The sequence below is a fragment of the Puia sp. genome, assembly GCF_035546395.1.
Classification (GTDB): Bacteria; Bacteroidota; Bacteroidia; order Chitinophagales; family Chitinophagaceae; genus Puia.
The window spans coordinates 921,829-1,037,171 of record NZ_DASZXR010000014.1 but is presented as its reverse complement, the minus strand read 5'-3'; the positions used below and the strand labels follow the sequence as shown (position 1 = coordinate 1,037,171).

General features: G+C 51.7%; 98 protein-coding genes and 1 pseudogene (2 of these 99 only partly in view). 54 read left to right on the top strand and 45 right to left on the bottom strand.

The window, feature by feature from the left end:
• Window positions 1-2,672, top strand: partial view of a bile acid:sodium symporter gene (locus tag VHE34_RS17090; protein ID WP_325590064.1) — the 3' portion only. 421 nt of this gene lie to the left of the window's left edge; the window shows 2,672 of its 3,093 coding nt (coding positions 422-3,093); the start codon falls outside the window, past its left edge; the stop codon is at window positions 2,670-2,672.
• Window positions 2,673-2,702: 30 nt separating this feature from the next.
• On the opposite strand, the gene VHE34_RS17085 is transcribed toward VHE34_RS17090, so the two are convergent.
• On the bottom strand, window positions 2,703-4,031 hold the full coding sequence (locus tag VHE34_RS17085) for a vanadium-dependent haloperoxidase (RefSeq protein ID WP_325590063.1): 1,329 nt from the start codon (window positions 4,029-4,031) through the stop codon (window positions 2,703-2,705).
• A gap of 55 nt (window positions 4,032-4,086) precedes the next feature.
• Window positions 4,087-4,551 (bottom strand): hypothetical protein, encoded by a 465-nt coding sequence (locus tag VHE34_RS17080; RefSeq protein WP_325590062.1) that lies wholly within the window; start codon window positions 4,549-4,551, stop codon window positions 4,087-4,089.
• A 129-nt stretch (window positions 4,552-4,680) separates the two neighbouring features.
• Here VHE34_RS17080 and VHE34_RS17075 point away from each other — a divergent pair, with 129 nt between their 5' ends.
• The gene (locus tag VHE34_RS17075) at window positions 4,681-5,862 is read left to right on the top strand and encodes an acetate/propionate family kinase (protein ID WP_325590061.1); all 1,182 of its coding nucleotides are present in this window, start codon (window positions 4,681-4,683) and stop codon (window positions 5,860-5,862) included.
• The gene (locus VHE34_RS17070; RefSeq protein WP_325590060.1) at window positions 5,859-8,246 is read left to right on the top strand and encodes a phosphoketolase family protein; all 2,388 of its coding nucleotides are present in this window, start codon (window positions 5,859-5,861) and stop codon (window positions 8,244-8,246) included. Before VHE34_RS17075 ends, VHE34_RS17070 begins: the two co-directional genes overlap by 4 nt.
• Here VHE34_RS17070 and VHE34_RS17065 read toward each other — a convergent pair.
• The gene (locus VHE34_RS17065; protein ID WP_325590059.1) at window positions 8,241-11,276 is read right to left on the bottom strand and encodes an FG-GAP-like repeat-containing protein; all 3,036 of its coding nucleotides are present in this window, start codon (window positions 11,274-11,276) and stop codon (window positions 8,241-8,243) included. The genes VHE34_RS17070 and VHE34_RS17065 overlap by 6 nt on opposite strands.
• A gap of 221 nt (window positions 11,277-11,497) precedes the next feature.
• Between VHE34_RS17065 and VHE34_RS17060 the strand changes: the two genes are divergently transcribed.
• The 4 genes from VHE34_RS17060 to VHE34_RS17045 all read left to right on the top strand — a co-directional run bounded on the left by VHE34_RS17060 (window position 11,498) and on the right by VHE34_RS17045 (window position 19,036).
• The gene (locus tag VHE34_RS17060; protein ID WP_325590058.1) at window positions 11,498-13,882 is read left to right on the top strand and encodes an ABC transporter permease; all 2,385 of its coding nucleotides are present in this window, start codon (window positions 11,498-11,500) and stop codon (window positions 13,880-13,882) included.
• Window positions 13,883-13,885: 3 nt separating this feature from the next.
• Window positions 13,886-16,297 carry an ABC transporter permease gene (locus VHE34_RS17055; protein WP_325590057.1) on the top strand — a complete coding sequence of 804 codons (2,412 nt, stop codon included), beginning with the start codon at window positions 13,886-13,888 and terminating at the stop codon, window positions 16,295-16,297.
• Between the two features lie 187 nt (window positions 16,298-16,484).
• A complete protein-coding gene (locus VHE34_RS17050; RefSeq protein ID WP_325590056.1) occupies window positions 16,485-18,200 on the top strand; it encodes a vWA domain-containing protein in 1,716 nt (571 codons plus the stop codon).
• A 2-nt stretch (window positions 18,201-18,202) separates the two neighbouring features.
• Window positions 18,203-19,036, top strand: a complete 834-nt coding sequence (locus VHE34_RS17045) for an isocitrate lyase/phosphoenolpyruvate mutase family protein (protein ID WP_325590055.1) — start codon at window positions 18,203-18,205, stop codon at window positions 19,034-19,036.
• Here the strand turns inward: VHE34_RS17045 and VHE34_RS17040 are convergent.
• On the bottom strand, window positions 19,022-21,418 hold the full coding sequence (locus tag VHE34_RS17040; RefSeq protein WP_325590054.1) for an ABC transporter permease: 2,397 nt from the start codon (window positions 21,416-21,418) through the stop codon (window positions 19,022-19,024). The genes VHE34_RS17045 and VHE34_RS17040 overlap by 15 nt on opposite strands.
• Window positions 21,419-21,479: 61 nt before the next feature.
• Between VHE34_RS17040 and VHE34_RS17035 the strand changes: the two genes are divergently transcribed.
• Together VHE34_RS17035 and VHE34_RS17030 are read left to right on the top strand one after the other, a co-directional pair.
• The gene (locus VHE34_RS17035) at window positions 21,480-22,766 is read left to right on the top strand and encodes a Xaa-Pro peptidase family protein (protein ID WP_325590053.1); all 1,287 of its coding nucleotides are present in this window, start codon (window positions 21,480-21,482) and stop codon (window positions 22,764-22,766) included.
• A 37-nt stretch (window positions 22,767-22,803) separates the two neighbouring features.
• On the top strand, window positions 22,804-24,006 hold the full coding sequence (locus VHE34_RS17030; protein ID WP_325590052.1) for an acyltransferase: 1,203 nt from the start codon (window positions 22,804-22,806) through the stop codon (window positions 24,004-24,006).
• Here the strand turns inward: VHE34_RS17030 and VHE34_RS17025 are convergent.
• The gene (locus VHE34_RS17025) at window positions 23,995-24,630 is read right to left on the bottom strand and encodes an HAD family phosphatase (protein WP_325590051.1); all 636 of its coding nucleotides are present in this window, start codon (window positions 24,628-24,630) and stop codon (window positions 23,995-23,997) included. The genes VHE34_RS17030 and VHE34_RS17025 overlap by 12 nt on opposite strands.
• A 41-nt stretch (window positions 24,631-24,671) precedes the next feature.
• Here VHE34_RS17025 and VHE34_RS17020 point away from each other — a divergent pair, with 41 nt between their 5' ends.
• A complete protein-coding gene (locus VHE34_RS17020; protein ID WP_325590050.1) occupies window positions 24,672-26,033 on the top strand; it encodes a hypothetical protein in 1,362 nt (453 codons plus the stop codon).
• A gap of 68 nt (window positions 26,034-26,101) precedes the next feature.
• Window positions 26,102-26,611 (top strand): OmpH family outer membrane protein, encoded by a 510-nt coding sequence (locus VHE34_RS17015; RefSeq protein ID WP_325590049.1) that lies wholly within the window; start codon window positions 26,102-26,104, stop codon window positions 26,609-26,611.
• Here VHE34_RS17015 and VHE34_RS17010 read toward each other — a convergent pair whose 3' ends face one another.
• Window positions 26,612-27,328, bottom strand: a complete 717-nt coding sequence (locus VHE34_RS17010; RefSeq protein WP_325590048.1) for a DUF1080 domain-containing protein — start codon at window positions 27,326-27,328, stop codon at window positions 26,612-26,614. It lies immediately after the preceding gene.
• Window positions 27,329-27,500: 172 nt separating this feature from the next.
• Between VHE34_RS17010 and VHE34_RS17005 the strand changes: the two genes are divergently transcribed.
• A complete protein-coding gene (locus VHE34_RS17005; RefSeq protein ID WP_325590047.1) occupies window positions 27,501-28,112 on the top strand; it encodes a peptidylprolyl isomerase in 612 nt (203 codons plus the stop codon).
• Here the strand turns inward: VHE34_RS17005 and VHE34_RS17000 are convergent.
• The 3 genes from VHE34_RS17000 to VHE34_RS16990 are packed head-to-tail and all read right to left on the bottom strand — an operon-like array spanning window position 28,109 to window position 30,586.
• Window positions 28,109-29,251, bottom strand: coding sequence for a hypothetical protein (locus tag VHE34_RS17000; protein ID WP_325590046.1), 1,143 nt, complete (start codon window positions 29,249-29,251; stop codon window positions 28,109-28,111). The genes VHE34_RS17005 and VHE34_RS17000 overlap by 4 nt on opposite strands.
• Entirely contained in the window at window positions 29,238-30,218 is a 981-nt protein-coding gene (locus VHE34_RS16995) for a DUF2157 domain-containing protein (RefSeq protein ID WP_325590045.1), read from the bottom strand. Before VHE34_RS16995 ends, VHE34_RS17000 begins: the two co-directional genes overlap by 14 nt.
• A 53-nt stretch (window positions 30,219-30,271) precedes the next feature.
• Window positions 30,272-30,586, bottom strand: coding sequence for a hypothetical protein (locus VHE34_RS16990; protein ID WP_325590044.1), 315 nt, complete (start codon window positions 30,584-30,586; stop codon window positions 30,272-30,274).
• Between the two features lie 195 nt (window positions 30,587-30,781).
• Between VHE34_RS16990 and VHE34_RS16985 the strand changes: the two genes are divergently transcribed.
• The 4 genes from VHE34_RS16985 (at window position 30,782) to VHE34_RS16970 (ending at window position 34,530) form a co-directional block, all read left to right on the top strand.
• A complete protein-coding gene (locus tag VHE34_RS16985; protein WP_325590043.1) occupies window positions 30,782-31,141 on the top strand; it encodes an MGMT family protein in 360 nt (119 codons plus the stop codon).
• Window positions 31,141-33,192 (top strand): hypothetical protein, encoded by a 2,052-nt coding sequence (locus tag VHE34_RS16980; RefSeq protein ID WP_325590042.1) that lies wholly within the window; start codon window positions 31,141-31,143, stop codon window positions 33,190-33,192. The genes VHE34_RS16985 and VHE34_RS16980 overlap by 1 nt, the downstream gene beginning before the upstream one ends.
• Window positions 33,193-33,194: 2 nt before the next feature.
• Window positions 33,195-33,665 (top strand): protease pro-enzyme activation domain-containing protein, encoded by a 471-nt coding sequence (locus tag VHE34_RS16975; RefSeq protein WP_325590041.1) that lies wholly within the window; start codon window positions 33,195-33,197, stop codon window positions 33,663-33,665.
• Window positions 33,666-33,768: 103 nt separating this feature from the next.
• Window positions 33,769-34,530: an alpha/beta hydrolase gene (locus VHE34_RS16970; RefSeq protein WP_325590040.1), complete on the top strand. Its 762-nt coding sequence runs from the start codon at window positions 33,769-33,771 to the stop codon at window positions 34,528-34,530.
• A 131-nt stretch (window positions 34,531-34,661) separates the two neighbouring features.
• On the opposite strand, the gene msrA is transcribed toward VHE34_RS16970, so the two are convergent.
• From msrA to VHE34_RS16930, 8 genes are all read right to left on the bottom strand, one after another.
• Window positions 34,662-35,168, bottom strand: a complete 507-nt coding sequence (gene msrA, locus VHE34_RS16965) for a peptide-methionine (S)-S-oxide reductase MsrA (protein ID WP_325590039.1) — start codon at window positions 35,166-35,168, stop codon at window positions 34,662-34,664.
• Window positions 35,169-35,272: 104 nt separating this feature from the next.
• On the bottom strand, window positions 35,273-37,450 hold the full coding sequence (locus VHE34_RS16960) for an FN3 associated domain-containing protein (RefSeq protein WP_325590038.1): 2,178 nt from the start codon (window positions 37,448-37,450) through the stop codon (window positions 35,273-35,275).
• Between the two features lie 4 nt (window positions 37,451-37,454).
• Window positions 37,455-38,480: a 6-bladed beta-propeller gene (locus tag VHE34_RS16955; RefSeq protein WP_325590037.1), complete on the bottom strand. Its 1,026-nt coding sequence runs from the start codon at window positions 38,478-38,480 to the stop codon at window positions 37,455-37,457.
• 18 nt (window positions 38,481-38,498) lie between these two features.
• On the bottom strand, window positions 38,499-39,950 hold the full coding sequence (locus tag VHE34_RS16950; RefSeq protein ID WP_325590036.1) for a DUF1501 domain-containing protein: 1,452 nt from the start codon (window positions 39,948-39,950) through the stop codon (window positions 38,499-38,501).
• Between the two features lies 1 nt (window position 39,951).
• Complete coding sequence (locus VHE34_RS16945) at window positions 39,952-42,252, bottom strand: PSD1 and planctomycete cytochrome C domain-containing protein (RefSeq protein WP_325590035.1); 2,301 nt, start codon at window positions 42,250-42,252, stop codon at window positions 39,952-39,954.
• Between the two features lie 47 nt (window positions 42,253-42,299).
• Window positions 42,300-42,833: an AAA family ATPase gene (locus VHE34_RS16940; RefSeq protein ID WP_325590034.1), complete on the bottom strand. Its 534-nt coding sequence runs from the start codon at window positions 42,831-42,833 to the stop codon at window positions 42,300-42,302.
• Between the two features lie 65 nt (window positions 42,834-42,898).
• The gene (locus tag VHE34_RS16935) at window positions 42,899-43,357 is read right to left on the bottom strand and encodes a VOC family protein (RefSeq protein ID WP_325590033.1); all 459 of its coding nucleotides are present in this window, start codon (window positions 43,355-43,357) and stop codon (window positions 42,899-42,901) included.
• A gap of 277 nt (window positions 43,358-43,634) precedes the next feature.
• The gene (locus VHE34_RS16930) at window positions 43,635-44,198 is read right to left on the bottom strand and encodes a hypothetical protein (RefSeq protein ID WP_325590032.1); all 564 of its coding nucleotides are present in this window, start codon (window positions 44,196-44,198) and stop codon (window positions 43,635-43,637) included.
• 86 nt (window positions 44,199-44,284) lie between these two features.
• Here VHE34_RS16930 and VHE34_RS16925 point away from each other — a divergent pair, with 86 nt between their 5' ends.
• From VHE34_RS16925 to VHE34_RS16915, 3 genes are all read left to right on the top strand, one after another.
• The gene (locus tag VHE34_RS16925) at window positions 44,285-44,713 is read left to right on the top strand and encodes a DUF1801 domain-containing protein (protein ID WP_325590031.1); all 429 of its coding nucleotides are present in this window, start codon (window positions 44,285-44,287) and stop codon (window positions 44,711-44,713) included.
• A gap of 244 nt (window positions 44,714-44,957) precedes the next feature.
• Window positions 44,958-45,377: a hypothetical protein gene (locus VHE34_RS16920; protein WP_325590030.1), complete on the top strand. Its 420-nt coding sequence runs from the start codon at window positions 44,958-44,960 to the stop codon at window positions 45,375-45,377.
• Between the two features lie 845 nt (window positions 45,378-46,222).
• The gene (locus VHE34_RS16915; protein WP_325590029.1) at window positions 46,223-46,699 is read left to right on the top strand and encodes a helix-turn-helix transcriptional regulator; all 477 of its coding nucleotides are present in this window, start codon (window positions 46,223-46,225) and stop codon (window positions 46,697-46,699) included.
• Between the two features lie 287 nt (window positions 46,700-46,986).
• Here the strand turns inward: VHE34_RS16915 and VHE34_RS16910 are convergent, their stop codons facing one another.
• The 4 genes from VHE34_RS16910 to VHE34_RS16895 form a co-directional block, all read right to left on the bottom strand.
• Entirely contained in the window at window positions 46,987-47,562 is a 576-nt protein-coding gene (locus VHE34_RS16910; protein ID WP_325590028.1) for a PIN domain-containing protein, read from the bottom strand.
• A complete protein-coding gene (locus VHE34_RS16905; protein WP_325590027.1) occupies window positions 47,555-48,016 on the bottom strand; it encodes a helix-turn-helix domain-containing protein in 462 nt (153 codons plus the stop codon). Before VHE34_RS16905 ends, VHE34_RS16910 begins: the two co-directional genes overlap by 8 nt.
• A 177-nt stretch (window positions 48,017-48,193) precedes the next feature.
• A complete protein-coding gene (locus tag VHE34_RS16900; protein ID WP_325590026.1) occupies window positions 48,194-48,718 on the bottom strand; it encodes a Kiwa anti-phage protein KwaB-like domain-containing protein in 525 nt (174 codons plus the stop codon).
• 680 nt (window positions 48,719-49,398) lie between these two features.
• Complete coding sequence (locus VHE34_RS16895) at window positions 49,399-50,697, bottom strand: ATP-binding protein (RefSeq protein WP_325590025.1); 1,299 nt, start codon at window positions 50,695-50,697, stop codon at window positions 49,399-49,401.
• A 191-nt stretch (window positions 50,698-50,888) separates the two neighbouring features.
• Here VHE34_RS16895 and VHE34_RS16890 point away from each other — a divergent pair, with 191 nt between their 5' ends.
• The 6 genes from VHE34_RS16890 to VHE34_RS16865 all read left to right on the top strand — a co-directional run bounded on the left by VHE34_RS16890 (window position 50,889) and on the right by VHE34_RS16865 (window position 56,857).
• Window positions 50,889-51,293, top strand: coding sequence for a hypothetical protein (locus VHE34_RS16890; RefSeq protein ID WP_325590024.1), 405 nt, complete (start codon window positions 50,889-50,891; stop codon window positions 51,291-51,293).
• Window positions 51,268-51,756: a helix-turn-helix transcriptional regulator gene (locus tag VHE34_RS16885; RefSeq protein ID WP_325590023.1), complete on the top strand. Its 489-nt coding sequence runs from the start codon at window positions 51,268-51,270 to the stop codon at window positions 51,754-51,756. The genes VHE34_RS16890 and VHE34_RS16885 overlap by 26 nt, the downstream gene beginning before the upstream one ends.
• Window positions 51,756-52,268 (top strand): hypothetical protein, encoded by a 513-nt coding sequence (locus tag VHE34_RS16880; RefSeq protein WP_325590022.1) that lies wholly within the window; start codon window positions 51,756-51,758, stop codon window positions 52,266-52,268. The genes VHE34_RS16885 and VHE34_RS16880 overlap by 1 nt, the downstream gene beginning before the upstream one ends.
• 390 nt (window positions 52,269-52,658) lie before the next feature.
• Window positions 52,659-53,855, top strand: a complete 1,197-nt coding sequence (locus tag VHE34_RS16875; RefSeq protein ID WP_325590021.1) for a hypothetical protein — start codon at window positions 52,659-52,661, stop codon at window positions 53,853-53,855.
• Window positions 53,842-56,130 (top strand): Mov34/MPN/PAD-1 family protein, encoded by a 2,289-nt coding sequence (locus VHE34_RS16870; RefSeq protein WP_325590020.1) that lies wholly within the window; start codon window positions 53,842-53,844, stop codon window positions 56,128-56,130. The genes VHE34_RS16875 and VHE34_RS16870 overlap by 14 nt, the downstream gene beginning before the upstream one ends.
• A 10-nt stretch (window positions 56,131-56,140) precedes the next feature.
• Window positions 56,141-56,857, top strand: coding sequence for a hypothetical protein (locus tag VHE34_RS16865; RefSeq protein ID WP_325590019.1), 717 nt, complete (start codon window positions 56,141-56,143; stop codon window positions 56,855-56,857).
• A 161-nt stretch (window positions 56,858-57,018) separates the two neighbouring features.
• Here VHE34_RS16865 and VHE34_RS16860 read toward each other — a convergent pair whose 3' ends face one another.
• From VHE34_RS16860 to VHE34_RS16830, 7 genes are all read right to left on the bottom strand, one after another.
• Window positions 57,019-59,025, bottom strand: coding sequence for a hypothetical protein (locus VHE34_RS16860; protein ID WP_325590018.1), 2,007 nt, complete (start codon window positions 59,023-59,025; stop codon window positions 57,019-57,021).
• Between the two features lie 171 nt (window positions 59,026-59,196).
• The gene (locus VHE34_RS16855) at window positions 59,197-59,601 is read right to left on the bottom strand and encodes a hypothetical protein (RefSeq protein WP_325590017.1); all 405 of its coding nucleotides are present in this window, start codon (window positions 59,599-59,601) and stop codon (window positions 59,197-59,199) included.
• A 418-nt stretch (window positions 59,602-60,019) separates the two neighbouring features.
• The gene (locus VHE34_RS16850) at window positions 60,020-60,634 is read right to left on the bottom strand and encodes a hypothetical protein (RefSeq protein ID WP_325590016.1); all 615 of its coding nucleotides are present in this window, start codon (window positions 60,632-60,634) and stop codon (window positions 60,020-60,022) included.
• A gap of 18 nt (window positions 60,635-60,652) precedes the next feature.
• Window positions 60,653-61,450: a relaxase/mobilization nuclease domain-containing protein gene (locus VHE34_RS16845; protein WP_325590015.1), complete on the bottom strand. Its 798-nt coding sequence runs from the start codon at window positions 61,448-61,450 to the stop codon at window positions 60,653-60,655.
• Window positions 61,440-61,793, bottom strand: coding sequence for a plasmid mobilization protein (locus VHE34_RS16840; protein WP_325590014.1), 354 nt, complete (start codon window positions 61,791-61,793; stop codon window positions 61,440-61,442). The genes VHE34_RS16845 and VHE34_RS16840 overlap by 11 nt, the downstream gene beginning before the upstream one ends.
• Window positions 61,794-61,855: 62 nt before the next feature.
• Window positions 61,856-62,173, bottom strand: coding sequence for a helix-turn-helix domain-containing protein (locus VHE34_RS16835; RefSeq protein ID WP_325590013.1), 318 nt, complete (start codon window positions 62,171-62,173; stop codon window positions 61,856-61,858).
• Window positions 62,174-62,270: 97 nt separating this feature from the next.
• Window positions 62,271-63,131 carry a hypothetical protein gene (locus VHE34_RS16830; RefSeq protein ID WP_325590012.1) on the bottom strand — a complete coding sequence of 287 codons (861 nt, stop codon included), beginning with the start codon at window positions 63,129-63,131 and terminating at the stop codon, window positions 62,271-62,273.
• A gap of 181 nt (window positions 63,132-63,312) precedes the next feature.
• Between VHE34_RS16830 and VHE34_RS16825 the strand changes: the two genes are divergently transcribed.
• The 13 genes from VHE34_RS16825 to VHE34_RS16770 all read left to right on the top strand — a co-directional run bounded on the left by VHE34_RS16825 (window position 63,313) and on the right by VHE34_RS16770 (window position 77,123).
• Window positions 63,313-64,041, top strand: a complete 729-nt coding sequence (locus VHE34_RS16825; protein WP_325590011.1) for a hypothetical protein — start codon at window positions 63,313-63,315, stop codon at window positions 64,039-64,041.
• Between the two features lie 42 nt (window positions 64,042-64,083).
• A complete protein-coding gene (locus VHE34_RS16820; RefSeq protein WP_325590010.1) occupies window positions 64,084-64,338 on the top strand; it encodes a S24 family peptidase in 255 nt (84 codons plus the stop codon).
• A 29-nt stretch (window positions 64,339-64,367) separates the two neighbouring features.
• Window positions 64,368-65,159 carry an SseB family protein gene (locus VHE34_RS16815; RefSeq protein ID WP_325590009.1) on the top strand — a complete coding sequence of 264 codons (792 nt, stop codon included), beginning with the start codon at window positions 64,368-64,370 and terminating at the stop codon, window positions 65,157-65,159.
• Window positions 65,160-65,452: 293 nt separating this feature from the next.
• A complete protein-coding gene (locus VHE34_RS16810; protein WP_325590008.1) occupies window positions 65,453-65,929 on the top strand; it encodes a helix-turn-helix transcriptional regulator in 477 nt (158 codons plus the stop codon).
• Between the two features lie 2 nt (window positions 65,930-65,931).
• On the top strand, window positions 65,932-66,582 hold the full coding sequence (locus VHE34_RS16805) for a nucleotidyl transferase AbiEii/AbiGii toxin family protein (protein ID WP_325590007.1): 651 nt from the start codon (window positions 65,932-65,934) through the stop codon (window positions 66,580-66,582).
• An 84-nt stretch (window positions 66,583-66,666) separates the two neighbouring features.
• On the top strand, window positions 66,667-66,918 hold the full coding sequence (locus VHE34_RS31290; RefSeq protein ID WP_422662671.1) for an Imm32 family immunity protein: 252 nt from the start codon (window positions 66,667-66,669) through the stop codon (window positions 66,916-66,918).
• 194 nt (window positions 66,919-67,112) lie between these two features.
• The gene (locus VHE34_RS16800; RefSeq protein ID WP_325590006.1) at window positions 67,113-68,603 is read left to right on the top strand and encodes a tyrosine-type recombinase/integrase; all 1,491 of its coding nucleotides are present in this window, start codon (window positions 67,113-67,115) and stop codon (window positions 68,601-68,603) included.
• Between the two features lie 207 nt (window positions 68,604-68,810).
• Complete coding sequence (locus VHE34_RS16795) at window positions 68,811-69,116, top strand: helix-turn-helix domain-containing protein (RefSeq protein WP_325590005.1); 306 nt, start codon at window positions 68,811-68,813, stop codon at window positions 69,114-69,116.
• Window positions 69,117-70,342: 1,226 nt separating this feature from the next.
• Window positions 70,343-70,735 (top strand): hypothetical protein, encoded by a 393-nt coding sequence (locus tag VHE34_RS16790; protein ID WP_325590004.1) that lies wholly within the window; start codon window positions 70,343-70,345, stop codon window positions 70,733-70,735.
• Window positions 70,735-74,469, top strand: coding sequence for a hypothetical protein (locus VHE34_RS16785; protein ID WP_325590003.1), 3,735 nt, complete (start codon window positions 70,735-70,737; stop codon window positions 74,467-74,469). The genes VHE34_RS16790 and VHE34_RS16785 overlap by 1 nt, the downstream gene beginning before the upstream one ends.
• 131 nt (window positions 74,470-74,600) lie before the next feature.
• Entirely contained in the window at window positions 74,601-75,305 is a 705-nt protein-coding gene (locus VHE34_RS16780; protein ID WP_325590002.1) for a hypothetical protein, read from the top strand.
• 4 nt (window positions 75,306-75,309) lie between these two features.
• On the top strand, window positions 75,310-76,692 hold the full coding sequence (locus VHE34_RS16775) for a 7-cyano-7-deazaguanine synthase (RefSeq protein WP_325590001.1): 1,383 nt from the start codon (window positions 75,310-75,312) through the stop codon (window positions 76,690-76,692).
• Window positions 76,689-77,123, top strand: coding sequence for an ASCH domain-containing protein (locus VHE34_RS16770; protein ID WP_325590000.1), 435 nt, complete (start codon window positions 76,689-76,691; stop codon window positions 77,121-77,123). Before VHE34_RS16775 ends, VHE34_RS16770 begins: the two co-directional genes overlap by 4 nt.
• A gap of 416 nt (window positions 77,124-77,539) precedes the next feature.
• Here VHE34_RS16770 and VHE34_RS16765 read toward each other — a convergent pair whose 3' ends face one another.
• Window positions 77,540-78,304, bottom strand: a complete 765-nt coding sequence (locus VHE34_RS16765) for a J domain-containing protein (RefSeq protein ID WP_325589999.1) — start codon at window positions 78,302-78,304, stop codon at window positions 77,540-77,542.
• A 543-nt stretch (window positions 78,305-78,847) separates the two neighbouring features.
• Here VHE34_RS16765 and VHE34_RS16760 point away from each other — a divergent pair.
• The 15 genes and pseudogenes from VHE34_RS16760 to VHE34_RS16690 all read left to right on the top strand — a co-directional run bounded on the left by VHE34_RS16760 (window position 78,848) and on the right by VHE34_RS16690 (window position 95,644).
• On the top strand, window positions 78,848-79,285 hold the full coding sequence (locus VHE34_RS16760) for a hypothetical protein (RefSeq protein WP_325589998.1): 438 nt from the start codon (window positions 78,848-78,850) through the stop codon (window positions 79,283-79,285).
• 27 nt (window positions 79,286-79,312) lie between these two features.
• A complete protein-coding gene (locus tag VHE34_RS16755; RefSeq protein ID WP_325589997.1) occupies window positions 79,313-79,522 on the top strand; it encodes a hypothetical protein in 210 nt (69 codons plus the stop codon).
• A 55-nt stretch (window positions 79,523-79,577) separates the two neighbouring features.
• Entirely contained in the window at window positions 79,578-80,102 is a 525-nt protein-coding gene (locus VHE34_RS16750; protein ID WP_325589996.1) for a hypothetical protein, read from the top strand.
• 205 nt (window positions 80,103-80,307) lie between these two features.
• Window positions 80,308-80,562 carry a hypothetical protein gene (locus VHE34_RS16745; RefSeq protein WP_325589995.1) on the top strand — a complete coding sequence of 85 codons (255 nt, stop codon included), beginning with the start codon at window positions 80,308-80,310 and terminating at the stop codon, window positions 80,560-80,562.
• 121 nt (window positions 80,563-80,683) lie between these two features.
• The gene (locus tag VHE34_RS16740) at window positions 80,684-81,133 is read left to right on the top strand and encodes a hypothetical protein (RefSeq protein WP_325589994.1); all 450 of its coding nucleotides are present in this window, start codon (window positions 80,684-80,686) and stop codon (window positions 81,131-81,133) included.
• A 204-nt stretch (window positions 81,134-81,337) separates the two neighbouring features.
• Complete coding sequence (gene mobC, locus VHE34_RS16735; protein ID WP_325589993.1) at window positions 81,338-81,742, top strand: plasmid mobilization relaxosome protein MobC; 405 nt, start codon at window positions 81,338-81,340, stop codon at window positions 81,740-81,742.
• 2 nt (window positions 81,743-81,744) lie between these two features.
• A complete protein-coding gene (locus tag VHE34_RS16730; RefSeq protein ID WP_325589992.1) occupies window positions 81,745-82,959 on the top strand; it encodes a relaxase/mobilization nuclease domain-containing protein in 1,215 nt (404 codons plus the stop codon).
• A gap of 38 nt (window positions 82,960-82,997) precedes the next feature.
• A pseudogene (locus VHE34_RS16725) lies at window positions 82,998-83,384 on the top strand (YWFCY domain-containing protein); the annotation flags it as partial.
• 283 nt (window positions 83,385-83,667) lie between these two features.
• Window positions 83,668-85,032, top strand: coding sequence for a type IV secretory system conjugative DNA transfer family protein (locus VHE34_RS16720; RefSeq protein ID WP_325589991.1), 1,365 nt, complete (start codon window positions 83,668-83,670; stop codon window positions 85,030-85,032).
• A 30-nt stretch (window positions 85,033-85,062) separates the two neighbouring features.
• Complete coding sequence (locus VHE34_RS16715) at window positions 85,063-86,004, top strand: hypothetical protein (protein WP_325589990.1); 942 nt, start codon at window positions 85,063-85,065, stop codon at window positions 86,002-86,004.
• Window positions 86,005-86,272: 268 nt separating this feature from the next.
• Window positions 86,273-86,617, top strand: coding sequence for a hypothetical protein (locus tag VHE34_RS16710; protein WP_325589989.1), 345 nt, complete (start codon window positions 86,273-86,275; stop codon window positions 86,615-86,617).
• Between the two features lie 172 nt (window positions 86,618-86,789).
• Window positions 86,790-91,088, top strand: coding sequence for a CusA/CzcA family heavy metal efflux RND transporter (locus tag VHE34_RS16705; RefSeq protein WP_325589988.1), 4,299 nt, complete (start codon window positions 86,790-86,792; stop codon window positions 91,086-91,088).
• Window positions 91,089-91,100: 12 nt separating this feature from the next.
• Entirely contained in the window at window positions 91,101-92,267 is a 1,167-nt protein-coding gene (locus VHE34_RS16700; protein WP_325589987.1) for an efflux RND transporter periplasmic adaptor subunit, read from the top strand.
• 25 nt (window positions 92,268-92,292) lie between these two features.
• Entirely contained in the window at window positions 92,293-94,782 is a 2,490-nt protein-coding gene (locus VHE34_RS16695) for a heavy metal translocating P-type ATPase (RefSeq protein ID WP_325589986.1), read from the top strand.
• Between the two features lie 58 nt (window positions 94,783-94,840).
• Window positions 94,841-95,644 (top strand): TIGR02391 family protein, encoded by an 804-nt coding sequence (locus tag VHE34_RS16690; protein WP_325589985.1) that lies wholly within the window; start codon window positions 94,841-94,843, stop codon window positions 95,642-95,644.
• Between the two features lie 289 nt (window positions 95,645-95,933).
• On the opposite strand, the gene VHE34_RS16685 is transcribed toward VHE34_RS16690, so the two are convergent.
• Entirely contained in the window at window positions 95,934-96,182 is a 249-nt protein-coding gene (locus tag VHE34_RS16685; RefSeq protein WP_325589984.1) for a hypothetical protein, read from the bottom strand.
• A gap of 103 nt (window positions 96,183-96,285) precedes the next feature.
• On the opposite strand from VHE34_RS16685, the gene VHE34_RS16680 reads away from it, so the two are divergent.
• Complete coding sequence (locus tag VHE34_RS16680; RefSeq protein WP_325589983.1) at window positions 96,286-97,338, top strand: hypothetical protein; 1,053 nt, start codon at window positions 96,286-96,288, stop codon at window positions 97,336-97,338.
• 3 nt (window positions 97,339-97,341) lie between these two features.
• Here the strand turns inward: VHE34_RS16680 and VHE34_RS16675 are convergent, their stop codons facing one another.
• The 15 genes from VHE34_RS16675 to VHE34_RS16605 form a co-directional block, all read right to left on the bottom strand.
• The gene (locus VHE34_RS16675; RefSeq protein WP_325589982.1) at window positions 97,342-99,339 is read right to left on the bottom strand and encodes a copper-translocating P-type ATPase; all 1,998 of its coding nucleotides are present in this window, start codon (window positions 99,337-99,339) and stop codon (window positions 97,342-97,344) included.
• A 72-nt stretch (window positions 99,340-99,411) separates the two neighbouring features.
• On the bottom strand, window positions 99,412-102,021 hold the full coding sequence (locus tag VHE34_RS16670) for a multicopper oxidase domain-containing protein (RefSeq protein ID WP_325589981.1): 2,610 nt from the start codon (window positions 102,019-102,021) through the stop codon (window positions 99,412-99,414).
• A 9-nt stretch (window positions 102,022-102,030) separates the two neighbouring features.
• Entirely contained in the window at window positions 102,031-102,495 is a 465-nt protein-coding gene (locus tag VHE34_RS16665) for a heme-binding domain-containing protein (RefSeq protein ID WP_325589980.1), read from the bottom strand.
• A gap of 10 nt (window positions 102,496-102,505) precedes the next feature.
• A complete protein-coding gene (locus VHE34_RS16660) occupies window positions 102,506-103,075 on the bottom strand; it encodes a DUF3347 domain-containing protein (RefSeq protein ID WP_325589979.1) in 570 nt (189 codons plus the stop codon).
• A 39-nt stretch (window positions 103,076-103,114) separates the two neighbouring features.
• Window positions 103,115-103,618 carry a DUF3347 domain-containing protein gene (locus VHE34_RS16655; RefSeq protein ID WP_325589978.1) on the bottom strand — a complete coding sequence of 168 codons (504 nt, stop codon included), beginning with the start codon at window positions 103,616-103,618 and terminating at the stop codon, window positions 103,115-103,117.
• A 113-nt stretch (window positions 103,619-103,731) separates the two neighbouring features.
• Window positions 103,732-104,187 carry a hypothetical protein gene (locus tag VHE34_RS16650; protein ID WP_325589977.1) on the bottom strand — a complete coding sequence of 152 codons (456 nt, stop codon included), beginning with the start codon at window positions 104,185-104,187 and terminating at the stop codon, window positions 103,732-103,734.
• A gap of 164 nt (window positions 104,188-104,351) precedes the next feature.
• The gene (locus VHE34_RS16645) at window positions 104,352-105,698 is read right to left on the bottom strand and encodes a hypothetical protein (protein ID WP_325589976.1); all 1,347 of its coding nucleotides are present in this window, start codon (window positions 105,696-105,698) and stop codon (window positions 104,352-104,354) included.
• A 139-nt stretch (window positions 105,699-105,837) separates the two neighbouring features.
• A complete protein-coding gene (locus tag VHE34_RS16640; protein ID WP_325589975.1) occupies window positions 105,838-107,085 on the bottom strand; it encodes a type II restriction endonuclease in 1,248 nt (415 codons plus the stop codon).
• Window positions 107,086-107,154: 69 nt separating this feature from the next.
• Window positions 107,155-108,363: an efflux RND transporter periplasmic adaptor subunit gene (locus VHE34_RS16635; RefSeq protein ID WP_325589974.1), complete on the bottom strand. Its 1,209-nt coding sequence runs from the start codon at window positions 108,361-108,363 to the stop codon at window positions 107,155-107,157.
• A 5-nt stretch (window positions 108,364-108,368) separates the two neighbouring features.
• Window positions 108,369-109,544, bottom strand: coding sequence for an efflux RND transporter periplasmic adaptor subunit (locus VHE34_RS16630; RefSeq protein ID WP_325589973.1), 1,176 nt, complete (start codon window positions 109,542-109,544; stop codon window positions 108,369-108,371).
• A gap of 168 nt (window positions 109,545-109,712) precedes the next feature.
• Window positions 109,713-110,963 carry a TolC family protein gene (locus VHE34_RS16625; protein WP_325589971.1) on the bottom strand — a complete coding sequence of 417 codons (1,251 nt, stop codon included), beginning with the start codon at window positions 110,961-110,963 and terminating at the stop codon, window positions 109,713-109,715.
• A gap of 4 nt (window positions 110,964-110,967) precedes the next feature.
• Entirely contained in the window at window positions 110,968-112,887 is a 1,920-nt protein-coding gene (locus VHE34_RS16620; RefSeq protein WP_325589969.1) for an efflux RND transporter permease subunit, read from the bottom strand.
• Complete coding sequence (locus tag VHE34_RS16615; protein WP_325589967.1) at window positions 112,884-114,179, bottom strand: efflux RND transporter permease subunit; 1,296 nt, start codon at window positions 114,177-114,179, stop codon at window positions 112,884-112,886. Before VHE34_RS16615 ends, VHE34_RS16620 begins: the two co-directional genes overlap by 4 nt.
• A 20-nt stretch (window positions 114,180-114,199) precedes the next feature.
• Window positions 114,200-114,649, bottom strand: coding sequence for a hypothetical protein (locus VHE34_RS16610; protein WP_325589965.1), 450 nt, complete (start codon window positions 114,647-114,649; stop codon window positions 114,200-114,202).
• A 14-nt stretch (window positions 114,650-114,663) separates the two neighbouring features.
• Window positions 114,664-115,343, bottom strand: partial view of a V-type ATPase 116kDa subunit family protein gene (locus VHE34_RS16605; protein WP_325589963.1) — the 3' end only. 790 nt of this gene lie beyond the right edge of the window; 680 of the gene's 1,470 nt are visible here — the last part of the coding sequence; its start codon lies beyond the right edge, outside the window; its stop codon occupies window positions 114,664-114,666.

Below are 115,343 nucleotides of genomic sequence, written 5' to 3'. Positions count from 1 at the left end.
CGCCGCGGTTGATGGGGCTGTTGGCCGGACAGATGATCCATGTCGATGTCGCGGCGATGACCTGGGACATTATGAAGATGGTGATCATCCCGATTGGTGCGGGGTTGGTCTTCAATCATTTCCTCCATGGCAAGGCCAAATGGCTGGATAAGGCGATGCCGAAGGTTTCGATGGCCGCCATCGCCCTGATCATTACGATCATTACGGCTGCCGGGCGCAGCAGCCTGCTGACGATCGGTCCGTTGCTGATCCTGATCGTGCTGACGCATAACCTGCTAGGGTATTGCCTGGGGTATTGGTCGGGCCGGGTGTTCCGGTTGAGTGAAAGGGATTGCCGGACGATGGCTATCGAGGTCGGAATGCAGAATGCGGGTCTGGCCTCGGGTCTTGCCAAGGGATTGGGCAAGATCGCAACGGTAGGGCTGGCGCCGGCTATATTCGGACCCCTGATGAATACGACGGGATCTTTACTTGCTTCCTATTGGCATCGGAAGCCGCCGGAGGATCGGGAGCGCAGAGGTGGTGGAGCGGTTACGGGCGCCGTGGCGGTGGTTGCGGGCCTGGTGCTGCTCGTGGGGTGTGGCCGTGCGGCCCATTCTTATGATGGAAGCGTGGGCGTCAATTGGCCCGCCTATGGCGGGAACAAGGCGGGGAACCGGTATTCTCCGTTGGACCAGATCAACGCACAAAATGTCAGCCGGCTGGCGGTTGCCTGGACCTACGATGCGGCGGAGGATGCGGACAGCAATGACCGGGGGCATGAGATACAATGCCAGCCGATCGTCGTGGATGGGGTGCTCTATGGCACGGGCCCCGCGCTGGGACTCTTCGCGGTCAATGCCGGCAATGGAAAACCGATCTGGAAATTTTCGGCGCCATATGAGCGAATGCGATTCAACACCAACCGTGGAGTGCTGTATTGGGAACAAGGATCAGATAAGCGGATCCTCTATAGTGCGGGTTCGAATCTGTATGCGATCGATGCTGCCACCGGGAAATTGGTGAATAGTTTTGGCAAGAACGGTATTGTCGATCTGCATGAAGGACTTGGTGAGGGACTTGGGCATCCTGTCGATAATTTAATGGTCACTGCCACGACGCCGGGAGTGATCTATAAGAATATACTCGTTGTCGGCAGCAGTGTTTCCGAGGGAGGGGACGCTGCGCCGGGCGATGTACGGGGCTTCGATATCCCGACGGGACGACTGAAATGGGTATTCCATACGATCCCGCGTCCGGGGGAAGAGGGGTATGAGACCTGGCCACCTGATGCCTATCGAAAGATAGGCGGCGCCAATTGCTGGGGCGGCCTCGTCGTGGATGAGCGACGGGGCCTCGTCTTTTTTGGGACGGGCAGTCCTTCTGTGGATTTCTATGGCGGGGCAAGAGCGGGTGAGAACCTCTTTGCCAATTGTATCGTCGCCGTTCATGCGGAGACGGGCAGGCTGGCCTGGTATTATCAGACCGTGCACCATGATCTCTGGGATCGCGATATTCCCTGTCCGCCGAACCTTGTTACGGTCAGGCATAATGGAAAGTCCGTGGATGCTCTTGTGCAGACCACTAAGGATGGGCAGGTGTATGTGCTGGACAGGGACAGCGGCAAGAGCCTGTTCGCGGTGGAGGAGCGCGCCGTACCCGTCGACGGGTTGCCGGGAGAGCATCCCTGGCCCACGCAGCGATACCCGCTAAAACCGGCGCCTTTGTCGCGGCAGACATTGGCGGACTCCGATCTGACCACGCTCACACCGGAGGCGCATGCATTCGTGGAGAAGCGCTTCCGCGAGATAAAACGTCCCTACAACAAGTTCCTGCCGCCCGATACGACGGGGACCTTGTTATTGGGATACAGCGGCGGGGCGGAATGGGGCGGGAATGCGACCGATCCCAACGGCATCCTCTACCAGAATGCCAATGAGGGTTTCTGGGACCTTCAGCTGTTCTCGCTTGCCGATTGGGAGAAGGCGCTGGCCAATGTCTCCCGCGGCAATGCGTTGTATATGACGAATTGCTCTGCCTGTCATGGGCGGGACAGAAGGGGTGTTCCCAACCAATTCCCCGATCTGACGCGAACCAAACGAGGGATGGAGGATATACAGCGGCTGATCGCTACGGGCAGTGGCAAGATGCCGTCTTTTCCGACGCTTTCGGCCGGGGACAGGAAGGCGATAGCGGATTACCTGCTGCGGCCCTGGGCGATGCCGGAGAAGAATGAGCACGCTCCCTCCGAAGAAGCTAAAGCTTCTTCGGAGGCGTATGTCATCAAGGTGTGGAAGAATTTTACCGATGCCGATGGCTATCCCGCTACACGGCCGCCGTGGGGAACGCTCAATGCGATAGACCTGAATACGGGCGACTATTTATGGCGGGTACCGTTGGGCGAGTATCCAGAGCTGGTGAAAAAAGGGATACCGGCTACCGGTTCTGAATCCTACGGTGGGCCACTGGTTACGGCCGGCGGCTTGCTTTTCATTGCCGGTACCCGGGACGGCAAGTTCCGCGCTTTTGATCCGAAGACGGGCAAGGTCCTCTGGGAATATCAATTTCCGGCGGGCGCTTATTCGACGCCTATTACCTATTCGGTGGATGGGAAACAATATATCGCCATTGCCGATGGCGGGGGCCGGGGTGGGCCGTTTGGTGGTAAATATTATGCGTTCGCTTTACAATGAAAAAACCCCACCATTTGGTGGGGTTCGCTTTTATTTCTTCATTTTGATCCGGTCGGCGACCAGGTCGCCGATGTCATTTCCCATGTCGTGGCTGACATCGCAGGAGTATTTGTAATGGATACCGCCATAGAAGCGGGACTTCGCGGTCTCATCAGCGGCTTGCCGGAAGGAGGTGAAACTGCGGCTTTTGATGCCGAACTCGAGCTCCGTCGTGTCGGTGTAGGCGAAGTTATCCCCGAAGATGCTGGTCAGTGTCTCTGCCGCCGAGGCCGAGATCGTACAGTGCCCGCAGGTGTATTCGGGGAAGGGCGGGGTCTGGAGATGCGGCCGCCAGTTGGCATCGAAATACTGGTTGATAGCCGTCTCGGGCCGCAGGGTGTTGTAAGTGAATTTGATATTCCAGCATTGGATAAACGCGTCGAAAAGGGCGATGGACGTTTTTGCATATGCGGCGACGGTTGTCGGGAAATCGGCGCCGGCCTTTTGCGCGGCGATGCCCGTGATGCCCATCCAATGGCCGGCAGGCGAGAATTTTTTCGTGCCGAACATCAGGTGACCGGAGACATTCAATTTAAAGGGATTGTCATCCCAGAAATCGGCGATCCAGGCCTCTTCGGGCGTGAGGCTGTCGACTATATTCTGGCTCAGCTTTACCTCGCGATAATAGAGCGATTTTGGGTCGGTGACGTTGAAAGGATAGGGGGGATGGGGCATGAACTGGCGGACGCTGTCCATGGCGACGTAGCGGATCTCACTCCAGTGGGGTTCCATGGCCGGGGAATAGGCGGGAGGCGTCGGTTTCCATCTGCCCGGAGAGTCATAGACCATGTATTCGGGGGCGCCGCGGGTTTCAGCATAGTGATCTTTTTTCGACCATGCCTTGATAGCAGCGGACACGGTGTCTGCGTATTCGATGGAAGCCTTCAGCATGTCGGAAGGCATGCCGTGGTCGGTCGCCATCTTTTTCAGGCTGTCTACATACGCGCGCATACTTCCTTCGGGGAAGGTCACCGCCTCGCCCAGCTTACAGTAGGCCAGCAGGGCGGCGAGCTCAAAATCGATCTTATGGGTCGTGGTGTCGGGTTTGGGGATGGGTCCGAGGCCATGGACCTGGCCGGAAAGGGAGGCCCAATGGTCGGGATAGCCCGCGGCAATCACTTCATAGCCGGCAACGGCGGCATAGAGGTAGTTGCGGGAGGCGACGATGGGGCCGAAGTTATTGCCCATGACGACCGTGTTCAGTTCATGGACGGTGTTGCAATAGAGATTAGGATCCTTGAAGATCTTATCGTAATCGTGTTTGGTGTTGCATGCGGAAAAGAAGATCGCCACGAAGGCGAATACGGAAATACGGTTCATTATTGAAACAAAGGTTAATCAAAAATAGAATGTCTTGAATGGGACAAGGCTGGATCTAACTCATCCTGGGCGGTTGCCAGCCCGTGCGTACATGACCGGGACAAAGTGGAAGGACCCGATCGGTCCTCGTGCTGATTTCGCGGGCAGGAAAATTGCAGATGTCCCAGGCGGGAATCTGCTGATAAAAGATGGTCAATAGCGGCGAAGAGTTCTTTCCGGCGGGCGAGGATTTGCCGTGATTGTTTCCGTCGGGCGCATCGAGGGCCAGATGGATGATCTCGCTTTTTGCGTGCTGGATACGGCCGTTTCCCGCATCGCGAAGGCAAAGAAATTCGACGGAATCGTTGTACAACCTTTTCAACACATATCTGTAGTGGATATTGCCGACCTGCAATTCGCCGTCGGCCCGTTCGAAGCCTGCGGAGGCCGTAGAGTAAGGCACTGATGCGGCAGACACCTTGAAAAGAACCAGCTGGTCGGGGTCATATTGCCGGTGATCAAGCCGTGATTCCCAACCCACCGATTCCCGGTTTTCATACCAGGAGATCAATAGCCAGTATCCTACCCAATTAAACAGCAGAAATGTTAACAATAATATGGTCGCAATCCGTCTGAACAACGGTACAAGGTAGCTAACTTTAAGTAAATAATGAATACGGGAAATAAAAATATTCTGGCTGTCAACGGCGGATCATCCAGTATCAAGTTTTCCCTGTATACCGGCGATGAGCCGCCCGTCAGATGGCTTTCCGGCAAGATCACGCGGATCGGGCTTCCCGATGCGGAGCTAACGTTTACGGATAATCGAAACAATACGAACGGGAAGATCCCGGTCAAGGCGGAAGGCGTCCCCGGGGCGGCACTCTTCCTGGCCGGTTGGCTGGAACAACAGGAGGGGGTGCTGCCGCTGGCGGGGGTAGGGCACCGCGTCGTGCATGGTCTTCAGCACCGGCAGGCTGCCAGGGTCGACGATGCCCTGCTGGACGATCTGCGTCGGATCAGCTCCTACGATCCCGATCATCTTCCCGGCGAGATCGAGCTGATCCGCATCTTTCGCGAACACCGTCCGCACATCCCGCAGATTGCCTGTTTCGACACCGCTTTTCATAGCACCCTGCCGCAGGTGGCGCGGCAGTTGCCGATCCCCCGCCGCTATTCGGAAGCCGGTGTGCAGCGCTACGGTTTTCATGGCCTGTCGTACACTTATATCTTAGAGGAGCTGACGCGGATTGCCGGGGCCCCGGTTGCCGGCGGGTCCGTGATCCTCGCGCACCTGGGCAACGGGGCCAGCCTTGCGGCGGTAAAAGATGGCCGCAGCATCGATACCACGATGGGATTCACGCCGGCCGGCGGGATCATGATGGGGACCCGGCCGGGCGATCTCGACCCCGGCGTTCTCTGGTGGCTGACGGACCGGGAAAAACTCGATGCGGGCCGGCTCAGTCACCTGATCAACAAAGAGTGCGGGTTGCTGGGTGTATCGGCGACCAGCCCGGACATGCAGGACCTGCTGGAGAAGGAAAGTACGGATCCCCGGGCGGCGGAGGCCGTGGCGCTTTTTTGCTACCAGGTGAAGAAGACCATCGGCGCCTACTGCGCCGTGCTGGGCGGGCTCGATACCCTTGTGTTCACCGGCGGCATCGGGGAACGGTCGGCGGCTGTCCGAAGCCGCATCTGTTCCGGGCTCGGCTGGCTGGGCATCCAGCTGGACCAGCGCGCGAACGCCAACAACCATCTTTTTCTCTCCTGCGAGGACACCCGGGTGGGAGTCTATGCCATTCCTACGGATGAAGAATCGATCATTGCAAGAACCGTTAAACATTTTTTATGACAACGCAAAACCTGACGCATCCGATGGATGTTCTTTCCGCGGAAATGCTGAACCGGATGGATGCCTACTGGCGGGCGGCAAACTATCTGTCCGTGGGGCAGATCTATTTGAAAGGCAATCCCCTGTTGCGTGACCCGCTGGCGCCCGAACACATCAAGCACATGCTGCTGGGGCATTGGGGTACGACACCCGGGCAGAATTTCATCTATGTGCATCTCAACCGGCTCATCCGGCAATACGACCTGGACATGATCTATATTTCGGGTCCGGGTCATGGCGGTCCTGCGTTGGTCGCCAATACTTACCTGGAAGGCACCTATAGTGAAGTCTACCCCAATATCAGCCGCGACGAGGCGGGGCTGCAAAAACTGTTCAGGCAATTCTCCTTCCCGGGCGGGATACCCAGTCATGTATCGCCTGAATGCCCGGGTTCCATTCATGAGGGCGGGGAGCTGGGCTATTCGCTCAGCCATGCATTTGGCGCCGTCTTCGATAATCCCGGGCTCACGGTCGCCTGTGTCATCGGTGACGGCGAAGCGGAGACGGGCGCGTTGGCGACGGCCTGGCATTCGAATAAATTCCTGAACCCCGTAACGGATGGAACGGTGTTACCCATTCTGCATCTGAACGGGTATAAGATCGCCAATCCCACAGTACTTGCGAGGATGACGCGGAACGAGCTGGAACAGCTGATGACGGGCTATGGCTGGCAGCCCTATTTTGTCGAAGGCGACGAACCGGAGGCGATGCACCGGACCATGGCGGTCACGCTCGATTCGATCATTGAAAATATCCGGATCATCCGGGATACCGCGTCGCGGGAGAACGGCACGGGTGAACGGCCGCGCTGGCCGATGTTGGTCCTGCGATCGCCGAAAGGCTGGACGGGACCGAAGATGCTGGATGGTCTGCCGGTGGAGGGATCGTTCCGCAGTCACCAGGTGCCCATCACCGATCCGGCCACGAATCCTGCGCATTTGAAGTTGCTGGAGGAATGGATGAGAAGCTACCGGCCCTGGGAACTTTTCGATGATCGGGGGACCCTTGTCCCGGAGCTGGCCGGGCTTGCGCCGGATGGATCGCGGCGGATGGGGGCTAACCCGCATGCGAATGGCGGGCTCCTGCTGAAGCAGCTGAAACTACCCGATTTCCGGCAATATGCCGTCGCGGTGGGTGATCACGGATCGATGAAGGCCTCCGACACCACCGTGCTGGGAACGTACCTGGCCGATGTCATCCGCTATAATGAGGAAGAACGCAATTTCCGCATCTTCGGTCCCGACGAGACCGTGTCCAACAAACTGGACGCTGTTTTCAAGGTTACCAACCGGCAATGGGAGGAGCCTATCCTTCCCCAGGATCAGTGGCTGGCCGGTGATGGCCGGGTGATGGAAGTGCTGAGCGAACATCAGTGCGAAGGTTGGCTGGAAGGCTACCTGCTGACGGGACGGCACGGCATCTTCAACAGCTACGAAGCTTTTATCCATATTGTCGACAGCATGTTCAACCAACACGCGAAATGGCTGAAGGTGACCCTCGACATTCCCTGGCGCCGAAAGATATCCTCGTTGAACTATCTGTTGGCGTCGCATGTCTGGCGGCAGGATCACAACGGCTTTACCCACCAGGACCCCGGATTCATCGATCATGTCGTCAACAAGAAGGCGGAGGTCGTGCGGGTCTATCTCCCGCCCGATGCCAATTGTCTGCTTTCGACGATGGACCATTGTCTGCGCAGCCGGCACTATGTGAACGTCATCGTTGCGGGCAAGCATCCTGCACCGCAATGGCTGACGATGGATGAGGCGGTGTTGCATTGCACCAAGGGCGTCGGTATCTGGGGATGGGCGAGCAACGACCAGGATTCGGAGCCCGACGTCGTGATGGTAGCCGCCGGCGATGTGCCTACGCTCGAGATCCTGGCTGCCATCTCGATCCTGCGCAGCCGGCTGCCCGATCTGCGCATCCGGATGGTGAACGTGGTCGACCTGATGAAGCTGCAGCCGCAGACCGAGCATCCGCATGGGCTCAGCGATGCCGGGTTCGACCTGCTGTTTACCGTCGACAAGCCCGTGATCTTCGCCTATCACGGTTATCCCTGGCTGATCCACCGGCTTACCTACCGGCGCACCAACCATGGTAACATTCATGTCAGGGGATATAAGGAAGAGGGAACCATCACCACGCCGTTCGATATGACCGTTCTCAACGATATGGATCGCTTTCACCTGGTGATGGATGTCGTCAACCGCTTACCCCAACTGGGGCAGCGGGCGGCCTATCTCAACCAGGAGATGCAGGATATGCGCATCCGCCACCGGAACTATATCCGCGAGGAGGGCATCGATTTGCCGGAGGTGCTCAACTGGAAATGGTCCCTATAGTACGAGTATCGTCGTTGATGCCGTCCGTTTCCCATTCGTCCACCCGACCCGGTAGGTTCCCGCCGACAGACCAGGAACGTTGACGCGGACCTGCGTGATCCCCGGCGCAACCTTGACGGACTGGAGCACCTTCCCGGCCATATCGACCAGCTGGATCTGCGAGGCGTCGTTGACATCCGGTACATCGAGATAAAAGAACCCATATTTGACCGGGTTGGGATAGACCGGCATGTCCTGGCTCGCAGGCTGGACCCTGATCTTTTTGCTATAGGTATATGACGCGGTAGTATCCTGCATCTTCAGGCGGTACCAATTGGTGCCCGTGACTGCATCGGCATCCGTATACGTATAGGTATGGCTAACCCCGTTGCTCCGCATTGACCTGACCGTGCCCACGACGTTGAACAGGATGCTGTCGCCGCTGCGTTCTACGGCATAGTACGAAATGCCTGCGTCATTCTTCACCTGCCACTGGAGCTTGGGATCATTGCTACCCGATAATGAACCACTGAACTGGATCAGCTGGAACGCCCCCGGGGCGCTCTGCTTTGTCGTGTCATATAAGAAAGTGAACAGGAGCAGTGAATCGGCATTGGTACTATTGGCGACCAATACGGCGCCGGTCGAACCCGCGCCGACAATGGCGATCAGCGTAGAGTCGGAGAGCGCCTGGAACTGGGCATTCGTGCCGCCCAGCGTGACGGCGTTGGCCGTGCTGAGGTTGGTTCCCCGGATATGAAGGGTATCGCCCGTCTTTGCGCTTGCCGGGCTAAAAGACGTGATCGAGATGATCGTGGATGGCGGCGGTGGCGGCGGAGAATTGTCGATAAAGGTAAAGCCCGACCTGGAATCCATGCCGCCCGGGCCGACCACGATGACACTCCCCGAGGCGCCGCTGTCCACATAGGCGGTGATGGAAGTATCCCCGGTGATCGTGATCCGGGAGGCGGATACGTTGCCGAAGTAGACGCTGTCCGCGTTTAGGAAGCCATGACCTTTGATCACCACCGGAGCTCCTTTGGAACCCGATACAGGGCTGAAGGAAGTGATGCTGATGGCCGGGGGAGTATAGGTAAAGCTCGCTGTGGACTGACCGCTGTTGGTTCCGGCGGCGACGCTGATAACGCCGGTGCTGCCGTTGCCGACGACGGCTGTGATCTGGTTATCCGAGACGACGGTGAAAGAGGCGGCGGGTGATGCACCAAGACTGACACTGGTCGTCCCCGTGAAATTCGAGCCGTCGATCGTGACGACGGTACCGGGGCCGCCGGAAGTGGGGTTGAAGTTGGTGATCGACAGGGTCGGCGCGCCATAGGTAAAGGTGCCAAGGCTGGCCGAACCCGCGGGCGTCAGGACGGTGACCACGCCCGTAGCTCCGCCGCCGACAGTAGCCGTAATGCTGGTCGCCGAGTTGACCGTGAAGGAAGTGGCGGCGACTCCACCAAAGCTGACGGCGGTGGCTCCGTTCAGGTTGGCGCCGGTGATGGACACCACGGTCCCGCTGGATCCCGAGGTAGGCGTAAAAGACGTGATGCTTGCTTCGATCGACGCTTTATTCCGCAATACACTGATGGTGTTCGAGGTGTTGTTGATGATCGCCAGGTCCGGTAGTCCATCTCCGTCGTAATCGGCGATCGCCAGGCCCCAGGGCAGGTTGCCCACGGCATAGTCGACGTTGACGTCGATGGCGGGAGCGCCGGCCGTGCTGATATTGCGATGCACCGAAACGGATTGGTCCAGTTCGTTGACGCTTGCGATGTCGGGTTTGCCATCGCCATCGAAGTCCCCTAACCGCAAGGCCTGGGGGCTGCCGGGGTTCATCGTGCCCGTCGGGACATCGGTTCCGCGGATAAAGTTGATGTTGCCGGGCGTACAGGCATTCTGCAGCAGGGTGATGGTGGCGTCGCTGTTGTTGACGACGGCGAGGTCCGGTTTGCCGTCCCCATCGAGATCGCCGACGGCCAGGTCGTTTGCCCCGCCGCCAACGGAGAAGTCCACGTTGGCCGCAAAGGACAGCGTGCCGCCGACGGGGCCCGTATTGCGGAAGACAGACACCGTATTGGCGCCATAATTCACCGAAGCCAGGTCAGTTCTGCCGTCACCATCCAGGTCCGATGCGATGACCGTGTTGGGTGTGGTGCCCAAGGGAAGATGCAGGTCCATGCGGGTCCCCAGGCTCAGGTTGCCGGTAGTGCTGTTGTTTGGAAAGATCGAGACATAATTGGATGCGGCGCTGGCCAGGACGATCTCCGGTTTCCCGTCGCCGTTGCAATCCGCGACGGTGAGGCTGAGCGTGTAGTTGCCGATGGCCTGGTAGGCAGTCGGTGCGACGACGGAGACATTGCCGGGCGTACTGGTGTTGCGGAAGATGGCTAATTTCGGGGATTGATAGCAGGCGACGATGATCTCGGGTTTGCCATCCCCGTCGAGGTCGCCGGCCGTGATCGCGGACGGATACCAGCTGGTAGGGAGCTGATCGCTGACGACCTGGGTAAAAGAGATATTTTGGGGAGTGCTCGTGTTCAGGTAAATATCCATACTATTGCCGTCGCCGGTGGCAACCACGATATCCGGTTTGCCGTCCCCGTCGATATCCGTGCTGAAAACGCTCATCGGAGTTTGCCCCGAAGGGATATCGTTGCGCGTGGAAAAGGCGTCCGCCATAAACTGACCTGGGTCACTGAAGGTCGTGACGAAGGGCTGTGCCGCAAAAGCCGTCAGTCCGCCGGTGGTGACCGTCAGCGGCTGATAACTGGCGCCGGTGGGTACTGCAACTGTGAGCGAGGTGGCTGTGGCGGCCGTAACGTTTGCTTTTACCGATCCGAAAAAGACGATGTTTGCCGATGCGGTGGGGCTGAAGTTCGTACCGGTAATGGTCACGGTCGAACCAACGGGACCGGAATGCGGGCTGAAGCCGGTGATAACGGGTTGTGCAAATAGAAAGAAGGGAAGGAAAAGGCTCATCAACAGGAGGACACACGGTCTTCCATTACCAACTACGGGTTTAATGCCAGGGTAGAGGTTTGGCATGAGGTATTGAATTTGGCGGTAAGATAATAGAAAGATCGTGTAAAGAGAAACATATATATAAAATATCTATTCGTTTCATAAAACAGTGAAAAACACGTCCTACTACGCGATGCGGACACCGGTTGTATCGATACCGGACAGCGACAATTCCCAGGGAGTAATCCAATGAATTGGTATTCAGCCGGCTGAAAAACGGGCATTATAGTGGCAGCGGTATCCGTATGCTAAGAAACTACCTGAAGATCGCCTGGCGGAACCTGTTGAAGGACCGGTCCTTCAGCCTGATCAATATTTTGGGCCTTTCTGTCGGTCTGGCCTGTACGCTGCTCATCGGATTATGGGTAGCCGATGAACTGGCGATGGAGCATTACAATTCCAATGATGCGCGGCTTTACCAGGTGATGACCCGGCATAGGACGGAGAGTGGGATCATGGTGGGAAGAGGGACACCGGGGATACTGGCCGCGGCGCTGAAAAAGGAACTGCCGTCGCTGGAGAATGCAACGGAGGTCCTGCCTTCCTCCTGGTTCAACCCCGGCGGAGTGGCCGGCGTTGACGATAAAAAGCTGAAAGCGCGACCGCAATACATCGATAGCAACTACTTCGGCGTGTTCTCCTGCCCTTTCCTGCAGGGCGACCGGCGGCAATTATTCGCCAATAAAAAAGGGGTGGCGATCTCCGAGCCGTTCGCCCAGGCGCTCTTTGGGACGACAAAGGATATTATCGGGAAGATCATCCACTATGACCAGCTCGATCTTTCGGGTGACTTCGCCGTCATCGGAATCTTTCAACCCAACCCCGCCAATGCGACCGAGCAATTCGATCTGTTGTTCAATTATGCGCTTGTGCTGGAGAAGAAGGACTGGCTGCAGCAATGGACCAATGCCGATCCGCAAACGTTTGTCCTGGTCAAGCCCGGCGTGAACCTGGCCGGTGTCGACAAACAGATCGCGCCCTTCGTTCAGCAAAAAGTGGCCAAAGGGCAGGCGGACCAATTGTTCCTGGCGAAATTCAGCGACCGGTACCTGTATAGCGACTATGAGAACGGTGTCCAGAGCGGTGGACGGATCACTTATGTCCGGCTGTTCATCATCATCGCTGCCTTTATCCTCCTCATCGCCTGCATCAATTTCATGAACCTGTCGACGGCAAGGGCCGCCCATCGGGCCAAAGAGGTGGGTATCAAGAAGGTCGTAGGCGCGGGCCGGCTTTCGTTGGTCATTCAATATCTCGGGGAATCGCTGCTGGTCAGCTTTCTCTCCCTGGGTGCGGCCCTTTTCCTTTCAAAACTGCTGATGCCGCTCTTCAACGACATCACCGGGAAGCAATTGCAGTTGTCTTTTGCAGCGCCCGTGGTCATCGCCATTCTGGGCATGACGGTGCTCACCGGGCTCGTCTCCGGCAGCTATCCTGCTTTTTATCTTTCCGCCTTCCGGCCCGTGGCCGTGCTGAAAGGGACGCTCCGTACGTCGCTGGGGGAATTATGGGCGAGAAAGGGATTGGTCGTTTTTCAATTCACTCTCTCCGTTGTATTCATAGCCAGCGTCCTGATGATCTACCGGCAGATCGATTATATCCAATCCCGGGACACGGGCTATAACCGCGAGGAGGTCATCCAGTTCGGTATCCCCCTCAAATTCGACTCTGCCAACATTGCCTCCGCTTCTTCCTTTATAAAGCAGCTGAATAATATTCCCGGCGTCGTCAATGCCGCGGGCGAGTTTCACAACCTATTGGGAGACCATGGCTCGTTTTATGGCATGGAATGGCCGGGCAGGACTGCCGATCAATACAGAATGGAGTTTGCGAACCTGGAAGTGGGCTATAATTTTCTCGAAACAATGGGCATTCAATTAAAAGAAGGGCGCTATTTTTCTCAGAATCCCAATGCAGACCATGAGATCATCCTCAACGAGACAGCGATCCGGATGATGGGCCTGAAGGATCCCCTTGGCAAGACGGTGACTGCATTGGGCGAGAAGCGCGAGATCGTCGGGATTGCCAAAGACTTCAACTTCGAATCTATTTACCAGGGCGTGAAGCCCGTGATCTTCCAGAGCTATCCGGCGGGTGACCAGGTGCTTGTAAGGCTGCGGAAGGGGAGCGAGGCCGCCACCATCGCGGCAGTAAAGGCGGCTTACAACCGGTTCAACCCCGGGATGACCTTCGAGTACAAATACCTGGATGAGGAATATCGCCATCTCTATGCTTCCGAGATCAGGGTAGGGGTCCTCGCCCGTTGTTTTGCGGGTCTGGCCATTCTGATCTCTTGTCTCGGGCTATTTGGCCTCACTGCGTTCACTGCGCAAAAGCGAAAGAAAGAGATCGGGATTCGCAAAGTGATCGGCGCCTCTGTGGTACGGGTGGCTTATTTGCTGAGCCGGGAATTCCTGGTGCTAGTGGGCGTGGCCATCGCCATTGCTTTTCCTATCGCCTGGCTGGCGATGCATAAATGGTTGGATGGTTTTGCCTATCGCGTCGAGATCCGCTATGATGTGTTTGTTCTGACGGCCCTGGCCGCCATTGGGATCACGATGATCACTATCAGCTACCAGGCCTTCAGGGCGGCGACGGCTAATCCCGTTGAAAGTTTAAGAACCGAATAGCTTATGATAAAAAACTATCTTCTCATTGCCTGGCGGAATATAGCCCGTCACCGGTTGTATGCCGCCATCAATGTGCTGGGGCTGGCCCTGGGGATGACCGTTTGCATCCTGATCTTTTTATGGGTAAGGGATGAAAAGAGCGTCGATGATCTCGGGCCGGCGGGGAAGGACCTGTACATCCTGTACGAATCCTACACGGGCGACGGGACTACCGGCGGAACGTATACGACCCCGCTGCATTTTGAGAAGAACATGCCGGCGCCATATATCGAAGGGATGAGAGGCTCTGTTCCGGGGATCGAGCGGATCGCGTATTATAAGACGGGATATGAACTGCCCTGGGGGTATCCGGAGACCCTGCAGGTCGGGGATAAGACAATAAAGCAGGATGGCGCCAGGGCGGGAGAGGACTTCTTCAAAATGTTCCCCTACCCGATCGTCGAAGGGAATGCCGCGACCATCCTGCATGATATGAAGGGGATCGCACTTTCCCGGCGCACCGCGGTCGCTCTTTTTGGGAGCCCCCATGCGGCGATGGGCAGGACGATCCGTTTGCAGAACCAAACGGATTTCACCGTATCGGGCGTATTCGAAGATCTTCCGGCAAACAGCTCGCTGCATTTTGATTTTTTGAACAATTGGGAGGCGCAGCGAACGGGTTTACTGAACTGGGCGGAGAATAGCTTTATTACCTATGTACAGCTCGCGCCGGGCGCCGACCGGAAGCAAATCGAGGATGGGATGACCCGGTATCTGCTGACGGCGATGGGCCCTATCAAGGGGGTGACGGTCCGGCTTGGATTGCAGAAAGTGAGCGATCAGTACCTCTACAATGTCTTTTCCAATGGCCGCCCGGCGACCGGCCGGATCGAATATGTCCGCATCTTCAGCGGCGTGGCCGTCTTTATCCTGCTGATCGCCTGCATCAATTTTATGAACCTGGCCACTGCGCGATCGGTGAAACGTGCGAAGGAGGTCGGGTTGCGAAAAGTAGTGGGCTCCTCGCGGTTGCAGCTGATCGGGCAGTTCTTTGGCGAGTCGCTGCTCTTTGCTTTGCTGGCGATGGCGCTATCGGTAGGATTTGTCGCCTTTCTTCTGCCGGTCTTCAACCAATTCACGGGAAAGTCTATCCGGCTGCCGTTCTCCGGCACGGGGTCCTGGCTGTCCCTGCTGGCCATCGTGGCGGCGACCGGTCTGGTGGCCGGAAGCTATCCGGCGCTGTATCTTTCCTCGTTGCGGCCGGTGCGGGTGCTGAAAGGCGTACTCACCTTCACCCGTGCGTCCGTCGTCGTCCGGAAGGGACTGACGGTGTTCCAGTTCGTCCTGTCCACCGTCCTGCTGATCGCAACCATCGTGATCACGCGTCAGACCGACTATGTGCAGCATAGCAACCTTGGGTATGACCGCGAGAATCTGGTCTATGTCCGGGTAGAAGGCGCCCTCTCGACCGCGGCCGGTTACCGATTGTTCCGGCAGCGGGCTTCCACGATGCCGGGCATTGCGATGGTCGACCGCAGCTCGGAGACGCCTCATTCGATGAATTTCGACGTAACGGACCCGATACAATGGGAAGGGAAGCCGAAGGATTCAAAAGTGGCTTTTGTGCCGGCTTCGGTGGGATACGATTTTATACCGCTGATGCACCTGTCCGTCATCAAGGGCAGGGATTTTTCGCGGCTGAACCCCACTGATTCCAGCGACGCCTTTATCGTCAATGAGGAGGCGGTGAAAGAAATGGGAATGAAGGACCCCATCGGCAAGTCCATTTCCGCCTGGCATAAGAAGGGTCATATCGTGGGGATCGTAAAGGATTATCATACCCGCAGCCTGCGCGAGCCTATCAAGCCGGTGATCCTCGATGTCAAGGAAGACCTGGATTTCGGCGTCGTCATGATCAGGACAAGGCCGGGTCAGACAAAGCAGGCGCTGGCCAGCCTGGCCGCGGTATACAAGCAGGTGAACCCCAATCTCGCCTTTGCCTATCAGTTCGTCGACGAAGAGTATCAGAAGATGTATAATAGTGAGCTGATGATCTCGAAGCTCTCGGTGCTGTTCGCGACGCTGGCGATCATCATCTCCTGCCTGGGACTGCTGGGACTGGTGCTTTTTGCGGCTGAGCAGCGCACCCGCGAGATCGGTATCCGGAAAGTGCTGGGTGCAACCCTTCCGCAGATCGTAACACTTTTCTCGGTTGATTTCCTTGGGCTCGTGGGACTGGCCTTTTTGATCGCCGTGCCGGTGGCATGGTTTTTTATGAATAGCTGGTTGCATGACTTTGCTTACCGCATCGCGCTTTCGGCGTGGATTTTTGCCGGGGCGGGAGCGGCGGTGGCGGTTGTTGCAATGCTGACAGTGAGCTACCAGGCGGTGCGGGCGGCGATGGCCAACCCGGTTAACAGTTTGCGGAGTGAATGAAACTCTGCACCGCCTGGCACCGGCTGATGATTGGCCTTCGGCCGATCGGCTTCCCGCCGATCCCGCGGGCGGCGATGGCCAACCCGGTTAACAGTTTGCGAAGCGAGTAACTGCAGCGCGGTCCGAGTGATCCCCTGCCCGCCGTATTTTACAAAAAATGCGTAATTTAACGCGGCAAACTGCATTCGTGAAAGGGATTGGATCCATATTGCTGCTGCTTATTACTGCGTACTCTCCATTATCTGCCCAATATTATTTTACCGGGGAGGTCAAGGACCTTCATGGCGACAAACTTCAGCGGGTTGCGATAATAGTGCAGTCCACCGGCCTGATCTATCAGACTGGGCGGTATGGCGACTTCGAGATCATTTCGAAGAAGAACGACGATTCCCTCACTTTTGCCTATAACGGTTACGAACAGTACACCACGGCCATCAAGTCGACCGATTTCCTGAAGGTGACCCTGAAGAGGCTTATCCCGCCGTCCGCTCCGCACCGGCCCCGGGTCTCTTCGCTGATCTCCTGGCGGAATTGCGATCCCTATCCGGAGCATGCAGGGGACAAAAGCTTTGGCGTCGTCGAGAATCCCTTTCTCGAAAGCCAGACCCCGATGGCCTTTACGGGCAACCCGAACGGTATTTCTTTCTGTAATGTTCGGCGATTCCTCGATATGGGGACGACGGTTCCGGCGGAGGCGGTAAAGATCGAAGAGATGATTGGCTATTTCAATTTCTTTTATGAAGAGCCCCTTCCTGCCGAACTGTTCCATTGCAGTTCCGAACTGGTATCCTGTCCCTGGAACAAGAGCCACCGGCTGCTGTTCGTCAATGTCAGTGCGAAACGGGGGGACATGCGGCAGATGCCACCCACTCACCTCATCTTTACCATCGATGCCTCGGGCTCGATGGATATGCCCAACAAGCTGCCGCTGATAAAGGCCGGGATGCGGCTGCTGGTAAGGAATCTTCGGGATATCGACACCGTATCTTTCGTGCAGTACGGCGCCAACATGAGCGTACTGGCGGGAATCCCGGGGTCGAAGAAAGGTGATATCATCCGGGCCATCGAAGAATTGCATGCCGATGGCGAATCTCCCGGGGATGCGGCGTTGCAGCTGGCTTATCGCATTGCCCACCAGCAGTATATCCGAAATGGCATCAACCGGGTGATCCTGATCACCGATGGAGATATCTGCGCCGATAAGACCGCCGCCGATAACCTGCAGCAACTGGTCGAAGAAGAAAGCGAGGGTGGGGTCGGCCTTTCCTGCATCGGCGTCGGGATGAAGGACAGCGACAATGTCGAGCTGCCTGCTCTGGCCAAAGGAGGCAAGGGTAGTTTCGAATGCATCGAGGATGTGCGGGGTGGGGAAAAGGTATTGTTAAAAGAGTTCAACGAAAATCTGCTTTGCGTTGCCGACAGCGTATCGATCAGCGCCGGCTTCGATTCCACGCTGGTCGGCAGCTACCGGTTGATCGGCTATGACAACAGGCGGGACCTGCTTGCCGATACGGCGTTGCGGCTGGAAGGAAGCACTATCAGCAGCGCCCATGCGATGACCGCCTTGTTCGAGTTGGTTCCGCGGAAAGATTCAATTGCCATCGAGAACATCGCCAAGATAAAGATCGACTATCGGCTTCCCGGAAAAAAAGCGGTTAGGACGTTCACCTATGACTGTCCTAACAGCCCGGTTCCTTTCGGGCGGGCGGACGTGCAGTTGCGAAAGGCCGCCTGTATCGCGCTTTTCGGGATGAAGTTGAAATATTCCGACTACTCCGGAGGGACGAGCTGGCAGGATCTGGAACGAATGACCCGAAAGACCTTTGAAGGCAATAACTATATCGATAAGGAATATATCAACCTGGTCATCAAGGCCAGGGGCATTTACGAAAGAAAAAAATAACCATGAATCCCACACAAGGCGAAAAGGCCGAGAAGTTAAAAGCCCTTCACGAAGCACCCGGTATCTTTGCGATCCCCAATCCCTGGGATGCCGGTTCGACGCACATTCTGACCCACCTTGGATTCGAGGCCCTGGCCACGACCAGTGCGGGACTTGCCTTTTCGCTGGCAAAGCCCGATGGCACCGGCGCTGTCACCCGTGATGAGAATCTTGCCAACGCCCGGATCATCGTCGAGGCAACGCATCTGCCGGTGGCCGGTGATCTCGAAAATGGATATGGCGATGAGCCGGAGGTTTGTGCCGAAACGATCCGGCTGGCTGCTGCCGCCGGGCTGGTAGGCGGATCCATTGAAGACGCCAGCGAAGATCCCGCGGCGCCGATCTATCCCGTTGACCTGGCGGTACGCCGCGTGCAGGCGGCGGTCAAGGCCGCGCGTCAACTTTCGTTTCCCTTTGCACTGGCCGCCAGGGCGGAGAACTTCCTCCACGGCAGGCCCGATCTTGACGACACCATTCGCCGGCTGCAGGCTTTTGCCGAAGCGGGTGCGGATATTCTTTTTGCGCCGGGATTGACGACGGCGGAGCAGATCAGCGCGGTGGTACGCGCCGTGGCGCCCAGGCCCGTCAATGTTGTGATGGGACTCGGCAAGGGCGACTTCACCCTCGGGCAGCTGGCGGCGCTGGGCGTCAGAAGGGTGAGCCTGGGTTCCACGCTTGCCCGCGCCGCTTATGGACCTTTCTGGCAGGCGGCCGAAGAGATCCGGCAAAAAGGGAGTTTCTCATTTGCGAAGAACATCACCCGGTACGGCGAGTTCCAAAAACTATTCGGATCGTAAGCTTTGCGATGGATTTGCCAGCGCCGCTCTCAACGTGTGATACAACACCGTCAGGAAGGTGATCAGGAGCACCGTTATCGCCGCAAGCAGGTATGGCAGCGGCGAGAATTCCATTTTATATTGGAATAGGCCCAGCCATTTATCCATGAACAGGTAGGCCACGGGAAAGGCGATGATGCAGGAGATGCCCACTAACGCCACGAAATTCCGGGTGATAAGGGTGATGAGCTGGGACAATCCGGCTCCCATGATCTTGCGCATCGAGATCTCCTTCTGACGTTGCTGGGTGGTGAAGGCGATGAGCCCCAGCAGGCCAAGACAGGTGATCAGCACCGTGATGACGGAAAAGGTCGTGAACAGCTTACCTCGCTTCTGCTCGGCTTCGTATTGGGAGTTCAGCGATTTATCGAGAAAGTTGTAGTCGAAAGGCAGATCTGCGAAATTGGCGCGCCAGGTCTTTTGCACGCCGGCGAGGGCGGACTGGACGTCCCCCGCGTCCAGCTTCAGCTGAATATTATAGTTGTTCGGCCGGTAGACCAGTATCAGGGGTGCGATCTTATTGTACAGACTCTGTTGGTTGAAATCCTTTACGACGCCCACCACTTCCAGGAACCGGCCACTGGTATCCCCGGGAAACTTCACCCGTTTGCCGATAGGGTCCTTCCATTTGAAATATTCTACCATATTCTGGTTGACGACGATGCTGTGCAGGGTATCTCCCAGGCCGGTGAATCCACGGCCGGTCTTGATCTGCATCCCCAGCGTCTTGAAATAATGTTCATCGACGGCATAGACGTTGACCCCCTGGTCGATATATCCTTTATCCGTTTGTACGGAGAAGAGGTTGAAGCTGATGCCCTGTCCCGGGACGGCTTCGGCCGTGCTGACCGCCCTGATATGCGGGTCCTTCCGGACTGCGTCGGTGAAGGCGATGATCTGGCTTCGGGCGTCACGGTTGGTGTTGACGGGTACCGTAACCACTTCGTTCTGGTCGAAACCCAGGTCCCGGTGCCGGATATAGTTCAACTGCGAATAGACGATCAGCGTACAGATAAGCATGATCATTGCGATGGAGAACTGGGTGACCACCAATACCCGACGAAGGCTTACGTTACTGGACCCCTTCGAAAGGCTGCCTTTCAGGATATGGATGGGATCGAATTTCGAGAGATAAAGGGCGGGGTAGCTGCCGCCCACGAATCCAACGAAAAGCACGATCAGCAGCAGGATCAGGAAGGTGCCCGGCTCTATAAGGAGGCCGAAGGAGAAATTTTTGCCCGCGAGGGTATTGAATACCGGCAGCAAGAGGGCAACCAAACCGATGCTGAGCAGCAGCGCGAGGAGGGCAGTGAGCGTCGACTCGAGCAGGAACTGCGCCATCAACTGCGGTTGGGTGCTGCCCGTCACCTTACGGATGCCGATCTCTTTGGCCCGCCGTGCTGACCGGGCTGTCGTCAGGTTCATATAGTTGATGCACGCGATGATCAGCATGAAGAAGGCAACGGCCGAGAAGATGTAGATATAGTTCATGCTACCCTGCTCCTCGGGTTCACCCGCCATTTTGGAGTGAAGATGGATCGAGAGGATGGGCTGCACCACATAACGCATGGTGACATTGAATTTCGCGAAGATGGGCGCCATGTATTTGTCGTACATGGGGATCAGCTTCTTCTGAAAGACCGCCGGATCGGTGTTCGGTTTTACGAGCACATAGGCGAAATAATTGAACGAGCCCCAGCCGGAGTTGTCGTCGAACTGGCCCGTCTTGGGAAGCGTGGTCCGCGAGATCAGCATGTTGAACCGGAAATGGGAGTTATAGGGAACGTCCTTTATCACGCCCGTGACCTTGAATATCTCGCCCTTGGCGTCCTCCAGCGTCTGACCGACGACGTTGTTGCTCTTCCCAAAGAATTTCTCCGCGACGGACTCGGTGAGTACCAGGCTCCTGGGTTCCGTCAGGGCGGTATTCGGATTGCCCTGCAGCATGGGATAGGTAAAGACCTTGAAGACATTGCTATCCGTATAAAAGATCTTGTCCTCGTAGATGCGCTGCTCACCCCGCCGGTACATCTTCCTGTCCTCGCCAACGAATCGCACTGCCTCTTCCACTTCCGGATAATCCTTTTTCAGCGTGGGGGCCAGCGGGAACTGGGTGGAGACCCAGCGCATGGTGTCCTTATCCGCCTCCTTGATATTGCTGCTGATGCGGAAGATGCGGTCGGCCTTTTCGTTGTACTTGTCATAACTGAGCTCGTCCTTGACATAGAAGATGAGGAAGAGGCTGAAAGTAATGCCGATGGTCAGGCCGAGGATATTCAACAGGCTATACCAGCTGTCCCGCTTGAAATTGCGGAAGGCGACGGTTAGGAGGTTCTTTATCATACTTTAAATATGCGAAGAAAAGAGTACAAATCATTACCTTCCATCCCAAACCCTTGTTAATATGTCAATAAAGCGTCGCGATTTTCTTCGTCTTTCCGCCGGCAGTTCCCTGGGCGGGGTGTTGTTGTCCGGGCTGCCGGTAGCCGGGCTCGAAGCCGGCGCCCGCCCAGCTGCTGTCGTTTTGGAGGCCTTGCAACCCATGACCGGGGACGTGGTCCCCATCACCCTCGAGGAACGGAAGGGAAGGATCCAAAAGGCTCAGCGGCTGATGGGAGAGAACAAGATCGACGCGATCCTGCTGGATTCGGGTACTTCCATGGTCTATTTTACCGGGATGGGCTGGGGGGCCAGCGAGCGGCCGATGGTCGCGATCGTTCCTGCGTATGGTGATGTAAAATATGTTTGCCCGGCATTCGAGGCCGAGCGGCTACGCGAGCTGATCACGATCGGCACCGAGGTCCGGGTTTGGGAGGAGCATGAGAGTCCCTATAAGGTGATGGCGGGAATAGTAAAGGATTTTGGCATCCGTACCGGGACGGTGGGGGTCGAGGAGCGGGTGCGATTTTTCATCTTTGACGGCCTCAGAAAAGAGGCGCCGCAGCTCAACTACGTCAGTGCCGACCCGGTAACGGCAACCTGCCGGATGATCAAGTCCCCTGCCGAGCTGGCGCTGATGCAAAAGGCCAATGATATCACCGTTGCCGCCTATAAGGCCTGTATCGCGCTGTTGCATGAGGGCATGACACCGGCAGATTTCTCCTCGACGGCCGAGAACGCGTTTTCGCGGCTGGGTGTCCGGGGCGGTCTCAGCGCGAATTTTGGCCAGGCCTCGGCATTCCCGCATGGCAGCATCCAGACCCAGCACCTCCAGAAGGGGGATGTCGTCCTGATGGACGATGGGTGCAAGGTCCAGGGTTATTGTTCGGATATCAGCCGGTGTATCGTCTTTGGCGCCGAACCGACCAAACGCCAGCGGGAGGTCTGGGAGCTGGAAAAACGGGCTCAGGCGGCGGGGTTCGCCGCGGCGAAAGTCGGGGCCCCCTGCGAGAACGTCGATCTGGCGGCACGTAAAGTCATCACCGACGCGGGGTTCGGTCCCGGCTATAAGATCCCCGGTCTGCCGCACCGGACGGGTCACGGAATCGGCATGGACATCCACGAATGGGGGAATATGGTCATGGGGAATAAGACACCGTTGCAACCCGGCATGTGCTTCAGCGTCGAGCCGATGGTGGCTATATATGGGGAATTCGGGATGCGGCTGGAGGACTGTGCCTATATGACGGAAGATGGGCCGCGCTGGTTCTCGCAGCCGAGTCCGTCGATCGACCAGCCGTTCGCTTCCTGATGTTGCGAGTCTTGCCGGTTTTTACTATTTTGCAGTAATGAAGAAAATGTACCTGGAGTGCGTCAGGGGCATGGCAGCATTATCCGTTTTCCTTTTCCATCTGGCGGAAGCCTATTTGTCGGGAGCCGTCCTTCGCCGGCACTCGGCGGCGATCATCGGGTCGGACTCCGTGATCATATTCTTTATTTTGTCCGGCAGCGTGATCAATATCTCGCAAAGCCGGAAGCCACGGTCGCGGTCTGAGTTTTTCCTGAACCGGCTGATGCGTCTGTGGCCGCAATTCTTACTGGGGCTGCTGCTTGGCATTCTTGTGACCTTGTTCGTCAGCCGGTCAGTTCCCGGCCTGGGCCAGATATTAGGCAATGTATTCATGTTGAGCACACTCCAGGGATTTATCGCCAAATCCGTCCGGGGGAATGCGGCGGTATGGAGCCTAAGCTATGAGATGTTCTTTTACCTTGTATTTATTTTGATGATCGGCGCCGATCAAAAGAGGAGGATGAAAGGGTGGCTTCTCGTTTCGCTGGTGATGCTTCCGTTGTGTTACCACCTCACCCATATCGGGGTGGTGGACCAATGCGTTTCCATGCTCGGGTTCTCCGCAATCTGGCTGGTCGGTTATTATGTATATGAGTACCGTCAATATTTTTATTTCGACGGCTACGCGGCGGCGTTGAGTTTAGGGTCCCTGGCCTTGCTTTCGAGGGTCAATCTGCCCTGGGAGCTTCCCTGGTCCGATCCTTTCAAGGATTTCCTTTTTGCGTTGACGGCCATTCCATTTTTTCGCTATTGCCTGCAGGACAGGGCCGGCGCCCGGAAGGCCTCCATCCTGTTCCCGGCGGGCGTCTACCTGCTGCTCGTCACGGCGCTGGTCCGTCAGCCGGATATTTCGCGGGCGGCGGAACTGGTTTGCATCGTATTGCCGCCGGGGATTGTATCGGTCTACCATTTGCTGCGGACCCGATGGCTTAAGCCCTATATTCTCCCGGTCGTCGGGCGATTGGGTCTCATCTTCGGGAAATATTCTTATTCCCTGTATATCGGGCACCTGCCGGTCTTGATGGTTTGTGCCCGGTTTCTTCCCCATCGGCCGGTTCCGTACCTGTTGACCAGCATTCCCTGCGTGGCGTTGCTGGCATATTTTATGGAGTCGCATTTCCAGCCGGCGATGGTGAAATTGGTCCGTTGGGTGAGGGCCGGCAAGGATGACGGGCAGGATGGCGTCGTATCACAGGCTTAGCCCCATTGCTGCAAGCCCATCCCTTGTCAGCGCCACGTTCTTGTGATTATGGACGATACCCCGTAAGCCAAGGCCCTGCGCCACCTGCACGAACATGGGCCGGTCGTCGATATAAACGACCTCTTCGGCGGGGATCTGCGCGATATCGAGCGCCACTTTCCAGATATCCGCATCCGGCTTCCGGAAATGAACAAAGCAGGAGGAGATGAAAAAGTCAACGAAATCGCCGAGACGGAAGGTGCTGATCCGGTGCTCATTCAGCTCGCGGCCTTCGTTGTTGACAACGGCGATCTTCAGTCCGTACCTGGCCTTCAGCGCCTTTACAAGATCGATCATCTCCGGGTAGGCCTGTGACTGGTCGTACATAAATGTTTTGAACTGCTCCATAGTGAAGGGTTGTTCCTTGCAGAACACCGTCCGCCGGAGATATTCGTCGAGGCTTAGCTTGCCGGCCTCATAGGTGTCGAAGGTCATGCGATGACGGTCGTTTAGCTCGTCGAGGTCCAGTCCGAACTTCTTTGCCGCAGCCTCGCGTGAACGCCGGTCCCATCCATTGGTCAGCATAACGCCGCCGATGTCGAGGAAGAGAGCCGTCACGCGGGCAGTCGTCGAATTGTTTGCCATTGCTGTTGATTTTAATGTCTGCAAAGTAATAATTTTAGGCTATGAAACGGACAACGCTATTCCTGTCGCTTCTGGCCTTGTATATTTCCTCGAATGCGCAACAGGGCCTGCCCGTCCCTGTTCCGGGCAAGGTCGAGAACGCGGTGATCTGCAAAGCCGACGGTACCCAGAGTTACGCTCTGTACATTCCCCTGAAGGGCAATGGGAAGGCATTGCCCGTTGTCTTCTTCTTCGACCCTCACGGCGAAGGATCATTGCCGTTGAACAGGTATAGAACACTTGGAGAGGCCTATGGGTTCATCCTTGTGGGCAGCAATAATTCGAAAAATGGGAATGACTGGCCAAAGACGGAAAATATCTGGAACAAGCTCTTTTCCGATGTCCGGGAACGGTTGAAGATCGATGAGCGTCGCCTGTATGTCTGCGGCTTCTCCGGCGGCGCGAAGGTGGCGAGCTATGTAGCGATCCAGCACCCGGGGATAAGGGGTGTTATTGCCGGCGGCGCGGGGCTGCCCGATGGGGTCTCCGCGGACAATTTTCCCTTTAGTTTCACCGTGCTGGCAGGGGAGGGGGATATGAATCTTACCGAACTGGCGGCTGTCAGCGCGGCCCTCGACAAGACGCAAACACGTCATCGGTTGATTGGATTCGACGGCAAGCATGACTGGGCGCCGCTGCCCGTGATGGACCGGGCCTTTGCCGGCTGGCAGCTGGAGGCCATGCATGACCGGGTGTTGCCGCAGGACCCCGCCTTTGTCCGCCGGATCATCGCGGCCGATAAAAGCAGGGTGGAGATGGCGATCCGTGCGGGCGAATACATCCGTGCCGAACAAGCCTGCCGGGTGGCCGCCAGCTATCTCGACGGACTGACGCCCGAGGCGGATGGCTTCCGGCGGAAAGCGGCTGCGCTTGACAGTGACCCGAAATATAAGCGGCAGCAGCAGGCCCGCGACGCGACCTTTGCGCGGGAGGCGGCTCGCAAATCCGAGTTCATGAACGAGTTCCAGCAGGGAGATAACAAATACTGGCAGCAGACGATCCGGCAGCTGGAATCCGGCGCGGAGGCGGCCGGTGCCGAAAAAGGGATGTACCAGCGGCTGATCGCTTATCTTTCGCTTGCCTTCTATTCCATCAGCAACCAGATGATCGGAGCCGGGCGAAATGATCCCGCCCGGCATTTTGTCGAGCTGTATAAAATGGCCGATCCCGGCAACAGTGAAGCCTGGTATTTTTCGGCGGTACTCGATATTCGCGAGGGGCACGCGGCTGTTGCGCAGGCCGATCTCCAAAAGGCTATTTCCCTTGGGTTCAAGGATCGTGCGCGGTTGAGTGCGCAGCCTGAGTTTCAGAAGGGGCTTGGGGCGGGTGCGATCGCGCAGTTGGAGAGTAGGATGGTGAAATAAATGTTAAAGCGGCTTGCGTCAGGGTGACGCTGTACGAACTGGTTCGTATATTTAGGAAAATACCTGACATGAACAAAACTGCTTTTATCCTGCTATTTACCGGTGCGCTTTTCTCCTTTGCTACCCGCTCGGCAGCGCAAGGCAAGACCGGTTGTGTGAGTATGTCTGAGGTGATTGATGCAATGCCTGAGACGAAGAAGGCCGACAGCACGCTGGCTAAGTACAAGACCGAGCTCGAGCAGCAGTTCCAAGCTTACCAGGCGGAGTATAGCGAGCAGGCCCGCTTCCTGAGTTCCGCTGACACGGCGAAATACACGAAGCCCATTCTGAACCTCAAGCGGCAAAGCCTCGCTCAGCTGCTGGGCAAGCTACAGGGCTACGACCAGGAGGCCGGCGCCCTCTTCAATCAAAAGAGAACAGCCTTGCTGCAGCCCATACAAAAAAAGGCCGAGGACGCTATCCAGCAGGTGTCCAAAGAGAACGGCTTTGCGTTCGTCTTCGAAAAAGAAGGCCTGCATGTCTATCCGCCTTCGGCCGATATTCTTCCGTTGGTGAAGAAGAAGTTGGGGCTTCTATAACTACAGCTGCCGGATCTTGATATTGCGCCAGCCGCTGGAGCCGGGGTGCTGTTGCAGCGCGATATGCCCCTTGGCGACCTTGGCGAAGTCGGCAAAGGCCTTGTTGGCAAATTTGCTGTGAGCGACCATGTTGTTCCATCCTTCGCTGCCGATCTGGCCTTCGAAGGTCTTTATCCCGTTGAGGTAAAAGGTAAGATGGCCTTTGTCCTGGATCAGCCGAACCTGGTTCCATTCGCCGGGCGTCTTGGGATGGGACACTGTCGAGTCCCCGGACATGTCGTAGAGACAGCCGGCGAGATGGTTTTGCTTCTTGTTGTCCTCGGCGTCCTTATTGTCTAGTACCTGCATTTCCGGGCCGGTGAGATAGGTCGCGCTGTATTTGGGATCTTCCTGAACGTCGAAGATGATCCCGCTGTTGCCGCCTTTGGAGATACGCCATTGGAGTTGCAGCTCGAAGTTCTCGTATACGCCATTGGTGACGATATCGCCGCCGCCATTCTGGGGCTTGGAGGGGTCGAAGACAAGCACCCCGTCCTGGACCTGCCATTTCGAACCGACTGTATCGCGCAGGTAGGTATGCCAGCCCTTGGTGGTTTTGCCGTCGAAGAGCAGTTTCCAACCTTCTTTCTTCTCCTGCCTGGTGAGCGTGTTGGGCGTTTGTGCGAATACGAGATTGCCCGCGAGGACCAGGGCTGAGAGGACCGTCATTCTTTTCATTGATCGTGATTTTGAGGGGTCAATTTAGAGAATATTATCTGCTTGAAACATAGTAAAATGTGCTAAAAAATGGCGGCGGGGTGGCTGGGGGCGTCCGGACAGGCAACACTTGGGTCGAAACGCGCGTATAGGATTAAAAAATCGCTAACTTCATACCGGGTAAAATAACAATATGAAAAATAATTTCCTGGGCATTCTCTTGCTCTTTTCTTCTTCGGCTTTTGCACAAAATGAGGTACACGACCAATTCGCGAAGATCACTACGGTACAGCAGGCACAGCAATGGGCGGACGCCAATCCCAAGCTCAAGCCCGCCATCCTCAACCTGAATTCCCTGAAGGATAGCTCGCTGATCGACAAGCGGCTGCTGCGCCAAAACCAGGGGGATGTTTTTTCGGTGGGGTATGTTACGTATAAGGTGTTGGAAAGCACCGAGAAGGTTCAATACCGGGCCAGCTATATCTTTTTGGATGGCGGAAGCCTGTCGCAGACGCAGATCGACAGCCTGAAAAAGATCATCGTGAGCAAGGCGTCGAAGGGCGCCGACTGGAACCAGCTTTCAGATGAATACACAATGGACGGCAACACCACCCATGGAGATACCGGCTGGTTCTTTGGTGAAGAGCAGATGCCGAAGGAGTTCCAGGATGCCGTAAAGGCGCATCAAAAGGGTGAGATATTCTTTGTGGATGTGTCCGAGCGCAACTGGCATTACATCGTCAAGAAGACCTATGACGACGACGATAAGAAGGTGGCTATCGTGCTGCGTGCCAATGGGCGCTAATATTGACTGCCGGCCCCACCGCCCCCGGTATCTCCGCCGCCAAAGTGGGTGCCGCCATCGGCAGGTTGAACGGCAACCTCTCTAAAGCTTTCGGCGATGATCAATCCTTCGACCAGCCCATCGGCCAGCGGATGGGGTTGGCCGGCAGCGGCTGCGGTGAAACCGTGTTTTGGCGTCCGCAGCCAGCGCGTTAACCCGTATACGCCGGCGATCAGTACGATTCCCCCAATGAGCATGGCGATCTCCGTCGGAAGCAGGTGGTAATAATACCGGACGGTGAGGATCGACGCGGCCACCAGACCCATCCCCGTCCATAACCACAGGACGTCTTTCTTCTGCACTCCTTTTACAATATAGAAGACGGGGATGATCGCGGTGAGTGACCACCAAAGCCAGGCGAGCGAGATCGGCCCGCCGCCTCCCGCGATCGTCCCGTTCAGCTCGTGAACGACATAATAGTTTCCGGACGCATAAAGGCTAAGAAGGGTGGTCAGGCGCAAAAGGTACAGGCAGGATCGGTAATGCCGGAATGCAGTCTTGATATATAACCCAGTAAAAAGGAAATAGCATCCGATGGAAAGGCTCATCACCAGAAAGGGCAGCAGCGCCCGTGCGACGGGTCCCCATTTGCCGACGGTGAAAAAGACGAGGCAGAGAAAGGCGCCATAGGCGGCGAGCGTCATTCCATGGTCGGCGTACCTTAAGACAGCGATACAGGCAAGGACAAGAACGAGCCCGCTTTCTACGGCCGGCGTAATTCTCGTGGTGCCGATAAAATCGATGCCAGCCAAAAAAAGGATGACCGCGACCCATAAGAGGGCGTCATCCACACCCGAACCGTTCATTTTTCGCTGGTGGATAAAAAGCTCCAGGACAAGGATGGTGATACTTCCCAAAATAAGTGTCGACTGCCCTTCCATTCCTCCAAGAAGAAACAATCCCAGTACGGCGGCCGCGGCAATAACGGTAACAACAAAGAGGCCCAACCGGATAAAGAAGTTGGGAAGATAGAAGGAATAGGGATAGGTTGCACGGATGCGATCATATTCTTCCAGGGTGATGAGGCCTTTCTCAAAGGCTTCCCTTGCATGTTGTTGCAGGTCCAGGTTGTCGAGGGATTGTCGATCATACGCGATCATGGGCATTCAGTTTGCGGTTGATGTGGATCAGCAGAAAGATGATGCCGATGGCTGAGCCGATAAAATAGAGGCAAAGGAGGCCGAATGCGTCGTTGTTCGCCAGGTCCATCGACCGGATCACCACACCGCAAAGTGCGATATAGGCATAGAGGATCAGGACGACCACGTAGTAAAAGTTACGGCGGACCATCGCCTGGATATAGAAAAAGAAGGCGGCGCCTGTCAGCCCGAGGAACCAGAGAAACCAAAGTTTGTGAAATTCGAAAAGGCGCGTCAGCGCAGCGATAAAGAAAAGATGCCCGCCAAAATTGAAGTAGACCGGGCTGAAATGCGCTTTTAGCCGGCGCAGTTCGGTCAGTCTCCCGGCTGCCACCAGGACGGCACCCAGCAGGAGACCGGTAAAGAGGAGATGGGGATCGCCGAAATTCCCGGCCTTGAGGATCGTCAGGGGGGTGATCGCGATGCCGGCCCAGGCCGCCAGATTGGTGATCGCCAGGCTCAGCACGCCGATGTGATCAAACAGGTAAGCGGTGGCGAAGAGGATCACCATGGGAACGAAAGTGGCCAGGCCGTAATTGTCGCCGAACACATCATAAGCATATTGAAGATAACCGAGAAAGATCAGCAGGCTGAGACACCCCAATAGTAAGATATAATCGAAGAAGGGGGTGGGGGCGGAAACATATCGCCAATTGAAGGGCGTCTTCTTCCGCCAGCAATAGAAAAAGCAACCGGCCGTTACCGCCGCGATGAATGCGAGGACGGCCTGGTGGCCGATGGTGTCGATGTTCTTATAGACCAGGATGCCCAGACCACCCGTCAAAAGCAGGACGCCGAGATAGAGCAGGGTCCGTAGTTCCCAGAAAAGGGAGAAAAGCCGGTTGTTCTCGAAGACTTCCATTTGCTGCAGCGAAGCGTCGGAGATAAGACCTTCGGCGTGAAGCTTTTTAAATGTAGCGCGATGCATGTCTCCCAAGCTAATACAAAAACCGCGTAAATCCAATCCTGCGGTCCATCGGCTTATAATTTCCGTACCTTCCAAAGTTTCCCCGTTGATGAGAAATACAAGCGGTCTTCTTCGGCGATATCTGCGTCATCGGGTCCGAGCGCCTGGTATAGCGCCACATGGATCGTATACAGGGTATCGCCATGCGTCACGAGTCTTCTAATACCAACTATCTTCCAGCTGGAATACGGGCAATTCTTCCATCCCGCCCGAACCGGTTGGGGCAATTTCCATGTCCATTTGACGCGCGTAGCGACCGTGTCCTGCTGCTGTGCGTCCGCACGTGTCGATAGAATAATGATTGTCAGTGTGATCCAGAGTGGTTTCATTTTAACGTTTCGTTATTGGGATATTAACAGTGTCGCAACATGATATTATTCGCAACGGGCGTACCTTTGGGTTGTAATAATTACGTTATTACATAGTTTTTAAGCAGTCAATTTTCTCATAAGCAGTTAGTTTTGGTTACGACCCCTGTTTCTACAGGGGTTTATTTTTTGCCTGAAAATTAATACCTTTTCGGTATGGCAAAAAAGAAAGAGCGGCTTATCGCGGTAAGTCCGTCGGGAAAGAAAGAGGGGTCCCTCGCCGATCTCATCCACGACGTGGTCCGGCAAATTCCCCGCGGAAGGGTGACCACCTACGGCGCGATCTCCGCGGTCCTCGATCTGCCCAATCCGCGAATGGTGGGCCGGGCCATGCGGACGGCCGATGACAAGAAACGCCCGATCCCCTTTCAGCGAGTCATTAACAGCACCGGCCGGCTGACCGGTGAATACCGGGATTGGCGAAAGAAATTGCTGGAGAGGGAGGGCTTCGAGATAAAGGGCGATAAGGTGGTTGACTTTAAAAACCTGTTTTGGGACCCCGCCAAAGAACTATAATGATCTCCAACCGGTATATCTTTCCCCTGCTGCTGGCATTCTCCTGTCTGTCGTGCAATGACCGTCCACCCGGCTTAGCACCCACAACGGCCTGTCCCGCTCCGAAGAAGATCATCGTGTATAAAGAGAATGTATACGATCTCAACGGCTATGCGGATGAGGGCAATGGCGATCCGTTCCGGCTTTTTGACGAGAACGGGCTGGTTGATCCCGGCGCCGGGTCAAATACGGGGTACCAGCCCCATACAAACCCCCAGCCGGCCGAGCACGCGGCGATCTATTTCCCTGCGGGCAGGGGCAATCGCATCGTCGTCGATCTTCAAACGAGCTACCGGCTCAGTGCCGCCTACCTTTATGATCGCAGCCATTCCCGGGACAGCGTCTGGATCTACACCGGCGATATGCTCCATTGGAAACCAAAAGCGGCTTTTACCACGATCGATCTTTTAGAATCGGGTCGCTGGCGCAAATTCCCGCTGGATGACACTTCGAGATACCTGATGATCCGTTTCAGCAGTCCGAAGACGGCCATCACCGAGATGGTCCTCTATGGCTGCGCGGACAGCGTGCCGCCTCCGCCGGTGGCCAGGTCTTATTCCGATCCGCCCTTTACGCGGAAAACGATGAAGGAATTTTTGGGGGTGAACGATTTCAGCGGGATCATCGATCCGAAATGGCTGAAACCGTTCTATTATTCGCGGCTCTATTCCTTTGCCGTCGATTTCGACCGGGATACGGTCCATTCCTGGCCGGATGTACGATACAATATGATGCATTTCGGTTTTTGGAACGGCGGCATCAACAACTACTATTACTGGCCGGAAGATAATGTCAGGCAGAACCATCACCAGGTGTGGTATACGATGCAGGGACTGCCGCTGTGGATGATAAAGGATGAAAGGGACAAGAAGGAACGGCCGGTGACCCAGTGGGGTATGGAACCCGAGGACGCGATGAGCTATGCCCGGCACGCCGGCATGATGTGGCATCTTGCAGCGTGGTTCGGATCCCAAAAGCAGGACACCGCGCTTTTGTCCCTCGACCATTCGCCAAAGCTGGCAGGGCGTGGAACCATGCGGCTCTATGAGAACGGCAATGAAGATGACGCGACCTGGGCGGGGGAACGGTATTGCAACCCGATGGCTTATTTTGCCCAGAGCAATGCCGACTATGACGGGGCGGAGGGAGCGTTGGGGAAACGCTGTGGCATCGTCAACGCCGACAGCGGGAGTGCGCTGATGACTTCCGGGATGATCGAACTCGATACCAACCGGGTAAAAGTGTACCGGTTCCTTTGCAGCACATTGCGCAAGGATGGAGCCTTCATCTGGAAAGGCGGGATCCAATATCATCATTATTGCACCAATTATAAGCACGGTATTACCCCGGAGGAGGACTCCCTGCGCTGGCGGCTGGCGCGGGTGAAGGCCTTTACCGAACGAACGGCGCCCGGGGTACCCTGTATCCTGGGAGAGAACGGCTATGACAAGTCTCAGCAGACGCGACAGTCCACGCCCTTGGTGCCGGGTTTTTCCAAAGAAGAGTCGCAGGCCGTCTTCCTGCTGAGGTCGATGAATGCGACCGCCTTTTCGGGGTTCGATGCCTATATCCTTTACTGGCTCCGCGATAGCAAACCGGCCGATGATCCGGGCCTTTATCTCACCAGCGGCGTAGTGCGGGAGATGCCGGACGGAAGTATCCGGCCCTATCCTTCGTGGTTTTATATCAGCGCCTTTGAAAGCCGGCTGGCCGACTATGCACCGGACAGGATTGTCAGTGAGAAGGGGGCTGTCTGGGTCTATAAATACCGCAACGCACTGGTACCGGACTCCGCGGCGTATTTCATCTATTCACCCACACATAACGAATCGCGGGACGCCGCTTTTTCGCTCGCACTTGGAAACGTCGCAGGCGATGCAGCGGAGATAAACTTTGCTGCCGATTCTCCGGGGGGCGTTCCGACCGCAAGAAAAGTGGTGAATGGAACAGTGACTGTTTCCGTTGATGAGAAGCCGAAGCTGGTTTTTGTAAAAGAGCAAATGCCGCATTGATCATGGATGAAATTCCCGGATATGAACCGCTCCCCGGCAGTCACCAGGTCGTTGTTCCCGGTGCACAGGCGATCGGTCCGGCCGATGCCCGCCAGGACATCGAAGTAACGTTGAAGCTGCGAAGAAAGCAGCCGTTGCCCGATCCCCCCGGTCCGGCATCGACGCCGTTGACGCGGGAGCAGCTGGCCAATGACTATGGCGCCTCGCCCGAAGATATCGATGCGGTGACCAGGATGTACATCCAACTGGGTTTGAAGAACAGTTATGCCGATGCTGCTACCCGCACGGTGAAATTTTCGGGCTCGGTGGCGGAAATGGAGAGGGCCTTCCGGGTACGGCTGCTTGATTATAGGCACCCGGCGGGAGACTACCGGGGACGTACAGGGCATATATATATCCCCAAACAGCTTTCCGGAATCGTCGAAGCGGTATTTGGGCTCGACGACCCGCCGATCAGGCATCGCATCGTTTGACGAAATATCGTCAAAGCGAACGATCATGTGTTTTATTTGACGTTGATATTCAATTTGTTATGTACTGGCACCCGATTGGTGAAGAGAAGGGAAACTCAACAACATGAAAAAATCGGTTTTTCTTATCGCAATGTTGGCGCTGCTTGGCGCCGGCCAGGGACTCGTGGCTCAATCGGCTGGTGTAAAGAACATCCTTCTCATTCACGGGGCCTTTGCCGACGGCTCGGGATGGCAGGGCGTTTATAAGATCCTTTCGGCAAAAGGGTATAATGTGACCATCGTTCAGAATCCTCTCAGCTCCATGGAAGACGATGTGGCCAGCGTCAAGCGGGCGATGGACAGGGAGACGGGGCCCTGTATCCTGGTCGGCCATTCCTATGGCGGATCGATCATCACGGATGCCGGATCGGACGACCGGGTCCGGGGCCTGGTGTATGTGGATGCCTTTCAGCCGGATTCCGGCGAAAACCTCGTCCAGCTGCTCACGGGCATACCTGATCTCGCCAACGGCGGCATCCTTCCTCCTGACGCCGCCGGGCTTGTCTATTTCGATAAGGCAAAGTTCCATGCCGGTTTCTGTGCCGATCTCCCCGCCGGTGAAGCCGAATTTTTGTATGCCTCGCAGATACCGGTGGCGGCGAGTGGATTTGTCCGGCCGATGCCCCATGCTCCCTGGAAAACAAAACCTTGCTGGGGCGTCATCGGCACGGAAGATAAGTCGATCAATCCCGTGCTGCTTCGCCGCATGTATCAACGGTCGAATACAAAGACGACGGAGATCAAGGGGGCAAGCCATCTCGCATTCGTTTCTCACCCGAAAGAGGTGGCGGAAGTGATCGAGGCTGCGGCGAAGGGGGCTAATTGATCTCGCCTTGCAAGGTGTCGCGTACACCCACCCCAATAAAGAATTATTATTCGAGGATCTTCATTTACAGCAAAATGCCCGCTTTTCGGCGGGCATTCATTTTTTTGGACGGCCTCCTGAATGGCGGCGTCTTACTTAGCCGCTTCGGCCGGTAATTTCCAGTCCGGCCGGATGTAGTGGCAGGTATATCCGTAGGGATGTTTCTGGAGATAGTCCTGGTGCTCTTCTTCGGCGTCCCAGAACTCCGTGGCCGGGACCACTTCGGTGACGATCGGCCGGGAATAAACATGCGCCGCAGTGAGCTCGGAAATGAGCTGGTTGGCGACGTTCATTTGATCCTCGTCGAGATAGAAGATGGCGGAACGATAAGATGAGCCGATATCATTCCCCTGGCGATTGCGCGTGGTGGGGTCGTGTATCTGGAAGAAGAACTCCAGCAGCTTGCGGTAGCTGGTCTTCGAAGGATCGAATTCGATGCGGATCGCTTCGGCATGGGTGCCGTGATTTCGATAAGTGGCATTTGGGACATCCCCACCCGTATAGCCTACGGTGGTTTTGACTACGCCTGGCTGGCTCCGGACCAACTCTTCTACTCCCCAGAAGCAGCCGCCGGCAAGAATGGCTTTTTCAGTGTTCATAATTTATAGTATTACCGCTAGTGTTGCCAGAAATGTGCCAAGTAGGGCAGCGCTGTATTTCAACGATTTTGGCAAGAATATCATGGCTGTTTTGCGACATTTCGTCAGTTCACCAACAGCTCGTCAAAAAAGATCCAGGCCGGTTTTTCCTTCACGGGCTTTCCTTTCAGCGGCTTTTCTTTATTGGGGTGCCAGTCCGGGAGGTCTCGCACGCGATCGGCCACCACTTTTATACAGCGGACGGTGACCGGGGCAAATCCGATGCGATAGTCGGTCAGATACGAAGGCGCCAGCCTAGCGGGTTGGGGAGGAGCCATTGTCCCGAGCCGTTTGAGGTGGCGTTCATCCGGTCCGGCCCATACTTCGAGGTTTTTGGGTGGAAATATTTCGGAACCCATATCCACAAGGCATGAGAAGGTGACGTCTTTTATTGTCACGGCCTTTCGGTAGTATAAAAGTGCTTCGAGGCTGTTCTTGTGGAACCCGAGCCATTTGCCGCTGCCGAAACCCTGGTCCCCTTTGTCTGCATCGATGAGGACGGTGGGCTTGAACTTCATATAGTTGGAGTCGACGGGCAGCAGGAGGCGGATCGAGTCCGGGGGATATTTCTGCAGGTAAAAATTGGCAGAAACAGGTTCGCTTGCCAGCCAGCCGGGTTTGTAGGCCTTTGCGTGAAAGATACCGCGATCGAGCAACGGGAAAGGTTTCGAGTAGACCAGCCCGCCACTGTCCGGGTCTTTACCGTCTAGCGTATAACGGATCGTAGTTCCGGGAACGAAGTGCCGCATCCGGATGATGATGCCGGTATCGCGGATGATGCGGGCTTCGGTCTCGAGACGGGGAGGGTTGAGCCTGATGTGAACCGTATCGCCGTTAAAGCCGGTGATCAGCTGCAGGTCCTTTCTTTGTTGACGGATGGCCTTGACGACGTCGTCGGGGACGCCGGTCTTCCAGCAATACAGCTTACGCAAGGAGGGTAGGGCGGCCAGCTGTTTGAGATCATCGCCTTTTATGGCCGTACCCGATAGGCTCAGGCTGGCCAGGTTCGGCAGTTGAGTGAGGAAGGAGAGCCCCGCGCCGGTGATGCGGGTAAAGTCCAGGTTCAGTTGTCGCAGGTTGCGGAAAGCGGCGAGAGCCGAAAGGTCTTTGTCGGTCAGTGGCATCCTGGCGAGGTTCAGCGAGACGATCTGTTGTTTTAGCGGGGATAGTTCCTGCAGTTGTTTCGGTTGGAAGACCGCCGCGCCGTAGAAATCGACGGCGAGGGCCGGTGACGCAGTGGCCAGCGGGGCGATGGCGCGGTAATTGGTCCGGAGGGCGGCGATAGTCTTTTCGTCGGCGGGCGAAAAATCGAAGGTTTCCTCTTCGTTGCTGCGCAGGACCTTCGCGGCGATGAGCTGTAATGTATCGGCCGGTGCGAGTTCGACGACCTTTTTATCGAAAGGTGCGCCGTCTTTGATCCAGGCGTAGAGTATCTTTTCTTCCTGTTCCGTCAACTGGGTCTTGTTGGCGGGCGGCATATGCATTTTGTCTTCGGGCGGCAGATGGATCCGGGTGAGCAGGAGACCCATGCCTTCCGCCGTCGTGTCCCAGGGTTTCCCATTCCTTCCGCCTTTTGCGAATTGCGCCGGATCTTCCATATTCAGACCACCCTTTGTGGTGCCCGAGTTATGACATTGCATGCATCGCGTGGCGACGACCGGACGGACCAGGTCCTGGTAGACCATTGCTTCTTCGAAAGGGGGAGCGGCCGGCTTCCCCGATTGCAGCGGGGCGAGGACATAGCCGGCTCCATGGGTAAGATCGCCGCCCAGGTGCCCGGCAAGGATCACGATACCCAGCGGTGCGATAGCCATCCATTTTTGTTTTTGTTTTCCGATGGAGGGACTGTCTTTTGCGAGCAGGAGCGTGAGGAGGGCCACGGATGTCAGCGTTCCGGTCCATTTATGCCAGGCAAGAGCCGACCCTTCGTAGGCGGCCTCTTTTGAAAGCAGGATGCCCGCCAGGGCGGTAAGGACGGCGGCGGCCGCGGCCCAGAGGAGAAGACGGTCGCCAAAGGGTTGCAGCCAATCTGCCGCGGGAGTTCCTTCTTTTGGGGTAAGCCAACGGCAAAGGGCATACGCTACGATGAGTACGATCGGGAAGTGCAGGACCATGGGATGCAGCCTTCCGATGACCTGCAGCCAGGCAGGGACCGTGAGCTGATCATCCAGCACGACGAGGAAAAGCAGCATCGCATTGAGCGCGATCAATATTTGTACGGGTGCGGGCTTCCATTTCGTCATGGGATCAAACTCGCTTTAATTTATAGGGGTATACCTTCCCGGACGCCCATTGCGCCACATAGAGATTCTCGTCCCTGTCCACGCAGACGTCATGGGGATGAACGAATATTTTGTCGGTTTGGTGCATGGGTTGCAGGCGGCCGTCCTGGTATTGCGGTTCGCTGCCGCCGATATTGCTGACGACCTTATTGTCTTTATCGATGATCGTCACGAAGCCGGTCCCTTCCGCGTTGAGGTCGGGCGATCGCAATACTGCGGCATACAGGTGATCCTTATGGATCACCGGCCGGCAGACACAGGCGCCGGGGAGGGCGATGACCTCGAGGAGCTTTCCCTCCTTCGAGAAGTGTTTGAAACAGTTGCGGGTGCGGTCGGTGATGAGCAGCGTTTGGTCCTTTCGGCGGGTATCCCAGCAGATGCCGTGGGCATTGTCGAAGTGTTCGTCGCCTTGTCCGCGGCCGCCGAAATACCTGATCAGCTTCCCGGTCTTGTCATAGTGGAGGATGTATTGTGCGCCGTAGCCATCGGCGATGAAGATGTCGCCATTGGCATCGATGGCGGTCTCGGTCGGCACAAACTCTTTCTCCTCCTTATAGATGCCCGCGTCCAGCGGGGCGTCGATGGTCAGCAGCACCTTACCGTCCATGGTGGTCTTGTACACCTGGTGGCGGACGGTATCCGTGATATAGAGGAATTCGGTGCCGTTCTCATCATGCAGCGTGAGTCCATGGGCTCCGGGGAAATCATGTCCCCAGCTGTCCATCAGCCGGCCGTTGGTATCATAGATGAGGACGTTGTTATGCGTTTCATTGGTCAACAATAAGATCCTTCCCTTTTTGTCCTGTACCATCTCATGGCAGTCATTGACGGGATACTTCTGGGTGTCGGCTTTGCTCCAGGCGGTGTCCAGGGTATACAACATGCCGTTGTAGCCGTAGGATCTCTGATAGGGTTTTTTGAACAGGTCCTTTGTCAGTGTGACGCTGCCGGCGGCGAGAAAGGAATTCCGGATAAATTTTCTGCGTTGCATGAGTATTTTTTTTGTTGTTCAGGCGATGAGTCCGTCGATGACCTTGCCGGCGACATCGGTGAGCCGGTAACGGCGACCCTGGTGTTTGAAGGTCAGTTTTTCATGATCGAGTCCCATGAGATGAAGGACGGTGGCGTGGAAATCGTGAACGTGGACCGGGTCCCGGGCGATGTTATAACCGAAGTCGTCGGTTTCCCCATAGACCCCGGGCCGGATGCCGCCACCGGCCATCCAGATGGTGAAGCACCGGGGGTGATGATCGCGGCCATAGTTCTCCACGCTGAGCTTACCCTGGCAGTAGTTGGTTCGGCCGAATTCGCCGCCCCAGATGACGAGGGTCTCGTCGAGCAGGCCCCGCTGCTTGAGGTCCTGCACCAACGCGGCCGAGGCCTGGTCGACGTCTTTGCACTGGCCTTTTATTTCGCCCGGGAGATTGTTATGACCGTCCCATCCCTGGTGGTAAAGTTGTACAAAACGGACGCCGCTCTCCGAAAGTTTTCTTGCGAGCAGGCAGTTGGCGGCAAAGGAGCCGGGGACGAGACATTCGGGACCGTAGAGCTTGATGATGTCTTCGGGTTCTTTGCTGAGATCGGTGATCTCCGGCACGGCCGTCTGCATCCGGTAGGCCATTTCATATTGCTGGATCTTGGTATTGATCTCGGGATCGCCGAACTCTTTATAGGAGTCTGCGTTGAGGGCGGCTACTTCATCCAGCATTTTTCGCCTGGAAGCCCGATCCATTCCATCGGGATCGGCGAGGTAGAGTACGGGGTTCTCTCCATTGCTGAACTGAACGCCCTGGTGGATGGAGTCGAGGAAGCCGTTGGACCAGAGCTTGGAGTAGACGCCTTGCCCGTTGCCCTTGCCTTTGGACAGGAGGACGCAGAAGGCGGGGAGATTCTTGTTCTCGCTTCCAAGGCCATAGCTGAGCCAGGCGCCCATGCTGGGCCGGTTGCCTTGCTGTGCGCCGGTTTGCATAAAAGTCAGTGCCGGGTCATGGTTGATGGCTTCGGTATACATGCTTTTGACAAAGCAGAGGTCATCTGCGGCCTTTGCGGTATAGGGCATCAGCTCGCTGATCCAGGCGCGGGCCTGGCCGTATTGGCCGAATTGGAAGACCGAGCCGGCGAGCGGAAATTTTGTTTGGTTGGCGGTCATACCGGTGAGACGCTGACCGTTGCGGATTGACGCGGGCAGGTCTTCTCCCTGCATTTTATTGAGCAGCGGTTTATAATCGAACAGGTCCAGCTGCGAGGGTGCGCCGTTCTGGAAAAGGTAGATGATGCGTTTGGCCTTTGGGGCAAAATGGGGAAGACCGAGCGCCGCCGTCTCTTCTTCGTGTTTGCCGAAGAGGTCGGGGATGAGTAGGGAACCCAGGGCGATACCGCCGATGCCAAAGCCGAGGCCTTTGAGAAAACGGCGGCGGTTGAAATGTAAATGGCGGTCCAATAATTCTTTTTCCATGGTCATGTCAGGTCTTTGTGATGGCCTCCTCCAGGTTGTAAAAGGTGTCGATCACCCGCATCAGCGCCGCGCTGCTTACCCGGTCGATGCCGGCGGTTTGCGGGTATTCGCCGACGGCCAGTGTTTTTTCGGCGTCTTTAGGGTTCTGCCGGAATGCGGCGAGCTGATCGAGATAATATTGTTTGATGCTTTGTTGTTCTTTGTCGGTGGGCTTCCGGCAGAGGATGAGGCGGAAGGCTTTCACGATCTTTTCGTCGGCGTTGCTGTTCCCGGCTTCGAGCTTTTCGGCGAGCACCCGGGCGGCCTCGAGGACCGTGGGGTCGTTCAGCATGGCCAGGGCTTGCAGAGGAGTGTTGGTCCTTCCGCGGCGGACCTCACACTGGTCGCGGTTGCTGGCATCGAACAGGCCCATGCCCGGCGGAGGCACGGTCAATTTGATGAAGGTGTACAATCCCCGGCGGTAGAGGCTGTCATGATGGTCCTGGCGGTAGGTCGCGAGTACGCCCCGGCCCGAGGTGGCGGACTCCCAGAGACCCGGGGGCTGATAGGGTTTTACGCTGGGCCCGCCGATGGTCTTCACGAGCAGGCCGCTGCTCGACAGGACGAGATCGCGCACGAATTCCGCTGTTATCCGCATGCGGGGGCCTCGTGCGAGGTAGGCGTTCTCGGGGTCTTTCTCCTGTTTTTCGGGACTTGTCTTTGCGGATTGGCGATAGGCGGCAGACAGAACGAACTGCTTTACCAGCCTTTTGATGTCCCAGCCGTGTTCCATGAAGTCTTTTGCGAGCCAGTCCAGCAGTTGTGGATTCGTCGGAAGGTCGCCCTGCATTCCGAAGTCGCCCGCGCTTTTGACGATGCCACGGCCGAAGAATTCCTGCCATAGCTGGTTTACGAATACCCTCGCGGTCAGCGGATTTTGCGGGCTGACCGTCCATTTGGCAAGGCCAAGCCGGTTACGTGGGAATTTCGTGGTGTCGTAGGGCATGACGGCCTTCAGCGCGGTGGGCTTTACCGGCTCGGCCGGCGCATCATAACGGCCGCGGGAGAGCAGGTAGGTGGTCCGGAACGTATCCCGTTCGCCCATCACCGAAACCATCATCGTGCCGGTATCTTTTTTGTTGATAAAGGAGAGGGTCGTATGAACGTCGGAGTCATTAAAGGTCAGGATCGGCATCTTTGCCGGCCTGGAGACGCCGACGTCGCCTTCATAGCCTACTTCTTTCGTATTGTTGAAGAAGGCGAGGAGGGAGTAGTATTCTTTTTGGGAGAAGGGATCGTACTTGTGGTCATGGCATTGGGCGCATTCCACGGTAAGGCCGAGGATTCCCTTTCCATAGGTGCGGGTCTTGTCCACGAGGTATTCGACCCGGTATTCTTCCGGCACTACGCCGCCTTCTTCGGTGTATTTGTGATTGCGGAAGAAAGCGGTGGCCAGGATCTGCTCTTTGGTTGCATTGGGGAGCATGTCGCCGGCGATCTGGTCGACGAGGAATTGATCGTAGGGCAGATTCTCGTTGAAGGCATGGATGACCCAGTCGCGCCATGGCCACTGCGTGCGGATATTATCATCCTGGTAGCCGTAGCTGTCCGCGTAGCGGGCCACGTCCATCCAGTGGACCGCCATTTTTTCACCATATTGTGGGGTGGCCAGTAAAGCATCCACCTGTTTTTCGTAGGCGGTTGGGCTGTTGTCGGCGAGGAAGTCATCCATCTGTGGCAGGGTGGGGGGAAGGCCGGTGAGGTCGAGGCTGAGGCGTTTCAGCAGGCGTTCTTTGTCGGCCTCTTCGTTCGGCTGGAGGTTCATCTGTTCCAGCTTTGCGAGAACGAAGTAGTCGATCTCGTTCCGGGGCCACTTTATATCCTTTACGGCGGGGAGCGGTGCTTTGACGGGTGGAGTGAAGGCCCAGTGCCGCTCATAATGCGCCCCCTGGCGGATCCATTTCTCGAATAGACCGACTTCCTGTGGGGTGAGCGAACCAAGATGGGAGTCGGTCGGCGGCATCTGGTAGCCCGCATCGGGTGATGAGACTCGCTTGAGCAGCTCGGACTGTTCCGGCTTGCCGGGGACGATCGCATAGGCGCCTTTCGTATTGTGCAGCGGTGCATAGGCGCTGTCGGCGATGTCGAGTCTTAGATGTGCTTCCCGGTGATTGGCATCCGGGCCGTGGCACTTGAAGCATTTGTCGGAGAGGATGGGCCGGATGTCGAAATTATAGCTGATTTTAGCACCGGCGGCAGTTGTTTTTGGGCCGCTGTCGCTATGGAAGCAGGAGACGAATAGAAGAATTCCCCCTGTGATCAGGGTCAATATGGCGGCAATACGTTGGATGGCGATAGATTTACTCTAAAGATAAACTAAATCCCGTTGTTTCCCAGTAGGAAATCGATGATGTTCCGCATGTTCGGGCGATAATCTTGAGTCGTGTCAACTTCTAATGTCGGTACATTCATACTTAGTGGTTCGTATGTTTTGGCAAAGGACTCGTCGCCATGAAATTTTTCTCTTCCGGCGTCTGACGAACGCCTTTGAATAAATCGTTGTCTTGCGAGATCGAACGGCAGGTTGCAGATGATCACTTTGACGCTTGTCTTAGCGGCCAGCGCCGGCAGCCTTTGCTTCCACAGTCTATCCTGGAATGCCGCTTCGACGACGATTGAAATGTTCTTTGCGAGCAGCAGTTCGATGACGGCAAAAAACGTTTCATAAATATGCCAGGCGGCGGAATCGTCGAGTTGATGGTGTGGTGCACCCAGGGTATTTACGTATCCTTCTTTCAACTCGTCGCGGGATATCAGCGGGCATCGCAATTCGTTTGCGAGCAGGTGAGCCAGGGTGGTTTTGCCGGAGGCCGGTCTACCGGTGACTATTACTAATGCAGGTTTGTTCATTGCAGGGCAAAGGTACACCCGGATCGAGTCAAGAATAAGTTCGTTTATCACAGCTGGCCTGCGGGTTAACCGTAGATGACGTCGGTGCTTTGACCGACCTCGATAATATAGCCGTCCGGATCGCGGATGTAGCAGCGGATCTCGCCGTACTTGGGGATCGGCTCGGTGATGAATTCGGCGCCCCTGCTTTTCCATAGTTCGTAACAGGCCTGGATATCGGCGACCCGGATATTCATGAAGCTATTGATCCTGTCGGGATCGGGGGTGGTGAGCGTGACCGTCGGCTTGTCGGGTGTTGGCCCGCCTCCGACGTTGACGATGAGCCAGGTATTGGCGATCTGAAGGTATGCGGGCGCGCCGCTGCTGTCACCTTTGCTCAGAATGCGGCCATCAAAAACCTTTTCGTAGAAGCGGGCCGACCAGTCGATGTCGGCGACGGTGAGGAAGTGCGCGATGGAGATCCCGGTTTTGGGCGGCATCTCATAGCTTTTCTGTTCGAAGTCCACTGATCCTGTCTTTTCCATATCTGCTGGTTTGATCAATGGGCCAACAAAAAAGAAACAGGAAGTGTTCGCCGGATCGGTGAAATTGACCTTGTCTATTGCGGGAACGCTGATTTGTCCAGTCCGGGAACGATCCGCAGGGCGCATTTATAATATACTTTTTTCAACACCTCGTCGGGGAGGGCCAGTCCTGAATAGATGATGTTGTTCCTCGATGATCGTCTTCCAGGGGGCAGGATTGGTGTTGCCTCTCTTCCTGTCGGGGTGGGTCTTCAGTTCCAGCCGACGTTCGTTGTATTTATCCATCGGGTCCCAAAAAGAGGGAGGGTCGGCGGAATGGATCAATACGGGAATGTGAAGCGACCCGCATTTTTCCCAGATCTTTGAATATATTCAATCCTTTTGCTCCATTTCGCACGTCCGCCTCCAACTCCGCCAGCGCATGTTCCGTCCAACCTTTTTGCCCAAAATGGTTAAAGGAGATATTGGTGAATTGAATGAAGCGGGTCGGATAATTCGACCGGATATTGGACTGCGCTCGTTTGACGTAGGTGGTATCCTGCACGTCAAAGAAGCCGTTCACATCTTTGTACCTCTGTCCGCTCAAGTTATTCATGATCCCCATATTGAGCTTATCTTTCTCAGTGACCGGTTCACTGAGGTTTTGGCCGGGCATGCTCCATTGATGATTATGGATGTCGATGAATGGATATTTTGCCTGGGTGACAGGATGCGTTGGAACGACCAGTGTGGACTTGGGATCGTAGTCTTCGAAGTCCATTTTTTGGGCTTGGGACAATAGAGGGGCGAGGCAAAGGACGAGGATGCCTTTTGCCAGCTGCATTTTTATGGTTTTTGGCATTAAAAGATTGATTAGACAATAAATGTAGCGAATAGCAGAAACTGGCCTGACCGTTTATCAATAAATAAAGCGAGATTCGCTGTTATATGAGCGTACAAGAGGAGATCAAAAACTATATTGCGAGCCAGCCTGAGCCCAAGCGCAATGACATGCAGGAGCTGCACGGGCGCATACGTAAGATCTTACCGGCAGGCAAGTTATGGTTCCTGGATGGTAAGAACAGCGAAGGTAAAATCGTTTCCAACCCCAACATTGGATATGGAGCTTACACCATTAATTATGCTGATGGGACGAGCAGACAATTTTATCAAATTGGTTTGAGTGCAAACACGACTGGGATATCTGTCTATGTTATGGGGTTAAAGGATAAGGCCTATTTAACCCAGACATATGGGAAAAAGCTGGGAAAGGCGAGCGTGACCGGGTATTGCATTAAGTTCAAGGGGCTAAAGGATGTTGACCTCGATGTGCTCGAGGAGGCGATACGGTATGGGTTTGAGGCGACGAAATCTTGAAAATAATAGAATAAATATCATCCCAAAGGCCAACTCAATGCTGTTTATTTTTGGTAGAAGGACCGCCAGGATCGCGAAATATACGGATAAGGAGACCATTTGTTATCCTTGCAAAGCTTTCGAACGGGAGGTGAGTGTCTATGTCCCTTATTTTCATCTTTGTTATATCCCTGTTTTTCCAATTGGCAAAAGGAGATTCGAAGTCCGGTGTTTGAATTGTGGCGACGATACCAGATCCGAGAATTTGGTCAGGAAATATGAGAAACGGGCAAAGACCCCTGTCTGGCTTTTTTCGGCTTTAATTCTGGCCGCGTGTATTGCAGCTTACTGGTTCTATTGGGATAGCAATAATAAGAGGCATAATGCCGAATATGTGGCAATTCCCGCGGTGGGCGATGTTTATACGGTTAGGGAGCCTGGAGCTTTGCGAACGACCTATTATTTCCTGCGGCTGGCGGAAGTCAAGGGCGACACGGTGGCGGCTATTCATAGTAGTTTGGAGTACAATTATTTTGTCAATACTATGACCGGTGAAGATCATTTTGTAAAAGATGACACCAGTTTGTATGCGAAAAAAGAGCTTAAGAGGATGCTTGAAAATGGCGAGATATACATGGTAAGGCGCGGCTATGGTAAGGGCAGTGGGTTCAATCAGATCAGGTAATTTGATCAAAATCTCCATAGGGGTAAAATGGGCCCTTGTTGTCTTATCTTCAGCGGCCAGGCGACTGTCCCGGCCATAGCGCCCGCCTCACAGAGGCAATCACTAAAATCCGGCCATTGGTAACAGGAGATGGATGGCATGAATTCGAGCAGTAGTTCAGCAGTTGTAGTTTGGTTTCTTCTTCAGTGGGGCATACCCAATTTGTCAATGTTCGAATGCAGGCTCGCATATTCCCTTTTCCCTCCATCCATTCGCTCACAAACTTCTTCATTCTTCTATTATTTGATTAAATTTAGCCAATTTTGCAAGTTCATAGGCTGATTATTGTTGATGACGGTGGTAGATGTTTTGTCCAGATTTTATCAATTTGACCCGGCACAGGGTGTATCAACTAACTCCTGGGGGACTTGCATAAGCGGAAAGGCGATTAACTGGGCGTAACCCGATGCCCAGCAAAGTGGATTAATCGGCGAAGGCAAATCGAGGCCATTGAGGGCAGCTTGATCTATGAGATTGGATAGCTTTGCATTATACCCGGTCGGGTATAATTGCTGGCAAAATTGGAATTTTATACCCGATGAGGTATAGAATAGCCGGGGAGATCCAATCCGGCCGATGGTTGAAATTTACCCACGCAATGGGTGAAATTTACCCATGGACGTAATGACGAGAGGGTGGGAAAAGCCCTTGAAAACTGTCAAATATACCTTCAAAATTGACGCGATTTTTGGTTGCTTGCTAGGGTTGAATTTCCCCAAATAATTAATAAACAATGATTTACTTAAAGATTAACCAAGTTCAAAGATAATAAGCATATTTATGTAAGCAAATTTGTTTATTTTTGTATGCAAATGAATGCTTCAACTGAAATATTGAAAGGTATTCACCCGGGCATCGTGCTGGAACGCGAGCTGAAAAAAAGGGGATTAGCCAAGGGGCCTTTTGCCTTGTCTATTCACGAATTTCCCCAAACGATTTCAGCGATCACTAAAGGTAAACGCGGAATGAATACCTCTTTGGCTTTACGTATCGAAAATGCACTGGGTATTGAAGAAGGTTATTTTATGACCTTGCAGATATTTTATGAGATAAAGGAGGAGAAACGTAAACAAGAGAAATCCTTCAAGCCTGATTTGAGTCTTCTTCGCCCGGCGCTTTTTTGGGATACAGATATTAAAAAGATCGACTGGAAGCGACAAAAAAGAGCGGTCATCGAGCGGGTCTGGGAAAGAGGAAATGACCAGGAAAAGGCGGAGATGAGGCGATTATACGGAGATGAGGAGATAGAAAATATACTAAACAGCAAAATGGCCCGGCGATAATTATGTCCAATTGGGATTGGAGTGCAGTAGACCCGCCTCCCAGGGGGCATGAGGTGGCCGGAAAAGGACTTTTGGGACATCCATGAGTTATTAGATCACTATTCTATTGCCCAGATGCTAAGGAGTAAAATGAAAAAAGGATTACAATTGTAATCCTTCGTTTAAGTGACCCCGTCAGGATTCAAGCCATATCTTGGAAGCCTTGCCTAGCTTGTGTTTTAAAGAGCTTTGAGTTCGTAGTTCACCGGGGAATACACCAGGTGAGTTTGCGGAGTAAAAGTAGGGATTTATGATTGATAGTATGACCTCAATTTGGCAGAGCTTTTGATCAATCCGGTCGCTTCCAAATTCTTCAACACTTTTTCTCGGGGTAAAGCTGGGTTTTTTAGTGCCTTTATCTGGTTTTCAAGGGCCTTGATTGCTTTTTGTTTTTCCCGATCGATGCAGGCCGACACAAACATATCGGGGTGCTCTACACGCATGGAATAAGGGGCCAGTGCGCTTGACGGAAAGTCCTTTAAATTGGCCGTTACGATCAATTGGGCTTGTGCTTTGATGGCTGCGGCCAGGACGTGCCTGTCGTTGGGATCAGGAAGGTAAATTTCGGCGATATGCGATTCATAACCCGTAATGTTGGAGGCGGGGAAAGCCTTGTCCATTGATCGCTGCGTGGCCTCCAAGGCAGTTCTCGGAATATCCGGCCTTGCTTTGAGGAGATTTCTGATCCATTCCTCCTGAATGGCGGCTGTCCATAACGGGACATACACCCCAAGGCTGGCCAGATGAAGAATATAATCCCTCAGTGGTGCAGGATAAAGTACATTGGCATCTAATAGTGCTGTAAGGATCGGGGATCTACTCATTAGAATACCCCAGGCCGAGTTCCTGCGCCTGTTGAGCGAGGAAATTCAGCTGCTTTCTGCGGGTGGCTTTCATTCTCTTTTGATACGCTACTAAATCACTTACCTTGATGCGCCGATGAGTTCCTGCTTTAGAAAATGGAATTTCTCCCTTTTCCAGCAGGCGAACGACATGGGGCCGGGATACATCCAAATAGTCCGCGGCTTCCTGCGTTCCAACGGAGGAGTCAGATAAAATAATGGCCATCGATTTGCCAGCTGCCATATTTGAGATGATAGTGCTTAACAGACTAATAGCTTTATTGGGCAGGCGCAAGGGTTGATCACTATGTTGAAGCGTAATTTCCGTGTAATCTCCACGTTGACTAAGTTTTTTCGAAGCTTTTCTGAGCCTATCGACAGAAGTCCTTGCAATGCGCTGATCTTCTTTTGTTGTCTTTTCCATTATGGCTTCCATCTTACTGATTTTTATTAAATAAAGTTACATAAACGAAATAAACGAAACAAATGTCGATGTAAAATTTTTTCAAGTATTTGATTCTTATTGAATTAAATAACCGTCGACAGACTTGATTGGCGTCCTTTTTTGCCGTGAAATCTGCCAGGTTTTTAAAATTGTCCTTACCTTAAAGTATTATGGTACTTGCGTCGCGCTCGGAACGTCAAAATCCTGGTGAGTTAATTCTGAGTGTAGCCGCTTATTCTGTAAAACGGTCAAAACAGTGTCGATTGTATCCTCGGTGAATGTGATCTGGCCATTGTCGAACTGAATATTCCATCCTTTAGCTTCGTTAATTTGGTGCAACCTCTTCAGAAAGTCTTTATCGCGGTAATAGCCTAAACTTTGTATGACGGCAATCTTTCGGAGATATCGACGATTATTTCCTACCCGTGTTCGAAGGATGTCCATATTTGTAAAAATACCCAGTTGCTCCACCTCATCGTAAAGATCCTCAGCGTCCGAGATCATCCGTTCTCTGTAATTCAACAAGCTTTCAAACGATTTCAGCGAATAAATGTAGAGACGACCGCTAAAAAAGAGCATATCAATAGTTCCTTGGCGAGGCCGGCCAGGAGCCGAACTTTGCGGGGTAATTTTCAATCCCTCCAGTCGAGGGAGCAGGCGGAAACTGGCCTCCGCGGGGACAAGATGCCGCAAACTTTACTCGCATCTTGTCCCCGCGGAGGTGCCAACGGCGAACTTTAGTCCGGAAGTCTTCCGCCGTCGATCGCCGGCGGCAGCATATTCTATAGGAATAAAACCTCTGGTCGAAGTACCTGTGCGAGCCCGGGACGGGAGCGAGGAGGTACGACGAAGCGGACGAGACGGGACCGCCACCGCCACGTGTCCGGTAGTGCTGCGCGGGGAAGCCCGACCCCTGGGGAGGGCGGCGCGCAGCTACCCGCGGTCGGCCTTGGTTGTTCGGCCGGAGCGGGGCGGAGGCCAAATCATCAGACAAGCTGCCGGGCACCGGCAGGGGGCGGACGAAATGAGGCAGCGGGTGGACGCGGCAGATGAGGCGGCGAAGCGTACTGTGTTCGCGTGAGCGAGGAGGGCTGAGGAGCGAAGCGTACTACAGACCCCGCAGCGAATGCGATCGCAGCGCCTGATCGGCGCGGCCACGGGAGCTGCCCGACCGGAGGCCCCTGAAGCGAAAGAACCGTGCCAGACTGCGGACCCGGAAGCAACATACGCACGCCTCCGGCGACGCAATGAAGTGCGTATGTTGCCTTCCGGGCGAAGGCGATCTGCGAGGAGCCACTGCACCGCAAGCAGATGGCCTTCGGCATGGCACGTGTTCTTGCCGAAGGGGGTGGAGGGAGACGTTTTAGAATGCCTTAGAAATCAAAACTACCTTGGTTGTTGTCCTTTTTCAATTTATTGGAAACTCCGCCTAGTTTGCCTTTGCGGTATTCCTTTTCGATGGATGAATCAAGGCGAATAGGGTTATCAGCACGATGAGCTCTTCGAATAGAAGATTCTCCGAATTCATTTTTTTCGACCAGTAAGATTTGGTCTCGCCTCAGAATATTGTTCAACAGGATCGTATTGTGTGTGGTAAAGATCAGCTGCGAGCCGGAAACATTGACGGCTGGATCATTGAAGAACTGAATTAATAACTGCAACAAATCAGAATGAAATTTGGAGTCGATCTCGTCAATGAAAATGAGTTGACCTTGTTTGATAGCGTAAGCGAGAAAGCAGGCAACGATTAGGAAGCGAAGTGTACCGGCTGATTCACTTTTTAAAAAGTCAAAATAGACTGAGTCGATCGCTTTGTGACTCGGATCATAGAAGATATGTCTGGTATATAAACTGAAATCCTTTAGCTCCACTTGGTACCACATCTTCAAAATCTCTTCGTCTACGGCCAGTTTTTTCATGGTAAGACTGTCGATCTTATTTTGAATGCTGGCGAATCCAAGATCCGCTCTGTCAATGAGCATTTGGATCATTGGACGATAGTTATTGACAGAAAGGATCATCAAAGCACGACTGAGATATTGCTCATCGGAAACATCTGTAAGTACAACGTTGCCTTTGAACCAACTGGCAATCTCATCAATGGGTGAAGGGATGATCTTGGCAGTGATAAAGGAAGAAAGTAAGAGTTGGTGCTTTTGGGTGAAATGGATGGAGCGATCGACGAATTGACCTACGTCCTTTTGCCAGACCTTGCTGACCTTCGTCTCCTGTTCAAATCTGTGAAAAAGATAGTTATCCCGGACCCTCACTTGAGCGTAATAAAGCCATTCTTCAACGATCCGGTTGGCTGTTAGCCGAAAACCATATCGGTATTTGGTTTTGTTGAGGAAAAAAATAATCTCGAATTCACTGGGTTTTTCTGCCGTCGCAATGTTAAGCTTGAAATGATCAACATCCAAGGTTTCACTAGGAGTTGGATAGCTCGAACGCAGAATGAGCTGTTGAAAAAAAAGAAAGGATTTGATGAGATTGCTTTTCCCATGGGAGTTGTGGCCATAAATAGCAGATGACTTTAAAAGCCTGAAATTCATATCGTAGTGAATCGGAATATGGAGATATTCGGGGTACTCTTTCAGTGCATCAGGCATTAAGGTCAACACCGCTTTTTCCCGAAAGGACAAGTAATTCTCCACAGAAAAGCTTTGTAGCATGTTGCTGATTTTCAGGTCCTGAATATAGGGGGGAATTCTCGTCTAGTCAAATTTGATGCATAACTTTGAAATTCCTGACCTGTATTTATGAGTATTTTCGTAAAATATGCTCATCTGGGACAAAAATATAATAAATTTGGACAAAATTAAGCTATAGCTTAATTTTGAAAATATTAACCAATAGCTTAATTTTGAAAAGACAATGCAATATCGTGGCTACCTCGAACGACGGAAGGCGGCACATTTGCATTGACAAGATTAATAAGAAAGAGATACTCGCTTATCTCACCAGTTCGGAACGACATCTGAAGAAATGGCGGCACATTGTGGAGTTGTTACTGGGGGGACATGTCAACCACAAGTTGTATGACAAGGAAGAAATAAATGATAAGTCCAAGGGGGTAACGGCAATGAAGTTTTTCAAGGGGCAGGAGAATGATCGGATCTATTGTAAAGAACAGCGGACCAAAGAGGGGGTTTTCATTATTGTGGCAGCGCACCTCTATGAAAAGAAGAAGTCCCAGAAGGTGACAAAAAAGGAGATTCCATTAATCGAAAAAATAGGGCAATATGAATACGAAATCGAGAAACTTTAAAGTAGCGCCCGAGTTTGAGCAATTGTTTTCTTTTTCCGACACCGGAGAGAAATTGGAGCATCGGGCGCAGATGATCTCTTTTCGCATCTTGAGTGAAGTTGAAAAAGTTTGCGAAGAGCAGAACATCAAAATGAAGGATTTGGCCAAAATGGTCAATACTTCACCCAGTTATATCACTCAGCTGTTTCGTGGTAATAAGCAGATTAACACAGCGTTCATGGCTCGGTTCGAAGAGGCGATGAACATGATCTTTGCCTTTTCCTTATGCAAAGAAAAGGAAGTGCAGGATGATCTGTCCCGCATCCAAATGTTGGAAAATACGCTCAAAAGGCTTCGGGATTCCGATCCAGGTAGGGTGTATTGTTATGCGGTACCAGGGCGTGGAAAAGATTCGACCGATGAGTTGTTGAAAAATTTGGCTGAAGCAGATAATGAAGTACAGCCTGAAAAACAGACCGCATAATGGTACCAGTTCGCTCTGTTTTGAAGATATTGGACTTCTCAGTGCTGCAGATGGACTTTGAAGTGGTGACGCCCAAAAAAGAGGCTGATAGGCATATCAATCCGACTATGTACTTTGATCAGTATGAATTGGATCTTGATTTTTCCGGCTTAGAGCACGAATATTTTCAGGTGACAATGTCGGTGGAGATAAACTGCGGGGCAAACCCACTGCCTGGATACAGAATCTCGGCACAGGTGGCAACGATCTTTCAGTTCGGAGATACTAGCTCGATCACTGCCGATGAAAAACGCAGCATGGAGGGATACTCCACCGTGTATATGGCACTCAACAACCTTCGCGGGGTGATTGCAGGATTTACTGCCAATGCGCCGTTTGGACGTTATATGCTTCCTTCGGTTGATCTGAACGATCTGATAAGGAAGAAAAGGGAATTGAAAAGATCGGAGGCGCCCGCTCAGCCACCGAAGACTTTGACCAAGACCATAAAAAAGCGAAAAATGAAGAAATGACTATGACGACTAATAATTAAGAGAAAGGCCCCGTCAGTTCTTGCAAAACTGTCAGGGCCGAGGGGAAACCGCTTGTTGATGAGCAGTTCCCGGCGTGCTATCCAATCTCAAAGATAAGGGTTGGTCAATAATTACCAACTTTTAATTCGTCATCGCCTGACGATCTCTTAAGCCGCGCTCTCTCCCCATCATCCGGCTATGTAACTCTCTACTCCGAAAAATATTGAGGGTATTGTTTAACTATAATTGATACGATTATGGAAAGGGAAACCTATTTCTTAAGTCCGATGGATACGGGATGATCCGTATTGCGTATTTCTAACTTTAGTAGCATGAGCCTACACAATCGGTAGACAAGGCGGATTGATTAATTTTTCAATTTAACATTTTATGGCTTCACAAATAAAATACTATCCAGTAGATAATGGAGATATGACGATCATTTCCATCGATGAAAAAGGTTCAACGACGAATCTCCTCGTCGACTGTAATATCAGAAAATCGAGCAAAGGTGGCAAGATCGCGGAAGAATTCGACGTTCAGGCGGATTTGCTCAAAATCCTCAAAAGAAAAACCCATAACGGGATCAAGGACGTCCCGTATGTGGACGTCTACATCCTCACCCATGGCGACGACGATCACTTGCACGGTTTCAAGGATAATTTCTACCAGGGTGATCCAGCAAGCTATAAACAGGTGAACAAGGATAACAACGAGATTCTGGTGGAGGTCCTGTGGTTCTCGCCAATGGTTATGGGTACCGCCACCAATGATGACGAGCGGTGTTTCAACAAAGAAGCAAGACGCCGCATAAATCTACATTGCGAAAAAAAGGGCAACCGGAAGGATGCCGGTAACCGGATCGTTGTCATCGGCGACAACGGGCATGAAAAGCTCGACGATATCGATGACCTGGTCCGTTTCTTCCCCGGGGACGTTATCAAACGATTCAACGATCGGGATCTAACTCTTTTTTCCATTTTCATCCATTCCCCCTACCAAAAGGACCTAAAGGACGAGGAAGTGGATAAGAACAGGGTCAGCCTTGTTTTCCAGGCTCGTTTCCACAACACAGCGTCTAAAGATGGCTTTGCTGCGCTGATCATGTTCGGCGGGGACTCCAATTATGAAGCCTGGAAGACGATTATTGAAAAGACGAAGAAGCATGGCAATGAGAAAAAAGAGCATGCCTTGGAATTCGATGTGTTCATGGCACCTCACCATTGCAGCTGGACTTTTTTTGGCGGTGATTCCGACAAGGACGATGGGCCGGCTAAGTCGTCGCTAGAAGCTCTGAAGTACAAACGCGGAACCGCAAAGATCGTCGCTTCCTGTAAAGAGATCAAAGATAATAATGACAACCCTCCTCATTACCGGGCGTACCAGGAGTACGTGAAGGCATTCAAGGCGGAGAATGTCCTGGAGACAGCGAAGTATGGCAAAAAAGGCAAAACCCCGCAACCGATCGCTTTCGAGGTGACCCAGCAAGGACCCGTGATAGCCAAAAAAGAGGAGGGGAACGCTGCAGCCGCAGCGACCGGCGCAACGTCTACTGTGAACAAAACATCGGGGTATGGCAGCAGGTAAGTACAGCGACCGGTTGACGAAGTACGGTCAGGAGATTGCCAATCCTGACCTTATTCATTCGTTGAATAATCTCAAGGAATTCTTGGGGATGATGGAATTGGACCTGCTGGAGTGGGGCTGTAACGTGGTAGCGATTCCGCTGACAGTAAAGGTGAATCTTCCTTCATTGGGAACATTCCAAGACATCGACATAAGAGCAGAGGAGCCGATCCTGATGGTCCTTTTCCCGCGCCTGTACCCCATGACGGGCCCAAGAATCTATCCCGATCGACTGGACTTTCCTCGAAAGACCCTCGGACATCTCTATGTGCCCCAGGGTGAACGGCCGCCGGCTTTTTGCCTAGTGCGTGAGGATTTCGACGAATGGTACGCCGGCAAGCAAATGAAAGATGTCGTGATTCGGACGGCGAACTGGTTGCAGGATGCAGCGACCGGCGATCTCGTCGCCGACGGAGGACAGTTTGAACCGCTTCGGCTGGAGAACTACAGTGGAAAGATGACGTATGACTATTCCGAGCTTGCGGATATCATTGTGGCAAAGACGCCAATTCTTGAAGGGCATGGCTTTTCGATGGCGCTTTTTGAGCATGTATCAATAGAAGACGGACATCATTTTCGGTTCCTGGAAGTGCTGCATGATAACGTCACCGCATCAAGCGTGGCCCAAAAGATTCAAGTGGAGGAACAAAAGGACAGTAAAGATCCAACCCGCCGGACCCTGCGACTCGGGTTTTTGCTTTGGGCGCGGGATGATGCTGCCTACAAACACTATGACATCGACCTGCCTCGTACCTGGGGCGCGTTCAGAACCTACTTCGAGCAATACGGAGTGGATGTCCGGCAATTCGAAGGTAGGATCGAGTGGTTTAACTCCCTTCTCTCATTGGAGCAAACACCTTTCGTTGTCGCCATCAAAAGGCCGGCGCCGCTTATTGGCTTCCTCACCGACCTGGAACTTATGAATTTCCACATGGAATGGAAACAGGGTGACGTTACGAAGGACGGCATCAAAGACGACACCCCGATGGCATTTAAAAAACACGAGCAGCCACTGACTGCGGTGAAGGCAAGGGAAATTTCCGGTTCTATGGCCAATTTGACGAACCAATCGCTGATGGTAGGGCTGGGCGCGGTCGGGATGCGGATCGCACTTCACCTGGCCAAAAGTGGCGACATGAAATTTACCTATGCGGACGGCGATTCATTGGCACCGCATAATTTCACCCGCTTGCCCCTTTCTCCGTTGCACACCGGGAAGCAAAAGACTTCGGCATTACTGCAAGAGCTTTATTTTTTGTATCGTCAGGGAGATAGCTTGAAGGCCGGCGCGACTGAAATGGACGTCATTCGACGGCAGGATATGGAAAAGCAACCCTACGAGTGGATCCTGGACTTCACAGCGAGCTCCAGGTTCATGAACGAGCTCGTTCAAGCCAGTGTTGCCGTCAGCCCTCGGATTGCAAGAGGCCTGATCTCCGATTTTGGTAACCTGGGTATCCTGATGTTCGAAGGGAAAGAACGGAATCCAAGGGTGGATGATCTCCAAGTGGCGTTATTTGTGGCCGGCCGAACGAACCGGGACATTTCGGCTTGGTTGCACAGGGAGGCATCCTCAACCCCCAAAGCAACGAGTTTCGCAACCGGACTCGGCTGTTCTTGCGAGACGACGATCCTGGCCAACGATCGGATTGACATCCATGGCGGGCTGTTAAGTGGCCTCCTGAAAGCGGAAACCCACTTCCTTCAAGGGGAAGAAGGAAAGATATTTCTCAATCAGCTGGCGGATACTCCCTTTTTTCAATCGAAGAGTGACCAGTTGATCGTGAAGCCACTCGATGTAGTGGAATGTGTGAATGACAAGCAGTGGCAGGTGCGCTACGCCTCGGGCATCTTACAGAAGATGAAAGACCAGATGAAGAAGGCCTTTCCGAGGGAAACCGGAGGTGTCTTGTTGGGCGTTGCCAATCATAAAACCCGCGTGATTCATGTGGCCGGTTTGATCGACGCACCGCCAGACAGCCGCAGCAATCTGGTATGCTTTCTAAGGGGCAAAGAGGGGTTACCCGAGAGCATCGACGAGGTTGTTGCAAGAACAGGCGGCCAGATCGGCTACATCGGCGAGTGGCATAGCCATCCGTGTGGTCCGGAAGCAATGAGCCCGACAGACGAAACTGCAGTCGCCCGATTTAAAGCGGAATACAAGGATTTGACGACTCCCTTACCTGTATTTTTAACCATTGTTACTCCAAAATCTGTGTTGCCATTTATTTATTAAAACAGCAAGCATGTTAACTAAATATGAGTACAAGGCCCGGTATGCGCCGATGATGCTGATCTTTGTTCCCGTGTTCTTTGTCGCGGGCATCTTTTCGATCGAATTAAAAAGCTTTCTTCCTGTAGCCTTAGGATCGGTGTTCCCCACGATCCTTCCCTTTTTCATGGCACAGGTTGGCAGAGATAGAGGGAAGAAATTGGAACCTGCCTTATGGCTAGAGTGGGGAGGTATGCCGTCAATCCAGGTCTTAAGGTGGCGCGATAAGACAATCAACGTTCTCACGAAGGCCGCTTTACACGAAAAATTGCAGCGATTGCGTCCGGTCGACGTTCCGCCAACGGTAACTATCGAGCAAAATGATCCGGCTCACGCAGACACGATCTACGAAGCGTGGTCAGACTATGCGAGGATGAATACCCGAGATACAAAAGAGAATCCACTTGTCTTCCGCGAGTTGATGAACTATGGGTTCCGCCGCAACATGCTGGGACTTAAAGGGCCTGCCGTTGTCGTCTTGTTTTTGACCGGTGGTGCAGTCTACGGCGCCAGCGCGGGAAGGAGACATTCATTCGATCCACTAGATTTCCCCCCCACTTTTATGTATGCCGCTATCGGCTTGCTATTGGTGCTTCTCATTTGGCTCGCCCTTGTTAACAAGAATTGGGTAAAGTTGGTCTCTTTTGAATACGCCAAACGCCTTTATGAGGCGGCAAGCAAATTACAATGACGATCTGCTGAAGTTCTTTGATCTATTTGATTGAATGTTACCAAAATAGGTTATAACTGTTTTCGGCATGCCCGCGTGCTGAGTTGATTCGTTATGAGTAGAAGAGGAATCATGAAAAGTGTTCAATAAACTTTGTGGCCAATACGGGAACTGAAAGACTTTCATTCGGATCGCAGAAGTGTTAACGCATCTTTACACGCCGTTTCAATGGCTTCCACAATCTCAAACTCTCCCTTGCAATGATTCTCGAAGTTCTCGAGGGCATTTTTTGCTTCAGCGGATAGATGGGGCACTTCAGAAAAAACGTCTTTCATGAATAAATAGATGGAAAATAATGATGCATAGGTGGTGAAATAATATTCCGCCAAGGCTTTTTCCAGGTAAGGCTTGAGATTGTCGGTATTGTCCAGGATATCTTTTTTGGTGAGCAAATGCAACCGGACAGGTTTTCCCAACGCTTCGGACAAATCGAAAACCTGCTGTGACCAATCCTCATAGACCTCTTTCCATTTTTGGGCAATATCGGCCACAAAGAAAAGTGAAATTTGGTCTGCCAAAAAGTTTTCTTCGAATTCCGTCACCCGGGCTTGGATCTGGGAGTATTGGCCGTTCACTTTAACGAGGCCGATCAACCTGAAATACAAATTGAACCCGTCTATATCCGAAAATACAATAAGATTGCGTTGATTGATCAACTTATTGACTTGGATGAGCGGCGTTTTTATCTCTTCAAACATGAGTGCCAGGAATCGAATATCGAAAAGAAGGTCGTAGCATTTCCACTCATCCACCTCTTCATAACCATAATGCATAAAATTGTTGCGTAAAGCGGGTATATAATACTGGAAATAGTCTAGATAATTTTGCGCCCGCTCATATTCCGCTCGAACGCCGGCAACCTTAGAGGGAAGCCCGGTATATTTTTGGTCTGGCTGAATGGCGGATGCCATTTCCGAAAACAACCCTTCGATTTGGGATAAGGCCAGCGCAAAGAAGCCATGCCACTGACTCTGATCAAATAGGGTCTTTAATTCCGCCGCAATGGGTAGTCGTTTGCCCAGAATGGACGGGTGGAAGGCAAAGGAGTGTTTTATCTCGTCAAATGCTTCCGCCGGCGACCGGTAGATAAAAAGTTCTTTATAAAACGCCGGTTTGTTTGTAGCATATAGACTCCATAAGGCGTTGGCCTGGGCCAGGGGAAGATCGATGTCATACAACCGGTGCCTCGAGAGGTCAATGAACCGGTGATCAAAATATCCAGTTGTATTGAAAGGCAAGGCCGTTAGATAGGGTCTGTCTAGATAGTCGCGTTGGAGTTGTGCCGCTATTGATGTATCAAAAACCTCATTGCACTTGGCGGTAATCCGAGCAGGCAGCTGAAAAACTAAGTGGTGGAGGATCTTTTGCTGTTCAGTGACATTTCGCATGTAAAAATCAAAAATCATCCGTCCTTCTTGCGATTTGGGCTCGGCCGGTCTTTTGAGAAAAACCTTAATGGTCCCGAGCGATTCATAGAAAAGAACTTGCTGGCTCCTTTTTTTCAAATCAGCATGAACTAGAGATTCGAGGTCTTTTTTCTCGTCGAACGGTAGTTTGACGAAATTCAGAAAGCTGTTAATAAAGGCAACCGCCGGATCGGGATGCTTTGTAGAGAAGATTCCGTAATCCGAAAAAAAATCGTCGTGCCGGGCAACCAGCATTTGGTATACGCGACCCTGACCGCCCTCTGCCAGCCATTCCGCGATTTGCCGGTCGTAATTCAACAATAAAAGTGTTTCATACGCTAAGGCTTCAAACGAAGGTGCATATATCTTTGCCCCTAATAAGCGTAACAGATCAGCTCTGAAATACCGTTCCCCCTCCGTTTGAGAGTAGTGTTCGAAGACGATCCGTTTACGCAATAACTGAAGCCCGGGACGGAGATAAGTTGGAAGCAACTGCTCGATTTCCTCGTCCTGGAAGGTGCCAATACCATTTTGAATATTTTGCAGAAAGTAAGTATAATACGCAGGGGTCGCTTGCTCCATCGCCCGGTAGATCGTTCGCGGCTCTGGCGGCAACGATCCAGACGGGGCAGTCACCGTCGTTAACAGGAAATCAGTTTCTGCTGGCATCTCTTGCCAATCCAATGCTACCTGTAAAAAACCTTCGGGCGTAATGGCGTACATTTCTCCGCCCAAGGGGAATGGCTGGTTGTCAAATTCCCGGTGAAGCCTGCTCCACTCTTCCTTTAAGCGAGCTGCCGGCTCCGAGTGCTGAGTTTCGAAGGCGGGAGAAATAGCCAGCGCTACTGCTCCCCAGCTATTGTATAGCCTTCGGGATGAGGCGTTATCGATACCCTATGCCCGGCTCAATTCCAATGCCTCTTTAAAAATGTCCATCAACCAAGATGGCCCTTCGATCGAATGCCGCAAGGGTAGGACAAGCCCTGTTCCCAATGCAGCGACATCGCCCGCAAAAACCATTGTATAGGTATTAAAACGCTTTGTTGAGACTCTTCCGTACCTGATAGGGCACCCCACAGGCATTTTCAAGTCGAGACGCAAATGCTCGTCCCGCCAGGCTTGCCGAGCCCTCCCTTTTTCGAGCTCGATGGCATTTTGTTCATTTTCCCAGTACAGCGAGCCGATCACCAGAACGGCGCCTTGTAATTTTTTTGTCATCGGAATTCCCTTTGGATTTGCTTTTTTTCGACAAAAAAGGTTTCTGAGCCTGGCCAACCATCTTTGGATAATTCTTTTCATTTTTTCGTAAACGAGCCTTTTTTTTGCCGAAGCATGCGTAATCTACAAACATTTCGCGGGGTAGCCCACCGTAAAAACACCGGGATTTTTGGCTGGGATCCTTTTTTTTAAATAAATCCAACCGACTTCCGATCTCCTTGTGAAATATCCGCTCCCAATGGCGCCATATTGCTGGAAACGACAAAAGATATCTCCTTCTTCGAGACGAGCCGTTGAAGATGACATCCTGGACCAGCCTGTCACGCTGCGGGACCGCCTCCCTGGTATACAAGACGGAATTTAGGCCATATTGCACCCTATTAACTTTTGGAAGGCTTTTTCCAGTCTACATTTCTGGCAATTTTCTTCGTTGGATGAGTAGCTCGAATCAAGTTTCCAAAGGGAAGCTGGGAGAAACTGACAGAGCGATGATATGCGATCAATTGGATTTCCCTCCGGGCTGGCGGCTCCATTTTTCTTGCAAATCCTTTATTTCTTGCCGTTTTTCTTGCATCTGCTTGAAGTCTTCGAAACTATCGAGTTGGATTTTCTCCTGGTTCATGACCACTTTGCGGAACTGGTCCGGATTCGAGGTGTATAGGCTATCCAATTGGTGAAGGTATTTTTGGCCATTAGGTGACTGAAAAACCTTTAGGTATCGGTATTTCATATCGTTTTCACGGTGCTGATCTGCCTCGGACCAAGCGTAATATAGCCACAAAAGGAGGCCGTTGATGATCAGGAACATTACCATGCAAGCCGCAATGGGCTTACTCAGATGATGCTCATGGCGGACTTCAGTCTTCACGGGCATGCTGAGAAGTTGGGAATGCGTCTGCAGGACCCTCGTTAACGAAATGATCTGGGGGAGCGGCATAAAAATCTTATTAGGCAGCTCTTTTATTTCGGCTTCCGCTGTTCCCAGGCGGTCATCGATATTTTTTAGAGAAACGGTGTGATCGGGAAGGCTATTGACCTGGTTCTGCAAACCGGCGGTCTTCTTTTCAAGAGCTTCGACCGCCCTGACTACCGTATCCCAAAGTACTTCGCTCATAGATGAAAAAGATTTTGTTTACCGGGACTTACCATGTGATTGGGAATAACCGAGACCATATTGCTGCTCCTGTTCGAGCGCCAGACGCTTGGTTTCAAAATGACGCTCGAGTCCGAAAAGCGAGAATTCCCGGTCGATTTGGCTGCCTTTATAGCATTGTTTTTCGAGTCGGAAACTGATGCCCTCCGGCTCCTGGGTCTGCTGGTTAAGCTTATATAGGATGTCGATTCCACGTTTTAGAAGCCTCACCTCCAGGTCAGTTAGATCCTTGCTCTTTGGCAAATTTTCGACTATCGCGTCGTAAATCTGGTATCGCTTGGCCTCCGCCGGCTGCAAGAATTCCTTGTGTGTAAGGGCCAGATCTTTCGTTCGAACGGCCTTTAAATTGTGTTCGCGGGTGAGCTCCTGTGCCACCTTTTTTGCTCGCAGACCGAGCCAGCCTTCGGCGATAGAGCGACCCTCGTTGTCGACCCGGTTGGCGATGACATGCATGTGCAAGTGCTCCTTGTCGGTGTGTTTGGCGATAACATATTGGGTATTGACCATGCCGATTCGGGTCAGATATTGCTCCGCGATACCGACCATTTTCTTGTCAGAAACCCTTTCTCCAGGATAGGAACTAAGGACGCTGTGGAAGACAGCCTGTCGTTTACCCGGACGCAAGGACCGCTGGTTTTCGAAATCGTCGGCCATCTTTTTGTGGTCATGGCCCCGTACCCCTTCGGCCTTTAATACCTTGGCCCGATTCCGGTCCTGACACACATATTGGCAGCAGGACCGGAAGGATCGGGCGGCGGGAAGTACCTTACTTATCATGGTTAAATTGGTCGATGAGGTTGTCAATTCTAGAGCGCAAGCCCTCGAATTGAAGGGTGGCCTTTAGCATTCCTTGTTTGTCGGCGATCTCTACAAGCTGGTGGATTTCCGCGGTCATTTTGATCAATTGCTTGGCAATGTTCCGGTCCTCTTCACCTGGCCGGGCAGTCACTTTTCCATTGATGGCCATGTGTCGGAGATAGGCGGTTAGGGTCATACCTGCGCGCTCAGCCTTCTGGGTGATGATGAAACGTTCACTAAGCGTCAGTCGGATTCCCATCGGCTTCTCTCGTTTGATGGGTTTGGTCGGTCTTCCGGTATTCTTCTTTGATTGACTAGACATGCGCTGAATTTTTAAAATTAGTAATTGGCGAAATACGGCGGCGGGATTTTCGCGCTACGAAATCACCGCTCGCTCTTTTCAGACTGAGAAATGCTTCCCTTTAAGAGGCTTTCGATGTCGCTCATCAGGAAATAGACCCTTGCCCTCACCTTGTAGGGTTTCAGCTTTCCGTGCCGTGTCCATTCATAAACCGTAGGTTTGGTGATCTGAAACAGATCGCAAACCTCTTTGATGGTCAGGAGGGGGCGGGCGGTCATTCCTGGCGGCGTGGTCGGGTAACTGCCATGGTTCAGTTTCTCGGTTAGTAACCGATCCATTACCTCGGATAGCTTTTGCCAATATTCATCAGATGAGATGGGAAATAAAATAGGAGTTTCCATACTTGCTTAAATTTTAAAGCAAGTTGATAAATTGAAGAAGATGAGGAAAGGAAGATGCGTCTTTCAGAGTGCAAAGACACATCTTTTGTACCTGATTTTAAGAGCCCAGGTTATTTCCTAGATAACATAGTAGGTGTGCAGCCGCTTTGGCCATGTCAGCATCACCGATCGCCTCATAATGGTGTTGCAGCTTCTCCATGTATTTGCGATGTGTAGTTCTGGCGTTCTCCGTGCCCAGGATTATAGATTTTCGGCTCTTATAGTAATTTACCTTGCTCAGGATATTTTTTGGCCGGCAGCCTGACATATCGGAATGGAGTAAAATCGTCTCGTGAATGTTACCGCTGTATATGTTAGGTCTGCCGATCTCCTGTTTGATAAGCTCGTTTAATAAGAACAACGGAATGACCCCTTTACCAGGATGAGGCAAGTCCCCCTTAACTTCATCTGGATCAAAGCTTTCAACCCGCTGAGCATCTAGTTGATCAAATTGGGCTTTAGCATCTGGTTGCGGAGTCATATTTACCTTTTGGGCTTCGAGGATCTCCGATCGTTCTTTCCATATAGCATCTGCCGCATGACAGATGATTCGGTAGGACTCCAGGTATAGACTAAAGAACAGCAGTCGGAAAAGGAAGACATAGCACAGAATATTGGCCAGATTAAATAGTATTATTTTCTGATTTTGAGAGCTTAATGCGCCAGCCATCAAAAGCATAGCCAAAGCGGAAAAGGCGACAAGCGGAATATGTAGAAAAATCCATTGGGCCATCTTTTTTCGCCGATCGATTGCATATTGCAACGTATAGGGACCAAGTTCGTCGTTTCCCTTTTCGACTGCCTTCAATAACTGTAGTTTGGTATGTTCCTGTTTGGGCTGTGCCCAAAACATCAAGGTCCTAATAACAGCTTGCATAGTCCCGTTTCCCTCAATCCACACGCTCACAAACTTTCTCATCTATTCCATAATTTTATTAAATTTAGACATTTTTACGAATTCGGATATGCTTTAAAGTTGTTAACGTTTGATGATGTAATACTTGAAGGGATTGATGTGTCACACAAAGAAAACCTGACCATTAATTAATCGATTGAAAATAAATCCTAGGCGCCGATTCGAAATGTAATTGAAGTAAATTATGTGCCACGAAATACCTTTTTATCACGCTGGGTACTACCTAATAAAGATAAGACCCGTTGTTGGGGGGAGCCAGATTTCAAAGCGTCTTTTTACGTGTAGCACCTGTATTAACGACGGCTTGCTTGATTCCTGGTCTTATTCCTGGACAACTAAAAATAACGACGGGATTGATGAGATTAAGGAAGAATTGCAGCTCGACGATGAGAATATTCAGTCGATCAGGGCTTGGGTTGATCGGGCATTTGAGGAAAGGGGAATCGGATGGTCTAATTTGTTTTATGACCTTGAAACGGTACAGCAATATAGCCGGACATTTTTTCCAAACGTGTCGGATAAGCATATTTTCAGCGTCTATTTTTCCGAGCCGGAAACCGCCGACCTTCTTTCGGAATTTGCGCCGGAAAAGGAGGGTCTTGGATCTATCGGCCTATATAATAGTTTGAAAAAAAAGGTTCCTGAGGTCGTTTTAAGCGGGGAAACTTTTGTCGGATTTGACATCATAGGAATTGAGTACGGCGGAGACTTCCATACTTTTTACTGTCATGATATTTCCAAAGAATTGGTCGAACGGTTTAATTTGAAGATAAATGCATATGGCCTATTTGAGGATAACGGAGATTGGAAATCTATCATTGATTATATGAATGATGGAAGAAACGGATTTGAGCCGGTTCCTTGGTTTGTCTGCAAGACAAAATTAGTTAATGATGGAGGACTGCCTAAATGAGCTGGGCTAACCTATATCGAGAGACTAAGGAACGGCGAGACGGTGCAATTCCGACCCAGGGGCAATTCGATGAAGGGGAAGATTGAGTCGGGTCAGTTGGTAACAGTCGAGCCGATCGGGGCCAGACAACTGGCAAAGGGGGATATCATATTGTGCAAGGTCAATGGGAGCCAGTACCTTCACCTGATCAAGGCGATTCAGGGGGAGCGGTACCAGATAGGGAACAATATTGGCCGCATCAACGGTTGGATTGGGATTGGGTCGATCTATGGGATTTGTACGGAAATTTTGAAGTAAAGCAGAGCGAAGGCTTAATATTCTAACCGATGAAGATGTTTCAGCGAATTTTTGGCAAGGGCGAAATGGCGAATAGGCCGGACAATACCAGACTTTTGCAACTCTTGGATGTTTACTGGATGACTGACGGGAAAGGCAATACATACAAAAATGTCGTGCTAGAATTGATGAACGGGAACTCTTTTCTCTTGTTGCCGGGTCCGAATGAAGTCTGTAAGCAATCTGACGATTGGATAACTACCCAAGAGGCGATGACCTTGAAACTGTCGTCGCTGTATACTCATGATGGACTTAAGGTATTGGCCGCATTTACGGATGAGAAGGCGCTGCTGGAATGGTCGAAAAAACCGTGCCCATATGCTTCAATGCGGTCACAGGATTTGCTGGAATTGTGTGAGGCTAATGGAATCAAAAGGATTGTTATTAATAACAATTCATCTAATACTTTTGTGCTGGAAAGGGGAGGGAAGTACACCGAAGAATATGAAGTTCCGGCAAACAGCGAGGTACAGATCGGCCTCCCAAACACACCGTTAAATCGACTCCTTCTTGAAAAATTGATCGCCCGCTTTGGCAATCTGGATAACATTAAGAGGGTCTACCATTATGGGCAGACGAATGGCAAAGAAGTCAGTCTGATACTCGGATTTGAATTAACCAGAAGGTCGGATAACGGGAAAAAGGCCGTCGTTGGTTTGGTTCGAGACACAATTGGTAATGAAGAATTGCCCCATCCGCTGGACATTTTTTTCATCGAGACGGAAGAGTGTAGAAGGCAAATTAGGGCCATTGGAGGTAGCTTGATCTATGAGATTGGATAGTCTTTGATTGTACCCGGTCGGGTATAATTGTTGGCAAAATTGGAATTTTATACCCGATGGGGTATAGAATAGCCAGGAAGATCCAAACCGGGCGATGGGTGAAATTTACCCATGGACGTGATGACGAGAGGGTGGGAAAGCTGTCAAATGTACCTTCAAAGTTGACGCGATTTTTTGTTGGCTCGCATGGCTTGAACTACCCCAAATGACTAATAAGCAATCATTTACTTAAAGATTGACTAAGTTCACAGATAATAAACGAATTTATGTAAGCAAATTTGTTTATTTTTGCAATGCAAATGAAATCTTCAACTGAAATATTAAAAGGTATTCACCCGGGCATCGTGCTGGAACGCGAACTGAAAAAAAGGGGATTGGGCAAGGGGCCTTTTGCCTTGTCTATTCAGGAATTTCCCCAAACGATTTCAGCGATCACCAAAGGTAAACGCGGAATGAATACCCCTTTGGCTTTACGTATCGAAAATGCACTGGGTATCGAAGAAGGCTATTTTATGACCTTGCAGATCTTTTATGAGATAAAGGAGGAGAAACGTAAGCAAGAGAAATCCTTCAAGCCCGATTTGAGCCTTCTTCGCCCGGCGCTTTTTTGGGATACAGATATTAAAAAGATCGACTGGAAGCGACAAAAAAGAGCGGTCATCGAGCGGGTTTGGGAAAGAGGAAATGATCAGGAAAAAGCAGAGATGAGGCGATTATACGGAGACGAGGAGATAGAAAATATATTAAACAGCAAAATAGCCCGGCGATAATTATGTCCAATTGGCATTGGAATACAGTAGACCCGCCTCTCAGGGGCATATTGACGGACGTAATGAACGAACCGCTCTTTGACCCCTTCCGGTTAGTGGGTGGGACGGCTCTATCGTTGCAGTTGGGACATCGCAAATCGGTCGATATTGATCTCTTTACGGATGCTCCATACGGAAGCATCGATTTTGATGCTATAGACGCCTACTTTCGGCAGCATCATTCCTACGTCAGCAAACCAACGGCAGGGCCGGTAGCCTTCGGGCGTTCTTATTTCGTCGGGAAAGATTCTCAGCAGGCGGTAAAAGTGGATATCTATTACACTGATCCGTTCATCCGGGAGCCCACCCTGGAAGACAAAATCCGGGCGGCTTCTACGGAGGAGATCACTGCTATGAAAATCGACGTTATTGGCCGAGGTGGACGGAAAAAGGATTTTTGGGACATTCATGAGTTATTAGATCACTACTCTATTGACCAGATGCTTGCCTTACACGCCGAACGCTATCCGCACATTGAAACGGGAGCGGCCCTTAAAGACAAACTTATAGACTTTGCGCTGGCGGAAGACGATTTTGACCCGAGCTGCATGAGGGGGAAGTATTGGGAGATTATAAAGTTGGATCTGATTGAGGTGGTGACAGATAATAAATAAATAGGCACATGGAGAAATTTGCGTCAGCGATTACCGCATTTGGACATATTTATTATCCAAGACGAAGACGATTTCGACGTGAAAATGGAAAAATCGCAGGAGAATCTAATTCATGGGGACTCCAAAGGCCTGAGATCGTCAGCAGCCCTATTGATAAAATTGGCTGACACAAACCAGAATGACAATGCTGACCTTCCGATAGGTGCAAGAGAACATTTGCACCTAGGGCCAGGACATGGTTTAAGTAAAAGCTCGGAAAGGGTTATATTGGGAAGGTTAGATGCAAAAGGGACGGGTATAAGTAAGACTTCACAGCCCTTTGTTACAAAATATTGAAAATCAGCCGCAGAAAGTAAGACGGGATAAAATGAAAAAAGGATTACCAAAGTAATCCTTCGTTTAAGTGACCCCGTCAGGATTCAAACCTGAAACCTTTTGATCCGTAGGCATGCTGAAGTCTTAATATGGTCGAAGGTAATTGAAGTTAATTTTGCTTAATATGTTAGTTATCAAAGGTTAAATACTTTTTCTTGAACTTAGCTTTTCCGGCCTCAAGGTCGTTTAAGCTCCGTCTGTTTGCAGCTTTTATGCAGAAAAAACGGGAAAGCTCACAAGTAAAAGTGTTCAAGATGCCAGTCACCACCAAGATTTACTTCGACACCCGGAATGAGATTAGAAAAAAAACTAATGATTACCCCTACAAACTCCAGGTGTATTGTCCCGATCCCAAAGGGACCAAGTTCTACCAAACCATTTACGGCGCCACGGTTGAGGAAGACCAGAAGCTTTCCGCTTCCCGGCTCAGCGAGAAGTTACAGTTGTTAAAAACTACCCTCCAGGACATCGAAGACAAAGCAGCTGAAGCCGCCAGGAAGCTCAACCCTTTTTCCTTTGACGATTTCGTCCGGGACTTCATTAAAGACAACCCGCATTTCGACCAAGCCAGAATTAAATTTAAACCTCAGGTAACCGACGAGAAGGACTTTGACTTTACCGAGTATTACGATGACTTTCCTGTTCTCAAGGAAACCTTCGATGCTACAACCATTGGTTATGTCTATCAGCTCATCATTAGAAAGAAAATTGTCTGGGGCAAGATTCCCACCGCTTACCTATATCAGTCAAGTTTTGTTTCCCTTCGCGCCTATGGTGGAAACGTCCGTTTTCAAGTCATTACCGATACATACCTCAAGTTCTACACCGAATGGATGAAAAAAGGCGGCGGGGGGCGCAAAAAGGAAAATACAAAAACGACCATCGGCATGTATCTCCGAAATTTGCGCCATGTTTTTAATTATGCTGCGACGGAACTTAAGATCATAAATAAAGAAAAATGTTATCCTTTTGGCCGAGGTAAGTACAGGATTCCCTCCAGTAGGAATGTCAAGAAGGCATTTGAACCCGGTATTATCAGCGAGCTATATGCGTACGAGTGTGATCCCGAAAAACCCTGGTTACGGAAAGCAAAGGCCTTTTGGTTCTTTATTTATTTCGGAAACGGCATGAACCCGCTCGACGTATGCAACCTGAAATATAAGGACATCAAGGATGGCCTGATAATCTTTGAACGTGCCAAGACTGAAGAGACTCTCGCTGAAGATCCCCCAGTAATCACCGTGGTTATTAATGAAGACATACAAGCTACCATTGACGAATACGGTAACAAAGACAAGAGTCCAGAGAACTACATTTTTCCGGTCTTCGAACCTGGTATGTCTCCCTTGCAACAATATAAGGCAAGGCAGAATTTTATCGGATTCATTAACCAATGGATGTCCCAGATTTTCAAAGACCTGGGATATGAAAATGTAAGAGCAGGTGCATATGAGGCACGGCATTCCGCTGCCACAGCTCAAATCTTGGGGGGCGCCACACTGTTGGAGGTACAGGAGATGCTTGGGCAGATTGATCCCCGGACAACGAAACGGTACATTGACAGCCTCCCTATAACGATCAAAAAGGCCGGAGCTGCGCGCGTGGAAGCTTTTAAGAAGAGCCTTGAGAACCACAAGTCTGCCTGACATCCACCTCCCGACAACAATTTACAAGCAGGGCCACTTCAGCAGGTGGCCCTAATTTTTTGCGCTTTTGCTTTCCTAATTCAGATTAACGAAATTTTCCCCAACACCTTATCCCTACTGAAAGTGGCCCTTGCTGCCGCGTGATCTTTACACTGTTCCTCAATGGGACCCGCCGTCCCTTGTAAACAATAATTTAAAGATCGACCTATGCCTACCCTTTATGTGCCCTCCGAAGACGATATCCGGCGATGGATCAAACAGGCCGTCGAAGAATACCTTAACGATGCGCTCGTCAAGAACATTCCTTCACAACCGGCCGGCGAAGAGCAGCTTCTTTGCCGAAAAGAGATCGCCGGTCTTCTTGGGATATCTCTTGTTACCCTCCACGACTGGATGAACCGGGGACTCCCTTGTCACAAACAGCGCGGTCGGGTATATTTCATCCGTTCCGAAGTAATGGACTATGTCAAGGCCAACCATCGGGGGACTTTCCACCGGCGCCAAGCGGCATAGTCACCAAATTCGATAACTTTATACTCCTGGTTCATTCTTAAGGATTCCCCTAGCCTGATCCCTGGAAGCCGAGAAGCTTCCTATCTTATTCAATGAAAAAAAGTAATGTATATGAAACATCAACCTATCCTTTTTGTTGCAGGCATTGTCTCACTTCTGCTTGGTCTCATCATTCGTTATTCCGTTGGCCGTCGCCGTTTCAATCGACGCACTCCGTTCGGCCTTCAGCAATTCCGGTCTTATAATGAAGCATTGGCTACACGTGGGGGGGAAGGGTGCGCCAGGGTCATTGGTACCCTGCTTTTATTGGCCGGCGCACTTCTTGTCTTGGTTGGTCTCGCGTAAATTTTTTTCCCCTCAAATTCGGATAAATAGAACTACGGATAGAACTCCCATATGACAACGATGAGCTATTTCAAGAGGCACCTATGGCTGCGCACAACCTGGTCAGCCACTCCCTCAACCCTGTCACTACCCGTAGACAATATAGTATATTTTCGAAAAAATATTCTCCATGGAGGGTGTCCCGCTGGATAAACGGCTGCTTATATTTTTATCCGAAGTAGGAACAGGAAGTTTTCGGGACCTTTCACAGTTTTTCAAGGACAACTTACCTGAACCCACTTCCGAAACCGAGCGTTATGCCCTGCTAAGAGTACTGCATGAATTCCTTACGACCTTAGAAAACAGCAGTTGATCAAGGCGAATTTCGACTATGAGAAGGCAAAAGTAGATTTACTCGCGTCCGGTGAATCTGCAAGGGCGATCCGCGCCATGATACTTCGAGATGGCATCAACTACCTCCGCCTTAACCATTCCGCGACAATTGGACAATAGGTGATATTTAACGCCAAAAACTTGTTGCATAAGGTATCGACGGGCGCCATGCCTTTTCCATGCGGGGATTCGAAACTGGTCATTCTACGGATTTATTTTCAATGATTTAGCTCGTTTGTTGGTTTCGCACCAAATTGTCCACCTTGCCACCTGGTAATGAACTTATTCCAATTTAGCCAGTTGGATTCAATTCGGAATGTAAGTGCAAATACTTCAAATATGGGTGTTTTAACGGTTGGAGGGTGTCGGAATTGGTGGTAAATTAAGGCGCCTTTCACGTAAATAAAATAAACCTCTCTTGTATGTCTGGAATCCTGGATTATTTTATGCTAAAGACGCCCCAGGACAGGCTGGCCGGGGCCCGGATGTCCGAAAATGAGCCTAAGGCCGTGTCCGCAGCCCGGATCGTGCTTTCCCTGGTGGGCATTCTCTTGGGTATCTTCCTCAGTTTCGTTGTGATAGGAATCGATGCTCAAAGTACAGCCCGAACGATTCAGGAATCGAAAAAGGATACTGTCGCCGTTAGCGGCGCGAAAAATTCGGCCGACAGCACACATGCCATTGCAAAGAGTGATTCCCCCGCCGACCGATTTAAAATTATGACATTCACCTGGGCCTATTTTGTCAAAATCGCCATTATCAGCTTTGTGCTTTGCATGCTGACGTATCCGATGCTCTATCAAAGTCTGCGGCTTTATGTTAACGAGCCGGCCTTTTTAACGCTTTTTGTGGCTTTTCAATATGGCTTTCTCTGGCAGTCAGTGATCCATACCGTTGCATAATGATCCCTACCGTTATCCATATCCAATCGAAGGATAGGAAGGATTTCCTTTCATTTTTCCGTTTTGCCGACTCGCTGGAGCGGGCACTGTCAAAAGAATACCAGATCAGTTTTCCCGCGTCGGCAAATGCTGTAGTCGGTCGTGAAGCCGCGTTCTCCTTCCCCAAAAGAAAGAATATCTACAAGTACCTGAAGAAACTGCGGGAAACCCCTGGAAATACAGAGTTCGAGCCATGGTTCGGTCAATCGTTGTCAGCCGGTTTCGCTGGATGTGTGCTTAGTCCGGCAGAGCCTTTCCTGATCAGTGCGGAGTCTCGCGACCTCGCCCTGATGGCCAATATACCCTGGGAGTTGGCCCTCCGACCCGGTGCACAAACTCCGGGGACCGGAAACCAGCCCACCGGACAGGAAGCCAAAGGAAAGCCGGAGGATACGTTCTCGAATCTGTCATTTGGAAGGCAGATCAATGAATATAAAAGCACCGTTACGATTAACGCGAGGGACCGGTTGCGTGTATTGTGCTGTATTTCCGATCCGGACCCAGGGTATTCGATTGGTGGAAGTGGATTTGCAGCCGACATGGCTGAATTGCAGGAGAAATATCGGTGGCTGCTGCATATCAAAATGGTCTTGAGCAATGAACGAGTGGATACAGATCCATACCGCCCGGATTTTGGACAGCTGATAATAGAAATTGAGAATTTCCATCCGCATTTATTTATCCTGGCGGCCCACGGTAGATCGAACGGGAAGGAACCTTCCGTCTATTTTTTTAATAAGAACAGGCAAAATAGATCACAGGCGTATTCCTGGGAGCCGATGGAGTCGATTGCGAAAGCGCTGCAAAAGAGCCGCAATTGTGTTGCAGCTATGCTGGTGGCTTGTGATCTATCGTTTTCGAGTGATGGCTACGCGTCGAGCTCAGGAGCGATAACGCTGCTCAGCAAAGGCATCCCGGCGGTCATTGCTATGCAGAGTAAGATACTAGCGAGAGCCGGTAAGACCTTTTTGGAAAATCTGCTGGCGCATTTTGCCGTCGGTTACCACGACGGCAATCCGGAGAATCACCTAATCCATGCTGTCAGCTTTGGAAGGCAGGCAATTGCCCGTAGCCTGGATAGTTATCATGCGTTGGACTGGAGTTTTCCGGGGCTTTTTTTTACCAATGACGGCTATCATCAGCTTGAAGAAATTCAAATGCTGATCCCAACATTCAGGCAATGGCTTTTCCGGCTGGAGCACAGTCTGCCAAGCAGTATCGTCAATGATCGTTTTGACCGGCCGGGGCTTCAGCAAACGCTGCGTGGCCTGATCAACGAAAGACATGGCTTGGTCATTGTGACGGGTGAGCCGGGCTGTGGCAAATCAACCTTGCTACAATGGATTGCCCTGCAAATTTACCGTGAGGCCACGGAAAAACCCACGGGCCGGCCACTGCTCTATTTGGATTTTGGAATGGAAGATGACGCTTATTCCGACGTGCTGTCGTTCTTTAATGCCATCAATGGTAAGGTGAAGACTATTGCGCCTGCTGATCCAATGAGTGGGACCCGGGGTGACGGGCTGTTCTCTCCTATCGCATTGCCGGCGGGGGAGATGCTGTTACAGAAAATAGCGGCGGGTGCGCCGACCTTGTTGCTGGAGTGGGCAGATGCCGAAGAAAGAGTGGTCATTATCGATAACTTGTCCGGCCTGCAATTGAACAATCTCAGGGATACTTTGGGAGGATTGGAGCGGCTGCTGCATTCACTGGTGGTAGTGGTTATCCGAACCGGCGACACCGTGCCAGGGCAAGTAGCGGACAACCTGGCCATACCGGTTTTGGCGACCGATGAACTGAAGGAATATACCCGGCAGTTTTGCAAGAGGTCGCTGTCCGAACAGGAACTGGAGGAAGCAGTGGGGCAATTGAGAGCATTCTCCAGCGGCAATCTTTTCGTTCTCCGCTCCTTCCCCATAGAGGAGATACTGAGGGGCTCAGTGGCAGGGCCAGGAGATAGATACCAAATTCTCCTAACTAGGAGTGGAGCGTTACTCCGGTCCCTACAAGAGGAAGGAAGAAAAATGTATGAGGCTATTTTACGAATGATCCATATTCCGCATGGTATTTCCGCGGACATGTGCCCAGCAGTTGGGTTGGATGAAGCGGTGTTTCAACAGCTGATAACGGCTAATCGGCTAATCCTGCGGCCTATGCTTCAGCCAAGTGCCGTTGGTGGAGCCGCCTCTACGGATGTGTACCAGGTGCCGGGTTATTTGCGCGAAACGGTCAAGCAGTTGGCAGCCGAGGATCTGACCGAACAGGCAACCGGCTTTCTGGCAAGCGTTGGCGCTTATTTTGGTGAGATTGCGGAGGATGCCGATGCGATCCGGCGGATGACAACTATCCAAAACCGGATTGAACTGATGCGCGATCTGATCGAGCTGATTCCCGGGCATCCGGATTATGCGGAGGTTCCCGAAATGCTCTTGTTGTTGGCGGAAAGGGAGATGTACGAGTTAGATCAAACGAGCGTACTTTTGGAATGGTGGAATAAAGTGCTGGCCTCGATGCCGGAAGATAACAGAAAGGCGGCGAGCTACCTCAGAGCGGCCAAGGCGGCCCAGCAGCTAGGGCAGGTAACCCAGGCGGATGAATATCTCGTTATTGCCAAGCGCCTTCTTGAACGGGATGCAAGGGCTGGAGACGACTCCGCGGAGGAGAACTATGTCGATTTTTATACCCTTAGAGGTGCAGTGCTAAAGGATCAAGGAGATTTCGGTAAGACTGATGAGATTACCCGGTGTTATGAAGAGGCGCTGGACCGTGTTATTGCCCTCCTGGCCAGCGTAGGAGGTGGCGAAGATCAAAAGGAATGGGTGGAGAAAAAGGCGTTAATCTATTATAACCGGGCCATATTCAGGCGGTGGTGGTTGAGGGAAAATGAAAAAGCGGTTGAGGATATGCAGAAGGCCAGGGAGTTGGCTAGAAAGGTCTATGAGCACCTATTCTATAGGGCTATCAGCGAGGAGGTCGATATGCAAATCGATCTGAAGCAGGATATAGCCGCGCTGAATGCTTTGGAGGTGGAAATTTCACCGGCAATGACGTATTTCGAAGACAAAGGCGGGCTTGGCCGGTTGGCCTGGTGTCACTACCGGATTGCCAAGATCGAGAAGCGGATGTATAACCTCGATCCCGTCGATAATGCAGGACATCTGTATCGTGCACTGAAATACTATGAATACAGCAGGGATGTCGCCAGGCGTGGTCAGATCCGGTTGATCGAGTGGGCGGCGGAAGCGCATGTCCTGGCTATTCTGATGGAGGGGAAACTTCAACAACGGACGGACCTACCATTGGCTAAGTTGACAGATTCAGATATATTTGGCAAAATAGATAAGACTTCAGGAGCGTTGGGTCATTTGGATTCTGTTTGGGCCAGTCGGCTATTGCGGGACCTGGCGATTGAGCAGGCCGTCTATCGAAGTCAACGGAGGCCGGTAGATAGCGAGGTAGTTATGTCGGCCTTCAATTATGCTCTAAATACCTGCCAGGGGCGGCACCTTTCCCCGATGGTGGCCGGTACGGATCGTAGGCGGCTGGCTTACTGCCTTGTTACATATGGAACCTGGCTACGGGAAAACCAACTGGTCGTGGAGCAGGATCGATTTCTTCATCGCATGGCCGATATGGGGTTTGCCCAAGAATCCGATGCGGCGGCCATTGCACAAAAACCAAATTTCCATGGGTAGTTCAGGAGGTGGCGGCGGCATGAGCTCGAAACAAAAAAGCTCAATTGTAAGCAAGTACCGGGAGCGGTTCGGCGGTGGCAAGCCGGCTTCCAATTCGGACAAGAAACAACAAGAAACAAAAAAGACCCAAAGTGGAAAAGCCTGATATACCCGAAACTACGATCGAGTTGCTGCGGGTTGCAGTAACCAAAAGCAACCAGTACAGCAATATCGTCGCCCGTAATTATTCTGTCATTGCCTGCCTGACAATGGGGGAAAAACTACTGGAAATCTCTCAGGTGGATAGCCGATCTCAGCGGACCGGTGACCTGATGCGGGTTTTCGGAATCCGGCAGGCGCCTGCCAGCTTTCTGGTGTTGGCCGCGGGCTGTCTGCGTGGTGTTCATGACCGGATCAGCCAGATGATGAGAAGGGCCAATACCACCGATATCCCTATTACGACCGATTTTGACGGACATGCCATCAGTGCGCTGGGCCTTTGTCTTTCTGATATTATGTGGACGGAAAAGCAGCCTGGCCTGCCGTCGGGACCGTCGCCCGATGTAGGGATGGACCGTTATGCGAAGCAGACTGTGGCGAGTATCCGGGCGTTGTTTACGCAGCACTACCTAGGTAATATTCTGCAATATTATTTCGAGAAGGCGGGGTTGAGAAGAGACCCGCAATTGCGGGCGGCTATCCCGGCAAACGAGGAATCGATATTAAGAGATGAGCATGCACGGGTTATTGCGCATGCTTGTGTACAGACGCAACAGGCACGACATGATAGGACGGGCGACGTGTTCGATTTTGTCGACGTGTTGACCCATATACTTTTCGAAATCACCCGAATCTGAAATAATGGCAACGTTAATCTACAAGATGGAATGTAAAGACCGGACGCCTGGCCGGTTGGAAGTTCGGGAAAGTAAGGCGAACAAGCCAGGTAATTTCCAATCGAAACTGGTGACTACCATGGGGAAAGGTGCTACCGAGCTGGGTAATGGCCTGGCAAGGGACCTTGCTAGGATCGGCCAGGGTTTATTTCTGTGCGATAGGGCTTTCCGGCGTGGGCAGACTTTGGGGACCAAGACGCGCGTGTTAACTCTGTGGGTGCCGGTAGAAAATGTTGACCGGTGGGAGCGGATAAAGGGTAAGATCGAGGCTTGGGCGCAGTTTGTGTCTCACGATATCTGGACCATCCATTTTGTGAAGTATCCAGCGCCAAAGCAGGAGTCCGCCGGGTCACCCGATCCTTCCATGAAAAAGGCCGTAGTGTCGTTGTTTTCTGACGGGCTGGACTCTTTGGCCGGCGCCGCGCATACCCTCTTGAACGACGAGGCGGTAGTTTTCGTTTCGCATAACCCCCCGGGATTCGAGACATCGCAAAAACGGGTGGATGCATTGAGGGACTGCCTTGGGGACCGGGGTGTCAGGACATATTTTGCCAATTTCAGTTTCTTAGTGAGTGATAAGGACTTGACGACACAGCGTAGGAACCGGTTTCCCGAGACAAGGCGGCGGACCAGGCCGCTGCTATACTTGTCAATGGCAGGCGCCATTGCGCTGGAATATGGTATGCGGAACATCCGGCTGAACGAGAACGGGATTTTGGCGGTAAATCTGCCGATTCGACCGGACAGACAAGGCGTCGAGATTAGCCGACACGCGCACCCAGAAACTCTTGCTCAGTATGAAGACATTTTGAATAGCCTAAAAGCGGGAGGAGGGGCATTTACTGTCTCCAATCCATTTTTCGGAATGACGAAAGCGCAAGAAATTGCTGTGTTGACGAAGGCTGTAACCTTGGTGTCGGAAACGATTAGTTGCGAGTACGGAAGACAACAGATGCGACGGATCAATAGCCATCAGCCAACCGGAAAGAAAGCAAAGGAATGTGGGCTTTGTTTACCCTGTCTGATGAGGCGGATTGCAGTGAATGGGGCTGGTTTCGGCGAACCTTCCGGTCACTATGCTTATGCTATTGCCAAGGCGGCAAAGGCTGCAAGCAGCGGCCGCTCTCACCCTGATTTGCCTTTATTCGACCTGCTAAAGTACAATTTGGAAGATATCCGGCTTTTTTGCCAGGAGATTCAGGGAATGGACCTCAAGCAGTTCTCCCGACATTTTCTTTATGAATTATCTTTACTGTCGAGAGACCCTGGCAATGTGCCTGCGCTGACGCAAGCATTGTTCGATCTCCACCAGCAATTTGCCCTCGAAGCCCTATCTTTTCTTCCATGACATATACAAGCAAAATAAAGGGTATCAGTATCCGCCAGCCTTGGGCGGACCTGATACTGCGGGGGCTAAAGACGATCGAGCTGCGTGAATACCGTCCGCCGGATGGGTGGCCGGACTATCTGGTGATCCACGCACCCAGGATGATAGAATATGCTCCGGCCGCCTTTTTTGGCTATCGGGAGCCATGGAAGTTGCCGGTAAGTAAGTTACTGGCGCTTGCAAGGATAGAGAAAATCATCTCGATAAATGAGCAGAATTGGCTGGATTATGTAGACGCCCACAAACAATTTTTCCCAGCGGATGGCGAGTTCTATGGGTTGCAACTCGCAGACATCAAAATCTTTGACCGACCCATAGAATACCCCGGTCAAGTTATATTATTTGATATCCGCCAGGATATTTGTGATTTGATAGTTAGCACTTACTTGTAATTGAATATTTGTTGCGGCAATCCCGGCGTGAATAAGGAGCATTAAGCACTCCCCATTGTCATTATACCATCCCTCTGAACCTGCCATTTAGCCTTTCAGGTTTTGGAAAATCTAAAAGCCCTTCTTCAATGAGGTAAAGTAATAGTCGGTAAGCGAGGATACTAAATGTGACGGGTCGCCTCCTTGATTACTTTCCACACCGGGACTTCAAAGACATCCCCTTGCGAACCTTCCCAACCGTAAAATATTCTCCAACCGGGCCTCTGTACCGAAAACGGCCGCTTTGGGAAGCTCATAGATATGATTTTGCAATGCTCTAGGGCCATTAGCACGCTGCTCGCGCTGGCTGCCTTGGTTGTAATCTTTATTGGGCTGATTTAATAAGGATTGGTTCCGTCGCTGCTCTTTGCTCTCTCTCAGGGTTGCCCCTTATTATTTTTCTTTCTGGATGCTACTATCAGTTCATAAGCGTTATTTATTTGCGCAGTTGCTTTGGTTTTAGCTTCATTGTCCTTTTCATTTTGATTTTTGTCAGGATGTACCTCCTTAATTAATTTATTCCTGGCAGCCTTTATTTCCTCATCTGAATTTTCAGGTGTTACTCTTAGCAGCTTATATGCTTTTGAGAGATCATCCTCGTATACCAACAGGTTTCTAATTTTTGAATAATTGTTGTCATTAATTTCCAATATTTCCTTAAAGAAGGAAAACATTCTCAAGCCGGTTGAGGCGGTGATGGAATCGAAAAATGTTTGAAATCCTAATGCGGCGTTATTTGACAAAACTCCTGTCAAAATCCCGGCAACAGCTCCAAATATTGCCATAATTCCATCAACACGAGAATCCATCTGACTAGGATCCATAGTACCTGGGTGATAGGCAACTAGGGTTCCTTCTTTGAATAAGTAATACCCAGGATAAATTGTAGTTGCTCTTGGTAAACCTAGATTTGGAATCCAAACATTAAGAAACTCCTGGATTTTAGGGCTCTTGTAATCCAGTTTTGAGAGGTCAACTGTTCCAGTGTTGAGGAGAAGCCCATACTTTTGAGTGAGCTGGTAATTCAAAGATTTATTGAATCCTAAAGCTACGCCGTACTGTGCATTAAGTACGCATAGTCTATGTGATGTAATAAAAGCGGCCAGGTTAGCCGCAGTTACCTCTTTTCCTTTGGCAGTCATAAGTTTTGATTTAGAGTTTGTAATCCAAAACCTCACCAAATTGACTTAAGGGAAATAATACGCCTTTTTTTTAGAAAAGAAATGCAAAGCCATACACTGAAAGGCCAAAATGTCATTAACCGGGGCCGATAGGAGCAAGCAGTACTGGCATCGGCGCCCAGTATAATCGCGTGCTGGCTGTCATTTCAAAATTCCCGCTTCGCCTGAAATTCTTTCCCAACACTCCCTCCATACTGAAATCTCGCCTTTCCGTCGTCCGATCTTTGCCTTAGAAAAACCCGCTATACCTCCAGCCCATCCCTTCTCTTCACCCCCAAATCCAGCGCCCCCTGCCAGGCGCATCCCGCCGGGAGCCCGTAAAGGGCTCCCTTTTTTAGTCACGTCGCTTAGATAGGACATTCTTGATTCTCTGCCGCCCTGCAAGAAAATGGAATATTCTCAAACCAGGATCGTGAACCGAAAAATCTTCCTCAACACCCTCTCCATACTGAAAAACCGTTTCCGCAGCGTCCGACATTTGCCTTGAAGAAAATGATCGTCCCTATGCCGGACCCCACTGGTCACCTGATAGAAGAGTTCGCAAAGCTTGGCTTCGACTTTCACGACCTGGCGCCGAGCCTGCTGGAAATCCAACCGGCCCTTTCGGTATATCAGACGAAAGTATTCGACAGCCGTGCAAGTCGCCCGACAGACTATTTTCATTTTGCGTTCGAGCTATGGCGGAAAACGCCGGATGATCCACTGAAGATAACCTGTCTATCGGTTGGTCTCATAGGGCGCGGCCATCATTCTAAAGAAGATCTGCTGGCCACAGGCTACTACCACATCGATCAAGGTGGTATTCCACCCAAGGAGACAGTCATAACGGAAGTACTAAATACGCATAAGCGCATCGAGGCAAGCCAAAAATTTAATATCGGCGGCAATCCCTCTCCATCCCCTCAGCCAAGGGAAAGCCCCGGAAGAAGGAGGAAACGGTAACCCGCCCGCCATAAACCATCAACTCAAATGATCGATCAAACGATTTTCAACAGCCGAATGCCGCCCACTATCCAGGACGTCAAGATCTATTTCAGCCAGAAAGGCATTTCGGAACCGGAGGCTGAGATATTTTTCCTCTTCCAGGAAAAACGACAATGGGCTACCCGAAAGGGGCAATACTTACAAGAATGGAAGCGCACCGCCCGGCGATGGATTGCCGCGATCATTTCAGACTAATCTTTATCCTACGACTTGACAGCCCCTTAAACAATATTTAAAAAAATGCATCAATATGAAATCACAGCTCCATCGCCAAAATCAAAGCCAAGATACAAGCCCACTGTCTTCGAACGGCCAGCCACCTTTGCATCTATTAAATGATCCTGGGCTGGACAGAGAATTCAGCCAACTTGGGTTTGACCTTAAAAGCATCGATCTTACTCACATCGGGTCAGCCGGTCCCTTTGATGTACTTACCCATCATTACCCTCTTGGTAAGGAAGAAGAGCCCGTTTACCTCCTCGAATGCAGGTTCCTCATTGGCCCAGCCGATAGACTCGGTGACGTAATGGATCCCGATGAGGAGGAAAATCCCGACCTGCGAATCATCGCCATCCAGGCCACCTGCATAAATGCTCTTAACGTTACCGATAACGCCCCGAGATTTGTTTTTGAAAAGACCTACGCCATTGGAAACGGTTCCCTTCCAAATAGAACCTCCATAATGGCTGACATCCTTCAAGGCCAACAATCAAACATGCGGCAACTCGGAAACATCCTAAAATTCTTTCTCGCGTTGAATAGAGCAGAGTTTTAACATCTCACCAAACACGGAACTCATGTACTACATCTGCAAATTTCGAACGAATTGGTCCATTTTCGACGATACCGGCCAATCTGACCAAACCCTCGAATCTGACGACATTGACAAGATCAAGAAATATTTTGCCGCACTTCTCGAAGAAGCTAAGATTCTGACAGGCCTACAAATTTCAGCCATACCGTCGCATAAACGGCTCCCTGTGGTCGAACGGCAGGAATTCCTCATCTCCAAAATTTTCAGCAAGTGGGTGATCTTCGACGGGGGCACCCAGACGGACCGCTGGCTCGATATCGCAGAGATCGCATGGCTAAAAAAACTCGTACCTGACCTTCTCAACCAGGATGGGTACACACACCACCTCTTGGCCACCACGATCCAACCTACGAAGCTCCTCCAGCTTTCCCTGGGAGAAAGACCGGACCACCCGAATAAACCTCTTCCAAAAGCGATTTAGACCCAAGACACCTGGCGCCAGCTGGTTTTTGATACCTAAAAACTTTCGGTCGACAAAGCTCGGTAAGTATCCGCCTCCACAGTTTTCCACTAAGGCTATTTCACCTTCAATTCTGCCTACCATGTCCAATTACAATGAATACCTCCATAACGACTTCAATCGACTCGGATTCCCAAACTACATCAAAATGCTCGATACCGAGCTCCAACTGAAAAGTACCAGCTTTCTTTTCACCAGGGAAAATCTGCCAGGCGCCCCGTTTTTTGGAAAATATGATGCTGAATTCCGGTTTACGCTTGCTCATCCATCTGAGGACAGCGGCAAGCGACCCTTTATCGCGATGATCCAATCCAGCCTATTCGACGCCGCCGTTCAAGACCGGCATGAGGCAATGGTGCGCAGCCAATTTTATTACTGGCCTGTGCCCAATCGCCAGGCACTCACAGCCGACATACTCCAGTTTTTCGAAGATCATCTCCGCCATAACCTTTCCGTTTCCGATCGGATGAATACTGCCGGTCGCCTCCATCAGCAGGAAGCCCTCTCCGCCCACGTCAAAAAGCGATGCTGACCGCCTTCTGGTGTGGCATCTTAAACCCTCATTTCGACATAAACCCCTTCCTTGCCGCCCGCCAGGGCGGAAGCTACGCGCGGAGCGCAGCAAGTCTTTCATGGGGAGGGCGCGCCTTATCGCGCCCGGCAAGATGTAATAAAGTATACCTATAAATATTTCAATTGACTCATGCTCAAGCCCACACCATAATATATAGTACTCATGAAGACCCAAAGAAAACGCCGGCCTAAAATCCTAACCCATGTACTTACCACCAAAGTCAGCGACTCCACCTACAGCAAGCTCAAGCATCTCTTGGATCAGAATCCTCAAAACGATATGAGCCGCCTTGTTCGTGCCATCCTCAACAATCAGCCCGTCCGGGTCTTCACCCGAGATATTACCCTCGACAATCTCATGGAGGAGCTCACTCGGCTCCGCACTGAGATAAAACACATCGGTGTCAATATCAACCAAATCACCAGAAAATTCAATACTTACCCCGAGCCGCAGCGCAAAGCCTTCTATGCCAAGATGGCCTTCCAGGAATATCTCGCCATCGAACCCAGGATTAACCGGCTTATTGACATCATCACCCCACTCTCCCAAAAATGGTTGCAAGAATAAATATGCGAAAGTCCATCCAAAAAGCCCTCAATTACAATGAGGCCAAAGTCCGTGCGGGGGTGGGGGACCTTCTACTCGCCTCCGGCTTTGGCTGCGACATTGCCGACCTCACCTTCCACGAAAAACTGCGCCGCTTCGAACTTCTCAACCAGCGGAACGAATGGGTACGGAAAAATACACTCCATATTTCCCTCAACTTTCCTCCGGGAGAAGACCTGCCGACAGAGACGTTACAACGGCTCGCCTTTGACTATATGGACCGTATTGGCTTCGGCGAGCAACCCTTCCTGGTATACCAACACCAAGACGCGAAACACCCCCATATCCACGTTGTCACCACCTGCATCCGACCTGATGGCACATCCATCGACCTTCATAACATCGGGCAAGAACTGTCCGAGCCGGCCAGGGAAGCCTTGGAAATAGAGTATGGTCTTACCCACGCCCGAGGTCGTGAAATCCATCTCGAGAACGCGGAAGCTCCCGATCTAGCAGCCAAAGTCCAAGAAGTCACCACCAGCTACAAATTTACTTCCCTGGATGAACTCAACGCCATCCTGGCCCAGTTTGGAATGACCGCCTGGCCCGGCGCCCCAGGCAGCGCTATCCGAAGCAACCGCGGACTTATATACAGCCGGATAGACGCCGATGGTAACCGCATAGGTACCCCAATCAAATCCAGCGACTTGGTTACGCGGCCGACACTTGCATGGCTAGAGAAGCGCTTCGAACTCAACAAAGTGAAGAAACTTGCAATCCGTGACCGAGTAGTCCCGACCCTAACTTCTGCACTCGCCGGTATTCCTGACAACCCCATCGCCATCCTTCGCTGGTTACAGCAGCGCCGGATCAACTTGCAACCCTTCTGGGATCACACCGGCAACCCGACATCCATTCACGTGATCGATAACCGCAACAAGGTTGTCTTCACCGCGGAAGAACTCGGTTTCGAGCTCAATACCCTACTCAGCCGATTAGGACTTCTCACCGGTCCAGAGACAGAATCACAAGATGCCGCTCGCAAGTCCGCTACTTCGAAGGAAAAGGATTCCCAACAAGCAAAAGACTCTCCCGGCCTTCACACAACCGGCGCACCCTCGAGGACTGCTATTGCCGCCCGGGTCGCTTTTGTTCTCCTCTCTAGTCAGACCGGGGTCCCCGGGCCTGCCGGCGACGAACCTCCCAAAAAGAAAAAGCGCAAGAAAAGATCTCTCTGAGCCGGACTTCACCTCATTTCCTCACCAACCCACTCCCCATGCAAAGCGGCGACAACCTGCAGGCCCTCCGAAAAAACCTGGACTTCATCCGATTCGGCAGCATCCTGATCCTTCTTATCCACTACTATTCTGCCTGCTATCCCGCTTGGCAGAAGTGGAACCTGACCGCATCCATCGTCGACCAGGTCATCGGCAGCCTCTGCCGCGGTGTATTCTTCATGTCCGGCATCGACCGACCCAAGCTGGCATCTCTGTTCCTGTTGGCCATCTCTCTTCTGGGCGAAAAAGGGAAAAAAGACGAAAAGCTTACCATCGCTCCCGTACTGTACTACATATTCGCCGGGTTGCTGCTTTTCTTCCTCTCCTCCCTGTTTCTACGGCTGTCTATGGATGAGACCAAACTCGCCATCCTCTACATTTCCATCACTTCGCTCGGCTGGCTCTCTATGCTGTCCGGAGGCGCCAGGCTTTCCCGGCTGCTGCGCCTCAAGTTTAGCAAAGATGTTTTCAACGAACTCAATGAAACATTTCCACAGGAAGAGCGCCTCCTTGAAAACGAATACTCCATCAACCTTCCGGCCCAATATAAACTCAAAAACAAAATCCGTAAATCCTACATCAACGTTATATCCCCCCTCCGGGCGCTCCTTGTCTTAGGGACGCCCGGATCCCGATGGGGGTTAGAAAAAATCTGGAAAATCCTTTTATGTGATCCGACATGTGATCACGCAACATATTCAGAAAGGCTTCACCTTCTTCCTATACGACTTCAAATTCCCCGACCTCACGCTGATCGCCTACAACACCGCCCTGAAAAACCGCAACAAGTACCCAGTGCCGCCGAAACTCTATGTGATAAATTTCGACGATCTCTCTCGGTCCCACCGCTGCAACCTTCTCATGCCCGAGACGATGCTCGACATCACGGACGCGACGGAATCCAGCCGAACAATCATGCTCGCGCTGAACAAGCAATGGATACAAAAAACTGGGGACTTCTTCGTCGAATCGCCCATCAACTTTATCACAGCCATCTTCTGGTATTTGAAAATGTACAAAGACGGCATTTACTGCACCCTTCCACATGCTATCGAGCTGGCCCAAATTGCTTACGACGAGCTCTTTCCGATCATGAGCCTCGAGCCTTCCTGCGAGCTCCTCCTGAACCCCTTTATTTCTGCCTATGTTGGTGGAGCGCGAGAGCAACTCGAAGGTCAGATCGCCAGCGCCAAAATTGGCCTGGCCCGCCTGGCGTCCCCATCATTGTACTATATTCTTAGCGGGAACGACTTTACCTTAGACGTCAACGACCCGGCCGCCCCTAAGATCGTATGCGTTGGTAATAACCCTTCAAAGACGCAGATATATGGCGCAGTGATTTCGCTCTGCACCGAGCGGATGTTGAAGCTAGTGAACCGAAAGGGGCAACTCAAGTCCTCGCTGGTATTCGATGAGTTCCCAACCATCTTTGTCAACAATATCGACAGCCTCATTGCGACGGCAAGAAGTAACAAAGTGGCCACTACCCTCGGCGTACAGGATTTCAGCCAGCTCCGCAAAGATTATGGGAAAGAGCAAGCTGAGGTGATAATGAACGTATGCGGTAATATCATCTCCGGCCAGGTGCTCGGCGAAACGGCTAAATCTATCAGCGACCGCATAGGCCGGATCATGCAGGAAAGAGAATCTGTGTCGATCAATTCGAATGATACCTCTCTCAGCAAATCCACCCAGCTGGAGGCCGCGATTCCTGCTTCCCGCATCGCCAGCCTTTCCAGCGGTGAATTCGTCGGAGCCGTTGCCGATGATCCCAAACAGAAGATCAAATTAAAGGCCTTTCATTGCGAGATTCTCAATGACTTCGAGGCGATCCGACAGGAAGAGGCCGCCTATGAAGAACTACCAGTGATTCGTCATATCACCCCTGAGGTGGTACAACAAAATTACTTCCGCATTAAGGCCGATATCCGCTCACTGGTCGACAGCGAGATGAAAAAGATAAAAAACAGTGACCAATACCGCCACCTGCTGGAAAAGAAGAAGCCAAATTCAAAAGGCCCGACTAGCCTATAAACCAAATTTCATCACTTTAAATTCCAAATTATGGCACAAGAAAACAACCAGCCTGCTACCCCACAAGCTGAATTACCCAGGCTTGAGGGCTGGCCTTTAGAAAACTTTTCTTACATTACTGATTCGCTGAAAGGTTTCAAGCTCGGAGAAGCATTCAATAATGAGATCTATGACGCAATCAGGAAAGGGCTTCCCAACTTCGAGGTTTCCCGTGATTTCAACGTCCCTCAATTCGAAGCAATGCGGGATGTAAATATGGCGGTCCCTAAAGAACCAGTTAGGTATAACCTTCGGTTCGAGCAAATTGATACAGAACGAGGAAAGATGCACGTTCTCAGCCAAATTGACGCGAGCTTGCTTAAGGATGGCAAGCCGGACGTATCAGCAACATTCCGGGTTTTTCAAAAGACTGGCTTTACAGCTCACCAGATGAGAAATCTGCTTCACGATCGTACTGTCGCTCACACCAGACGGTCAATGAGAACGGGGAAACCCTATCTGGCCTACACCAGGTTAAACCTCAACGCGCCGAAAGATGAGTATGGCAATAGCCAGCTTGACAGCGTCCCGGCTTTTCGACAAGATTATGATGCTGCCAAGTTGCTCGGTAAAGTAATTCCCAACAATTACACCCAACAGGATAGGGAAGATATCGGCAGACGGCTCAACAATGGGGACATTGTGCCCATTGCTAAACGAGGCGCTGGTGGCAACCTAGATGTATCTCACCTTTATGCTGCTCCACATGAGGATGCGCTGATGATGATTGACAAGAACGGCGAGGTAAAGAGAATTACCGCCCCAGCAATGGAAGTTATTCGCAACGACCAAACCCAAGGCCAGAAAACTCAACAAGGCCAAGGTGAAACTCCCGAAAAAAAGGAAGATCTAGGCAAAGGAGCAGGTGTTGCTCAAAGCATGGCTGAACCAGAAGATAAACCCAATGGCACCCGCCAACGTCGCCGGGCGTAATGACTTCCAAGCCTGGCCTTAACAAGGCCCTGACCCGTTTTCCTACCCTAGCCGGCAATCTTAAAAGGTTGCCGGTTTTTTTTGTATATGGCATATTTTGACAAGACGCATATTCGAGATCGTGTCATACCATCAAGTTCAAGCAAAAGCATGAGGGCGCTTACACTTTCAATGCAGGCCATTTCCTGCTGGATATATATAATCTCTCGGCGGTGGCACCGGACGTCCGTATTCTTGCAACGAAGTGTCAGTAAAAATGGGTGGATTTGTGAGAGGATTTACTATTTTTGCAATAATGCGGCTGTCTGCATTCATATTGAACCTGCTAATGGTGGTAATGATCCTGGTGCCCTGCCGGGACCATAAGGCGCTGGGGATGAGCAAGTTTGGGATTCAACAGATTCATGCGGCCGCGCCGGGCGGGGGACAGGCGGATGATGATTGTTCGCCACTGTGTACTTGTTCCTGTTGTGCGTCTGTCTCTACCGTGGTCGATATGCAGGTGATCGACGGTATCATGCCGCTGCCGGTCGGTAAAAAATTTCCTATCTACATTGCCCCTGACTTTGGGACGGATCTTTCTGCTGTGTGGGAACCTCCGCGGATTGGTTAATCCATTCTTTTTACGGAATCCTTGTTAGGTGTCGGTATGCCCGTTGCCTGTCAGATATTCCCCTTCTATCCATTTAAGCCGACCGGGTTGGCGTGATCCCTTGGGACAAACATAGCGCATTGCTGGAATGTGCTATGTATCCGGCGGCGTGGTCCAGCCTATAATTTACCCAATGATTTCAAAGATCATACGGTTATCGGTGCGGAATAAGCCGGTGACCGGTCTGTTGCTGTTATTGTTTATAGCGGCGGGCTTATATTCTTTTTCCCGGCTTAGCGTGGATGCGCTGCCGGATGTGACCAATAACCAGGTGCAGGTGATCACTAACAGTCCCTCGCTGGCGACGCAGGAGGTGGAACAGTTTGTGACGACACCACTGGAAATGGAATTTAAATCCTTACAGGGTCTGACGGAGCTGCGCAGTATCAGCCGAAGCGGACTTTCGGTGATCACCATCGTTTTTAAAGACAACATGCCGGTAACGACCATCCGGCAGTGGGTGGCGGAGAAATTGAAGGCCGCGGAGGAGAAGATCCCGCGGGAATATGGAGTGCCGGACATGGTGCCTCCGACAACGGGGTTGGGCGAGATATTCCAGTATGTACTCGTGGCGAAGAAGGGCTACGAGACCCGGTACGATGCGATGGAACTGCGGACGATCGAGGACTGGATCGTCAAGCGGCAGCTGCTGGGGACGGCGGGTGTAGTGGACGTGAGCAGCTTTGGCGGCAAGCTGAAACAGTACGAGGTGAGCGTTAAGCCCGACCGCCTGGCAGCGATGAACCTGACGCTGACGGAGGTGTTCGCGGCCCTACAGCGCAACAATGCCAATACAGGCGGCGGTTATATCGACAAAGGGCCGAACATCTACTTTATCCGGGGTGAGGGGATGATCACCGACCTGGCGGACATCGGCAATATTGTGGTGCGTAATACCGGTGGTATCCCAGTGCTGGTAAAAGATATAGGGACGGTGCAGTTTGGCTTTGCGCCCCGGTATGGCGCCATGACACGCAACGGCCAGGGCGAGGCGGTGGGTGGCATCGTTTTGATGCAAAAGGGCGAGAACGCCGTACGCGTGATCCACCGGGTTAAACAGACGATGGCGGCTATCGAGAAGAGCCTGCCGGAAGGGGTGGGCATCGAGGTGTTCATTGACCGGACCAAACTGATCGACCGAACGATCTCCACGGTGAGCCGCAACCTGCTGGAGGGGGCAGTGATCGTCATTTTCGTACTGGTGCTGTTCCTGGGTAATTTCCGGGCGGGGTTGATCGTGGCCAGCGTGATCCCGCTGTCGATGCTGTTCGCGGTGTGCATGATGAACCTGTTCGGGGTGAGCGCCAACCTAATGAGTATGGGTGCCCTGGACTTTGGGTTGATCGTGGACGGGGCGGTGATCATCGTCGAAAGTTTGTTGCATCGTTTCCACGCGGATTTCCGGGGAATGACGCTGACGCGGGAGCAGATGGATGGCGAGGTCATCGAGGGCAGCGGCCGCATAATGAAAAGCGCGGCCTTCGGGCAGGTGATCATCCTGATCGTGTATGTCCCCATTTTTGCCCTGAGCGGCATCGAGGGGAAAATGTTCATGCCGATGGCGGAGACGGTGAGCTTTGCGATTGTCGGGGCGCTGCTATTGTCGGTGACCTATGTTCCGCTAATGAGCAGTTTGCTTCTTAGCCGCAAGATAAAGGCTAAAGATACTTTAACCGATACGGCGATGGCGTGGCTGGAACGATGGTATCAACCAGTACTGCAATGGGCGCTTCGTACCCGGGTCATCGTTGTCACGGTGGCTGTTGGGTTGCTGGTGGGCGCCGTGCTGTTGTTCCGTACGATGGGCGGAGAGTTTATCCCCGAGCTGGACGAGGGAGATTTTGCAGTGAACTATGCCATTCGCCAAGGTAGCAGCCTCCCGCAGTCGGTGGACGTAGCGACCCAACTGGAAAAGATCGCCCTTTCTTTTCCCGAAGTGAAGGAAGTGGTAAGCAAGATCGGGACGAGCGAGGTGCCGACGGACCCGATGCCCATCGAGAGCGGGGATATGATCATGGTGTTGAAGGACCGGAAGGAGTGGGTGACGGCCCACGACAAGGATGGCTTGGCGGAGAAAATGAAGGAAAAGATGGAGGCCATACCCGGTGTCAACCTGTCCTTTGAGCAGCCGATCCAAATGCGGTTTAATGAATTGGTGGCGGGCGTGAAAGGGGATATTGCGATAAAGATTTTCGGGAGCGACCTGTCTACGTTGTTTACCAAAGCCAACCAGACGGCTGGACTAATCCGGAGCGTGCCGGGGCTGACGGACGTAAAGGTAGAGCAGACAACGGGCCTTCCGCAGTTGTTGGTAAAATATAATCGGGGGAAAATCGCACAGTATGGGCTGTCTATCGCGGATGTGAACGCAGTGCTGAACACGGCCTATGCGGGGGGGTATGCGGGAACGGTATATGAAGGAGAGCGGCGTTTCGACCTGGTGGTGCGTATCCCGAAGGATTCCAATACGGACCCGGCCCAGCTGCGGAGCCTGCTGGTTCCGACACCTTCGGGTAAGCAAATCCCGCTCAGCGAGATCGCGGACGTGGGCTTTACGACGAGCCCGGCGCAGATCAGCCGCGAACAGGCGGAACGCCGGATCGTCATCGAGGCGAATGTACGGGGCCGGGACGTCGAGAGTGTGGTGAACGATATACGGGCGTTGTTGGGGGCAAAGCTGGCGCTGCCGGAAGGGTATTATATTACGTATGGCGGGCAGTTCGAGCACTTGCAGGAGGCAAGCAGCCGGTTGACGGTGGCCGTGCCCGTGGCATTGCTGCTGATCTTCTTCTTGCTATTCGTGACGTTCCGGTCGTTAAAGGAGGCGTTGATCATCTTCTCGGCCATCCCGCTGGCGGCAGTGGGGGGAGTCGTGGCGCTGTGGCTGCGGGGAATGCCGTTTAGTATATCGGCGGGTATCGGTTTTATCGCGCTCTTTGGCGTGGCCGTGCTGAACGGGATCGTGTTGATCAGTTATTACAATCGGCTGCGGGATGAGGGCGAGACCGACGGGATGGCGCGCATCATCAAGGGAAGCCTGGCCCGGCTGCGGCCAGTGCTGGCGACGGCTTCGGTGGCCTCGTTGGGCTTCTTTCCGATGGCGTTGAGCACGAGCGCGGGGGCAGAGGTGCAGAAGCCGCTGGCGACGGTGGTGATCGGCGGCCTGGTGTCATCGACCCTGCTGACCTTGCTGGTGCTGCCGGTGTTGTATAGCTTCTTTTATGTCCGCCGGCGGGTGCGACCGCTGGTGATGTTGATAGGGGTGTTGATGCTTGGTGGTCTTGGGACGGTTTCGGCGCAGACGGCGCCGTTGTCCCTGGATACGGCACTGTCCCGGGCCTATGCCCGGCATCCCGTGATCCGGCAAGGCGACCAGCTGGTACGGCAGCAGCAGGCACTGCTGGGGACCGCGACGGTATTCGATCCGTTGAACATCAATAGTAGTTTTGGGCAGATCAATAGCAGTGACTTCGACTATAACGTCGGGGTATCGCAGGCGTTCAAGCTGCCGGGCGCCTATCGGGCAGAGCGAGGGCTGTTGCAACAAAATGTGAAGGTGGCGGAGGCGGCGGGGGCGGTGACCCGCGCGGAGTTGACGCGAAACGTCCGGGCGGCATACACCAATTGGGCATATGCGTGGCAGCGTTATAACTTGTTGCTGTCACTGGATACCGCCTGGCGCGACTTTCAGCAGGTGGCGGACAAGCGGTTTGCCGCCGGCGAGACGGGTGTACTGGAAAAAACCAATGCCCGGACGCAGGGGGCGGAGGTGCAGCTACAGCTGAGGCAGGCACGAGCGGATATAGCAGCCTTTGCGGCGGAGCTACGGCAGTGGATGCCGGGCACGGACAGCCTTGGGCGGCCGGATGGCTTCGAGCCTTTGCCTGCACTGGAGTCGGGGGACTCAGCGTTGCCTTCCGGTCACCCCTTGTTGCAGTATGCCCGTCAGCAGGTGGAGGTGAGTGCGGCTAATATCCGGGTGGAGAAGGCACGGGGTCTGCCGTCGTTCTCCATCGGCGCGGCGACGCAAAGCCTCGACCGGGTCAGCCCTTATAATATCATGTCGGTGGGGGCGAGTATTCCCTTGTTCAACTATGGGGTGAAGTCGCGGGTAAAGGCGGCGGAGATTGGCCGGCAGTTCGCGGAGACGGGTGTGGAGAAGACGGGGCTGGAGCTGACGGCGGCGTACCGGCAGTGGTGGGAGCAATATACCCGTGCAGTCGGCCAGCTGGACTATTACCGGCAGGAGGGGCTGCGCTATGCGGCACTGATCCTGGCGGCGGCGGCCAAGGGGTACCGTGCGGGGAATATCGGCTATGTGGAGTATGTGCAGAACATCAAGGAGGCTACGGGTATTCGTGAAGGCTATCTGCGGACGGTAAATGACTATAACCAGGCGGTTATCCAGATCAGCTATTTTCTGAACCGATAAAATTTTGATCAAATGAATTTACAGTATAGTATATATGGGTTTTTAATGGTGGGGCTGGTGGCTTGTGGTAGTGGGACGTCTAAGCAAGAAAATAAAAAGGATAGTGCTGTGGCGGCGAAGCCGGGGCCTTCCGGACCTGTGGAGATCCGATTGACGGAGGCGCAGGTGAAAGCGATCGACTTGCAGGTGGGTTCGCTGGAGCAGCGCAACCTGCGGACCTCGCTGAAGGTGAACGGAAAACTGGTACTACCGCCGCAGAATCAGGCGCAGGTGAGTAGTCTGGTCGGCGGCATCGTTAAGAGTATCCGGGTAAAGGATGGGGACTTTGTCCGGGTGGGGCAGGTGCTCGCAACCTTGCAGAACAACGACGTGGTGCAATGGCAGCAGGATTACCTGGAAAATAAGTCGCAGCTGCGGTACCTGGAAGCGGAGTATGCCCGGCAGAAAAGCCTTCGGGCGGATAGCATCAATTCTGAGAAGACCTTGCAGCAGGTGGAGAACGAGCTGGGCGTGGCAAAGGCGCGTCAGACGGGTATCCGTACCCGTTTGCAGGGCGTAGGTATCCGAGCTGATGGACTGGCGCCGGATGCCGTAAGTAGCGAGATCGGCATCGTGGCGCCCATCGAGGGGTATATCCATCACGTCAACGTGACGATGGGGAAGTATGCGGATGCCAACGCGGCGCTGTTCGACATTGTGGACAATCGGGCGCTGCACCTGGATTTGACGGTTTTCGAGAAGGACGTGCATAAACTGACCGTCGGGCAGAAGGTGCTGTTTACGGATGCGAACGACCCGCTGCACGATCATCCGGCATTGATCTACAGCCTGGACAAGGCATTTCAGGATAATCAGCAGGCGATCATCGCGCACGCCAGGATCGGCGAGCGGACGGAGACCTTGCTACCGGGCATGTATGTGGAGGCGCGTATCCAGGTGGACAAGTACCAGGCGCTGGCCTTACCAGATGCGGCGGTGGTGAGCAGCGGGGACGATCATTTCATTTACCTGGAATCGACGCCGCGGGTGTACCGGCAGGTGGCGGTGAAGACTGGTGCTTCGGACCTGGGCTATACGGAGATCGTGCCGTTGTCGGAGTTGCCAAAGGACACGCGTATTGTGACGAAGGGCGCGTATTACCTGCTGTCTGAGGCGACGAAGGGCAGCAGCGAGGAATGATTTTTTCATCTAAAAACTATCTTCTATGAATAAGGTAAAAATCAACCTTGATATATTATTGCCGGACGTCCCGGACGAAAAGGACGCTTGCGTGAACCGGCTGTTGGCTGAGCTGGGCGACCGCAAGGGGATCGAGAGGGCGCATATTGTGACGGACGATAGTGGGAAAACGCAGCTATGTCTGCACTACGACCCGCAGGTGGTATCGGTGGAAGCCATACAAAAGATGGCGCGGCAGGCGGGCGGGCAGATCACGGACCGGTACCGGCATTTGCTCGTGGAGGTGAAGGGTATCCGCCATCAACGGCAGACGCGGCTGATTGAGGCGGCGCTGGGCGGCGTAAAGGGAGTGTTGTCTGTGTCGGCATCGGCCGGAGGGATGGTCTTGATCGAATATGATGGCCGGGAGGTCAATCAGGGGAAGCTGTATGCGCTGTTGAAAAAGCAGGGGCTGCGGGTCAAAGATGGCAAGAATGGACATACACATAAAGAGGATGATTACGGGCAGGGACAGCCGGGGTATGTGCATGGCGATGAGTCAAAGGAGGGCGGAGAGCACGCGCACGCCCACGGTGGCATTTTTGGCGAGTGGTCGGAGCTGATCTTTGCTATCCTGTCCGGGGTGTTTCTGGGGATCGGGTTTGGGCTGTCCTTTGTAAAGGCCCTGCCGACTGGGGTTTCGCTGGGCTGTTATATCGCGGGGTATTTCTTCGGCGGGTTCTTTACGGCAAAGGAGGCGGCGGAAAGCGTGGTCAAAGGTCACTTTGAGATCGACTTCCTGATGTTGGTGGCGGCGGTAGGCGCTGCCTGTCTCGGGCAATGGGCGGAGGGGGCTTTGCTTCTTTTCCTCTTCAGCCTGGGGCATTCGCTGGAGCATTATGCGATGGAGAAGGCCCGGCGGTCGATAGCGGCATTGGCGGAGCTGGCGCCGAAGACGGCGCTATTGAAGCACGGGGATCAGCTGAGGGAAGTGCCGATCACGGAGCTGAAGCAAGGGGACGATATTGTGGTGAAGCCGAACAGTAAAATTCCTGCCGACGGTATTGTGGTTGGGGGGGCCGGTGCGGTCAACCAGGCGCCCATTACGGGGGAGAGCGTGCCGGTGGATAAACAGGCGGTGGCTTCCGGTGTGGGCTGGAAGGATGCGGAACGGCTGGAAGCGAAGTTTCGGGTGTTTGCGGGGTCGATCAACGGCGGGGATAACCTGGAGGTTCGGGTAACCCGGTTGGCTGCGGACTCGACTATCGCGCGGCTGGTAAAGCTGGTGAACGAGGCGCAGACGCAGAAGTCCCCGACGCAGAATTTCACCGATAAGCTGGAAAAGTATTACGTGCCGGCGGTCCTGATATTGGTGGTACTGTTGCTGTTTGCCTGGGTGGTATTACCGGAGTCGTTCAGCGCCAGTTTTTATCGGGCGATGGCTGTGTTGGTGGCGGCAAGTCCGTGCGCCTTGGCTATCGCCACTCCCAGCGCTGTATTGAGTGGTGTGGCCCGTGCCGCCAGGGCAGGGGTGTTGGTGAAGGGCGGGCGTCCGCTGGAAGAATTGGGGTCATTGAAGGCCATCGCGTTCGATAAGACGGGGACCTTGACCGAAGGCCGGCCGCGGCTGACCGGCGTTTATCCGGTGAATGGCGTGACGGAGGACGAACTGCTGACGGTGGCGGTATCGGTGGAGAAGTTGAGCGATCACCCGCTGGCGGCGGCTATCGTTAAGGGCGGGCAGGAGAAGCTGGGGCATGACGTGACGCCGGCGTCCAATGTCAAAGCCTTGACGGGTCGGGGTGTCCAGGCTGCGTATGAAGGGAAGACGGTTTTTATCGGCAATAAGGAGCTGTTTACGGAGCAGGGTAGTTTTGGGGTCGGTTTGCCGGACGATACTCGCAAACAGATGGAGGGGTTGGAGCAGGATGGACATACGGCCATGTTGGTCGGGATGGATGGGCGGCTATTGGGGATCGTAGCGCTGATGGATGTGGCCCGCGGCGAGACAAAGGAGACGCTGGGGGCGCTAACGTCGGTAGGCATCCAGAAAATGGTGATGTTGACCGGGGATAATCAACGGGTAGCCGATGCCGTTGCTTTGAGCATTGGGGTGAGCGAAGCCTGGGGGAATCTTCTACCGGAGCAGAAGGTGGCAGCGGTGGAAAAGCTGAAGGAGTCGGAGGGCAAGGTGGCGATGGTGGGCGACGGCGTGAACGATGCACCTGCTATGGCAAAGAGTACTGTGGGGATTGCGATGGGAGCTGCGGGGTCGGATGTAGCGCTGGAGACAGCCGATATTGCGTTGATGGGCGACCGCTTGGACCGGCTGCCGTTTGTGATCGGGTTAAGTCGGAAAGCGCACGGGATTATTCGGCAGAATTTAGTGATCAGTTTGGGTATGGTTGTGGTGTTGATCCCGCTGACGCTACTCGGGATCGCGCATATTGGTCCGGCAGTGATCGGCCATGAGGGATCTACGGTCGTGGTGGTGTTTAATGCATTGAGATTGTTGGCGTATAAGGTGGGGAAGTGAAAATTGATGTTGGATGATTTGCCTATATTTCAGACATTTAACGGTAAAGCAATAATAAATGAATCAACAAGGCGGTATAAGCGTTATTCAATCTTTTTACTTGGAGGGGATATGCAAGTTGATTGCAGAGACGTACAACGGATTGACGGGGTCTGAAATTGCGAAAATCCTTGCTGATTGCCAGGTTCCTGACACTGATCCAACTATAACAAAATGGAAGCGACTATACAATGCCTTCACCAATTTTCAGAACGCAAACCAGGATGGGACGAAGGTGGTCGTATTCTTATGTCGTGCGATGCACCCGTCGCGATTTGTTGGCCAGATGGAGAGGTACCAATTTCTGTTGAACGAGCTGAATAAACGGCTTTCATTTGTAGGCATAGAATTGACGGACACTGGCAAGTTCAGGCGGGTTGCTAATGCTACTACATTATCGGAAGCTGACCAGCGGGCAAGCCATTTTAAGGCGAAGCTGGAGGCGCGGAGGGTACATGCCGAAGTTATTAAGTTTTGCAATGCTGAATTATTGGTCGAAAATTATTTTCACTCACTATTTGAGGGAGTGAAGAGTATTGCTGAACGGCTGCGGTTTATGTTCAATGTTCTGGCGGATGGCAATGCCTTGGGTGACGTAGCTTTCTCTACAAACAACCCATTAATACGGATCAATCTCTTGTCGGACGATACACAACGTAGCGAACACCTGGGGCTTGCCAATATGATCAAAGGGCTATTCGGGTTGATCCGTAACCCGACTGCGCATACTCCCAAGATCAAGTTTGTGATCGAGGAGGAGGAGGCGATGGGTATAATGACTATTATTTCGCTTGTCCATAAGCCACTGGACCGGGCGTTGTGATTCGTTAATATACATGGCAAGTTAACATGCATAGCAATAGTCACCATCGGATCGACCAGGTCATTTGGTGGGTTCCACATGATATTAAGCTATGGTTGTAAAATAAAAAATTCGATAATATATTGAGTGTTTTGGAAGGGCATTGAACAGGGAGAAGGCAGCGGCATCTGCGTAATAATCATTTTTGCAGACTTTAAGGTTACACCTACTCTTTACCAGATTTTCGGCGGATTCCGTTTTGCGTACGGATAAATCTAGCTAAGAATCAGAACGTAAGTTTTTTGTGAAGTTATTGTATGGCTTCGGTATATGGGAAAAACAAATGAGAATGCCCCGGGACTAAGATAACGATGCTTTCAAACCATGTCAACGTTATCGGTTCCAGGGCGATATAGAAAGATCGAACCTGCTGGCTATCATAGCCTGTTACACCCGCTATAGCAAGTGCAAAGAATGCGGTGACAGCGCCAAACCAGCCGACGGAGAAGATAAGGTGCAGAATAAGCATATATTTGCGGGAAGCAAGACTCAATGGCATGAGTGTATGTTGTTGGGCAAAGTTGCCGAAAGGCGTTACAAAGGGCTTGACAAATCCTGGGATCGACTTTGCAAATCTTGCTATTTTTCTTAAAACGTATAATATGAAAAGAATACTGTATACGATGATAGCAGGGCTATTGTTGTTAAGCTGGAGGGGCATACCTGAATCTACCGTCTACGTTATCGGAAAAGGGGACCAGCCGCAGGTCAGCAGGGATAATAAAGGATCAATCAGGCTGGTCTATGGACATAAAGACAGTATTTTTTGCGCAGTTTCCACCGACCAGGGGTCGACATTTTCAAAACCCGTACTCGTGGCGCAGGTGACCGGTATGCACCTGGGAATGTCCCGCGGACCACAGATCGCAAGCTCAGCAAACTATTCCATCATCACCGCAATGGATAAATCCGGGAATATCCGTTGGTTCCGATGCAGTCATTCTTCCAACGCATGGAAGGACATGGGATTTATAAATGATGTGAAGGGATCAAGCCCGGAGGGATTGATGAGCATCGCGGCGGACAGAGCGGATAACTTTTATGCAGTGTGGCTGGATATCCGGACAGGCAAACAAAACCAGATCTATTTTTCCTCTATTTCTGGAAATGCTACAGGGTGGTCTTCAAACAAAATGGTCTATCAATCTCCGGACGGGCACGTCTGCGAATGTTGTAAGCCCAGTATTTCGGCTGAAGGGCCGGAAATTGCCATTATGTTCCGGAATTGGATAAACGGTTCAAGAGACCTTTATCTGCTGCAATCTTCCAATAAAGGAAAATCCTTCAAGTCTGCAGAGAAATTGGGAGCGGGGACGTGGAAACTAAACGGTTGCCCGATGGATGGCGGAGGTGTCACCATTGACCCGGCTGGCGCAGTGCACACTGTCTGGCAAAGGGAAGGGACAATTTATTACTGCCAACCGGGTGTCACTGAAACGATGTTGGAAAAAGGACGGACCTGCAGCATTACTGGCTCCGCCGGCAGTACCATAATAACGCTGGAAAAAAAGGACACACTGGAGGCGATAAAGCTGCCTCAAAAAGAAATTATCCCGATTGGCACCGGAAGTTCGGTAAAACCTCTGATGCTACCCGGTAACAAGATGCTCTTTGTCTGGGAACAGGATGGTTTGATCAAATACAAGCGGGCCTAAAGCTCATTTTACTCTTAATAGTTTGGCGTTGATGGCAACCACGATGGTACTGGCGCTCATCAAGATGGCGCCCATGGCCGGGCTCAACATGAATGTCGGATACAACACACCTGCCGCCAATGGGATGGCAACTACGTTATACCCAACTGCCCACAATAAATTCTGGACCATTTTCCGGTAAGTTGCCTTGCCGAAAACAATCATTTGCACCACATCTTTCGGGTCACTGTTCACCAGGATAATATCGGCTGTTTCCGCTGCCACATCTGTCCCTGATCCGATGGCAATGCCTACGTCGGCCTGAGCGAGCGCAGGGGCATCATTTACGCCGTCTCCTGTCATGGCGACGATCTCTCCTTTGTCCTGGAACTCTTTTACCTTACTTTGCTTTTCATGCGGCAGAACATTAGCGAGATAGCCATCCATGTTCAGCTTTTTTGCGACGGCTGCAGCCACTTTTTCATTGTCACCCGTGAGAAGAAATGACTTTATATTCATGGCTTTTAAGTCCGCGATGGCCTGCGGAGCTGTTTCCCGAATGCTGTCTGCAAGGGTGATGATGCCGGCCGGTTCCTTTTCTATCAATACAAAATTCACCGTATCCACCGACTGGTCAATTTCCGCAGGTATGGCAGGCATCTCTATGTTTTCCTGCTTAAAATAATTGGGGCCGGCTGCTACGACATGCTTGCCATTTACTATACCTGTAACTCCCACGCCCTGTATATAATTGAAATCCGTGGATCTCCACAATTCCAGGTTCTTTTCCTTCAGCTTGCGCATTACGCCGTGTGCAATGTGATGCTCGGAGTTCTGTTGAATAGCCGCAGCATACCGGAGAATGTCATCGGCGGTGAACTGCCCGTTCAAGGGGATCACCTTTTGCACTTCGTGGGAGCCTTTGGTCAGCGTGCCCGTCTTGTCGAAAATGATGGTGGTAAGCTTCCTGGCGTTCTCAAAGGCAGTACGGTTACGGATTAGCAGCCCATGCATGGCCGACAGGGTGGTAGATATGGCCACTACCAGCGGGATAGCGACCCCCAGCGCATGCGGACAGGATGTGACCATGACGGTCACCATCCGCTCCAGGGCAAAAGACAACTCATGACCCCGGCCTAACCATGTGACGAAAGTAAGAACTCCCACACTGATGGAGACAATGGTTAACCACATGGCTACCTTGCCGGCCAGGTTCTGTGTTTTGGACTTGGCTCCCTGGGCTGACTGTACCATATTGATCACTTTATTGAGATAGCTGTCGTTGCCGGCTCCGGTGACCTGAACTTTTAAAACGCCATCGCCATTCAGAGAGCCCCCGATCACTTTCGCGCCTTTCTCTTTCCTTACGGGTACGCTTTCACCTGTCAGCATGCTTTCGTTGACATAGGAGCTTCCTTCCTGTATCAGGCCATCCGCAGGAACTTTTTCGCCCGGCTTTATGATAATTATGTCCTTGTTCTGTAGCTCCCGTAAAGCAATATCTCTTGTTTCGCCATTCCGTTCCACATGGACGACAGCCGGCAGCAACGCCACGAGCGATTCCAGCTCACGGGAGGCGGCCATCTGAGACTTCATTTCTAGCCAGTGACCCAACAGCATAATGTCGATCAGGGTGGCCAGCTCCCAAAAGAAATCCATCCCCTTTAACCCGAATACAACTGCTACACTGTACACATAGGCGGTAGTGATAGCTACGGCTACGAGTGTCATCATGCCGGGGTTACGGCTTTTCAACTCTCTTACTATGCCCACCAGGAAGGGCCATCCGCCATAGACATAAATAAAACTGCTAAGTGCAAGCAGGATATATTCGTCACCGCTAAAAGCCAGCCTGAATCCTAACCACTGCTGGATCATGTGTGAAAGCAGCAGGATAGGAACGGTTATGATCAGACACAGCCAGAAGCGCTTTAAAAAGTCTTCCGTATGATGACCGGCATGTTCATTATGGCCGCCATGTACATCCTCCTGTTTTTGACGGGAATGTTCATGCATTTGCATAGCAGCATGGTCGTGACCGGTGTGTTGATGGGGATGCTGATTTTCCATTGTACGCCGTTTTGTTGTAAGAGATTAATAGACTAATGTTATCCCTGCCCCCAGGCCCATATCGCTGTCAAAATGGGTGGATAATGAGAAATATTTAGTAAGAATATACCGAAAACCAGCCATATATTCCTTATCGGTATTGACCATCATATTGAACCGTAAACGGCTTGTGACAGGTATGTCTTCTCTGCTTAATTGAAAGCGGAATTTCCCATTACCGTCCACTCTTGCATCGGCCACGAACAACATTGGCAGAGTGTAAGCGATACCTGCTGTTACAGTTTTACGATCGAGTTTGTCGCTTTTTTGACCAAACCAGTTTTTTTCTTCATTGCCAAAAATATTTTTAGGGCCACCTTCTGTTTTGTAGTGATAATCAAAGCCAATATAAGGATACCACCATTGCATCCGACCCAAATAACGACCGATCGTGGTTTCACTTTCATAACCATGCATATCATGCAAACCCAAATGCCAGAGTGTACTGGCTTTCCAGCGGGTTTGCGCAAACATTGCCTCGCCATCGCTCCCATTGCTTTCCAATTCCGCCCTTGCCATAAAATGAGGCATCCTGTCATCCCAATACAATTTCCGTTGCGCCAGATTGGGATTGGGTATGTCAGGGTTGGGCAGGTTGTTGTCATACCTGAATATCCTTCCCATGCCACTCATCATATGGTATAGAATATGGCAATGGAAGAACCAGTCGCCCCCCGGTTCGGTGGCCGCGAACTCTATGGTATCCAATTCCATCGGCATCATGTCGATGATGTTCTTCATAGGAGCATACTCGCCCTGCCCGTTCAGTAGCCTGAAGTCATGGCCGTGCAGGTGCATGGGGTGCCGCATCATGCTATTGTTGTATAGTATAAGCCGTACATTCTCTCCTTTTTTAATAAGGATCCTGTCACTCTCAGAAACCACTTTATTATCCAGGCTCCAGACATAGCGGTTCATATTCCCAGTGAGTGTAAAATGTAGTTCTCTCAACGGCCCGGGAGGCAGGGTGGTTTTCTTCGGATCGCGCAACATCGTATAGTTCAGCGTTACGATGTTGGATGGCGCTGAGGTCATATTCATACCCTCCATGTTATGCATGTCATGCCCTTGCATTGTATCCTTTTTCTCTTCCTTTTGGGGCTGTTCCTCTCCGGTGATCTCCGGATACATGACGGTGTTCATATCCATTATCTGGTTTTGCATTTTCATACCGTCCATTTGCACCAGGTTCCCTTTCATATCCATCATGTCGTTCATCATCTTCATGCCGGCAAAATATTTGAGCCTGGGCAACTTTTTGGCAGGCACTCTATCCCCGCTGCCGAGCCAAAGGGAAGCCGATTTAGTACGGTCTTCTGGTGTTACGAGGAACTCGTAGCTCTTATTCTCAGGGATGGTCACTACAACATCGTATGTTTCAGACACGGCTATTATCAACCGGTCTACCTCCACGGGCTCAACATCATTTCCATCCGTAGCGACTACAGTTATTTTGCCTCCCGAATAGGTCAGCCAAAAATAGTCGGAAGCCCCGCCATTGGCGATGCGCAGTCTTACCTTGTCGCCGGCCTTGAACTGAGGCTGTTCATACTGGTTTTTCCCGTTGATCAAAAACTTATCATAAAATACGTCACTCACATCCATAGCGGTCATTCGTTTCCATTCGTTGGTTGCCTTGGTTTTAAAGTGGCCGGTCCGTATGGCCTCCGCATAGCTCTGGGTGCTCCCCTTTTCTATGGCAAACCAATCGGTCGCGGCATGCAGGCTGCGTTGCACCTCTCCGGGTCTCATGTTCGTCCATTCGCTCAACACAACAGGGATCGTAGGGATATCCCATTCTTTTCGTTTGTTCATGATAAAAGCCCCGTACATACCTATTTGCTCCTGCAAGCCCGAATGACTATGATACCAATGAGTGCCATGCTGGACAATAGGGAATTTGTATAAGTACGTTGTGTGGGGTTTTATAGGCATCTGGGTAAGATTGGGCACACCGTCCATCCTGTTGGGAAGGAATAAACCATGCCAGTGCAGGGCCGTTTCTTCATCCAGGTCGTTATGAACATAGATCTCCGCCGTATCCCCTTCGGTAAAGGTAAGCGTGGGCATAGGGATCTGCCCGTTCACGGCAATGGCGCGTTTGGGCTTGCCGCCAAAATCAACTATTGTGTCGGCAACATACAGGTCGTAGCGAACGGTATGAGGCGGAGTAGCGGCGGCAATGGTGTTTACCGGCCCCAGGCTCGCCTTTGCATTTCTTATATTTTCCATGAGTGCATCGTTGTCCCCCATGTCCATTCCATCCATTTTGGCGCTGTCCATGTTGGCCATCTTTGCGGCACTGTCCTTCATAGGCATTGGCATAGTGTCTTTACTCATGTCCATGGGCATCGAGGCGGCCGTATCTTTCGGCATCTGCATCCCCTCCTGCCTGGAAGGCGCCGCCGGTTTTTTTACTTTTTTGGCCACCAGCTTCATGCCGCATTTAGGGCAGTTGCCCGGCTTGTTCATTTGCACTTCCGGGTGCATGACACAGGTGTATATCACTGGCTGCTTTTGCTTGTCAGTCCCCTGCTGGGACCACGCAAATGTGCCCGTGAAGACCAATAAAACCGCTATAATAATATTTTTCATTCTCGTATTTTAATTTTTTGGTGCAAGACTGTCCCTTGTTTTTCGTGCCCAATCCATAACCAGCTCTTTTTCGTCTTGCGAAAGCCTTGCCCCTTTGTGTATCAGTGTGTAAGAAGACAATGGCATGGCCCCATCCTTAATGCTGTTCTCGATGGACTTCAATTTGCTTGCCTGCCTTCTTCCGGAATAAGACCCAAATTCGCTGAAGTTCAACTCCCCCTTTCCTTCTTTAATATGACGGGCCAGCATCCACCCCACCGGCTGTATATTCACATACCAGGGATAATTGGTGTTGTTGCTATGACAATCATAACAGGCAGTCCTCAGAATAGACTCCACATTTTGAGGAATGGCACAGATCTTTGAAATATCGGTAGGTAATACCTGCCCGTTCTTATTACGGGCAGGTTGTATGAATTGAATGGCGATGAATAAGATCAGTACTGTCAACAGTATTTTTTTTATCCGGCTCATGCTTCATGATTTATTTCAGCTCTTCCTTTACCGTACCACAGGTTGGCATTTTTTTGCCCAAATATGGGTTTTTTATACCCTTCAGTTCGCTGAGCCAGATTGCGCCTTTCCCGTCATTATACATGGGGCAGGAGTCCTTGTACAAAGGTTGTCCTGCGCCAAATGTTTTTACCAGCTCATACATATCCTTGCTCAACATATCGAAATGCTCCCGCTGGTGAGGGACATTAGCAGCATTCTTCCCGATATGTTCGGCGTGTTCCCGGGCATCATCCTGTACATCTGCGTAGGTCTTCTTTTGCGCGGGGGTCAACGCGGATGTATCGATCTTTTGAAAGGCATCTACCATTGTATTCCCTGCTGTTGCTGCATCGTTCCCGTTGTCGTTAGCCAGTGCATTTTTCAATTGCAGATAGCCTCCGAGAATGTCTTTCACGGGAGTTGCTGTTCCCGCTGTTGACGCAGCTTCCTTTTTAGTTGGGGTGCTGTCGCCGGCCGTTTGGGAAGGATTGTTGTTGCCGTTGTTACAGGCAGCAAAAATAGTTGTGCCAATGGTTGCTATTAAAAGAAGGTATTTCATTGTTTTAATTTTAAGAATGAGAAATCGATCGAAAGCATGTTATTTTATCGTATCGCTGATCTTACCGCAGGTAAGCATCTGGCTGCCAAAATAGGGGTTTTTGATAGCTGTTTCACTGCTCAGCCAGTATGCCTTTTTCATCGGGCAATAATCCTGGTAGACAGGTTTGTCAGATAGTTTTACAGCTTTGGCCAGTTTGTAAAAGTTACTTGAAAACGATTGAAAATGTTCCCGTTGATGACTTATTTCTTTCGTTTCGGCAATATGCTTTGCGTCAAAAGCCAATTTTTCCTGTAAAGGCATAAACGCGTTCATATCCGCTGCTGACAAAGATTTCATATCAATGGCGTTGATGGCTTTGACAAATTCGCCGGCCTGGGCTGCAGCGGTATTGGCGTCACTGGCTATCAGCGCGTTCTTGATATTATAGTACAAGCTAAGCAAGGATGTCAAAGGTGATTCATGAGCGGTTACAGCATCACCGGCTTTTGCAGAAAAAGAAATGGAAGCAAATAAGGCTGCTGAGAGAATGAGCGTTTTCATTTTAAATAGATTTGAGTTTTTACAATAATGGGGATGACATATAACGTTATGCCCGGTAGGACACGCCGTATAAAGTATAAACAGGCTGGTTTTGCCCGTTTAGGGGCAAAAAATCAAATCTGGAAGGACTGAATGGACACACGTATCCCCCGGGAGCCCGGCACATAAGGTCGGAGCACCTGCAATGACTGTCCGTGGCCATGAGTAAATGAAGATATATAAGACTGATATAAGAAATGAAGATGCACCAATATCACAGGCAATTCAATGCCTGCATTGATAGTGTTTGCAAGCAATTTATCTGATTGGGAGAATTTAACTACGTGATCGTTACAGCAATTATTGTCTTCATCTGCCTTTTTAGCTTTCGAGGCTTCATGATCATGATGATGTGTGGCTCCTTCATGATGATGACCTATGGTAGGAGATATAGCTTCTTCCTCGTGGTGATGTTTGGTATTGAATCCCATATTCAGGCCAGCGGCACATGCAAACCCTACGACTGTATTTAAAGAAAATACTGCCAATAGGAAGACCGCTTTTATTCGTATGGAGGTGTTTGATGTCATTGCTTCTTACAAGTATCCATAGAAAATACCATAATCGACACAAAAATAAGCACTTCGACTAAAATCGCTGTTATATAATTTTGAAAAAATCTTATATATTTTTTGTAACGCACGCCCAAAGGCTAATTGCAAATCATTGTTTTTCAATTTTATAGCAGCTTTTACTATCGTTGCAGGGTTGAATATTTTATCGAAAAATTCAAGCCATAACTTATCATACGGATATCACCAAATCCCGCTCCCTTTAGCGGCAGTTTACAATAGGGTTCCCATTCCAAAGATATCCTATGATTGACAGCTGTTTCAAATCCCACCATCATATTGAAGCTTGCAAAGGGTAGAAAGGCTTTATTCCTATATCCATCTGTATATCCAGTGGTGGGTGGAGTTTCAGTGCAACCCGTCTCTTTTCGCTGGTAAGACAACGTTTGAAAGTAATAGTCGCATTTTTCTCTTTCGACCAGGTAGGACGATAGACCGGCGCTCACAGAGAGTGATTTTTGTCGCGTCAAATGAAGATTGTATTGCAAATTCACAGGAATTTCGATCAAATCCATGCTTCCCTCCACGGCTTTCAGCCGGGTACCGGGCCAACCACTCGGCCAGGATCCGAGCGGCAGTTTGAAATCCTTGCCATTAGCCTCATAACTTTTATGAACCCAAAATAAGCCTGTAGTTACGGACCATTGCCGGGTTATGGCATAGTTGACCTTCATGCCAAGAAAAATTCCTGGTTTACGCTGTGCATAGGATTTTACCGATGTAAAGTCTGGTCCCATGGATAAGCCTAGCTGAATGGCGCCTCCTTCAGATTTAGCTGTCTTATTTCCGACACGCCCCTTACCATTTTTCTGTGGATATACAGTATTTCGGGCAAGCGCTCTTAAGGAGGAATCGTTTACGACCGGCCTGGTTCTCCCTGTTTCCGAACTTCGACTTACCGGAATATAAGTATGGGACTTCGCCCTGGATATAGTTTGACGCATACTCCCGCTTAACATAGAATAAGATCCTTCCATTGGGGAACTATCACGTCTGGTATGCAAAAAAGCATCTATGACAGTGATGGATGCATCTCTTAAAGGGCCTTTACCACTATATTTCTTGAAGTCAGGATTTTCTTTAAATGTAGATTTGGTGCTATTGGTTGTAATTTTTGTTGCAGAATCTATTGGAATCGTTGAAGATGGATAGCTTTTTATAACTGTCCGCGGAGGCCCGGAGGCAATATTATTATTAGCAACGGAATTGTTGGTTTTGCCCTGATCGCCGGAATTAGAGCGGATAGGAGCGATGAAATAGTATAAGAGACCCGTCAATAAGGCAATACTGCCCACACTATACGTCAAGATCCTTCGAATAGCACGTGAACGCTCTATTCGCCTTCTCCGGAGGTCTTCGTCCAGTTGAATTTTTATTTTCTCCCAATCACCTCTTGGAAATTTTGGGCCATATTTCTCGGCTGCTTCACGAGCTAGTCTGTCCAATTCCTTATCAGAAAGCTTTGGCATATGCCTGACGCATGTTTTTATAGGTTAACAACAGGACATAGAAATTTTATTTTTTGTGTCCTGCCCTTCAATCTATAAAAAGTACGCAAATTATTTGTTAAAGGTTGTTTGCCCGGGTATAAATTGATTTTGATCCACTTCAAACAGCTTTTGCAATCTTTTGCATAATATGATGGCTATCACCGAACTTGCACAGGGACTCGCAATGCTGCTGCAGGTCCGAGAACAGGATGTATCTGATGGGAACGTTATTTTTCCGGATGGCAGGGCGAGACAATTGCAATACCACATCTCTTTCCCGGGCATCCGGAACTATGAGGTAAAGCACTTCATCCCCGTCAGCAATTGTAAAGCTCAGGTCGGTCAGGCGAAGAATGCCTGAATATATACTGGTACTTTTCTCTACCTCGAAGGCAGCTACCACGTTGTTGGTACCTTTTTGGAACCATAGAACATCGATAAGCTGGATCGTATTCAACGTCTCACGGTCACAACTCATAGTAGGAAAGGAAGACAGGCTCATAAAGGAGAAACTTTGCCCGTGGCAGCTTTTTGAACGGTCGTTGGCGGCAGGGATAACATCATAGCCCAGGGCATTTCCGATCTTCAGCAGGTGGTATTGCATATTGGTATGCAAACTCTCCTGCTCTTTTTCATCCTGGACTTCTCTATGCCGCCTTTCTATGGCTTTTTCCAGCTTTTTTCTTTCGTCATCGTTTAAATATTCATCTGTCCCTAAAATCAATTTTTGGGTACCTATCTCGAAAAGCAATCCGGCAACGGCCCCCAGATCAGTTGATAATTCTGCTCGATGCCGGCTGTTGGCATCTATCAGCACTTCCCTGAGCTTTAAATATTCGCTCCAACTGCCGAGCTTCTTTTTGTCCTTGAACAGAAAATTGAAGCCGTTGATGATGGCCGTATTGAAAGGCGGGACAATGGTCGGATGCAGAAAGTAAAGGATACTGGCTACTGCAGGACCAAGACCTTTGATCTTTATGCTGTCCAGGCGAATGATCTCTTTTATGATCTGCTCTTCCGCCTTTGCATTCAGGCAATTTTCCAGGAACTGGCCGAATGCCTGCTTATTGGCTTCATGTTCGTAAATATCCGGGATACGCAGCTTGGGTTTCCAGTAAAAGGGATGGGCTGCGCCCTCGAATACCTGCTTTTGTTCAGTAATACTGGCCAGCACAAATTCCAGCGAGGAGCCTTTAAAGTCGTTGGGGAACCGTTTGCATTTGATATCCTCGATCACCTGCATTACACCCCGGCGGATGGAACGGAATGCTTTCAACCGTTCCTCATTGTTGATGAACCAGGTGTTATAGACAGATTCTTTGTCTTGTTTGTATTGTTGAATGATAGCTGAAAGATGCTCGCTCATTTAAACATCGCCGGTAGGTTTTAGCCTGAACAGCACATCAAAATAGGATATTTTTAGTATATAGCAATCCTACATTTTCATCCCCGACATGGGATTGGCACCCTGCTTGAAGATGTATTCACTATTAATAAGGTAGGCCCCGTTGATCACCACGATATCGCCCTCGCTAAGCCCCGATCTTATCTCGATCCGGTCACCGGTCTCCATTCCAACCTCTACCATCCGGCTGGCAAAGGTCTTGTCGCTGGTACGGACCCATACGGTGGCCCCCTTGCCATCTCGGATCACCGCGTCGATCGGCAAAGAGAACATGCTGTGTGTCCGGTTGGTCAGGAACACATAAGCGGGCATACCCGGCTTTAAGCGGCCATCCGGATTGGGAACGCCTACCCTCGCCAGGTTGATCCGGGTGTCAGGGTTGATCTCGGGGTTCACAAAGCCGATCCTGCCGGCTATACGCTTTCCGGGCAGATCAGGCACCTGGACTTCGACCGTTGCATTCCAGTCTATTTGTGACAGTTGGGAAGAGTACACCTGCGCTTCCGCCCATAAGGAGGAAAGATCCGCCAGCCTCATGAGGGTGTTTCCTTCCATGGCATAGTCACCTTCCTTGAGCTCTAACTGGGTGACGTACCCGCTTTGGTTGCTGTAGAAGGTGGTGAGCGGACCGGTTTGTCGTGTTTTCATCAACTCTGCTAGCTGGCTTTCGCTCATGCCCCATAGCAGGAGCTTATATTTGGCGCTTTCTATCAGCCGGTCGAAGTCGATGATGGAATTATCCAGCGTATTTTTCCGTTCCACCGCCGCTATCAGTTCCTGCTTGGCATTGTTCAGATCCTCACTATAGAGGTCGTAAAGCTTGTCTCCCTTCCTTACATAGTCTCCCAGGTTCTTGAAATACAACTTATCTATCCGTCCCATGACCCTGATGCTCACAGAGGTGGTCTTCATCTGGTCGGTATTCAACGTGGCGGTCAGTACGATCTTGTTGCCGACCATACTGCTCCTGATGGTGTCGGTCTGTATATTACCCAATTGGATCTGCTGCTCGCTGAGCTTTATTTCACCTGCACTCTGGTTGTTTGTTTTGCTGGGAGTTGACATGTCCATGCCCTTCATATCGTCCATGCTGTCGGTCATCGTCATTCCTTTCATGCTGTCTGCCTTCATCCGGGCGTTTTTGTCCATTGGCAGGCTGTCAGTTGCATGGGCGGCAGGATGCCGGTCGTTATTACAGGAGAAAAGGAATAAACCGAGAATGATCCAGTTCGTTCTCATAAACTTCATTTTACTTTTATAAAACTTTCGCTATCCATGAGGTACTGTGCATTTTGCGCTACAGTATCCGTTTCCGCCAGGCCGTTCAGGATTTGTGTTTTGCTGTTGTACGTGTACCCTGTGGCAACAATATGCGGCATGAAGCCTCCATTGTATTTGACGAAGACGACCTTATCCAGGCCCAGCGAAACGATGGCATCTTTTGGCAACCATGCGCCTGTCATCTGGTCGGGATAAATGGTGGCCTTCGCCTGGCTGCCGATGAGCAACTGACCCCTGGAATTATCGAAATACACTCTTACCGTCAATGTTTTTTGCTCCTTGCGAAAGAAGGGCTCGATAAAATCGACCTTACCGGAAACAGGGTTGTCGGGAGCCGTTTCAGCGTTTAAGATAACCCTGTTCCCTTTTTTTATTAGCCCTTGATCGTCGCCGTAGATATTCAATACCGCCCAGGCCTTGGCCGGATCGTATACATAAAGGACGGTCTGCCCTTTTTGGATATACATTCCTTCTTTCAAGGGAAGTTCTTCCGTTAGCACAGCGATATCTCTCATTCCTCCCCGGACAGGTTCGGCACCATTCTTCATTCCGCCGGCCTCATGAATATGGCCGCTGTATCTGCTGTATACGGATACGGTCAGGGAAGGCTTTCCTGTGGTGATCACCTGTTGCAGCTGTTCTCTGCCCATGCCAAGCAGCAAGAGTTTTTCCTTTGCTGCATTGATCAGGCCGGCGTTGGAAGCATCGTTCTTTAAAAGGAACAAAAGATTTTGTTGGGCAGTAAGCAATTCGGGGCTATAAATGTCCATGACCTTCTGGCCTGTGCTCACTTTTTGAAAACGGTACCGCACATATAATTTTTCAATGCGGCCTGATATCCTTGCAGAAATAGTCCCTACCTGCCGGGTATCATAGGTGACAAAGCCCAGTCCTTCCACTTGTATCTTTTCGGCGCCGTGTTCGAGAGTAGTGACCGGCAGGGTGGAGATAACAAAACCATTGGTCGGTCTCAGCAAGACGCCCAGGTCGATGCCTTCTATCTTTTTATTCTCCGCCGATTTTTTTATCAGGTCCATGCCACAGATGGGACATTTCCCCGGCCTGTCCCGTATGATCTCGGGATGCATGGAGCAGGTGTATACCTCCGGGACCTCTTTCCCATCGGCGGGAGAGTCCATATGCGCTGGGATTTTGCCCATTTCCATCGACTGATGCGCCGGGCCGCTGCCGGATCGCTTTTCTTTACAGGAGCCCAATGTCATAAAAGCCACTGTTATAAGCAAGATGAGAAACTGTGGTCTTCGTCGATCGTTATATTTTTGTATTGTAAACATAATCTTTTCCATTTACCTAATTTCAAGTATTCTTTCCAGTTCCACCTGCATCCGCAGCAGTTCTAGCAATTGGTCCAGGTAGGTCAGCTGCGTCATATTCAAGGTTTCCCAGGCATCCAGTAGCATGAACAGTTCTTCCGTGTTCTGCTCATATCCCAGCTGCATGGTTTGATAATTCTTTTCCAGCGCCGGAATGATGTTGTCTTCGAATAATTTGACCTGCCCTTTTTTTGTCGCGATATCCGCCTGCATACCATGAGCCATTCCCGACGCCTCGTTTATCGTCATTTGCTTCTGTTGACCAAGCGATTCCGCCTTCCACTTCAGGCTTTCAGCATTGGCCTTGTACATCTTCGACGACCATCTGGCCAGGGGCAGCCGTACCATGCCCATTAAGGTGAATTGCATGGGCAGGCCGCCAAATCCGAACATGTGCTCATAACGGATGCCGAATTCCGGTTTCAATTTGGTCAGCTCGACTTTACGCTGCAACTGCGTGAGTTGTATAGCCCGGTCTATGGCCTTTATATCGCTACGGGCATCGGAAAGCAGGGAGCTATCGGCAACCAGGGCGCTGTAATCCCTGATCGTATAGGTCGTGTCTATATCGAATTCCTGCGACTTCTCTCTGTTCATCAGGGTGTTCAATGCGATCCGTTTTTGCTTTATCTCATTTTCCAGCATACGTCGCATATTTGCCAGGTTGCCTAACGCAGCCTTGGCTTTATAGTAGGCACTTAGTTTATCCTGTCCATTCTTATACCGTATCTCGGCATTTTGGATCATGAATTCCAGGAGCCGTTCGTCCCGGTCGATAACAGTTATTTTTTCCCGGATGATGATCCATTCATAATAGCTCCTTTTTGCTGCCGCATACAGTTCATTAAGGGAGGCCTTCTTTTGTTCTTTGGCGACAGATGACATGGCACCCATGTAGGCCGCGTTGGCATCCAGTGTTTTCCGGTTGGGAATTACCTGCTGGGCAGAGATCGTATATTGTCCCATTCCGCTCGTCCCGTCGGCTCCTTTCCGCCATAAGGCCGTATTATATGGCGCCATCCAAAAGCCTGTTCCCAGCTCCGGTGCCATCCAGCTTCTCGCCCCCTTTGCGGCCTCATCCATCGAGCGGATGTCATTATCATACATTTTCCCGACGGGATTGGCTTTTTGGATCTCCTTCAAAATGCTATCCAGGCTTTGCCGCTGTGCAACGGCAGGCATAAGGCTTGTAAAGATGATGATCAATGCTAATATCCACTTCATAGTATTAATGTTTTGCCTCCAGTACTTCGATCTTTCCTTTTTTTCGTAGTTCATGCTCCTTGGTGATCAGGAAAGTCAGCGGTGTCACCAACAGGATATAAGTGGAGGAGGTCAATACACCTCCCACCATGGGGAGTACGATGGGGATCATCACATCGCTGCCTACCCCTGTGCTCCATAAAATGGGTACTAATCCGAAAAGAGAAACACTTACGGTCATCAGCTTTGGACGCAATCGTTTGGCCGCGCCTGCTATCACGTATTCCTTCAGGTCCTGCTTTGTGATGGTAGCGCTGGAATTGCCCTTGGCCGCTACCAGCTGCTGCATGGCATCGTTCAGGTAGATGACCATCACGATATTGGTCTCGACCGCCAGGCCGAAGAGCGCAATAAAACCTACCGACACGGCAACGGAGAGGTTCACCCCCCAGAAATAGACCATGAACGCTCCGCCGATGAGGGCAAAGGGAATCGAGATCAGGCTGATCAGGGCCTCTTTAGCGGAATGAAAGGCGAAGTACATGCTCAGGAAGATGATCAGCAGCACCACGGGCAGGATCATTTTCAGGGTCTTTTCGCTGCGGATGAGGTTCTCATACTGACCGCTCCATTCCAGGAAATAGCCTTTGGACATGGTGGATAACATTTTGTCCAGCTTTTTCTTGGCCGCCTCCACCGTGCTGGCCAGGTCACGATCCCTGACATTGAACAGTACCGTTCCCCTGAGCATGGCATTTTCGGAGTTGATCATCGGCGGTCCGTCGCTCAGACGAACGTCTGCAACGGCTTCCAGGGGAATGGGTCCGTAGCTCCTGGTTTGTACCTGCAGCCGCCGTAAGGCATCCAGGTTGTTACGGAAATCCTGCCCGAACCGGGCATTCACGGAAAAGCGCCGCCGGCCCTCGACAGTAGTGGTCAGTCTCATGCCACCCAGGGCGCCTTCCACCACGGCGTTCACATCGTCGATGCTAAGCCCATACCGGCTGATCTCTTCCCGCTTAACAATGATATCTACATATTTTCCGCCGGTGATCGGTTCTACATAGAGATCCTTTACGCCTGGAACGCCTTCCAGCTCCTTTTTAAGCATTTGGGCGAAAGCATAGATCGTGTCGAGGTTCTGACCATACACTTTCAGTCCTACATCGGTGCGGATACCTGTTGACAGCATGTTGATCCGGTTGATGATGGGCTGGGTCCAGGCATTGGTGATCCCGGGCATCTGCAATTTATCATTCAGCTCCTTGATGATGCTGTCTTTCGTCCAGCCTGCGCGCCATGCTTTCTGCGGTTTTAACAAGACGATGGTCTCTATCATGCTCACAGGCGAATTGTCAGTGGGGGTATAGGCCCTGCCGGCCTTGCCCAGCACATTTTCTACCTCGGGTACGGACCTGATGATCTTGTCCTGTATCTGCAGAAGGTTCTTGACCTCGGAATTGGAAATATCCGGAAGCGCCACCGGCATGAACAAGAGGGAACCTTCATCCAGGGGCGGCATAAACTCTGATCCCAACCGGGTGACCATCACCACGCCGATGGCCAGCGCAACGATATTGATGCCGATAGTCGTCTTGCGCCATTTGAGACAGAGGCGGATCAGCGGCTCGTAAACCCTTTCCAGCACCCGGTTCACCGGGTTGGCTGTATCCGGTAGGAATCGCCCCTTCATAAAAAAAGAAATCAGCACCGGCGCGAGGGTTACGACCAGGATGGCATCGACCATCATGATAAAAGATTTCGTCCAGGCCAGCGGGCCGAAAAGCTTTCCTTCCTGGCCGGTGAGTAAAAACACTGGCAAAAAGGATGCAATGATGATCACCGTCGAAAAAAATACTCCCCTGGACACCTGTTTGGAGGCCTTTTCTATAATGGCCAGCCGGACATCTTCGGGTACGTTCCGATAGCTTTTTTGGAGTTTCATATTTCAGCTTTTTTTGTTTCGGGGTCCGGCTTATTCTGCCATTCCGATAAGTTTCGATACGAGTTTTCCGACATGATAATGCCATTGTCCACCACGACCCCGATGGCCAGGGCAATACCAGTCAGTGACATGAGGTTGGATGATAGCCCGAATGAATCCAGCAGGATGAAGCTGATCGCGATGGTGATGGGCAGCTGGATGATAATGCTCAGCGCACTGCGCCAGTGAAAGAGAAAGATGATGACGATGATACACACGGTAATGATCTCCTCTTTCAATTTCCCCTTGATGGTTTGCAACGCCGCCTCGATGAGGGTGCTCCGGTCATAAGCCGCCTTAAAGGTCACACCTGCCGGCAAACCCTTTTGGAGATCGGCCATCTTTTGTTTCACCGCTTTGATCACTTTGTCCGCATTCTCTCCATAACGCATGACGACGATGCCTCCCACCACTTCTCCCTCACCGTTCTGGTCCACAATACCCAGGCGAAGATCGCCGCCCATTTGCACGTAAGCGACATCCTTTACCCTCACCGGGATCCCATTGTAAACGCCCAGGGAGATATCTTCCAGGTCTTCTTTTTTCTTAACATAACCCAGCCCCCGGATGATATATCCCATATCGCTCATTTCGAATTTTCTTCCCCCCACGTCATTGTTATTGGCTTTAACTTTGTTCATGATGTCCATCAGCGATACGTTATAGTATTGCAGCTTCACCGGGTCCACCACCAACTGGTATTGCTTTTCAAAACCGCCGAATGAAGCTACCTCTGCCACACCAGGTACGGTCTGTAAGGCGAATTTTATATACCAGTCCTGCAGGGCCCGCTGTTCGCCCAGGTCTATTCCTTTTGCATCAAGGGTGTACCAGAAGATATGACCGACACCTGTACCGTCCGGTCCCAAGGAAGGGGTAATTCCCTGAGGCAGCAAACGCTGCGCGTAATTGAGCCGTTCCAGCACTCTTGTTCGGGCCCAATAGATGTCCACAGCATCCTCGAATATTACATACACAAAGCTCATCCCAAACATCGATGTGCCGCGGATGCGTTTTATTTTGGGAATCCCCTGGAGGTTGGACACCAGGGGATAGGTGATCTGGTCCTCTATGAGCTGCGGGCTTCGGCCCATCCACTCGGTGAAAACGATCACCTGGTTCTCGGAAAGGTCGGGGATGGCGTCGATGGGATTTCGTTGGATGGAGAACCAGCCCCACACGAACAGACCTGCGGCTAATAAAAGCACTATATACCGATTGCGAAGCGAGAATTCAATTAATCTTTCAACCATGGCTCTTTTATTGTCGATTGTTAAATAGAATTACTGATCAGAAAGGCCGCGGCAAAGGCCAATATGGAATATAACTCTGGAAATACGGCCAGTATCATTGTCTTGCCGAATACATCATTACCTGAAGCAATCTCGGCGATGCCATTTGCACAGATCTGCCCCTGCCGGATTGCAGCATAGGTTGCCACTACGAAAATGGCTCCCGCTCCAAAGACAGCAGATGCAGCCTCGGGCGAGATTGTCACGGTGAGGAGTTTTTTTGAATAGAAGATGAAAAAGGCTGCAAAACCGAATAATCCATGTGTGCCCGAGAGCGCGCTGAGCAGCATGTAGTTCCCAAAGGCATCCGGCTTTTTCTTCAAGGCGCCGATGGTCGCGTTGGCGCCGATGGATACCCCGATGGCGCTGCCGATGCCCGGGAGGATGATCATCAGTGCGAGCCCTATATACGCTATCAATAGATTTGACATAATGTTTATAGTTTTTAGTTTGAAATAGTTGAAAAAGGTTTATAGGGATTGCCACCGCCGGTGAACCCTGCATTCTTGTAAAATTCGACAAAGGTGAGGCGCATGGTATGCACGAACGCGCCCAATGAGGCCACGAAAAGATTCAATGAGTGCCCGAAGACCAGGATAATGAGGAAAAGAATAGGGCCGATAAAGGCTGTCTTTTCAATTTGTCCTGCGATATTATTGATTACTAAAGCCAGGATCGCACTAGACACACCAAGCGCAAACAGCCGGATATAGGACAACAGGTCGCCCATCAGCCCGGTGATGCCGAATAACTCCCAGATGCCAGTACCGATGCCTTTGAAGAATCCGGCGTCGGGGTCGGCAAAGAAAATGATCAGCCCCAAACCAATATAAATATCGATATGGGAATACAGTGGCCACACTTTGAAATAGAACATATTCACCAGGTGAAGGATGATCATGATCCATCCCACTTGCGGAAGGCCATACCTGAACCCGAACTTAACCATCTTATTGATCCCTTGCAGCATCATGCCGAAAAGTATCTGCACGAACCCAATGGCAATGGCGAGCGTAAATATCTGTTGGTCCTTTAGGAAATATCCCTTTAAAAAGGATAGCCCGGGAATGTCTGCCAGGGATACGCCGAAAAAGTTCCCGGTAATGAATCCAAAGAAAAATGTAA

What these genes read in the sequence shown, in the direction of transcription:
- VHE34_RS16940 (WP_325590034.1), bottom strand. Translation starts at nt 42,833, where the DNA reads ATGAACAAACCTGCATTAGTAATAGTCACCGGTAGACCGGCCTCCGGC.
- VHE34_RS17015 (WP_325590049.1), top strand. Translation starts at nt 26,102, where the DNA reads ATGAACAAAACTGCTTTTATCCTGCTATTTACCGGTGCGCTTTTCTCC.
- VHE34_RS16760 (WP_325589998.1), top strand. Translation starts at nt 78,848, where the DNA reads ATGCCGGACCCCACTGGTCACCTGATAGAAGAGTTCGCAAAGCTTGGC.
- VHE34_RS16670 (WP_325589981.1), bottom strand. Translation starts at nt 102,021, where the DNA reads ATGAAAAATATTATTATAGCGGTTTTATTGGTCTTCACGGGCACATTT.
- VHE34_RS16905 (WP_325590027.1), bottom strand. Translation starts at nt 48,016, where the DNA reads ATGGAAGCCATAATGGAAAAGACAACAAAAGAAGATCAGCGCATTGCA.
- VHE34_RS17035 (WP_325590053.1), top strand. Translation starts at nt 21,480, where the DNA reads ATGTCAATAAAGCGTCGCGATTTTCTTCGTCTTTCCGCCGGCAGTTCC.
- VHE34_RS17005 (WP_325590047.1), top strand. Translation starts at nt 27,501, where the DNA reads ATGAAAAATAATTTCCTGGGCATTCTCTTGCTCTTTTCTTCTTCGGCT.
- VHE34_RS16675 (WP_325589982.1), bottom strand. Translation starts at nt 99,339, where the DNA reads ATGCAAATGCATGAACATTCCCGTCAAAAACAGGAGGATGTACATGGC.
- VHE34_RS16630 (WP_325589973.1), bottom strand. Translation starts at nt 109,544, where the DNA reads ATGGACTCTCCCGCCGATGGGAAAGAGGTCCCGGAGGTATACACCTGC.
- VHE34_RS16775 (WP_325590001.1), top strand. Translation starts at nt 75,310, where the DNA reads ATGGCAACGTTAATCTACAAGATGGAATGTAAAGACCGGACGCCTGGC.
- msrA (WP_325590039.1), bottom strand. Translation starts at nt 35,168, where the DNA reads ATGAACACTGAAAAAGCCATTCTTGCCGGCGGCTGCTTCTGGGGAGTA.
- VHE34_RS17070 (WP_325590060.1), top strand. Translation starts at nt 5,859, where the DNA reads ATGACAACGCAAAACCTGACGCATCCGATGGATGTTCTTTCCGCGGAA.
- VHE34_RS16685 (WP_325589984.1), bottom strand. Translation starts at nt 96,182, where the DNA reads ATGCCATTGAGTCTTGCTTCCCGCAAATATATGCTTATTCTGCACCTT.
- VHE34_RS16610 (WP_325589965.1), bottom strand. Translation starts at nt 114,649, where the DNA reads ATGTCAAATCTATTGATAGCGTATATAGGGCTCGCACTGATGATCATC.
- VHE34_RS16835 (WP_325590013.1), bottom strand. Translation starts at nt 62,173, where the DNA reads ATGGAAACTCCTATTTTATTTCCCATCTCATCTGATGAATATTGGCAA.
- VHE34_RS16625 (WP_325589971.1), bottom strand. Translation starts at nt 110,963, where the DNA reads ATGAAGTGGATATTAGCATTGATCATCATCTTTACAAGCCTTATGCCT.
- VHE34_RS16730 (WP_325589992.1), top strand. Translation starts at nt 81,745, where the DNA reads ATGCGAAAGTCCATCCAAAAAGCCCTCAATTACAATGAGGCCAAAGTC.
- VHE34_RS17045 (WP_325590055.1), top strand. Translation starts at nt 18,203, where the DNA reads ATGAATCCCACACAAGGCGAAAAGGCCGAGAAGTTAAAAGCCCTTCAC.
- VHE34_RS16870 (WP_325590020.1), top strand. Translation starts at nt 53,842, where the DNA reads ATGGCAGCAGGTAAGTACAGCGACCGGTTGACGAAGTACGGTCAGGAG.
- VHE34_RS16680 (WP_325589983.1), top strand. Translation starts at nt 96,286, where the DNA reads ATGAAAAGAATACTGTATACGATGATAGCAGGGCTATTGTTGTTAAGC.
- VHE34_RS17055 (WP_325590057.1), top strand. Translation starts at nt 13,886, where the DNA reads ATGATAAAAAACTATCTTCTCATTGCCTGGCGGAATATAGCCCGTCAC.
- VHE34_RS16795 (WP_325590005.1), top strand. Translation starts at nt 68,811, where the DNA reads ATGCCTACCCTTTATGTGCCCTCCGAAGACGATATCCGGCGATGGATC.
- VHE34_RS16845 (WP_325590015.1), bottom strand. Translation starts at nt 61,450, where the DNA reads ATGATAAGTAAGGTACTTCCCGCCGCCCGATCCTTCCGGTCCTGCTGC.
- VHE34_RS16770 (WP_325590000.1), top strand. Translation starts at nt 76,689, where the DNA reads ATGACATATACAAGCAAAATAAAGGGTATCAGTATCCGCCAGCCTTGG.
- VHE34_RS16650 (WP_325589977.1), bottom strand. Translation starts at nt 104,187, where the DNA reads ATGACATCAAACACCTCCATACGAATAAAAGCGGTCTTCCTATTGGCA.
- VHE34_RS16705 (WP_325589988.1), top strand. Translation starts at nt 86,790, where the DNA reads ATGATTTCAAAGATCATACGGTTATCGGTGCGGAATAAGCCGGTGACC.
- VHE34_RS16645 (WP_325589976.1), bottom strand. Translation starts at nt 105,698, where the DNA reads ATGCCAAAGCTTTCTGATAAGGAATTGGACAGACTAGCTCGTGAAGCA.
- VHE34_RS16975 (WP_325590041.1), top strand. Translation starts at nt 33,195, where the DNA reads ATGGATGAAATTCCCGGATATGAACCGCTCCCCGGCAGTCACCAGGTC.
- VHE34_RS16615 (WP_325589967.1), bottom strand. Translation starts at nt 114,179, where the DNA reads ATGGTTGAAAGATTAATTGAATTCTCGCTTCGCAATCGGTATATAGTG.
- VHE34_RS17065 (WP_325590059.1), bottom strand. Translation starts at nt 11,276, where the DNA reads ATGCCAAACCTCTACCCTGGCATTAAACCCGTAGTTGGTAATGGAAGA.
- VHE34_RS16915 (WP_325590029.1), top strand. Translation starts at nt 46,223, where the DNA reads ATGCAAATGAATGCTTCAACTGAAATATTGAAAGGTATTCACCCGGGC.
- VHE34_RS16740 (WP_325589994.1), top strand. Translation starts at nt 80,684, where the DNA reads ATGTCCAATTACAATGAATACCTCCATAACGACTTCAATCGACTCGGA.
- VHE34_RS16695 (WP_325589986.1), top strand. Translation starts at nt 92,293, where the DNA reads ATGAATAAGGTAAAAATCAACCTTGATATATTATTGCCGGACGTCCCG.
- VHE34_RS16990 (WP_325590044.1), bottom strand. Translation starts at nt 30,586, where the DNA reads ATGAAACCACTCTGGATCACACTGACAATCATTATTCTATCGACACGT.
- VHE34_RS16865 (WP_325590019.1), top strand. Translation starts at nt 56,141, where the DNA reads ATGTTAACTAAATATGAGTACAAGGCCCGGTATGCGCCGATGATGCTG.
- VHE34_RS16935 (WP_325590033.1), bottom strand. Translation starts at nt 43,357, where the DNA reads ATGGAAAAGACAGGATCAGTGGACTTCGAACAGAAAAGCTATGAGATG.
- VHE34_RS16960 (WP_325590038.1), bottom strand. Translation starts at nt 37,450, where the DNA reads ATGACGAAATGGAAGCCCGCACCCGTACAAATATTGATCGCGCTCAAT.
- VHE34_RS16950 (WP_325590036.1), bottom strand. Translation starts at nt 39,950, where the DNA reads ATGACCATGGAAAAAGAATTATTGGACCGCCATTTACATTTCAACCGC.
- VHE34_RS17075 (WP_325590061.1), top strand. Translation starts at nt 4,681, where the DNA reads ATGAATACGGGAAATAAAAATATTCTGGCTGTCAACGGCGGATCATCC.
- VHE34_RS16910 (WP_325590028.1), bottom strand. Translation starts at nt 47,562, where the DNA reads ATGAGTAGATCCCCGATCCTTACAGCACTATTAGATGCCAATGTACTT.
- VHE34_RS16855 (WP_325590017.1), bottom strand. Translation starts at nt 59,601, where the DNA reads ATGAAAAGAATTATCCAAAGATGGTTGGCCAGGCTCAGAAACCTTTTT.
- VHE34_RS16815 (WP_325590009.1), top strand. Translation starts at nt 64,368, where the DNA reads ATGAAGATGTTTCAGCGAATTTTTGGCAAGGGCGAAATGGCGAATAGG.
- VHE34_RS16875 (WP_325590021.1), top strand. Translation starts at nt 52,659, where the DNA reads ATGGCTTCACAAATAAAATACTATCCAGTAGATAATGGAGATATGACG.
- VHE34_RS17030 (WP_325590052.1), top strand. Translation starts at nt 22,804, where the DNA reads ATGAAGAAAATGTACCTGGAGTGCGTCAGGGGCATGGCAGCATTATCC.
- VHE34_RS16850 (WP_325590016.1), bottom strand. Translation starts at nt 60,634, where the DNA reads ATGAGCGAAGTACTTTGGGATACGGTAGTCAGGGCGGTCGAAGCTCTT.
- VHE34_RS16970 (WP_325590040.1), top strand. Translation starts at nt 33,769, where the DNA reads ATGAAAAAATCGGTTTTTCTTATCGCAATGTTGGCGCTGCTTGGCGCC.
- VHE34_RS16655 (WP_325589978.1), bottom strand. Translation starts at nt 103,618, where the DNA reads ATGAAAACGCTCATTCTCTCAGCAGCCTTATTTGCTTCCATTTCTTTT.
- VHE34_RS16825 (WP_325590011.1), top strand. Translation starts at nt 63,313, where the DNA reads ATGTGCCACGAAATACCTTTTTATCACGCTGGGTACTACCTAATAAAG.
- VHE34_RS17020 (WP_325590050.1), top strand. Translation starts at nt 24,672, where the DNA reads ATGAAACGGACAACGCTATTCCTGTCGCTTCTGGCCTTGTATATTTCC.
- VHE34_RS17010 (WP_325590048.1), bottom strand. Translation starts at nt 27,328, where the DNA reads ATGAAAAGAATGACGGTCCTCTCAGCCCTGGTCCTCGCGGGCAATCTC.
- VHE34_RS16700 (WP_325589987.1), top strand. Translation starts at nt 91,101, where the DNA reads ATGAATTTACAGTATAGTATATATGGGTTTTTAATGGTGGGGCTGGTG.
- VHE34_RS17060 (WP_325590058.1), top strand. Translation starts at nt 11,498, where the DNA reads ATGCTAAGAAACTACCTGAAGATCGCCTGGCGGAACCTGTTGAAGGAC.
- VHE34_RS16860 (WP_325590018.1), bottom strand. Translation starts at nt 59,025, where the DNA reads ATGTACGCCATTACGCCCGAAGGTTTTTTACAGGTAGCATTGGATTGG.
- VHE34_RS16995 (WP_325590045.1), bottom strand. Translation starts at nt 30,218, where the DNA reads ATGCATCGCGCTACATTTAAAAAGCTTCACGCCGAAGGTCTTATCTCC.
- VHE34_RS16985 (WP_325590043.1), top strand. Translation starts at nt 30,782, where the DNA reads ATGGCAAAAAAGAAAGAGCGGCTTATCGCGGTAAGTCCGTCGGGAAAG.
- VHE34_RS16880 (WP_325590022.1), top strand. Translation starts at nt 51,756, where the DNA reads ATGGTACCAGTTCGCTCTGTTTTGAAGATATTGGACTTCTCAGTGCTG.
- VHE34_RS16980 (WP_325590042.1), top strand. Translation starts at nt 31,141, where the DNA reads ATGATCTCCAACCGGTATATCTTTCCCCTGCTGCTGGCATTCTCCTGT.
- mobC (WP_325589993.1), top strand. Translation starts at nt 81,338, where the DNA reads ATGAAGACCCAAAGAAAACGCCGGCCTAAAATCCTAACCCATGTACTT.
- VHE34_RS17040 (WP_325590054.1), bottom strand. Translation starts at nt 21,418, where the DNA reads ATGATAAAGAACCTCCTAACCGTCGCCTTCCGCAATTTCAAGCGGGAC.
- VHE34_RS16785 (WP_325590003.1), top strand. Translation starts at nt 70,735, where the DNA reads ATGATCCCTACCGTTATCCATATCCAATCGAAGGATAGGAAGGATTTC.
- VHE34_RS16955 (WP_325590037.1), bottom strand. Translation starts at nt 38,480, where the DNA reads ATGCAACGCAGAAAATTTATCCGGAATTCCTTTCTCGCCGCCGGCAGC.
- VHE34_RS17085 (WP_325590063.1), bottom strand. Translation starts at nt 4,031, where the DNA reads ATGAACCGTATTTCCGTATTCGCCTTCGTGGCGATCTTCTTTTCCGCA.
- VHE34_RS16810 (WP_325590008.1), top strand. Translation starts at nt 65,453, where the DNA reads ATGCAAATGAAATCTTCAACTGAAATATTAAAAGGTATTCACCCGGGC.
- VHE34_RS17025 (WP_325590051.1), bottom strand. Translation starts at nt 24,630, where the DNA reads ATGGCAAACAATTCGACGACTGCCCGCGTGACGGCTCTCTTCCTCGAC.
- VHE34_RS16895 (WP_325590025.1), bottom strand. Translation starts at nt 50,697, where the DNA reads ATGCTACAAAGCTTTTCTGTGGAGAATTACTTGTCCTTTCGGGAAAAA.
- VHE34_RS31290 (WP_422662671.1), top strand. Translation starts at nt 66,667, where the DNA reads ATGGAAAAATCGCAGGAGAATCTAATTCATGGGGACTCCAAAGGCCTG.
- VHE34_RS16805 (WP_325590007.1), top strand. Translation starts at nt 65,932, where the DNA reads ATGTCCAATTGGCATTGGAATACAGTAGACCCGCCTCTCAGGGGCATA.
- VHE34_RS16840 (WP_325590014.1), bottom strand. Translation starts at nt 61,793, where the DNA reads ATGTCTAGTCAATCAAAGAAGAATACCGGAAGACCGACCAAACCCATC.
- VHE34_RS16660 (WP_325589979.1), bottom strand. Translation starts at nt 103,075, where the DNA reads ATGAAATACCTTCTTTTAATAGCAACCATTGGCACAACTATTTTTGCT.
- VHE34_RS16635 (WP_325589974.1), bottom strand. Translation starts at nt 108,363, where the DNA reads ATGAGAACGAACTGGATCATTCTCGGTTTATTCCTTTTCTCCTGTAAT.
- VHE34_RS17000 (WP_325590046.1), bottom strand. Translation starts at nt 29,251, where the DNA reads ATGATCGCGTATGATCGACAATCCCTCGACAACCTGGACCTGCAACAA.
- VHE34_RS16925 (WP_325590031.1), top strand. Translation starts at nt 44,285, where the DNA reads ATGAGCGTACAAGAGGAGATCAAAAACTATATTGCGAGCCAGCCTGAG.
- VHE34_RS16755 (WP_325589997.1), top strand. Translation starts at nt 79,313, where the DNA reads ATGATCGATCAAACGATTTTCAACAGCCGAATGCCGCCCACTATCCAG.
- VHE34_RS16750 (WP_325589996.1), top strand. Translation starts at nt 79,578, where the DNA reads ATGAAATCACAGCTCCATCGCCAAAATCAAAGCCAAGATACAAGCCCA.
- VHE34_RS16715 (WP_325589990.1), top strand. Translation starts at nt 85,063, where the DNA reads ATGGCACAAGAAAACAACCAGCCTGCTACCCCACAAGCTGAATTACCC.
- VHE34_RS16885 (WP_325590023.1), top strand. Translation starts at nt 51,268, where the DNA reads ATGAATACGAAATCGAGAAACTTTAAAGTAGCGCCCGAGTTTGAGCAA.
- VHE34_RS16665 (WP_325589980.1), bottom strand. Translation starts at nt 102,495, where the DNA reads ATGAGCCGGATAAAAAAAATACTGTTGACAGTACTGATCTTATTCATC.
- VHE34_RS16765 (WP_325589999.1), bottom strand. Translation starts at nt 78,304, where the DNA reads ATGACTGCCAAAGGAAAAGAGGTAACTGCGGCTAACCTGGCCGCTTTT.
- VHE34_RS16690 (WP_325589985.1), top strand. Translation starts at nt 94,841, where the DNA reads ATGAATCAACAAGGCGGTATAAGCGTTATTCAATCTTTTTACTTGGAG.
- VHE34_RS16930 (WP_325590032.1), bottom strand. Translation starts at nt 44,198, where the DNA reads ATGCCAAAAACCATAAAAATGCAGCTGGCAAAAGGCATCCTCGTCCTT.
- VHE34_RS16640 (WP_325589975.1), bottom strand. Translation starts at nt 107,085, where the DNA reads ATGAGCGAGCATCTTTCAGCTATCATTCAACAATACAAACAAGACAAA.
- VHE34_RS16620 (WP_325589969.1), bottom strand. Translation starts at nt 112,887, where the DNA reads ATGAAACTCCAAAAAAGCTATCGGAACGTACCCGAAGATGTCCGGCTG.
- VHE34_RS16830 (WP_325590012.1), bottom strand. Translation starts at nt 63,131, where the DNA reads ATGAGAAAGTTTGTGAGCGTGTGGATTGAGGGAAACGGGACTATGCAA.